Raw genomic sequence first — 104,045 nt, 5'->3', positions numbered from 1 at the left:
TCTGCGCGGTGTGGTGCAGGGGCAGGTTGCGTAGGCCGGTGGACCGGGCGGCCCGGATCCGGTCCTCGGCCCTGGCCCGCAGCCGGTGACGGAGCTCGAGGGTGGCGATCGGCCGGTCAGGAGTGTTGGTCGCGAAGCACGTGATCCGCATGCCGTCCGCGTCTGTGATCCTCAACTGGGCGCCAGGATGGGGCCGTTCCTTGCGGATGATCAGTCGCATGCCCTTGGGCCAGCAGTCCAGGAGCTTGCCGGTGAGCTCGGCGATCCAGGCCCCGTCACGGGTCTCACCGTTGGTCTCGACGGCTGGGGTCCAGGCTGAGGCGGGGATCTTCAGCACGTGTTCGTGGATTGCTTCGGTGATCACCATGCCGACCGAGTAGGACAGCCATCGGCCTCGTTTCGCGAGCCAGGACACGAAGTCATGAGTGCCGCCGACGGAGTCCGTGCGGATCAGCGTCTGGCGCCCTCGCCGGTAGTGCTTCGGTAGCTGGGCGAGGGCCAGTTCGGCGGTGGTGATGTGGTCGGCAGCGGTCTTTGAGCCAGCGTTTCCCCCCTCATTCTTGCTGGTCAGAGGTACTTTCTGCTTTGCTGACCGCCTGCCGGACAGCCCGCTTCATGAAAGCGCGAGGCGAGGTGTGTCGCGAACGCTGAGAGACAACGAGAGAGAGCGGGAGTCAGTGAGACTGACTCCCGCTCTCTTATGTCGGCATTCGCCCTGGTCAGACCCTGGTTCTTGCTGGCTGACTGGCGAGTGCCCCCGGCAGGATTCGAACCTGCGCACACGGCTCCGGAGGCCGTTGCTCTATCCCCTGAGCTACGGGGGCGTGTCGGTGTGGAGCTTGTTGCTCGCGGCGACGGGTAGAACACTACCAGCTCCTCCGGGGTGGTCATGAACGGGTTTCCGGGGGTCGGGTCCCCCGCAGGGGGCGGAAGTGGGGAAAACCCGGACGCGGTGGCCGGTCCGGACCTACTCTCGAGTTGTGCCGGGCGCGTCGGGGCGGGTGCTTGTCGTGGACGACAACAAGGTCATCCGCCAGCTGATCAGGGTCAATCTCGAACTGGAGGGGTTCGAGGTCGTGACCGCGGCTGATGGTGCCGAGTGCCTGGACGTCGTGCATCAGGTGCAGCCCGATGCCGTCACCCTCGATGTGGTCATGCCCCGCATGGACGGGCTGCGGACCGCCGCTCGTCTGCGCGCCGACCCCCGGACCCGTGATCTTCCGCTCGCCATCGTCAGCGCCTGCACCCAGTACGAGGTCGACGCCGGCCTCGAAGTGGGTGTCGACGCGTTCCTCGCCAAGCCGTTCGAGCCGGCGGAACTCGTCGAGGTCGTTCGGCGCCTGATGGAGCGGACGGGCGGTCAGCGAGGTGAGCCGGTGCTGGGGGAGGGGAGCGAGCCCGGGCGGCTCACCGTCGAGGGGTAGGTAAGGACAGGAACGTCGGGTGACTCTCCCTCGCCCGGTGCGCCCGCCGGGCACCCCCTGCCGGCCGGTCTCCCTCCCTACGGCACCCGTGGCGCAGGACACGTCCACATCCCGGGACCCCGGGTAAACCGGCTCGCCTACCCACCCCCCTCCTCCCATACGCTTGTCCCGTGACCCCCGTCGAGCTCTCCCGCACCGTGCTGCACGCCGTCCGGCGTGCCGTCGAGGCCGGTGAGCTGTGTGTGGAGGTGCCGGCGCTTCCCGCGCGGGTGTCCGTCACGCCGCCGGGGCCCGGGGGGTGCGGGGACTACGCGACCAATGTCGCCCTGCAGCTCGCCCGGCCCGCCGGGCAGCCCCCGCTTCGGGTCGCCGAGGTGCTGCGGCCGTATCTCGACGGTGCCGCCGGTGTCGCCGGTGTCGAGATCACCGGACCCGGGTTCCTGAACATCCGCCTCGACCGCGCCGCCGACGCCGAGCTGGTGCGGACGGTGCTGCGGGACGGGGCGCGCTACGGCCACAGCGACCGCCTCGCCGGGCAGGTCTTCCCGGTGCGCGTCCCCTATGACGTACGCGCCGAGGTGCTGGCCGACGTACTGGCCCGCCTCATCGGCTCGCAGGGCGGGCGTGTCGAGGTCGATCACCGTGAACCCGTGACTCTGCGGCCCGTGCCCGCGCCCGAGGACCCCGCACCGCTCGGCCCGGACGCCGCCCGCTGGGCGCTGCTGCACCCCGCCCCGCACGACCGGCCCCGGATCACCTCCGAGCACCTGGTGCAGCGCGAGAGCAACCCTCTCTTCCTCGTCCGTTACGCCCACGCCCGCACCCGGGCCGTCAGCCGCAACGCCGCCGACCTGGGCTTCGCAGCAGACCTCGGCTCCGCCGAAGACCTTCCCTTCGGCTCCGCCGAACAAGCCGAGCGCATCGAGCAAGCCCAGCGCATCGAGCAAGCCGCGGGCATCGAGCAGGCCGCGCCCGGCCAGTACGCCGAGCACAGCACCCCCCACTCCCTCCTCCTCCCCCTCCTCGCCGACCACCCCCGCCTCCTCGCCTCCGCCGTCACCCACCCCCGCCCTGCGGGCGGCGCGGACGGCACGGGTGGTGCCCCCGACCCCGCCGCCCCCTCCCGCCTGGCCCGCCACCTGGTGGCGGTCGCCGACGCGACGCTCACCTTCCTGCCCACCGTCCTGCCCCGCGGGGCGGAGAAACCCTCGGCCGCCCACCGTGCCCGGCTCGCCCTCGCCGAAGCCGCCGGGACGGTGCTGGCCGGCGGCCTGTCCCTGCTCGGCATCGACGCACCCGACCACCTCTGAGCACAGCGGGGAAGACGAGAAGACACCGCGTGCCAGAGCCCACAGAGAGCCCCACGAAGTCATGAGCCGTTCCGCACACCCCGCCGGGCCCCGCCACGCCGACGTCCTGCCCGAGGGGCACTACACCGCCCCGCCCGCCGATCTGAACGCCCTCGACCCGAAGGTCTGGGCCGAGACGGTCACCCGGGACGACCAGGGCGTGCTCACCGTCGGCGGGATCGACGTCCGGCGGCTCGCCGAGGAGTTCGGCACGCCGGCCTACGTCCTCGACGAGACCGACTTCCGCTCCCGCGCCCGCGCCTGGCGCACCGCCTTCGGTCAGGACGCCGACGTCTTCTACGCCGGCAAGGCGTTCCTGTCCCGGGCCGTGGTGCGCTGGCTGCACGAGGAGGGGCTGAACCTCGACGTCTGCTCGGGCGGCGAGCTGGCCACCGCGCTGTCGGCCGGCATGCCCGCCGACCGGATCGCCTTCCACGGCAACAACAAGTCCGTCGCGGAGATCCGCCGGGCCGTCGAGGCCGGCGTCGGGCGGATCGTGCTCGACTCCTTCCAGGAGATCGTGCGCGTCGCCCACATCGCGCAGGAACTCGGCAAGCGCCAGCGCGTGCAGATCCGCGTCACCGTCGGGGTCGAGGCGCACACCCACGAGTTCATCGCCACCGCCCACGAGGACCAGAAGTTCGGCATCCCGCTGGCCGGCGGGCAGGCCGCCGAGGCGGTGCGGTGGGCGCTGCGGCTGGACGGGATCGAGCTGATCGGGATCCACTCCCACATCGGCTCGCAGATCTTCGACATGTCCGGCTTCGAGGTCGCCGCCCACCGGGTCGTGGGGCTGCTGAAGGAGATCCGGGACGAGCACGGCGTCGAGCTGCCCGAGATCGACCTCGGCGGCGGCCTCGGCATCGCGTACACCAGCGACGACGACCCGCGTGAGCCGCACGAGATCGCCAAGGCGCTCACCGAGATCGTGACGCGCGAGTGCGAGTCCGCCCGGCTCCGCACGCCCCGGATCTCGGTGGAGCCGGGGCGAGCCGTCGTCGGGCCGACCGCCTTCACGCTGTACGAGGTCGGCACGATCAAGCCCCTCGATCACCTCCGCACCTACGTCTCCGTCGACGGCGGCATGTCGGACAACATCCGGACCGCGCTGTACGACGCCGAGTACAGCGTCGCGCTGGTCTCCCGCAGCTCCGACGCCGAGCCGATGCTGACCCGGGTCGTCGGCAAGCACTGCGAGAGCGGCGACATCGTCGTGCGGGACGCGTTCCTGCCCGCCGACCTGGCGCCGGGCGACCTCGTCGCCGTACCCGCGACGGGCGCGTACTGCCGGTCCATGGCGAGCAACTACAACCACGTCCTGCGCCCGCCGGTCGTCGCCGTGCGCGACGGCGAGGCGCGGGTGATCGTCCGCCGTGAGACGGAGGAGGACCTCCTGCGTCTCGACGTCGGATGACCGGGAGCGACCCCGGGCCCGCCCCGGGAGCGTCCCGGCTGACCGAGGAGCGCCCCCGGAAGGCCTCCGGAGAAGACGCGTGGAAGATCTCCTGCGCACCGCGCCCGCGAAAATGAAATAGACGTCTCACGATCCGGACCGGGGATAGAAACTCCGGTCCGGTGGGTGAGACTGGTTCAACCTAGACGGTATGAGGAAACGAGGTCGGATGATGCGTACGCGTCCGCTGAAGGTGGCGCTGCTGGGCTGTGGAGTGGTCGGCTCAGAGGTGGCGCGCATCATGACGACGCACGCCGACGACCTCGCCGCCCGGATCGGTGCCCCCGTCGAGCTGGCGGGCGTGGCCGTGCGGCGGCCCTCCAAGGTGCGTGAGGGTATCGACCCCGCGCTGGTCACCACCGACGCCACCGCCCTCGTCAAACGCGGCGACATCGACGTGGTGGTCGAGGTCATCGGTGGGATCGAGCCCGCCCGGACCCTCATCACCACCGCCTTCGAGCACGGCGCCTCCGTCGTCTCCGCCAACAAGGCCCTGCTCGCCCAGGACGGGGCCGCCCTGCACGCCGCCGCCGGCGAGCACGGCAGGGACCTCTACTACGAGGCGGCCGTCGCCGGCGCCATCCCGCTGATCCGGCCGCTGCGCGAGTCGCTCGCCGGCGACAAGATCAACCGGGTGATGGGCATCGTCAACGGGACGACCAACTTCATCCTCGACAAGATGGACACCACGGGCGCCGGCTACCAGGAGGCCCTCGACGAGGCGACCGCCCTGGGGTACGCCGAGGCCGACCCGACCGCCGACGTCGAGGGGTTCGACGCGGCCGCCAAGGCGGCCATCCTCGCCGGGATCGCCTTCCACACGCGCGTGCGCCTCGACGACGTCTACCGCGAGGGCATGACCGAGGTGACGGCGGCCGACTTCGCCTCCGCCAAGGAGATGGGCTGCACCATCAAGCTGCTCGCCATCTGCGAGCGGGCGAAGGACGGCGGCTCGGTCACCGCCCGCGTGCACCCGGCCATGATTCCGCTCACTCACCCGCTCGCCTCCGTGCGAGGGGCGTACAACGCGGTGTTCGTCGAGTCGGACGCGGCGGGCCAGCTGATGTTCTACGGGCCCGGCGCCGGCGGCGCGCCCACGGCCTCCGCCGTCCTCGGCGACCTCGTCGCCGTCTGCCGCAACCGGCTCAGCGGGGCGACGGGGCCCGGCGAGTCGGCGTACGCCGCGCTGACCGTCTCGCCCATGGGCGAGGTCGTCACGCGGTACCACATCAGTCTGGACGTGGCGGACAAACCGGGTGTTCTCGCCCAGGTCGCCACCGTGTTCTCGGAGCACGGGGTGTCCATCGATACGGTTCGGCAGCAGGGACGGCAGGACGGGGTCGGCGACGCGTCCCTCGTGGTCGTCACCCACCGGGCCTCCGACGCCGCCCTGAACGGGACCGTCGAGGCGCTGCGCAAGCTCGACACCGTGCGGGGTGTCGCCAGCATCATGCGGGTTGAAGGAGAGTAACCAGCAATGACCCACCAATGGCGCGGAATCATCGAGGAGTACCGGGACCGGCTCCCGGTGTCCGACGGCACGCCGGTCGTGACGCTCCGCGAGGGCGGTACGCCGCTCGTGCCCGCGCAGGTGCTCTCCGAGCGCACGGGCTGCGACGTCCACCTCAAGGTGGAGGGCGCGAACCCCACCGGGTCCTTCAAGGACCGGGGCATGACCATGGCCATCAGCAAGGCCAAGGAGGAGGGGGCCAAGGCGGTCATCTGCGCCTCCACCGGCAACACCTCCGCCTCGGCCGCCGCGTACGCGGTGCGCGCGGGCATGGTGTCCGCCGTGCTCGTCCCGCAGGGCAAGATCGCGCTCGGCAAGATGGGCCAGGCGCTCGTCCACGGTGCCAAGATCCTCCAGGTCGACGGCAACTTCGACGACTGCCTCACGCTGGCCCGCGCGCTGAGCGACAACTATCCCGTGGCGCTGGTCAATTCGGTCAATCCGGTGCGTATCGAGGGTCAGAAGACCGCCGCGTTCGAGATCGTGGACATGCTCGGCGACGCGCCCCACATCCACGTCCTGCCGGTCGGCAACGCGGGCAACATCACCGCGTACTGGAAGGGGTACCGGGAGTACGCCGCCGACGGCGTGTCCACCAGGACGCCCCGGATGTGGGGTTTCCAGGCCTCCGGCAGCGCCCCGATCGTGCGCGGCGAGGTCGTCAAGGACCCGTCGACCATCGCCACCGCCATCCGCATCGGCAACCCCGCCTCCTGGCAGTACGCGCTGGCGGCGCGGGACGAGTCCGGCGGCCTCATCGACGAGGTGACGGACCGTGAGATCCTGCGCGCCTACCGGCTGTTGGCCGCACAGGAGGGCGTCTTCGTGGAGCCCGCGTCCGCCGCGTCGGTGGCCGGCCTGCTCAAGGCGGCCGAGCAGGGCAAGGTCGACCCGGGCCAGCGCATCGTCTGCACGGTCACCGGCAACGGTCTGAAGGACCCCGACTGGGCGGTCGCCGGCGCCCCGCAGCCGGTCACCGTACCGGTCGACGCGGCGACGGCGGCCGAGCGCCTGGGGCTCGCCTGACGGGGTAATCCCCACAAGGGGGGCACAGGGGGCTTACGACACGCATCGTGCGCCTCCTGTGCGCCCTATGTCGCCACAGAACCTTCCTTCGATAGGCTGGGAGGAACCCGCCCGCCGCATGTGCCTCGCTCGCACATGCCGCCGTGCCTCGCGCTGTGCCGCAGTACGGCGCCGTCCCGGGGCGTTCCGGGTGTCTCCCGTACGTATCGAATGTCATTCGACAGTTCCGCAGCTCAAGGAGAGTCAACGAGCGATGGCCGGTCCAGCGTTCCGCGCCGCCGCCGTCCGGGTGCGCGTCCCCGCCACCAGCGCCAACCTCGGCCCGGGCTTCGACGCCCTCGGCCTCGCGCTGGGGCTCTACGACGACGTCGTCGTCCGGGTGGCCGACTCCGGGCTGCACATCGACATCGCGGGCGAGGGCAGCGAGACGCTGCCGCGCGACGAGAAGCACCTCCTCGTCCGCTCCCTGCGAGCCGCCTTCGACGCCCTGGGCGGCCAGCCGCGCGGCCTGGAGATCGTCTGCGCCAACCGCATCCCGCACGGCCGCGGCCTCGGCTCCTCCTCGGCCGCCATCTGCGCCGGCATCGTCGCCGCGCGCGCCGTGACCATAGGCGGCGAGTCCCGGCTCGACGACGCGGCGCTGCTGGAGCTCGCCACCGAGATCGAGGGTCACCCCGACAACGTCGCGGCCTGTCTGCTCGGCGGCTTCACCCTCTCCTGGATGGAGGCGGGCGCCGCGCGGGCGATCAGGATGGACCCCTCGGATTCCATCGTTCCGGTGGTTTTCGTGCCCGGGAAGCCGGTACTCACCGAAACGGCGCGCGGCCTGCTCCCGCGCACCGTGCCGCATGTGGACGCCGCCGCCAACGCCGGCCGCGCCGCACTGCTCGTCGAGGCCCTGACCAGGCGTCCCGAGCTGCTGCTGCCCGCCACCGAGGACCGCCTGCACCAGGAGTACCGCGCCCCCGCCATGCCGGAGAGCGCGGCGCTGGTGGAGCGGCTGCGCGCCGACGGGGTCCCCGCGGTGATCTCCGGTGCCGGACCGACCGTGATGGCGCTGGCCGACGCGGATTCCGCGGCCAAGGTCGAGGCGCTGGCCGGCACCGACTGGGCCGCCAACCGGCTGAGCCTGGACCTGCGCGGCGCGAGCGTCCTGCCGCTGGCCCCGCCCGGCGACAGGACCACCGGTGAGCAGGGCGCCGGCGGCGCGGTCGCCGGCGGACGAACGACGGGGGAAAGGTCCGGTGAGGGCGGTTCCGGCGACACGGTCTCCGGCGGCACGGCTTCCGGTGACAGCTGAAAGGCCGCGGTTGCCGGATTTGGAGAGGGGGAATGTTTGTTGGATCCGGTAGTGTTAACCTCAAGTCTGCACCCGACCCCACCATGGCGAGGTGCCTCGTGTCCCCGTCCGGGACAGACATTCTTCCGGGAGCTCCCCGAGTCGCACTGCGTTCCGTACGACGTACCTGGGCAGTACGCCGTACAGCGACGCTGAGCGGTCCCCAGGGCACGCTCCGGAATCGGTGCGACCGCGCCACGTGACACTGACACCGGGTGCCACGGCTCGTCGGGGAAGCGCCGTCACCAGAAATTCTCTTCCGCCGCTTTGGCGGACCACCGCCCCGGCTCCGTCCGCACAGCAAGGACCGGATCCGGACAGCACAACCGGTCGCCGAGCCAGACAGGCCGACGTCCGCTCCAGGGAAGGACCCTTCGTGAGCGACACCACCGATCTGATGGGCGCACGTGTCGAGGAGACCGCTGCCGCGCCCGCCACGGACGCCTCCGCGCCTGCCACCGGTGCCGGCTCCCGGCGGCGCCGCGGTACCGGCCTCGAGGGCATGGTGCTGGCCGAGCTGCAGCAGGTCGCATCCGGCCTCGGAATCAGGGGCACCGCGCGGATGCGCAAGAGCCAGCTGATCGAGGTCATCAAGGAGGCGCAGGCCGCGGGCGGCGCCGCCGCCCCGCAGGCCGACGCCGCCGCCGAGACCAAGCCGAAGCGCCGCGCCACCTCGCGCACCCGTACGGGTGAGGAGAGCGCCGACAAGGCCGACAAGAAGGCCGCGGCGAAGGCCGCCGAGGCGCCGGCCGAGAAGGCCGCGGCCCAGCAGCAGATCGAGATCCCCGGCCAGCCCCAGCCGACGAACACCGAGGCACCCGCCGAGCGTCGGGGCCGGCGCCGGGCCACCGCCGAGGCGGGTGCCCCGGGCGGCACCGCCACCGAGACGGTCACCGCCGAGGCCAGGACCGAGACGAAGGCCGAGACGCCCGCCCAGCAGCCGCAGGGCGAGGCCAAGGCCGACGGCAAGAGCGACGCCGGCGAGGCCGAGGGCCGCCGCCGCGACCGCCGCGAGCGCGGCCGGGACCGTGACCGCCGCGGCAAGGGCGACGACCAGCAGGGCCAGCAGCGCGGTCAGCAGCAGGGCCAGCAGCAGGGCGGCGGCCGCCAGGACCGCCAGCAGGACGACGGCTACGACGACGAGGCGGGCGGCCGCCGGGGCCGTCGCGGCCGCTACCGCGACCGCCGTGGCCGCCGTGGCCGCGACGAGGTCAACGAGCCGCAGATCGCCGAGGACGACGTCCTGATCCCCGTCGCGGGCATCCTGGACATCCTCGACAACTACGCCTTCATCCGGACCTCCGGCTACCTGCCCGGCCCGAACGACGTGTACGTCTCCCTCGCCCAGGTCCGCAAGAACGGCCTGCGCAAGGGCGACCACATCACCGGCGCGGTCCGCCAGCCCAAGGAGGGCGAGCGCCGCGAGAAGTTCAACGCGCTGGTGCGCCTGGACTCCGTCAACGGCATGGCGCCCGAACACGGCCGCGGCCGACCGGAGTTCAACAAGCTGACCCCGCTCTACCCGCAGGACCGCCTGCGGCTGGAGACGGACCCCGGCGTCCTGACCACCCGCATCATCGACCTCGTCTCGCCCATCGGCAAGGGCCAGCGCGGTCTGATCGTGGCCCCGCCGAAGACCGGCAAGACCATGATCATGCAGGCGATCGCCAACGCGATCACCCACAACAACCCCGAGTGCCACCTGATGGTCGTCCTCGTCGACGAGCGTCCGGAAGAGGTCACCGACATGCAGCGGTCGGTCAAGGGCGAGGTCATCTCCTCGACCTTCGACCGCCCGGCCGAGGACCACACCACGGTCGCCGAACTCGCCATCGAGCGCGCCAAGCGACTGGTGGAGCTGGGTCACGACGTGGTCGTCCTGCTCGACTCGATCACGCGTCTGGGCCGTGCCTACAACCTGGCCGCCCCGGCCTCCGGCCGCATCCTGTCCGGTGGTGTCGACTCGACCGCCCTGTACCCGCCGAAGCGCTTCTTCGGTGCGGCCCGCAACATCGAGGACGGCGGCTCGCTGACCATCCTCGCCACCGCCCTGGTGGACACCGGGTCCCGCATGGACGAGGTGATCTTCGAGGAGTTCAAGGGCACCGGCAACATGGAGCTCAAGCTCGACCGGAAGCTCGCCGACAAGCGCATCTTCCCCGCGGTGGACGTCGACGCGTCCGGCACCCGCAAGGAGGAGATCCTGCTCGGCGCCGAGGAGCTCGGCATCGTCTGGAAGCTGCGCCGGGTGCTGCACGCGCTCGACCAGCAGCAGGCGATCGAGCTGCTCCTCGACAAGATGAAGCAGACCAAGTCGAACGTCGAGTTCCTGATGCAGATCCAGAAGACGACGCCGACCCCGGGCAACGGCGACTGAGCCACAGCCCAACGGCCCGGCCGTTACAGGGAGTCCCGCTCCTCACTTCAGGTGAGGGGCGGGACTTCCGTCGTACGGGGGCCTTGTAGGATCGGCGGCCTGTAGTGGGGGGGAACGTATTTTCTGATACGCCCACGGAGTTCGGTCATGCCCGCCCGTGGGTCCTTCTCTCTCCTGCAAGCATCCTTACTGCGACAGGAGATCCTGAGTGACATCTACCTCTCGAAGAGCCCGCAGAGCTCTTCCGGCGGCCGCCGCCGCACTCGCGCTGGGAAGTGCGGTGCTCACGGCGGCTCCGGCCGAGGCGACCGACCCGGCTCCGCTTCCGGCCCCCCGGGCCGCGCAGAAGCCGGCCGGCGCCTCCCAGGCCGAACTCCTCCGGCGGATCGAGGGCGCCCAGGCCGCGCTGAAGGAGGACAGCACCACCCCGGCGGCCGAGCCCGAGGCCGACGCAAGCCCCTCTGCGTCCACCTCGACCACCGTCGATCCGAAGATCATCGGTGGTACGCAGGCCAGCATCTCCGAGGCGCCGTGGATGGTGCAGCTGCACTACTACGACGACAAGGGCACCGCGGACACCTCCGACGACGAGGGCTACTTCTGCGGTGGCACGCTGGTGGCCCCTGCCAAGGTCCTCACCGCCGCGCACTGCGTGTACGGGCTGGACTGGAGGAACAAGGGCGCCATCCTGGCCGGCACCAGCCAGCTGCCGGACGGCAGTGATCTGCACGGCGGCCAGGTCGCCAACGTGGCACGCCAGTGGGTCAGCCCGACGTTCGACCTCGCCACCGTCACCGGCGGCGACCTCGCGGTGCTGACGCTGGACAGGCCGCTGCCGTACAAGACGCTCCAGGTGACGTCCAGCTCCGACACCGTCTCGTACAAGTCCGGCACCCCGGCGACCGTCTACGGCTGGGGGCGCACCAGCTCCACCAGCGACGACATCTCGCTGACGCTGAAGAAGGCGTCCGTGCCGATGCAGGCGGACTCCGCCTGCACGTCGTACTACGGCGCCGACTTCGTGCCCGGCCAGATGGCCTGCGCCGGCGACCCGGCCACCGGCCAGGACGCCGGTACGGTCTCGCCGTGCAACGGTGACTCCGGTGGCCCGCTGGTGGTCAACGGCCGCATCGCGGGCGTGGTGTCGTGGGGCGTCGAGGACTGTGTGGAGTCGGGCGCGTACAGCGTCTACGCCAAGACCCGTTCCTACGTGGGCGCGATCAACGAGCGCGTCGACGACACGGACCTCAACTTCGACGGACTGGCGGACCTGTTCGCCCGTACGTCCGGCGGCGAGGCGTTCGAGTACTACGCGCGTCCCGGCGCCACGCTGGGCAACCGCTACTCGCTCGGCGACTGGAGCGGCGTCAACCTGGTCCGTCAGGCCGACCTCAACCGGGACACGTATCAGGACTACCTGATCCGCACCCCGGACGGCTCGCTGTACTTCTTCGGTTTCAACGGCGTCGACAGCTACGAGACGCTCCGCATCGGCGGCGGCTGGAACGTCATGAAGAACATCGTCGTTCCCGGCGACCTGTCCGGCGACGGTCTGCCCGACCTGCTCGCCCAGGACAACAACGGCGACCTGTGGATGTACCCGGGCAAGGGCAACGGGTTCTTCGGCACCCGCATCAAGGCCGGCTGGGGGTGGGGCGCCCTGACCATCTTCGGCAAGGGCGACTACACCAACGACGGCAAGCCCGACCTGCTGGCCCGCGACAGCTCCGGCACCCTGTGGCTCTACCCGGGCCGCGGTGTGGGCAGCTGGCCGCTGGGCAGCCGGGTCAAGGCCGGCTGGGGCTGGAACTTCAACGCCTACGTCACCACCGGTGACGTCAACGGCGACGGCAAGGCCGACCTGGTGACCCGGGACGGCTCGGGCAACCTGTGGCTGTACCCCGGCCGCGGTGTCGCCTCCATGCCGTTCACGGGCAGCACCCGCGTCAAGGTCGGCTGGGGCTGGCAGGGCTTCAACCTGTTCGGCTGACCCCGCCACCACGCCCGTCCAGGGCACCGAGGGCCGCTCCGGGATCTCCCGGGGCGGCCCTTCCTGTGGGTCCGCTGTGCGTTTCCCGTGCGTTCCCGTCGTTTCCTGTGCCAATCGCTACAGGGGAGACATGTGGGGATGTGCAACCCCCTGCCCGCCGCGCCCGTCTCAGTGGACGGAGTGAAGATGGAGCCGTAGGGAACCCGAGGTGTACATGTCCGCCAAGAGCACGCCGGAGCCCGGCATACGTCGTCACCGCTCCCGTGGCCGCCGCAAGGCCCGGGGCAGGCGGGGGAGCCTGGCGGTGGCGGCTTGGGTGGCCGCGGGCGTCGTCGTGCTCGGCGGGGCCGGCGCCGGCTTCCTGTACCTCAAGCTCAACGGCAACATCACCAGCGTCGACATCAACCAGGTGCTGGGCACCGACCGCCCCGCCAAGCCCGGCAACGGCTCCGAGAACATCCTGGTCCTCGGCTCGGACACCCGCTCCGGCGCCAACAAGGAGCTCGGCGGCGGCCCCGACGACGGCAGCGCCCGGTCCGACACCGCGATGGTCGTCCACGTGTACGAGGGCCGTGAGAAGGCCACCGTGGTCTCCATCCCCCGCGACACGCTCATCGACCGCCCCGAGTGCACGGACGTCCGCGGTGTCACCCACGACGCGGCCCGCAGGGTGATGTTCAACTCGGCGTACTCCACCGGCGGCGCGCCCTGCGCGGTCAAGACGGTCGAGTCGCTCACCGGGATCCGCATGGACCACTACCTGGAGGTCGACTTCTCCGGCTTCCGGAAGCTGATCGACGAACTGGGCGGCGTGGAGATCACCACCACCAAGGACATCGACGACCCCGACAGCCACCTGAGGCTGAAGGCCGGAACCCACACCCTCGACGGCGAGCAGGCCCTCGGCCTGGTCCGTACCCGGCACGGTGTGGGCGACGGCTCCGACCTCGGCCGCATCCAGCTGCAGCAGGCCTTCGTCAAGGCGCTCATCGAGCGGGTCGACCACATCGGCGTGCTCACCAGCCCCAAGAAGCTGTACGACCTCGCCGACGCGGCCACCAAGGCCGTCACCACCGACTCCGACCTCGGCTCGGTCACCTCCCTGATGTCCTTCGCGGACGGCCTGAAAGGCATCGGCGCCGACAACATGACCATGATCACCCTGCCGGTCCGCTACGACGCCGACGACCCCAACCGCGTCGTCGTCGTCCCGGCCAAGGCCCGGCAGGTCTGGACGGCCCTGAAGCACGACCGGCCGGTCCCCGGGACGGCGACCGAGGGCACGGCCACCGGCGACGCCCGGGGCGTGGCCACCCCCTGAGGGGGAGGGGCCGTACCTGCACGGGCACCCCAGTGCGGGCACGGCCGGCTGCCCGGGCTCCCCGGGCCGGCGCCGGGAATACTTCCGCCCACCCCCCGGTTTGGGCTGATGGCGCCAGTCCTGGCAGACTGGTACGTCGGCTCCGGTTCACGCTCTCGCAGCCCGCGACGGCGACCCGGCGCCCTCCCGAAACCTAGGAGACACCTTGAAGCGCGACATCCACCCCGAGTACGTCGAGACGCAGGTCAGCTGCACCTGCGGCGCGTCGTTCACCACCCGGAGCACCATCGAGTCCGGCACCATCCGTGCCGAGGTCTGCTCCGAGTGCCACCCGTTCTACACGGGCAAGCAGAAGATCCTCGACACCGGTGGCCGTGTGGCCCGCTTCGAGGCCCGCTTCGGCAAGGCTGCCGCCGGCTCCAAGAAGTAGCGAGCCCCTTTTCGCCGGTCCACGGCCGCGCCCCCGCCCGGGGTGCGTCCGGGACCGGCGTTTTTGGTCGCCCGCCACTTCACCCCCCGTACGCACACAGGAGCCCCAAGATGTTCGAGGCCGTCGAGGAACTGGTCACCGAGCACGCTGACCTGGAGAAGAAGCTCGCGGACCCCTCGGTCCACGCCGACCAGGCCAACGCGCGCAAGCTCAACAAGCGCTACGCCGAGCTCACCCCGATCGTCGCCGCCTACCGCTCCTGGAAGCAGACCGGCGACGACATCGAGACCGCCCGCGAACTCGCCGCCGACGACCCGGACTTCGCGGCCGAGGTCAAGGACCTCACCGAACAGCGCGAGGAGCTGACGGAGAAGCTCCGCCTGCTGCTCGTCCCGCGCGACCCGAGCGACGACAAGGACGTCATCCTGGAGATCAAGGCGGGCGCCGGCGGCGACGAGTCCGCCCTGTTCGCCGGGGACCTGCTGCGCATGTACCTGCGGTACGCCGAGCGCGTCGGGTGGAAGACCGAGATCATCGATGCCACCGAGTCCGAGCTGGGCGGCTACAAGGACGTCCAGGTCGCCGTGAAGGCCCGCGGCCAGCTGGAGCCCGGGCAGGGCGTCTGGGCCCGGCTGAAGTACGAGGGCGGCGTGCACCGCGTGCAGCGCGTCCCCGCCACCGAGTCCCAGGGCCGCATCCACACCTCCGCCGCCGGCGTCCTCGTCACCCCCGAGGCCGAGGAGGTGGACGTCGAGATCAACCCGAACGACCTGCGCGTCGACGTCTACCGCTCCTCCGGGCCCGGCGGGCAGTCCGTCAACACCACCGACTCCGCCGTGCGCATCACGCACATCCCCACCGGGGTCGTCGCCTCCTGCCAGAACGAGAAGAGCCAGCTGCAGAACAAGGAGCAGGCGATGCGTATCCTGCGCTCCAGGCTGCTCGCCATGGCGCAGGAGGAGGCGGAGAGGGAGGCCGCCGACGCCCGCCGAAGCCAGGTCCGCACCGTCGACCGCTCCGAGAAGATCCGCACCTACAACTTCCCGGAGAACCGCATCTCGGACCACCGCGTCGGCTTCAAGGCGTACAACCTGGACCAGGTCCTGGACGGCGAACTCGACGCGGTGATCCAGGCGTGCATCGACGCGGACTCGGCGGCGAAGCTCGCGGCCGCGTAAGGACCCTGAGGACCCCCCTACGCACGAACCAGTACGACACGGAGGACTCGCGTGAACCTGCTGCTCGCGGAGGTGGCCCAGGCCACCCAGCGGCTGGCCGACGCCGGCGTGCCCTCGCCGCGCACCGACGCGGAGGAGCTCGCCGCGTTCGTGCACGGCGTCAAGCGCGGCGAACTCCACAGCGTGAAGGACTCCGACTTCGACGCCCGGTACTGGGAGGTCATCGCCCGGCGCGAGCAGCGCGAGCCGCTGCAGCACATCACCGGGCGGGCCTACTTCCGCTATCTGGAGCTCCAGGTCGGGCCGGGCGTCTTCGTGCCCCGGCCCGAGACCGAGTCCGTGGTCGGCTGGGCCATAGACGCGGTGCGCGCCATGGACGTGGTCGAGCCCTGCATCGTCGACCTGTGCACCGGCTCCGGCGCCATCGCCCTCGCGCTCGCCCAGGAGGTCCCGCGCTCGCGGGTGCACGCCGTGGAGCTCTCCGAGGACGCCCTGGTGTGGACCCGCAAGAACATGGCCGGCTCCCGGGTCGACCTGCGCCAGGGCAACGCCCTGGACGCCTTCCGCGACCTCGACGGCCAGGTCGACCTGGTCGTCTCCAACCCGCCGTACATCCCGCTCACCGAGTGGGAGTACGTCGCCCCGGAGGCCCGCGACTACGACCCCGAGCTGGCGCTGTTCTCGGGCGAGGACGGCCTCGACCTGATCCGGGGCATCGAACGCACCGCGCACCGCCTGCTGCGGCCCGGCGGCGTCGTCGTCATCGAGCACGCCGACACCCAGGGCGGCCAGGTGCCGTGGATCTTCACCGAGGAGCGGGGCTGGGCCGACGCGGCCGACCACCCCGATCTCAACAACCGGCCGCGCTTCGCGACCGCGCGCAAGGCGCTGCCGTGACCACCCCCACTTCGATCCCGCAGTACGTGTACGAGGAGGCCCGCTAGTTATGGCTCGGCGATACGACACCAACGACGCGACCGACCGTGTGACCGGTCTGCGCGAGGCCGCGTCCGCCGTCCGCCGGGGCGAGCTCGTGGTGCTGCCCACGGACACGGTCTACGGCATCGGCGCCGACGCCTTCGCCAAGGACGCCGTCGGCGACCTGCTGCAGGCCAAGGGCCGGGGCCGCAACATGCCCACCCCCGTGCTGATCGGCTCGCCCAACACCCTGCACGGCCTGGTCACCGACTTCTCCGAGCTGGCCTGGGAGCTGGTCGACGCGTTCTGGCCGGGCGCTCTCACGCTCGTCGCCAAGCACCAGCCGTCCCTGCAGTGGGACCTGGGCGACACCCGGGGCACCGTCGCCGTGCGCATGCCGCTGCACCCCGTCGCCATCGAGCTGCTCACCGAGGTCGGCCCGATGGCCGTGTCCTCTGCCAACCTCACCGGCCACCCCGCGCCGGAGAACTGCGACGAGGCGCAGGGCATGCTCGGCGACTCCGTCTCCGTCTACCTCGACGGCGGCCCCACCCCCGGCAACGTCCCCTCGTCGATCGTGGACGTCAGCCGCGAGGTGCCGCTGCTGCTGCGCGAGGGGGCCATCTCCGCCGACGATCTGCGCAAGGTGGTACCCGACCTCGAGGTGGCCAATTGACAGCCCCTGACGCGGGGCGTGGCATAGGCGGCGGGGAACGGGCCGCGGAGATCACGACGACCTTCGTCGGGCTGCCGCGCGACTGCTTCCGCATCCTGCACGTCAGCACCGGCAACGTGTGCCGCTCGCCCATCACCGAGCGGCTGACCCGCCATTTCGTGGCGGAGCGGCTCGGCATGCTCGGCGGCGCGGTGATCGTGGAGAGCGCCGGCACCTGGGGGCACGAGGGCGCGCCCATGGAGTCGCACGCGGAGACCGTGCTCGCCGACTTCGGCGCGGACGCCTCCGGGTTCGTGGGGCGCGAACTGCTCGACGAGCACGTCATCATGGCGGACCTGGTGCTGACGGCCACCCGCGACCACCGGGCGCAGGTGATCTCCATGGGGCACTCGGCGGGGCTGCGGACCTTCACCCTGAAGGAGTTCACCCGGCTGGTGAGGGCCATAGACCCGACCACGCTGCCGCCGCTGGAGGACGGGGTGGTCGTCCGCGCGCGAGCCCTGGTGCGGGCCGCCGCTGCGCTGCGGGGCTGGCTGCTGGCGCCCACCGCCGAGGCGGACGAGGTGTACGACCCCTACGGGGCGCCGCTGACGTTCTTCCGGTCGATCGGGGACGAGATACACCAGGCACTGGATCCGGTGGTGACCGCACTGACCGGGGTGCCGGCCCGGACCGGGTGAAGAACACGGGCGACACGTGACGTACCGGCCTACATTGGACGTACGTCAGCGTCGACGCGTCCGGAGTGCACCATGACGGTCAGTCACACCCTCGAAACCGACGTCCTGCGCCGGCAGGACCCCGAACTGGCCGAGATCCTGTACGCGGAGCGGACGCGGCAGGCGCGCACGCTGCAGCTGATCGCCGCCGAGAACTTCACCTCGCCGGCCGTGCTGTCCGCGCTCGGCTCGCCCCTGGCGAACAAGTACGCGGAGGGCTATCCGGGTGCCCGGCACCACTCCGGCTGCGAGATCGTCGACGTGGCCGAGCGGATCGCCGTGGACCGGGCGAGGGAGCTGTTCGGCGCTGAGCACGCCAACGTCCAGCCGCACTCCGGCTCGTCGGCCGTGCTGGCCGCCTACGCGGCGCTGCTGCGTCCCGGCGACACCGTGCTGGCCCTCGGTCTGCCGCACGGCGGCCACCTCACCCACGGCTCGCCCGCGAACTTCTCCGGCCGCTGGTTCGACTTCGTCCCCTACGGGGTGGACGCCGAGACCGGCCTCATCGACTACGACCAGATGCGCACCCTCGCCCACACCCACCGGCCGAAGGCGATCGTGTGCGGCTCGATCGCCTATCCGCGCCACATCGACCACGCGTACTTCCGGGCCGTGGCCGACGAGGTGGGCGCCTGTCTGATCGCCGACGCCGCGCACCCCATCGGGCTGGTCGCGGGTGGCGCGGCGCCCAGCCCGGTGCCGTACGCCGACATCGTGTGCGCCACGACGCACAAGGTGCTGCGCGGCCCGCGCGGCGGCATGCTGCTGTGCGGCGCGGACCTGGCCGAGCGCGTCGACCGGGCCGTCTTCCCGTTCACCCAGGGCGGGGCGCAGATGCACACCATCGCCGCGAAGGCGGTCGCGTTCGGCGAGGCGGCGACACCGGCGTTCGCCGCGTACGCCCATCAGGTGGTCGCCAACGCGCGAGCGCTCGCCGCCGGTCTGGCGGCCGAGGGGATGGCGGTCACCACCGGGGGTACCGACACCCATCTGATCACCGCGGACCCGTCCCCGCTGGGCGTCGACGGCCGCACCGCGCGGGGCCGGCTGGTGGCCGCCGGGATCGTCCTGGACTGCTGCGCCCTGCCCCACGCGGACGCCCGCGGCCTGCGCCTGGGCACCGCGGCGGTGACCACGCAGGGCATGGGGGAGGCCGAGATGGCGCGGATCGCGGCCCTGATGGCGGGCGTACTGCGGGAGGAGGCCGACGCCAAGCGGGTCCGGGAGGACGTGCGGGACCTGACGGCGGCGTTCCCGCCGTACCCTGACTGAACGGGTCCGAGCCGGTGTCCGTACCCCTTGGGAGCCGGTTACCCGGGGTACTCACAGCCTTGCGTGCAACCATCCTGGCTACCCGGAAGTCCCCAACCGTATGCGGCCGTCGCTAGGGTGTGAGGCTGAGATGGCCAGCGAGACCTGTGGGGAAGCCCGTGCGTGAATACCTGCTGACGCTGTGCGTCACGGCCGCGGTGACGTATCTGCTGACGGGGCCGGTACGCAAGTTCGCGATCGTGGCCGGGGCGATGCCGGAGATCCGGGCGCGTGACGTGCACCGGGAGCCCACTCCACGGCTCGGTGGGATCGCGATGTTCTTCGGTCTGTGCGCGGGTCTGCTGGTCGCCGACCACCTGACCAACCTCAACGAGGTCTTCGAGCGGTCGAACGAGCCGCGCGCGCTGCTGTCCGGGGCCGCGCTGATCTGGCTGATCGGCGTCCTCGACGACAAGTTCGAGATCGACGCCCTGATCAAGCTGGGCGCGCAGATGATCGCCGCGGGCGTGATGGTCGTGCAGGGTCTGACGATCCTGTGGCTGCCCATCCCGGGTGTCGGCACCGTCGCGCTGACCCAGTGGCAGGGCACGCTGCTGACGGTGGCGCTGGTCGTGATCACGATCAACGCGGTGAACTTCGTGGACGGGCTGGACGGGCTCGCGGCCGGCATGGTGTGCATCGCGTCGGCGGCGTTCTTCATGTACGCCTACCGCATCTGGTACGGCTACAACATCGAGGCCGCGGCGCCCGCGACGCTGTTCTCCGCGATCCTGATGGGCATGTGCCTGGGCTTCCTGCCGCACAACATGCACCCGGCGCGGATCTTCATGGGCGACTCGGGGTCGATGCTGATCGGGCTGGTGCTGGCGGCGGGCGCGATCTCGGTCACCGGTCAGGTGGACCCCGATGTGATGAAGCTGTTCTCCGGGTCCGAGCGCAACTCCGTGCACCAGATGGTGCCGGTGTACATCCCGCTGCTGATGCCGCTGACCATCATCGCGATCCCGGCGGCCGACCTGATCCTGGCGATCGTACGGCGCACCTGGCGCGGCCAGTCGCCGTTCGCGGCGGACCGGGGCCATCTCCACCACCGCCTCCTGGAGATCGGCCACTCCCACAGCCGCGCCGTGCTGATCATGTACTTCTGGTCGGCGCTGATCGCGTTCGGCGCGCTGGCCTACTCCGTCAACTCGGCGTCCATGTGGATCGTCCTCGGCATCGTGTTCCTCAGCGCCATCGGCCTGGTGCTGCTTCTGCTGCCCCGGTTCACGCCGCGCGCCCCGATGTGGGCGCAGTCCTTCGTACCGCCGCGGTACCGGCGGCGCCGGCCGGTCGCCGGGGTGGTGGAGACGGTCCCGGCGGACGAGGAGGAGGCGCGTACGCCGGTGGCCGCCGGGGTGTCCGGTGTCAATGGGGCGTCGGCCGTGGGTCCTCGGTCAAGGTAAGAATCTGACTAGAGCATTGCCCATTCATGGGGGAGCGAATCGGGCCAATACCAGACAAGAGGTCTCGGTTCTCGCTCAGACGCGCACTGTCACTCTCACGTGTGACAGCCAGCACACCAACCAGGTAAAGACCTCATCAAATAGTTTGTGATACGGTTCACGAGAACCCCGGACAGAGCCGAAGGACCCCAGTGCGATGGGCCCTTCGCCGAGGTCTGACCGCCTCGCGCCGGGACTACGCTCGTCCATGACGACACCCCTGCCCCCCGTTGAAAGCGGAGTTGCCGCCATGCCGTCCAACGACGTCCGGATCCTTGCCCAGGCCGCTGTGCCCACAGCCGCCGTCGGCGCGATCGCCGCCGTCGTCAGCGGTGTGGTCGCGGGTGGAAAAGGAGCGATCGGCGCCGTCGTGGCGACGGTCATCGTGATCCTTTTCATGGGGCTCGGTCTCTACGTCCTGCAGCGCACCGCCAAATCGCTTCCGCATCTGTTCCAGGCGATGGGACTGATGCTCTACGCGGCCCAGATTCTTCTGCTGTTCATCTTCATGGCCGCGTTCAAGAACACCACGCTGTTCCACCCGAAGGCGTTCGCGTTCACCCTGCTCGCCGGCACTCTTGCCTGGATCGCGGCACAGACGCGGGCGCATATGAAGGCCAAGATCCTCTACGTCGAACCCGAAAAATCGGGGCACTCGTCGTGAGGGGTAGGGCCGGGATAAAGACGCCTGAGAGATCCTGCTATCGTCCGGTGCCAACTGCGGCATCGCGGGCGCGGGCATCCGAGCTGACGCCTGTTCCATCGCGAGGCGAGATGCCCCCCAGCCGCCCCCACATCCGTAACACCAGTCCCGTGCCGAACCGCGGCCGTACGCCGCGCCGACACAACGAGGTTGCCGTACCTATGCGCCACGCTGAAGGAGCCCGCGGTGAGTGCTGACCCGACGCAGGTGCTCGCCTTCGAGACCGACTGCCACATCTTCGACGGCTGTGGCTTTCCCTCTCCCGGCCTGCACTCGTTCCTGTTCGAGCCCCTGTGGGGAGACGGGGACAGCAACCTGTACTTCAACAAGACGATGCTGCTGGCGCTGCTGGGTTCCGTCGTCATCGTCGGGTTCTTCTGGGCCGCCTTCCGCAAGCCGAAGGTCGTCCCGGGCAAGCTCCAGATGGTCGCCGAGGCCGGCTACGACTTCATCCGGCGCGGTGTCGTCTACGAGACGATCGGCAAGAAGGAAGGCGAGAAGTACGTCCCGCTCGTCGTCTCGCTGTTCTTCTTCGTCTGGATGATGAACCTCTGGGCGATCATCCCGGTGGCCGCCTTCCCGGTCACCGCGATCATCTCCTACCCGGCGGCCCTCGCGGGGATCGTCTACGTCACCTGGGTGTCGCTGACCTTCAAGAGGCACGGTTTCGTCGGCTTCTTCAAGAACGTCACCGGTTACGACAAGTCGCTCGGCGCGGTGCTCCCGCTGGCCATGCTGATCGAGCTCTTCTCGAACCTGCTGATCCGCCCGTTCACCCACGCCGTGCGACTGTTCGCCAACATGTTCGCCGGGCACACCCTGCTGCTGCTCTTCACGATCGCCAGCTGGTACCTGCTGAACGGCATCGGGATCGCCTACGCGGGTGTCTCGTTCGTCATGACTGTAGTGATGACCGCCTTCGAGCTGTTCATCCAGGCGCTGCAGGCCTACGTGTTCGTCCTGCTGACCTGCACCTACATCCAGGGCGCCATGGCCGAGCACCACTGAGCCACTGCCCTCCCACCTCCACAGATCGTCCGGTGGCCAACCCCCACCGGTCCGTAAAGAAAAGGAAGAACTGGCATGCAGACCCTTGCTGCTGTTGAAGGCTCCCTCGGCTCCATCGGTTACGGCCTCGCCGCGATCGGCCCGGGCGTCGGCGTCGGCATCATCTTCGGTAACGGCACCCAGGCCCTGGCCCGCCAGCCCGAGGCCGCCGGCCTGATCCGTGCCAACCAGATCCTCGGCTTCGCCTTCTGTGAGGCGCTCGCCCTGATCGGTCTGGTCATGCCGTTCGTCTACGGCTACTGATCTCCGAAGCCAGACCAGCCGACTAGACGAAAGGCACACACATGAGCCCGTTGCTCACGGTTGCGGCCGAGGATATGGAGAACCCCCTCGTCCCGCCGATCCCCGAGCTTGTCATCGGCCTTATCGCCTTCGTCATCGTCTTCGGCTTCCTTGCCTGGAAGCTCCTCCCGAACATCAACAAGGTTCTGGAGGAGCGCCGCGAGGCCATCGAGGGCGGTATCGAGAAGGCCGAGGCCGCGCAGACCGAGGCCCAGAGCGTCCTCGAGCAGTACAAGGCCCAGCTCGCCGAGGCCCGGCACGAGGCCGCGCGCCTGCGCCAGGAGGCGCAGGAGCAGGGTGCCGCGCTGATCGCCGAGATGCGGGCCGAGGGCCAGCGCCAGCGCGAGGAGATCGTCGCGGCCGGCCACGCCCAGATCGAGGCCGACCGCAAGGCCGCCGCGCAGGCGCTCCGCCAGGACGTCGGCACGCTCGCCACCGAGCTGGCCGGCAAGCTCGTCGGCGAGTCCCTCGAGGACCACGCCCGGCAGAGCCGCGTGATCGACCGCTTCCTCGGCGAGCTCGAGGAGAAGGCCGAGGCCGCGCGATGAACGGAGCGAGCCGCGAGGCACTGGCAGCCGCACGCGAGCGTCTCGACGCGCTGACCGACGCCACGTCCGTGGACGCGGCGCAGCTCGCCGACGAGCTGGCGGCCGTCACCGCGCTGCTCGACCGCGAGGTGTCGCTGCGTCGGGTCCTCACCGACCCGGCGCAGGCCGGCGAGGCCAAGGCCGAACTGGTCCAGCGTCTGCTCGGCGCCCAGGTCAGCGGCACGGCCGCCGACCTGGTGGCCGGCATGGTGCGCTCGCGCTGGTCGCAGTCGCGCGACCTGGTGGACGCGCTGGAGGAGCTGGCGAACACCGCCGACCTCACCGCCGCACAGCGCGCCGGCACGCTCGACAACGTCGAGGACGAGCTGTTCCGCTTCGGGCGGATCGTCTCCGGCAACACCGAGCTGCGCGCCGCGCTGACGGACCGGAAGGCCACCGTCTCGGCCAAGGGCGAGCTGCTGCGCAGCCTGCTCGGCGGCCGGGCCGACGCGGCCACCGTCCGTCTGGTCACGCGTCTGGTGACCGCGCCGCGGGGACGTAGCCTGGAAGCGGGCCTGGACTCCCTGTCCAAGCTCGCCGCCGAGCGCCGCGACCGCATCGTGGCCGTCGTCACCTCGGCGGTGCCGCTGAGCGACGTGCAGAAGCAGCGCCTGGGCGCCGCCCTGGCGAAGCTGTACGGCCGCACGATGCACCTCAACCTCGACGTCGACCCCGAGGTCGTCGGCGGGATCCGGGTGCAGGTCGGTGACGAGGTCATCAACGGCTCCATCGCGGACCGCATCGAGGACGCCGCCCGCCGCATGGCGAGCTAGCAGCACTCAGCAACTTCATAGCCAGAACGTACTTAACGGCCCTGGTTGGGCCGTGCAGAGGATTCACCTCTTATTGGGGGGAGTCCCGAACTCGTGGAATACCCCCAAGTGAAACTTCGGGCCCAACAAGGAGAGCAGGGAACCCAGATGGCGGAGCTCACGATCCGGCCGGAGGAGATCCGGGACGCACTGGAGACCTTCGTCCAGTCGTACAAGCCGGACGCGGCCTCGCGCGAGGAGGTCGGTACGGTCACCGTCGCCGGCGACGGTATCGCCAAGATCGAGGGTCTGCCCTCGGCCATGGCGAACGAGCTGCTGAAGTTCGAGGACGGCTCCCTCGGTCTCGCGCTGAACCTGGAAGAGCGCGAGATCGGTGCGGTCGTCCTGGGCGAGTTCAGCGGCATCGAGGAGGGTCAGCCGGTCACGCGCACCGGTGAGGTCCTCTCCGTCGCGGTCGGCGAGGGCTACCTCGGCCGCGTCGTCGACCCGCTCGGCAACCCGATCGACGGCCTCGGCGAGATCGAGACGTCCGGTCGCCGCGCCCTCGAACTGCAGGCCCCCACGGTCATGCAGCGCAAGTCGGTGCACGAGCCGATGGAGACCGGCTACAAGGCCGTCGACGCGATGACCCCGATCGGCCGTGGTCAGCGTCAGCTGATCATCGGCGACCGCCAGACCGGCAAGACCGCCCTGGCCGTCGACACGATCATCAACCAGCGTGACAACTGGCGCTCCGGCGACCCGAAGAAGCAGGTCCGCTGCATCTACGTCGCCATCGGCCAGAAGGGCTCGACCATCGCGTCGGTCCGCCGCGCGCTGGAGGAGAACGGCGCGCTGGAGTACACGACCATCGTCGCCGCCCCGGCGTCCGACCCGGCCGGCTTCAAGTACCTCGCCCCGTACACCGGCTCGGCCATCGGCCAGCAGTGGATGTACGAGGGCAAGCACGTCCTGATCATCTTCGACGACCTGTCGAAGCAGGCCGACGCCTACCGCGCCGTCTCCCTGCTGCTGCGCCGCCCGCCGGGCCGCGAGGCCTACCCGGGTGACGTCTTCTACCTGCACTCCCGGCTGCTGGAGCGCTGCGCCAAGCTCTCCGACGACATGGGCGCCGGTTCGATGACCGGTCTGCCGATCGTCGAGACCAAGGCCAACGACGTCTCGGCGTTCATCCCGACCAACGTCATCTCCATCACCGACGGCCAGTGCTTCCTGGAGTCGGACCTGTTCAACGCCGGTCAGCGCCCCGCGCTGAACGTCGGTATCTCCGTCTCCCGAGTCGGTGGTTCCGCGCAGCACAAGGCGATGCGCCAGGTCTCCGGCCGCCTCCGCGTGGACCTCGCCCAGTTCCGCGAGCTGGAGGCGTTCGCCGCCTTCGGTTCCGACCTGGACTCCGCGTCCAAGGCCCAGCTGGAGCGCGGCCAGCGCATGGTCGAGCTGCTGAAGCAGGCCCAGTACGCGCCGATGGCCACCGAGGACCAGGTCGTGTCGATCTGGGCCGGCACCAACGGCCGTATGGACGACGTCCCGGTCAACGACATCCGCCGCTTCGAGAAGGAGCTGCTGGAGTACCTGCACCGCAAGGAGCAGGGCCTGATGACCTCCATCAAGGAGGGCGCCAAGATGTCGGACGACACCATCCAGGCGATCGACGACGCCGTCGCGGAGTTCAAGAAGCAGTTCGAGACCTCGGACGGCAAGCTGCTCGGCGAGGACACGGCCGTCAGCGTCTCCAAGTGACGTAAGGAAGGGACCTGACTCATGGGAGCCCAGCTCCGGGTCTACAAGCGTCGCATCCGATCCGTCACCGCGACCAAGAAGATCACGAAGGCGATGGAGATGATCGCCGCCTCGCGCGTCGTCAAGGCGCAGCGCAAGGTGGCGGCCTCCACGCCGTACGCGACCGAGCTCACCCGCGCGGTCACGGCGGTCGGTACCGGTTCGAACACCAGGCACCCGCTGACCACGCAGGCCGAGACGGTCGTGCGGTCCGCGGTGCTGCTCCTGACGAGTGACCGCGGCCTCGCCGGCGCGTTCAACTCCAACGCCATCAAGGCGGCGGAGCAGCTCACCGCGCGCCTCGAGCGCGAGGGCAAGCAGGTCGACACGTACATCGTCGGCCGGCGCGGTGTCGCCCACTACAACTTCCGCGAGCGCAAGATCGCGGAGCAGTGGACGGGCTTCACCGACGAGCCGACGTACGCGGACGCCAAGAAGGTCGCGGCCCCCCTGATCGAGGCCATCGAGAAGGACACGGCGGACGGCGGCGTGGACGAGCTCCACATCGTCTACACCGAGTTCGTGTCGATGATGACGCAGACGGCGGTCGACTCCCGCCTGCTGCCGCTCAGCCTCGACGAGGTGGCGGCGGAGAAGCCTCAGAACGAGATTCTCCCGCTGTACGACTTCGAGCCCTCCGCGGAGGACGTCCTCGACGCCCTGCTGCCGCGCTACGTGGAGAGCCGGATCTACAACGCGCTGCTCCAGTCGGCCGCCTCCAAGCACGCCGCCACGCGGCGCGCGATGAAGTCGGCCACCGACAACGCCGGAGAGCTCATCGAGACGCTCTCGCGGCTTGCCAACGCGGCCCGCCAGGCCGAAATCACCCAGGAAATCAGCGAGATCGTCGGTGGCGCGAGTGCCCTGGCCGACGCGACCGCGGGGAGTGACAACTAATGACCACCACTGCTCAGACGGCCACGGCGACGGGCCGCGTCGCGCGGGTCATCGGCCCGGTCGTCGACGTGGAGTTCCCCGTCGACGCGATGCCGGACATCTACAACGCCCTTCACGTCGAGGTGGCCGACCCGGCCAACGCCGGCGAGAAGAAGACGCTGACCCTGGAGGTCGCCCAGCACCTGGGTGACGGCCTGGTCCGCACCATCTCCATGCAGCCCACCGACGGTCTGGTCCGCCAGGCCCCGGTCACCGACACGGGCACGGGCATCACCGTCCCGGTCGGCGACTTCACCAAGGGCAAGGTGTTCAACACCCTCGGTGAGGTGCTGAACGTCGACGAGTCCTACGACGGCGAGCGCTGGTCCATCCACCGCAAGGCGCCGAACTTCGACGAGCTCGAGTCGAAGACCGAGATGTTCGAGACCGGCGTCAAGGTCATCGACCTGCTGACCCCGTACGTCAAGGGCGGCAAGATCGGTCTGTTCGGCGGCGCCGGCGTCGGCAAGACGGTGCTCATCCAGGAGATGATCTACCGCGTCGCCAACAACCACGACGGTGTCTCCGTGTTCGCCGGTGTCGGCGAGCGCACCCGTGAGGGCAACGACCTCATCGAGGAGATGTCGGACTCCGGCGTCATCGACAAGACCGCGCTGGTCTTCGGTCAGATGGACGAGCCGCCGGGCACCCGTCTGCGCGTCGCGCTGGCCGGCCTGACCATGGCCGAGTACTTCCGTGACGTCCAGAAGCAGGACGTGCTGTTCTTCATCGACAACATCTTCCGCTTCACGCAGGCCGGTTCCGAGGTGTCGACCCTGCTCGGCCGCATGCCCTCCGCGGTGGGCTACCAGCCGAACCTGGCCGACGAGATGGGTCTCCTCCAGGAGCGCATCACCTCGACCCGCGGTCACTCGATCACCTCGATGCAGGCGATCTACGTCCCCGCGGACGACCTGACCGACCCGGCCCCGGCCACCACCTTCGCCCACCTCGACGCGACGACGGTTCTGTCCCGTCCGATCTCCGAGAAGGGCATCTACCCGGCCGTGGACCCGCTGGACTCCACGTCCCGCATCCTGGACCCGCGCTACATCGCGCAGGACCACTACGACGCCGCCATGCGCGTCAAGACGATCCTGCAGAAGTACAAGGACCTCCAGGACATCATCGCGATCCTCGGTATCGACGAGCTCGGCGAGGAGGACAAGCTCGTCGTCCACCGTGCCCGTCGCGTGGAGCGCTTCCTGTCCCAGAACACCCACGTCGCCAAGCAGTTCACCGGCGTGGACGGTTCGGACGTGCCGCTGGACGAGTCGATCGCCGCGTTCAACGCGATCTGCGACGGCGAGTACGACCACTTCCCGGAGCAGGCGTTCTTCATGTGCGGTGGTCTCGAGGACCTCAAGAAGAACGCGAAGGAACTGGGCGTCTCCTGACCCCGGTACCTGTGTGACGTAAGAGGGGGCGGGTTCGTCCCGCCCCCTCAGTCACGCCCATTAGACTTGTAACTGACACCCGGCGAGAGCGCCGGGTGGTGACCCGAGGAGCCACCCTTGGCTGCTGAGCTGCACGTCGAGCTGGTCGCCGCGGACCGCCAGGTCTGGTCCGGCGAGGCCACCCTGGTCGTCGCGCGCACCACGTCCGGCGACATCGGCGTCATGCCCGGTCACCAGCCGCTGCTCGGTGTGCTGGAGTCGGGCCCGGTGACCATCCGTACGAGTGAAGGTGGGACGGTCGTCGCCGCGGTGCACGGCGGTTTCGTCTCGTTCGCGGACAACAAGCTGTCGCTGCTGGCCGAGATCGCCGAGCTGTCGGACGAGATCGACGTCCAGCGTGCCGAGCGGGCCCTGGAGCGCGCCAAGACGAAGGCCGACGCCTTCGCCGAGCGCCGCGCGGAGGTCCGCCTGCGGGCGGTGGCGGCGCGCTGACACAGCCTGCCACGCGTGACGTATCTCAGCCGCGGCTGGAACCGGAGCGATCCGGTCCCAGCCGCGGCTGAGGTGAATCCGGGTGTTTTTTATATTCCGTTACCTGTTCCGCGATCTAGGAGACGAGGAGGTCGGTGTCGATGGTCCTCGCTCTGACTGTGTGCGGAATCGTCGTCGCCCTGGTGGTGCTGGGGTTGTTCGTCTTCGGCCTGCGCCGCAGACTCATCCAGCGCTCCGGCGGCACCTTCGACTGCTCCCTGCGCTGGGACGTGGCGGAGAACCCCGACACCAGTGGCAAGGGCTGGGGCTACGGTGTGGCCCGCTACAGCGGTGACCGCGTCGCGTGGTTCCGCGTCTTCTCCTACGCCTACCGGCCGCGCCGTGTGCTGGAGCGGGCCTCCGTCGAGGTGGCCGGCCGTCGGCTGCCCGAGGGCGAGGAGGAGCTGGCGCTGCTCTCCGACGCGGTGATCCTCACCTGTCTGCACCAGGGCGTCCGGCTGGAGCTGGCGATGAGCGAGGACGCCCTGACCGGTTTCCTGGCCTGGCTGGAGGCGGCGCCCCCCGGGCAGCGGGTGAACGTGGCCTGATCACCCGCCCGAGCGGTCTCGCAACGACGAAGCCGCGGCCGGACTCGTGGTCCGGCCGCGGCGTCCTGGGGCCGCGGTGGGTCTACCGCAGGCCGCTGTCGATGGCGCTCACCAGCTCACCGTTGCCGGTGTCGCCACTGAACTCCCAGAAGAAGGCGCCGCCCAGGCCCTGGTTCTTGGCCCAGGTCATCTTGGCGCCGATGGTGGCGGGGGTGTCGTACGACCACCAGTTGGTGCCGCAGTGCGCGTACGCGGTGCCGGCGACGGTGCCGGTGGCCGGGCAGGAGTTCTTGAGGACCTTGTAGTCCTCGATGCCCTGCTCGTAGGTGCCGGCCGCCGGGCCGGTCGCGGTGCCGCCGGGGGCGTCCTGGGTGACGCCGGTCCAGCCGCGGCCGTAGAAGCCGATGCCGACGAGCAGCTTGCTCGCGGGCACGCCCTTGGCCTTGTACTTGGCGATGGCGTCGGCGGTGGTGAAGCCCTGCTGCGGGATGCCCGCGTACGAGGTGAGCGGGGAGTGCGGGGCGGTCGGGCCCTTGGCCTCCCAGGCGCCGAAGAAGTCGTACGTCATCACGTTGTACCAGTTGACGTACTGTGCGGCGCCCGCGTAGTCGGCGGCGTCGATCTTGCCGCCGGAGGAGCCGTCGGCGGTGGTGGCCGCGGTGATCAGGTAGTTCTGGCCGAACTTGGCGCGCAGCGCCGACATCAGGTTCTTGAAGGCAGCCGCCCCGCTGGTGTCACAGCTCAGACCGCAGGCGTTCGGGTACTCCCAGTCGATGTCGATGCCGTCGAAGACGTCGGCCCAGCGCGGGTCCTCGACCAGGTCGTAGCAGGACTGGGCGAACGCGGCCGGGTTGGCCGCCGCCTGGCCGAAGCCGCCGGACCAGGTCCAGCCGCCGAACGACCACAGCACCTTGATGTGCGGGTACTTGGCCTTCAGCTTGCGCAGCTGGTTGAAGTTGCCGCGCAGCGGCTGGTCCCAGGTGTCGGCGACGCCGTCGACGGAGAGGTCGGCGGTGAACGCCTTGTCGTAGTCGGCGTAGGAGTCGCCGATCGCGCACTTGCCGCCGGTGACGTTGCCGAAGGCGTAGTTGATGTGCGTGATCTTGGACGCGGAGCCGGAGGTCACCAGGTTCTTGACGTTGTAGTTCCGGCCGTAGATGCCCCACTCGGTGAAGTAGCCGAGCTTGACCTTGTCGCCGGTGGGCGGGGGCTCGGTGGAGCCGCCGGTGGTGCGCACGGCGACCGAGCCGCTGACCGGTCCGGTCTGGTCGGCGGTGTCGCGGGCCTGGACGGAGTAGGAGTAGTCGGTGCCGGCGGTCAGGCCGCTGTCGGTGTACGACGTGGTGGTCACGGTGGCGACCTTGCTGCCGCCGCGCAGCACGTCGTAGTTCTTGACGCCGTTGTCGTCGGTGGCCGCCGACCAGGTCAGCTTGACCGAGGTGTCGGTGACGTTCGAGGCGGTCGGGGTGCCCGGGGCGGACGGGGCGGAGTCGCCGGGGAGCGAACCGCCGTCACAGCTGCCGCCGTTGAGCTTGCAGTCGGCCGGGGAGCCGGAGCCGGCGCCGTTGAAGCCGAAGGAGACCGAGGCCCCCGGGGCGAGCGTGCCGTTCCAGGACTTGTTCTTGGCGGTCCAGTGGTTGCCGGCGGAGGTGACGTCGGCGTCCCAGGCGGAGGTGACGGACGTGCCGGTGGGGAAGTCCCACTCGACGGTCCAGGAACTGAGCGAGGTGGTCCCGGTGTTCTTGACGGTCCACTTGCCTTCGAAGCCGGTGCCCCAGTCCTGGGTCTTGGCGTAGGTCGCGGTGGCGGACGTGGCGGCCTCGGCGGGCGCCGCGAGCCCGACCAGTCCGGCGAGTGGGAGCAGCAGGGTGGCGAAGCCGGCCGCCGCTTTGTGTCTGAAGCGCATCCTGCGCCTCCTCTTGTCGTCCTCGTACGAGGTGTGGGGTGCCGTGGGCATGACTGAGCCTTCAGCCCACAGTGCGGCGAGAATAGAAAGGTCTGGACCATAGGTCAATAGGTCTGGACCACTGGACCGGCGGCGGTCACCGGGTCCCGGTCACAGACCCAACTCCCTGGCGAGCACCGCCGCTTGCACCCGGCTGCGCAGCTCCAGCTTCGCCAGCAACCGGCTGACGTGCGTCTTCACCGTCGCCTCCGCCATCCGCAGCCGCTCCGCGATCGCCGCATTGGACAGCCCCTCGCCGAGGCACGACAGCACCTCGCGCTCCCGCCGCGTCAGCCCCTCCAGAACCGCCCCGTCCGTATCCGGCCGCCGCGCGGAACCGGCCGCGAACTCCGCGATGAGCCGGCGCGTCACGGCCGGCGCGACGATCCCCTCACCGGCCGCCACCGTCCGCACCGCCGCGATCAGATCGCGTGCCTCGGTGTTCTTCAGCAGGAAGCCGGCGGCCCCCGCCCGCAGCGCGCCGAACACGTACTCGTCGAGGTCGAACGTGGTCAGCACCAGCACGTCGGCCAGCCCCTCCCCGACCACCTGCCGGGTCGCCGACACCCCGTCCAGACGCGGCATCTGAACGTCCATCAGCACCAGGTCCGGACGCAGCCGCCGGGCCAGCGCCACCGCCTCCTCGCCGTCCGCCGCCTCGCCGACCACCTCGACGCCGGGCGCGCTGCGCAGGATGAGCACCAGTCCGGCGCGCACGGCGGACTGGTCCTCGGCGACGAGGACACGGATGGCGGGACTCATACGGCATCTCCTTGTCGGCTCATTCCGGCGGGGTGTCCGCGAGCGGCAGCGTCGCGTGGACCGTCCACTGCGCACCCCTGGCCCCGGCGGCGAACGTACCGCCGAGCAGCGTGGCCCGCTCCCGCATCCCGACCAGCCCGGCGCCGGAACCGGGCGCCCGGGGGCCACCGTCCCCGTCCCCGTGCTCGCCGCCCGCCGCGCCGTACGGGCTGCTCACCGCGACCTCCAGGGCGCCGTCCCTGCGGGCCAGCGACACCCGCACCGGGCCGGGGGCGGCGTGCTTGAGGGCGTTGGTGAGGGACTCCTGCACGATGCGGTAGGCGGCCAGCTCGACGGGGGCGGGCAGGGGGCCGCCTCCGAGGCCGGCCAGAGTCACGTCGAGGCCGTTGGTGCGGGCCCCCTCGACCAGCGCGGTCAGACCGTCGAGGGTCGGCGCCACCGCCGGCTCCGTCCCGGCGCCGCTGTCGCGCAGGATCCCGATCAGCCGGCGCATCTCGGCCAGCCCCGCGACGCTGTTCTCCCGGATGACGGCGAGCGCGTCCTTCGAGGTCGCCGGGTCGTCCAGGGAGAGCGCGGCCGTGGAGTGGATGGCGATGGCGGACAGGTGGTTGGCGACCATGTCGTGCAACTCCCGTGCCACCCGCGCCCGTTCCGCGGTCACCGCCTGGGAGCGGTCCATCTCGGCGAGCAGCGCGGTCTGTTCGGCGCGCAGCCGGGCCGCCTCCGCGGCGTCGCGGTGGTCGCGCACCAGTGCCCCGGTGGCCGCCGGCCCGAACGAGACGATGGCCGCGCCCAGTCCGACGAACAGCGCCTGCGGATCACGCCACCAGACGAGGAAGCCGAGCGTGATCGCGACCGTGGCCAGACCGGTGGTCACCGGGATCCGGCGGGCGGCGGCCGGGGTGCCGTACAGCACGGCCGCGTAGGCGAGATCCGTGTACATGATGATCGTCGCGGCGTTGCCCGGGGTGAGCATGTCGAAGGTCAGCGCCAGGGTGCCCACGACGAGCGCGAAGCTCGGCCGGGACCGGCGCAGCAGCTCCAGGGCCGCCATCACCACCAGCGGGACGAGCCCCCAGTCGGCCGGGAGGAGGCCGCTGCCCGAGGTGTACAGGCCGAGCGCCCACATCGTGACCCCGCCGAGCAGCCCGCCGACGGCGATCGACACGTCGAAGCGGTTCGGGCGGGGGATCGGCGGGGCGGTGGCCATGATCCCCATCCAACACCGCGCGCGGGGTGCTCGCCTGATGCCCGGGGAGGGTCGCGCACTGCATCTTTCGACGGACCCGAGGGGCCCCGACATCGTCGCCGGAGACGACGTGTCCGGCGGAATCCGCAGCGAGCCTGGAGGGGTGAGCGAGAGGAGCGGACCGTGATCGTCGGGTTGATCGTCGCCTGCGAGGTGGCCTTCTGGGTGCTGCTGGCCGCCGGGCTGGTCTTCCGGTACGCGCTGCGGATGCCCCGGACCGGCCTCGCCCTGCTGCTGTGCGAGCCGCTGCTGGAGGTGGTGCTGTTCGCCGTGACCGCGGTCGACCTCCGAGGCGGCGCCGAACCGGACTGGCGGCACGGCCTCGCCGCCGTCTACATCGGCTTCACCGTGGGGCTCGGGCACGCGACGGTCAAGTGGGCCGACGCCCGCATCGCCCACCGCTTCGCCGACGGCCCGCCGCCCGCGCGCCCCCCGAAGTACGGCACCGCCCGCGCCGTCCACGAGTGGAAGGTGGCCGGCCGCTGGAGCCTGGCCGCGGCCGTCGCCATCGCGCTGCTGCAGGCCGCGGTCTGGTACGTCGGCGACGACGGCGACACCGGGTCCCTGGTGGCCTGGCAGCAGCGGATGCTGTGGGTGATCGGCATCAACCTGCTCATCGCGGCGAGCTACACGCTGTTCCCGAAACGGGAGCCCGCGTCGAAACGGAGCTAGCCGCCGGCTACCGCTCCCCGCCCGGCACCCACAGCACGTCCCCCGTCGCCTTGTTCGCCGTCCGGGCCAGGATGAACAGCAGGTCGGAGAGGCGGTTGAGGTAGGTGGCGGTGAGGGGGTTCATCGCCTCGCCGTGGGCCTCCAGGGCGGCCCAGGTGGACCGCTCGGCCCGGCGTACGACCGTGCACGCCTGGTGCAGCAGGGCCGCGCCCGGGGTGCCGCCGGGCAGGATGAAGGACCGCAGCTTCTCCAGTTCGGCGTTGAAGCGGTCGCAGTCGGCCTCCAGCCGGTCCACGTAGAACTGCTCGACCCTGAGCGGCGGGAACTCCGGGTTCTCCACCACCGGGGTCGACAGGTCCGCGCCCACGTCGAACAGGTCGTTCTGCACGCGGGTGAGGACCTTGACGACCTCCTCGTCCAGCCCGCCCAGCGCGATCGCCGTGCCGATCACCGCGTTGGCCTCGTTGGCGTCGGCGTACGCGGAGATCCGCAGGTCCGTCTTCTTGACCCGGCTCATGTCACCGAGGGCCGTCGTGCCCTGGTCGCCGGTACGGGTGTAGATGCGTGTCAGGTTGACCATGGGGCCAGCGTAGGTGAGGTCAGCGGCCGTTCGGTCACCCGATGGCGATGCGGGGGTGGGCGCCCGGCCGGATCCAGCGCATGATCCGGTCCATCGTGGCGCGCGGCACGGACACACAGCCGGCGGTCGCGCCCGACCCGTTGACGTGCAGGAAGATCCCGGCGCCCCGGCCGGGCACGGCGGGCCACCGGTTGAAGTCGATGACCAGCGCCTTCGCGTACTGGACGGGGTAGTCGATCAGATGCTCGCTGCCCCGGTCACCCGCCTCGGTGAGCGGGAAGTCGGCACCGGCCTCCCCGTGCATCGAGTTGTAGAACCGTGACTCCGGGTCCTGCACCCACCAGTCGCCCGCGTCCACCACGTGGTACGGCATCCTCGTACGGCTCGGCTGCACGCCGAACCCCTCGGTGATCGTGTACGTGCCGGAGGGCGTCGTCCGGGTCCCCTGCCGCCGGGTCGTCCCGTCGGTCACACCGTTCTGCCCGACGCGCCCGGCACCCGTGCCGAACCGCGCCCTCCAGCGCAGCGGCCCCTTGGTCCAGGCGGTGACCGTGGCGTGCGAGCCGTCGGCCTCGACGGTGATGACCTGGGCGGCGTCGCCGACGTCGACCGGAACGGGGAACACCGGGCGAGGGGCTTCGGCACCGGCGGCCGGGTAGCCGTGGGCGAGGAGCAGCGCGCCGACGGCCGCCGCGGCGACGCACAGCCCGCGGGTACGGGGGGACGGGGCGGGGGAGCGGTGGATTCCTGGGATCACCCGGCCCATGAAACCGGCGTCGTCGTGCGGCGGCCGGAAGGCGGTCCGGGAACGCCCGGAGAATTACGTCGAACCGGCGACGCCGGCTCCCGTGATACCCGGCCCGCCATCCCGGAGGGAACCGACGAAGGCGGTGAAGGCCGGAGCGGGGAACGTGAGGGTGGCGTGGGCGGGGGCCTTGGAGTCGCGTATCGCCATCTGGCCGCGACGCACGGCTATTTCGACGCAGGCGTTGCCGTCGCCGCCGCCTGAGTACGACGACTTGCGCCAGGTGTCGGAGGTCGTCATGGCCTCACAGCTCCTTTGCCACCCTGTGGATGAAGTCCCGTGACCGCTCGGGGTCCAGTGATGCGGCTTCCACTCTACGGAGGAGTGTTCGAAAGACGCCGAGCTGGGCTTCGGCGTCGATGAACACCGTGCCGTGTGGAGCGTCCTGCACCACGGTGTCCAGCTTCGGGATGTCTCCGCCCGCGTACACGATGGTGCTTCCGAGCGGCGTGAAGCTGTCCGTCTCGAACGGGATGGCCCTCACCGTCACGTGGTCGGCCTCGGACGCTTCCAGGAGGTGTGCGAGCTGGGCCCGCAAGGTACTCCGGCCGCCCACCCGCATACGCAGCGCCGACTCGTGGACCACCGCTGTGTACGGGACCGGTTTCGGCCCTTGCAGGATGCCGCGCCGCCGTGTGCGGTGTTGGACGCGCAGCTCGATCTCGGTACGCGGAAGTTCGGGTACGCGGGAGGAGAACAGCATCCGCGCGTAGTCCTCGGTCTGGAGCAGGCCGGGAACGTACAGGAGCTCCACGTCCCAGCGGTGGGTGGCGTGGTGCTCCAGCTCGGACAGGTCGAGAAACGACGTGGGCAGGCGTTCTCGGTACTCCTCCCACCAGCCGCGCGTCCGGTCGGTCGCCATGGCCGCCAGCGCCTCGATCAACTCCGCGTCGGTGCAGGAGTAATGGGCGGCCAGACGTCGCACCCGTTCCTCGCTCACCCCCGCGATACCGGACTCGATCTGGCTTATCTGCACGGAGTCGGCCCCCAGCAGCGCTGCCGCCTCCAGTCCCTTGAGCCCCGCCGCTTCGCGTAGCTTCCGCAACTCAAGGCCAAGGCGCAGCTGGCGCGCGGTGGGTTGCTTGCGCCGCCCCATGCGGTTCCTCCTCGCCGTTCGACCGTCCGGATGGTCACGACCCGTTCGGAGTGAGATTACGACAGTGGGTTGCAGGGGCCTAAATTTAGGTCCTACTGTCGGTGACGCGACGCACACGCTGTGGAATTGCTCGCACATCCCTCCGAAACCCCACCACCTCAACGGAGTTGACGCATGTCAGAAACCCGTGCCGCCGAGGCCGGCGACTCCTGGGAGTACTCCCTGTACATCCCGAACGACCTCCGCGCCGTCACCGTCTGCCGCCGCACCCTCCGCCTGATCCTCACCCTGCACGGCCTCATCCACCTCGTCGACGACGCCGAACTGCTCGCCGCCGAGCTGGTCTCCAACGCCGTACGGCACACCGACGGGCCCGCCGCCCTGCGCGTGCGGTGGGCGGACGGGGTGCTACGGATCGGGGCGTGGGACGCCGATCCCGAACCTCCCCTGTTTCCGGGGGAGTGCGCCGACCTGACGCGGGACGAGGGCGGGCGGGGGCTGGGGATCGTGCGGGCCTGCTCCGCCGTGTGGGGGTGGCAGCCGCTGTCCCGGTTCGGGGACCGAGGGAAGTACGTCTGGTGCGAGCTTCCGGCCGTCGTGGGGCTGTGACGGGCGGCACGGTCGTCGCCGGGTGGGGGCGGCGGAGACGGGGTGGCGTCAGGGCGTCAGGAGCCGCCCGTCACCCCCGCCGGCAGCGTCACCGTCCCCGAGAAGACGCCCTTCGTGTGCTCCGTCACCTCCTGGTGGTATCGCATGGCCCCGCCCTGATAGGGGATCAGGAACACGCAGGTGAAGCGGTGGGCGGTGAGACGGTACGTCGTGGGGTCGAGCGTCAGGGTCTCCTCGACGCTCTCGACGGTGATCCGGTCGTCCGACGGTGCGATCCCGGCGCCCCGCAACTGCTCCCGGGTCGGGGCGAACTCGCGTATCGCCTTCTCGGTGACCGCCCGGCCGCGGACGGCCGACAGAGGTGCCGCCGAGCCGAGGGCCGCGCGCAGTTCGACGGCCCCGGCGGACTTCCGCACGGTCACGGCGTCCCCGTGCTCGGCGAACGCGTCCAGCGCGGCGATCGGGTCCTCGACCACGGCCGCGATCCCCGGGTCGGAGACCGGGCCGCTCGTCCACACGCCGTGGGCGCCCTTCCTGATGTGGCCGGTGCCGTCGACGACGTAGACCTCCTCCGGCTTGTCGGCGCCCTTGACGTGGGTGGTGCCGGTGGAGTGCAGCGTCATCGGCTCACCGGTCGTCCGGTCGACGGTGGCGGTGTACGAGGCGGCGCTGTCGCCGCCGGGTGAGGTGAGGCCCTCGTCGCCCCGCACCGTGAACGTCCAGCCGGGCCGCGCGGCCATCGCCTCCCGCGCGCGGGCGAGGAACTCCGCGGCGTTCCGCGGCTCCGCGGCGGGGGACGGCGTCGGCGTCTGAGTGGCCGTGGGCGGTGCCGCGTCGGCGCCGCCGTCCCCGCCGCCGCATCCGGTCAGCGGCAGGCAGAGGAGGGCGGCCAGGGCGGTGGCGGCCACTGCGGAACGGGTTCTCATCCGGGGGGCTCCTGCGGGCTCCTGAGGGCTCCCGAGGGCGCGGTCCGGGCGACCTCGGGGTCGGTGGGTGCCCGGTTGTACCGGAGGCTCCGCCCGCGATTCCAGCGCACGGACAGGTGGGACAAAGAAGGTGACTCGGGGCGAAACGGTGAACTTCCCGCCCGCCGCCGGGACTTCTCACCGGACACGTGACGGGCGTCTCACCCCGTGAGACGTGAAACGCGTTACTAAGCCCGCCGCGCCGCCCCGCGCGAGCGCTAATGTCCGGCGAAGGGAACCGCGCACGGTGGTCGGGCGGCGGGCCGCCGTCGATGCGCCGGACGGTGGACGCCGGTGACGTCCGCCACCGGAGCGGGCAGGGCTTTACGGATACTGAGATCTTGCACACGCACCGCACACACCTCGGGCGCATCACACCTAGGGGTGAATTCGGTATCGGTTCGCTCACAGACGGCAACCTCCGGCCGCTTCCCGCAGTCAGAGGTTGCAACGCCGGACAGCCACACGCGGAGCACAGGACGCACACGCTTAGGGGAGCGCATATGCACATCAGGGGCGACCATGCCGAGCTGGTCGTCGGGGGCCGCCTCGACGTCCGCAGCGCGGCGGACGCCCGTACGGCCCTGCACACGGCCGTCGACCGCGGCGTCGGCGACCTCGTGCTCGACCTGTCCGAACTGGACTCCTGGGACGCCACCGGGCTCGGTGTGATCATGGGTGCCCACCGGCGGGCGGGCCGCTGCGGCCGCCGCCTGGTGCTGCGCGGCGTACCGCCGCAGCTGCAGCGCCTGCTGGTGGCCACCCGGCTGCACCGCATCCTGGCCATCGAGGGCGGCCTGGCGGCGGAGTCGCTGCCCCGGGTCTGACCGGCCGCCGGTCGGCCCGGCCGCCGCGCACCGCGCGTCGCGCCCAATCCTCACCGGACCGTGACGTCTCGGACGGCATGCCCCCCCTGTCGGTCGGACATTCGGACTGCATGGCACCCCGGCCTGTCGGAGATACTGTGCGAAGGTTTACCGTTCGTCTGCCCGCCGCCCGCATCCCTCGCGCGGGCACCGGACCAGAAGCGACAGCGCAGTGTGCAGCAAGGCCGGGAGGGGCTACCGCCACACGACGCTTTTGGGGGGCTTGAACCCATGGACCCGACCAACCGGGGACCCGAGGAGTACGGCCATGAGGGCGACCGCCGCGCGCCACGCCCACGTCCGTCCAGGGAGCCCCTGACACCCGAGCTCGGCCAGCACGCCCCGGCCGTCGCCCGCACCGCGCAGGTCTTCGCCGGCGAGTACCTGGTCACCGTCAACCCGGTCGACGGCAGCGAGATCGAGCTGTGCCCGCCCGGCGGAGCCGGTCTGCCGAGCGGACCGGACGCCGGAAAGGCACGCCCCGACCGCCCCGGCCGGCGGACGGCCACCGCCCGCGCCGAGGCCGAACGCGCCGCCCGCCCGCCCGCCCCCGCCGGGCCCGCCCAGCCCGCGCTGCCGCTGCTGGGCCGCCAGGACGAACGCGAACAGCTCGTCCGGCTCCTCGCGCGCGGCCGCTCCGTCCGCCTCGTCGGCCCGGCCGGCTCCGGCCGCACCCGGCTGCTCGACCTCGTCGCCGAGGACTGCGCCGACCTCGCCCCCGACGGCGTGGTCCGCCTCTGCGGCCTGCACCGCACCACCGACGACCTGCTGCACGACCTCTTCCACGCCGTCCACGACGCCCCCGACCGCCGGCCCGACCCCGCCGAACTGCGTTCCCTCGTCGGCGAGATCGGCGCGGTCGTCGTCATCGACGACCTCGACCTCGGCGGCACGGCCCTCGACGGCCTGCTCGACGCCACCCCCGAGTGCGCCTACCTGTTCGGCACCGCCCCCGGCGCCCCGGCCCCCTCCGCCGAGTCCGGCGTCGAGGAGGTCACCCTGTCCGGCCTGGACCGCCCCGGCGGCATCGACATCATCGAACGCGTCGTCGGCCGGGCCCTCACCGAGGAGGAGACCAACTGGGCCGGCGACCTCTGGTTCGAGTCCGAGGGCCTGCCGCTGCGTTTCGTCCAGGCCGGGGCCCTGCTGCGGCAGCGCGACCGGCTGCGGGCCGGCGCCGACGCCGTCGACGAACTCGGGGTCTTCGAGGACGCCCGCGCCCTGTCCGAGCCCGCCGACGCCGTCCCGGCCGACACGGCGTCCGGGGACGGCGAGCCGATACCCCTGCCCTCCCTCGGCGAGGCCGCCGCCCCCGCCCCGCTGCTCGCCTCCCGGCTCTCCGCCTCCGCCCGGGCCACCCTGCGCTTCGCCGTGGCCCTCGACGGCGAGGTGCCGCACCAGGCCCACCTGCCCGCCCTCGTGGGCGACACCCACGCCGACGCCGCCCTCGGCGAACTCGCCGCCTGCGGACTGGTCTCCCCGGTCGGCTCCCGCTACCGGCTCGCCGCCGGCGTCCAGACCCAGCTGGAGGCCGCCGGATACGCCGACGACGCCGACGACCTGCTGCACACCGCCGCCCAGCACTACGCCTGGTGGGCCGGGCACCCCTCGGTCGCCCCCGAGCGGGTCTGCGCGGAGGCCGACGCCGTCCTCGCCGCCCTCGGCACCCTCGCCCCGGCCGCCGCACCGCCCGCCGAGGGCGAGGAGAGCGTTCCCGTACGGCTGGCCCGGGCGGCGGCGCCCGCCTTCGCCGCCGGACTGCGCTGGGACGCCTGGGAGAACACACTGCGGGCCGGCGCCGAGGCCGCGCGACTCGCCGGGGAAGTCGCCGAGCAGGCCTACTTCCACCATGAACTCGGCGTGCTCGCCCTGTGCGAGGGAGACCTCGACCGCGCCCGCGCCGAACTGGAGTCCTCCATCGGGCTGCGCGGCGCGCTCGCCGACAAGCGCGGCACCGTCGCCGGCCGCCGGGCGCTCGCCCTGGTCGCCGACCGCTCCGGGGACGTGCCCGGGATCGCCGCGATCACGGCGGCGGCCGGGACCGGCGAGGCCGGGACACCCGACGCCCGGCCCGCGGAACCGGCGCAGCGCGCGCCCCGCGCGCTGCCCCCCGGGCCGTCCACCGCGCCGACCCTGGTCACCCCGCCCGTCGAGGCGACCGGACCCATGGCCCACCGGCGGGACCGGCTGCGCGGGTTCGCCCGGCGCAACCTGGTCGCGGCCGGCGCCGGGGCGCTGCTCGTCGCCGTGCTCGGTACCGTCGTCACCCTCGGCGCCACCTCCGACAAGACCGCGGACGACCCTGCCGACCGGGGCGGCGTCAGCCCCTCCGTCGGCATCGGCACCGACGACGGGCTCGCCGGCGACGGCCCGGACACCGAGGAGGCGGGCGCGGACGGCGACGCCGGCGAGGCCACCACCCGCCCCGCCGACACCGGCCCCACCACGTCCGCCACGCCCTCGCCCACCACCGGCACGGGTGGTGCCACCCCCGGGGACGGCAGCACCCAGGGCGGCACGGAGACCGGCGCGAGTTCCCCGGCCGGGCCGTCGGAGCCGGCGACGACCTCGCCGCCCCCGTCGGCGTCGACGGGAAGCGAGTCCCCGAGCGCGTCCCCGTCGAAGTCCCCGACCGGGCCCCCGTCGACGGCGACCACCCCGCCCGCCTCCGAGTCACCGACGGGGGACACCACGACGTCCGCCAGCGGTTCGGTGTCCTCCAGCCCGACCCAGAGCGAATCCATGAGCCAGTCCGCGGGCACACCCGGGACGAGCACGCCTGGAACGAGCACGCCCGAGAGCAGCGGGCCCGCCTCACCCGACACCGTGATGTGACCGGCCCCGAACGTGCCACGGCGCCCGGCCGGGACACGGCCGGGCGCCGTCGCACGCCCCGGGGAAGGCGCGGAGCGGCCGGGGACAGGGATCAGAACAGGCGGAGTTTGTCGTCCTCGATGCCGCGCAGGGCGTCGTAGTCGAGGACGTGGCAGTCGATGCCCCGGTCGGTGGCGAGGACCCGCGCCTGGGGCTTGATCTCCTGGGCCGCGAAGACCCCGCGCACCGGCGCGAGGTGGGGGTCGCGGTTGAGGAGGTCGAGGTAGCGGGTGAGCTGCTCGACACCGTCGATCTCGCCGCGCCGCTTGATCTCCACGGCCACCGTCGCCCCGTTCGCGTCCCGGCACAGGATGTCCACCGGCCCGATGGCGGTCATGTACTCACGGCGGATCAGCGTGTAGCCCTCGCCGAGGGTGTCGATGCGGTCGGCGAGCAGTTCCTGGAGGTGCGCTTCCACGCCGTCCTTGATCAGGCCGGGGTCCACCCCGAGTTCGTGCGAGGAGTCGTGCAGGACCTCCTCCATCGTGATGATGAGCTTCTCGCCCGCCTTGTTGACGACGGTCCAGACGCCGTCCTCCTCGCCGCTGCCCTCCTTCAGCGTGCAGGGCGGAGACATCCAGTTGAGGGGCTTGTAGGCCCGGTCGTCCGCGTGGATCGACACGCTGCCGTCCGCCTTCACCAGGATCAGACGGGGAGCGGAGGGCAGATGTGCGGTGAGCCGGCCCGCGTAGTCCACGGAGCACCTGGCGATGACGAGACGCATGGTCGGCAACGCTACTCGACGCGCCGCCCGGCACGCGATTCGCCCACCTGTCGCCCCCTCATCCCGTGGGCCCCCCGCCCCACCCATTTCTCCTGGAAACCAGGGGTTTCCTCCCTGGCCGATTGTGATCCCAACGGGGATTCCCTTTGTGCCCATTCTCCTGGTGCCGCTTCCGGCGGTTGCCTACCGTAGTGAACGGGAGGTCGCGATGCGTGTACTGAGCGTGCGCGGGAATCCGGCATGGCGATCTCCCCCTTCCCTGTCCGGCAACCCCTGTTCTTCCGGGGTGCGAGAGGAGAACCCATGTCGCTCGACGTCTCACCGGCCCTACTCGAACAGGCCGAGCGAGGCGAGGTCGACGAAGCAGAATTCGTCGACTGCGTCCGGACGTCCCTGCCGTTCGCGTGGCAGATGATCAGCTCCCTGGTGGCCCAGTTGAAGGTGGACGGCGGAGCCTTCGCCGACAACCAGACGCCGCCGCCGGACGAGCAGGCGCGCGGCCAGCTGCTGCGCGCGCTGGCGAGTGACGCCATACGCGGTGCCCTGCAGCGGCACTTCGGTGTCCGGCTCGCCTTCCAGAACTGCCACCGGGTGGCCGTGTTCCCCCTGGACCCCGCGGTCGACGAGACCCTCGTCCGCTTCACCTCGGTGCGCGCCCAACTGCTGAACCAGTCCCCGGAGCTGCGGGACTGCTGACGCCATGAGCCTGCGGCTTGCCGCTCCTCACGCGGGAGGTGCCTGGGGTACGGGAGCGGCAAGCATCGGCACGGATGGGCGGTTCGGCATGTCATCGCAGGTGCGGAAGGACCTCCGCGCCGAGCCGCCGTACGTTCTCCTCGGTCGCCGCCAGATCGCCGGAGCCCTCGACGAGCAGCGCGAAACGGGAGATGCCGGTCCGCTCGCTGGTCGCCGCGAGCCGGTCCGCGCACAGCCGCGGGGTGCCCACCGGGTGCAGCCCGCAGAGCAGTTCGGTGTACGCCACCGGGTCCCGCATCTGCCGCAGCCGGCCGTCCACCGTGACATGCGCGTCCAGCCCCTGCCGCAGCCAGCCCGGCATCGCCTTCACCAGGGTCTCCACCGCGTCGGTCCGCCGGTCCGCGATCTGGCAGACCCCCGCCGAGACGTGCGCCGCCCTGCGGATCTCGTCCGGCGACCGCCCGGCCGCGCGCGCGTGCCGCCGCCACAGGGCGATCATCTCGGCCTTCTCCTCGTCGCCCACGTGCATCCCGACGAGCATCGCCAGCCCGCGCTCGGCGGCCAGCCGCACCGACTGCGGGGAGGTGCAGGCGACGACGACCTCGGGGCCCTCGGTCTCCGTCAGCGCCTCCGACGGCCGTGGGACGACGGGCACTTCACGGAAGCGGTACCGCTCGCCGTCGGCGCCCACGGCCGGCTCGCGCAGCCACCGCACCAGCAGATCGAGTGATTCCGGGAACCCCTCCTCGTACGCCGCGAGTCCGGACCCGAAGACCTCCAGATCGACCCACGGCCCGCCGCGCCCCACGCCGAGCGAGAAACGGCCGCCGCTCGTCAGGTGCAGCAGGGCCGCCTGTTCGCCGAGGGCGACGGGGTGGGCGGTGGGCAGCACGCTGACCGCCGTACCGACCCGAATCCGGCGGGTGCGGCCCAGGATCAAGGCGGCGAGGGTGATGGCGGACGGACAGGTGCCGTACGGCACGAAATGGTGCTCGGCCAGCCAGACCGACTCCAGCCCGGCCTCCTCGGCGACCTCGGCCGAGCGGACCGCGCGGTGCAGCGCCTCCCCCTGGCCCTGACCCGGGAACTGGGCCGCCAACACGAAACTTCCTACACGCATGGGACTTTCCTGCTTCCTTGGCTCCGACGCGGAGCTCCCCCACCGGGCATAACCGTCTGACACGTGCCGAGGACACGGCCTGGCGGGGAGATTTGCGGATTGTCTGCAGAATCAGGTGCCCGGAGAGGGACTTGGAGGGCACGCCGCCTTCCGCGTACCCCGTGCGCCGCCGCGTAGGCTGGAGGCGATCCCCGCATCCTGTATAGCCCCGTGAGGTGTCCTGTGTCCCCGCGTCGTAACCGACCCAAGGCCGCCGGCGCGTCCGGCCGGAGCGCCGAGGACGACCGCGCGAGCCGCTACGGCGGCTGGCAGTCCACGGTGAGCTGGCAGGGCGACGAGTGGAGCGTGCGCCATGTGGCCGGGGCCAGCGCGCAGGGCAAGAGCTACCGGTGCCCCGGCTGCGACCAGCTGATCCCCGACGGGGTGCCGCACGTGGTGGCCTGGCCGGAGCACGCGGGCGTCGACGACCGCCGGCACTGGCACAAGGCGTGCTGGAACGCACGGGACCGCCGCGACCCGGGGGTGCGGCGGTCCCGTAACGCGCCGAGGTTCTGAGCCTCGGCCGGCCCTGGCGGCCGGCTGCTAGACGTCCCGCTTCTCCAGCAGGGCGGCGGCCAGCGCGAAGACGGCCGCGGTGACGCCGATCGCGATCCACAGCGGGTCCCAGCCCGACGGGCCGCTCTCGGAGAGGGACGACTGGTAGAACACGCTCAGCTGGTTCGGGATCGAGTACTCCAGCAGGAAGTCGCGCAGGTCCTGAAGCGAGGACGCGAACATGAACAGCGCGATGACCAGCGGCGCCAGCAGCAGGCCGATCATGATGGTGATGGCGCCCGCCGAGTGCCGGATGACCGAGCCGATCGCCAGCGAGATCATGCCGAGCAGCGCGATGTACAGGGACACGCCGACGGTGCCCTTGAGCCACTCCCCGCCCGTCGGGCTGTCCGCGTCGGTCACCAGCGCCACGTCGATCATCGCGACCAGCAGGCTGGACACCAGCGTGACGGTGAACGCGACGAGGAAGAACACCAGCGCCTTGGCGGCGAGGACCCGGCCGCGCGAGGGGCAGGCCGTCATCGTCGTACGGATCATGCCGGTGCCGTACTCGGAGGCCGTCGTCAGCACGCCCAGCGTGATGATGCAGATGCTGCCGAGCAGCAGTCCGAAGAAGCCCAGGCCGAGCGCGTTCTCGCCCGCCATGTCGTCCTCGGACGCGTTGGCGGCGACCAGCGCGGCGGTCGCGAAGCCGATGCCGACCACCAGCAGGACGAACACGCCGAGCGTCCACATCGTGGAGCGCACCGAACGGATCTTGGTCCACTCGGAGCCGATGGCGTGCCCGAGGTGCGTGCGCACCACCGGGATCGGCGAGGTGTAGCCGGAGTACGCGGCTCCCGGCGCGGTCGGCGGCAGCGGCGACTGGGGGGTGCTCATCGTGCGTCCTCGGACTGGGTCGGGGCGGGGGCGGGGGTCTGCGGCGCCGGGGCGGGCGCCTGCGGGGGCGCGTCCGCCGGAACGGGGGCGGCCGGGGCAGGCGCCTGCTGGGCGTACGGGTTGGCCGTGCCCGGCGCGGGAGGCGCGCCGGGGGCGCCCGGAGCGCCGTACCCGCCTCCTGGGCCGCCGTACGGCCCCGCGGGCGGCTGGGCTCCCGGCTGGGGCGGCGGCGGGGCGTACCAGCCGGGCTGGCCCTGGCCCGGCACCGGCATCGGCGGCTGGGCGCCGGGCGGCAGCGGCTGCTGCAGGCCGGCCTTCTGGTCGATCGTGGAGCGGTAGTCGACGGCGCCCTGCGTCATCCGCATGTACGCCTCCTCCAGCGACGCCTGGTGCGGCGACAGCTCCCACAGCCGTACGTCGCCGTCGTGCGCGATGTCGCTGATGTGTGGCAGCGCCAGCCCGGTCACCCGCAGCGCGCCGTCCTGCTCGGGCAGCACGTGGCCGCCCGCCTCGGTCAGCGCCGTCGTGAGCTTCTCGCGCAGCTGCGGCTCGGTGTCGGGCGTGCGCACCCGCGCGAAGCCCGCGGAGTTCGCCTGGATGAAGTCCTGCACGCTCATGTCGGCGAGCAGCTGCCCGCGCCCGATGACGATCAGATGGTCGGCGGTCAGCGCCATCTCGCTCATCAGGTGGGAGGAGACGAAGACGGTCCGCCCCTCGGCGGCGAGCGCCTTCATCAGGTTGCGCACCCAGAGGATGCCCTCGGGGTCGAGCCCGTTGACCGGCTCGTCGAACAGCAGCACCTGCGGGTCGCCGAGCAGCGCGGCCGCGATGCCGAGCCGCTGGCCCATGCCGAGGGAGAAGCCCTTGGAGCGCTTCCTCGCCACCTCCTGCAGGCCCACCACGCCCAGCACCTCGTCGACCCGGCGCGCCGGGATGCCGGACAACTGCGCCAGGGACAGCAGGTGGTTGCGGGCCGAGCGCCCGCCGTGCACCGCCTTGGCGTCCAGCAGGGCGCCGACCTGGCGGGGCGCGTTCGGCAGCTTGCGGTACGGGTAGCCGCCGATCGTCACCGCCCCCGAGGTCGGGTTGTCCAGGCCGAGGATCATCCTCATGGTCGTCGACTTGCCCGAGCCGTTCGGCCCGAGGAAGCCGGTGACGGCCCCCGGCCGCACCTGGAAGGAAAGGTTGTACACAGCGGTCTTGTCGCCGTAACGCTTGGTCAGGCCGACTGCCTCGATCATGCTCCGCACCCATCGAAAGGTTCAGGACAGCGGGGAGCCCGTGCCCCCGTAAGGGTTAGGAGGATATCGGGGAGCTGACGGTTCCGCCCAAGGGCAGGTAAAAACGAGATTGCCTCCCCGGACAGAACAGCTAGGCGTCCCGCCGCTTCAGCACCACGTATCCGCCGGCGACCGCCGCGGCCACCCACACCGCCATGATCGCGAGCCCGCCCCACGGCCCGTACGGCGTGTCGTCGTCGACCGGCGTCACCACCTGCATGATCCTGCTGCCGGCCTGGTCGGGCAGGTAGCGGCCGACCTTCTCCGTCGCCGAGACGTTGCCCAGGATGTTGGAGATCAGGAAGAAGAACGGCATCAGGATGCCCAGCGACAGCATCGGCGAGCGCAGCATCGCGGCCACGCCCATGGAGAACACCGCGATCAGCGTCATGTAGACGCCGCCGCCGATCACCGCGCGCAGCACCCCCGGGTCACCGATCGACGCCTTGTGCTCGCCCAACATCGCCTGCCCCAGGAAGAACGTGACGAAGCTGGTGGCCAGCCCGACGGCGAGGGCCAGCCCGGTGGCCACCCCGATCTTGCCGAACAGGAAGGCGCCGCGCTGCGGGACCGCGGCGAGCGAGGTGCGGATCATGCCGGTGCTGTACTCGTTCGCCACCACGAGCACCCCGAACACGATCATCGCCAGCTGGCCGAGCCCCATCCCCGCGAAACTGATGTACGTCGGGTCGAAGGAGAGCCGGTCGCGCTCGCTCATGGTGTCGAACTCGTTCTTCGACAGCGCCGCGATGAGCATGCCGAGCGCGACGGTGACCACCACGGCGAGCGAGAGCGTCCACACCGTGGACGCCACCGAGCGGATCTTCGTCCACTCGGACCTGATGACCTGGGTGGTCGCCATGTCAGTCCTTCCTCCAGCCGTCGCCCCACTGACCCGCGGGAGCCGCCGGCCCGGTGTGCGCGTGGTACTCGACCGACTCCGCGGTCAACTGCATGAACGCCTCCTCCAGGGAGGCCTGCTGCGGACTGAGCTCGTGCAGCACGATGCCGTGCTGCGCCGCCAGCTCCCCGATCTGCTCCGCCTTGCCCCCGTCCACCTCCAGCGCCTGGCCGCCGGCCCCCACCACGGTGACCCCCGCCTCGTGCAGCACATCGAGCAGCCGCTCGCGCTGCGGGGTGCGGATCCGCACGTACGACCGGGAGTTGCGGGCGATGAAGTCCGCCATGGAGGTGTCCGCCAGCAGCCGCCCCTGGCCGATGACCACCAGATGGTCGGCGGTCAGCGCCATCTCGCTCATCAGGTGGGAGGAGACGAACACCGTGCGGCCCTCCGCCGCGAGCGCCTTCATCAGCGTGCGGATCCAGTGGATGCCCTCCGGGTCGAGCCCGTTGACCGGCTCGTCGAACATCAGGATCCGCGGATCGCCCAGCAGCGCGGCGGCGATGCCGAGCCGCTGGCCCATGCCGAGCGAGAACCCCTTGGTCTTCTTCTTCGCCACCGCGGTCAGGCCGACCGTGTCCAGCACCTCGTGCACCCGGCTCCGCGGGATGCCGTTGCTCTGGGCCAGACACAGCAGATGGTTGAAGGCGCTGCGCCCGCCGTGCACCGCCTTGGCGTCCAGCAGGGCCCCGATGTACTTCAGCGGGTCCCTGAGGCCGTCGTACCGTCTGCCGTCGATCCGGACGTCCCCGGCGGTGGGACGGTCGAGGCCGAGCATCATCCGCATGGTGGTGGACTTGCCCGCGCCGTTCGGGCCGAGGAAACCGGTCACCACACCCGGCCGGACGGAGAAGGTGAGATCGTCGACCGCCACCTTCTCGCCGTACCTCTTGGTCAGGCCTTCGAGCTCGATCATGCGGCCACGCTAGAACGGCACGGAGCCCTCTGCCACCTCGGTGGCGGAGGGCTCCGCATGTTTTCAGCCGCAGCGGAAAACGCCGTGTGTCACCGGGTCTGCTGCGCCGGAACGCCGCGGGAGATCGGCTCGTCGTCCGTCGCGGGCGCGCCGGCCGCGGCCACCGCGGCGCCGGTGAGCGTCGCGAGCATCTCGCGGACGTTCGTCAGCTGCGCGTTGATGGAGTCGCGGCGGTTGGTGAGGGCGGCCAGCTCGCGCTCGGATTCCGAGCGGATGCGGTCGGCCTTGGCGTTGGCGTCGGCCACGATGTCCTCGGCCTGGCGCTGGGCCGTCTCCACCGTCTGACGGGCGCGGCGCTCGGCGTCGGTGCGCAGCTTCTCCGCCTCCAGACGCAGCTGCTCCGCGCGGTGCTCGATCTCCGCGAGGCGCTTCTCCGCCTTGGCCTGACGGGAGGCCAGGTCGCGCTCCGACTGCTCGCGGCGCTTGGCGAGGTTCGTCTCGAAGTCGGCGGCGGCCTGGGCGGCCTTGGCGCGCGTCTCCTCGAAGAGGGCGTCCGCCTCCTCACGCTTGGACTGCGCGTCCTTCTGCGCCTCGGCGCGCAGCTGGGAGGCGTCGCTCTTGGCCTTCTCGACGATCCGGACGCCCTCGTCCTCGGCCTTGGCCTTGCGCTCCGCAGCGAACGATTCTGCGTCGTTGCGCACCTGCTGGGCCGCCGACTCGGCGAGCTCGCGGTGCTGCTCGGCCGCGCGGCGGGCCTCCTCGCGCAGATCCTTGGCCTCTTCCTCGGCCAGCCGAAGGATCTTCTCGACGCGGGCGCCGAGACCGGCGTACGACGGCTCGGCGTCCGTCACCGCCGCCTGCGCGTTCTGCGTCTCGAGGTGGAGCTCCTCGATGCGCTTTTCCAGAGCGGTGATGCGGGCGAGAGCGCTGTCACGGTCGGAGACGAGCTTGGAGATCCGTTCGTCCACCTGAGCGCGGTCGTACCCACGCCGCACAAGCTCGAAGCCGTAGGGGGAAGTGTCGCTCATGGGGTTCCTGTCGAAAGAGACCGGTGAGGTGATAGGTGGAATCCTAGGGGCCGAAGCGGTGTGTCATCGAGCGGATGCGTGTTTGATCTGGAGAATGACACCCCTTTTGAGTGGCTGAAGACCGGACGGCTTGCCAAAGGCCCGGGCAAAGCCCCCATACTTCACCGGAATGCCCCCGCTCCGCTAGCCGTCCGAGGACTTGCCACCCGATCGAGGGGCTCCCACCGTCGCGCCCGCTTTGACCCCGCCGTCCTTGCCCGACGCCGGCGCCTCGAAAGACTCCAACGCCTCCAGCACGTCCTGGACACGGGAGATCTCCGCGTTGATGTCCTCCCGGCGGCGCACCAGGAGCTCCAGCTCGCGCTTGCCCTCCTCGACGGTGCGCCGGGCCTCCCGGATCGCCTCGGCCTTGAGCTCCTCGGCCTCCTTGGTGAGCGAAGCCTTCTTCTGCTCGGCCTCCTTGAGCAGCCCCTCCGCCTTCTTCACCGCCGCGATACGGACCTTGCCCGCCTCCGAGTTGGCTTCCGACACCAGCTCCTTGGCCTTCGCCTGCGCCTTGGCCAGCTGCTCCTCGGCCGCCGTGATCAGCGCGTCGCAGCGGTCGCCGGCCGACTTCATCGTCTCCGCGGCCTCGCGGCGGGCCCGCTCGTGCAGCTCCTCGATCTCGCCGGTGATGCGGTCGCGCAGCTCCTCCGCGCGCTCCCTTATGGCGGTGGCGTCCCGGCGGGCGCCGACCAGCAGCTCGTCCGCGTCCGTGCGGGCCTTCTCCACCCGGGTGTTGCCCTCGACCGTCGCCTCGGAGACGATCCGCTCGGCCTCCTTGCGGGCCGCGCCGACCATGGTGTCCGCCTGCGACTCGGCGTCCGCGGTCGTCTGCAGCGCCTGCTCCTGCGCCTCCGTGAGCAGCTTGTCGACCTCGGCGGTGGTCTCCGTGATGAGCTTGTCGACCTGCTCGGCGGCCTCCGAACGCCGCTTGTTGGCCTCCTTGCGGACGTCGTCCAGCGTCCGGTCGGCCTCCTCCCGCGCGGAGTTCACCAGCCGCTCCGCCTCCGCGGCGGCCTCGGCCCGGACCCGCTCCGCCTCGGTGCGCAGCCGCTCGGCGTGCTGCCGCGCGGAGCCCACCGTCTCGGCGGCCTCGGCGCGCAACCGCTCCGCCTCGTCGGCGGCGTCCCCGATCAGCTTCTCCGCCTTGGCGACCGACTCGGCGCGCAGCCGCTCGGCCTCGGCGGCCGTCTCGGTCTGCAGGCGTTCGGCCTCGGCGCGGGCCTCGGTGATGAGGGTGTCGGCCTGGCCGGCCGCGTCGGAGCGGATGCGGTTGGCGTCCTCGCGGGCGTCGGCCCGGGTGCGGGACGCGGCCTGCTCGGCCTCCGCCAGCGTCTGTGACGCCTTGGAGCGCAGCCGCTCGGACTCCGCCTGCGCCTCGCCGCGGACCCGCTCCGCCTCCGCCGTCGACTCCGTCTGCAGCCGCTCGGCCTCGGCGATCGTCTCGGTCTGCAGGCGTTCGGCCTCGGCGCGGGCCTCGGTGATGAGGGTGTCGGCCTGGGTGGCCGCGTCGGAGCGGATGCGGTTGGCGTCCTCGCGGGCGTCGGCCCGGGTGCGGGAGGCGGTCTGGTCCGCTTCCGCCAGCGCGTCCGACGCCTCGGTGCGCACCCGCTGGGCGTGCGCCGACGCGTCCGCGCGCAGCCGCTCGGCCTCCGCGACCGCCTCGCCGACGGTGCGCTCGGCGAGCGCCTGAGCGGCCTCCGACTCCTCCTGCGTCTCCCGGCGCAGCCGCGCCGCGTCCTCGCCGGCCCGCTCCCGCTCCGCGTAGGCGTCGGCGCGGACCCGGTCCGCCTCCTCCTCGGCCTCCCGTCGGGTGCGGTCCGCGGCCACCTCGGCGGCGCTGCGCAGGCCGGCGATCTCCTCCTGGGCCTGCTCGTGCAGCCCGGCCACCGATTCCCGCACCTGCTGGGCGTGCTGCTCGGCCGCGGCGACCATCTCGCCGGCCCGCCGCTCGGCCTCCTCGACCAGCCGCGTCGCCTCGGTCTCCGCCTCCTCGACCCGCTTGCGCGCGCTGGCCAGCAGCTCCTCGCTCTGCTCCCGGGCCCGCTCCCGCTCCTGGTCGGCCTCCTGCCGGGCCGCGCCGAGCGTCTCCTCGGCCTCACGGCGACGCCGTACCGCCTCCTCCTGCGCGGCGGCCAGCGTCTCGGACGCCTCCGCGGCCAGCCGCTCCGCCGCGGCCTGCGCCTCGGCCCGCACCCGGTCGGCGGTGTCCTGCGCCTCCGTCCGCAGCCGCTCCGCCTCGGCCGCGGCCTCCGACCGCAGCCGTACGGCGACCGACTCGCCCTCGGCACGGGCGGCCGACGCGTCGGCGGCGGCCTCGCCGCGCAGCCGCTCCGCCTCCTCCTCGGCCTGCTGCTGCAGCGTACGGATCCGCTCCGCGGCCTCCGAGCGCAGCCGGTCGGCCTCCTCGCCGGCCTCGCGGCGGATCCGCGCGGCCTCCTCGCGGGCCTCGGTCAGCGCCTGCTCGGCGGAGGCCAGCCGGGACTCGGCCTCCGAGTGCAGCCGGGTCAGCTCGGCGGCGGCCTCGCCCTGCCGGGCCTCGACGGCCCGCTCGGTCTCCTCGCGCAGCTCCCGCGCGGCCCGCTCGGCGTCCTCCCGGACCGCCTCGGCCTGCTCGGTCGCCTCCGCCCGGTACTTCTCCGCCTCCTGGCGGGTGCGCTCCAGGGCCTCCTCGGCCTGCCGGCGCAGCGCGGTGGCGCGCTCGATGGCCTCGGTGCGCACCTTCTCGCTGTCCGCGGTGGCGCCCTGGCGCAGCTCGTCCGCGTCCGCCTTGGCCTTCGCCAGCAGCTCCTCGGCCGACCTGGCGGCCTCCTCGATCTTCTGGACGGCCTCCTTGCGCGCCTCCGCCCGGATCTGCTCGCCCTCGGCGACGGCCTCCGAGCGCAGCTGCTCGGCCTCGCCGCGCAGCCGGCGGGCCTCCTCCTGCAGCTCGACCGTCTTGGCGCGGTACTCCTCGGTGTCGTCCTTCGCCGCGCCCTTGAGCTGCTCGGCGATGTCGTGCGCCTCGGCGCGCAGCCGGTCCGCCTCGGCCTCGGCCTCCCCGCGGATCCGCTCGGCCTCCTCGGCCGCCGCCCTGGTGGTGGAGCGGGCGTCCTCGGCCGCCTTGTTGAGGACCTCCTCGGCGGTCCTGGCCGCCTTCGACAGCTGGGTGGCGCTCTCCTCGGCGGTGAGCGTGCGGGCCTTCTCGGCGGCCTCCGCGACCAGCTTCTCCGCCTCAGCGCGGGCGTCGGCGAGCGCCTGCTCGGCCTCCGCGCGGGTCGCCTCCGCCTCCTTGGTGGCCTCCCCGACCAGGCGGGCGACCTGCTCCTTCGCCGTGCGGGTACGGGTCTCGTTGGCGGCCTCGGCGCTCGACAGCGCCTTGCCGGCGGCCTCCTTGGCCTCGTTGAGCACCTTCTCGGCCTCGGCCTGCGCCTTGCGCAGCGCCTCCTCGGCGTCCGCCATCCGCTGCTCGGCGGCGCGGGTCAGCTCCTGCGCCTGCCGGCGTGCGGTGTCCGACTCGGACGCGGTGGACGTGCGCAGCGCCTCCGCGTGGTCGGTGGCCTCCTGGGCCTGGGTGGAGGCGGCGTTCAGCAGCCGCTCGGCGTCCGCCCGCGCCCGGCGCAGCAGCTGCTCCGCCTCCGCCCGGGCCGTCTCCGCCTCGCTCTGCAGGCGCTGCCGGGCCTCCCCGGTCAGCCGCTCGGCCTCCGCGCGGGCCGCGGCCATCGCCTGCTCGGCCTCGGCGCGGGACTCCTCCAGCAGCCGACGGGCCTGTGCCTCGGTCCGGGCGCGCAGCTGCTCGGCCCAGGCCACGTTCTCGTTGACGTGCGACTCGACGGTCTGGCGGCGCTCGGCCAGCTCCTGGTCGAGCTGCTGGCGGCGGGTCACCGCCTCCTGGTGCAGCTCCGCCTGCAGCCGGGCGGCCTGCTCGGCGTGCTCCTGCAGGATGCGCTGGGTCTGTGCCCGCGCCTGGCTGAGCTCCCGCTCGGCGTCGGCGCGGAGCTGGTCGGCCTGCACCTGCGCGTTGCGCAGCAACTGCTCGGCCTGGTAGCCGATGTCACCGCCGTCGAAGGCGGGCCGGGACATGATGGTGCGCCGCGCCTCGTGCAGCTTGGCGCGCAGCACCTCGACCTGGTAGCCGAGGTCCTCGGCGTGCTGGATCGCCTTGTCCCGCTCGGTCTTCAGCCGCTTCATCTCGGCTTCGAACCGAGTGAGGTGGTCGACGTCAGCCGCCGGCTCCCGCTCCTGGCTCTCGTAGCCCCGCACTGCGCGGTCCCATCCGTCCCCTGGTCAGCTTCTCCAACGAGCACCGTCCATCCGCCGGACGGGGCCCCCGGGGAATGGTGTCAGATCAACGGCGCGGCAAGGGCTACCGCCCGCCGCTCGCACCCCCGAAACCCGGACCCCGGCGGTCCTGACGTCGGGGCCGACGGCCGCTCGCGGGCAGACGCCGACCTTGATGTCAGGACCGGGCCGCCCATGGGAAGCGGCGACCGCCCCCAACCCTACCGGCCCTTATGTACGTGGGTCAGTGCTCAGCCGGTTCAACCGGTGCCGAAGTGACCAGTTCGGTCAGGACACCGTGGCAGTCCTTGGGGTGCAGGAAGGTGATCCGTGACCCCATGGAGCCGCGCCGGGGCTCCTCGTAGAGGACCCGGACACCCTTGTCCTTGATCGCGGCGGCGTCGCCGTCGACGTCGGCGGTGCCGAAGGCGATGTGGTGGACACCCTCGCCGTTCTTCGCCAGCCACTTCGCCACCGTGGAGTCCTCGCGGGTGGGCTCCAGCAGCTGCAGGTAGGAGGCGCCGCCGTCGGACGTCTCGTTGATCTTGAGCATGGCCTCCCGCACGCCCTGCTCCTCGTTGACCTCGGTGTGGAACACCTCGAAGCCGTAGGTGGCCCGGTAGAACTCGACGGTGGCGTCGAGGTCGTGGCAGGCGATCCCGATGTGGTCGATTCGCGTCAGCATGGTTTCAGTGCAGCGCTCGGGAGGTGGTTACGCAACGTGCGCGCGATCACACCGACGGGCCGGTGACGGCACGGAGTGCCGCTCAGTACATTCGAAGTAAACCCTCGTTCACTCCTCGGCTGTGCAGGCCGGTAAGGGGATCGCAGCTCATGTCATCTACCAACAGCTCGGTGATTGTCGCGGGCGCGCGCACGCCCATGGGACGACTGCTGGGCTCCCTCAAGTCCTTCTCCGGAGCCGACCTCGGCGGCTTCGCGATCAAGGCCGCCCTCGACCGTGCGGGGATCGGCGGCGACCAGGTGCAGTACGTCATCATGGGCCAGGTGCTGCAGGCCGGGGCGGGACAGATCCCGGCCCGCCAGGCCGCGGTCAAGGCGGGCATCCCGATGAGCGTCCCGGCGCTCACCGTCAACAAGGTGTGCCTGTCCGGCCTGGACGCCATCGCGCTGGCCGACCAGCTGATCCGCGCCGGCGAGTTCGACATCGTCGTCGCCGGCGGCCAGGAGTCCATGACCAACGCCCCCCACCTGCTGCCGAAGTCCCGCGACGGCTTCAAGTACGGCGCGGTGCAGATGCTCGACGCGATGGCGTACGACGGTCTGACCGACCCGTGGGAGACCATCCCGATGGGTGAGTCCACCGAGAAGCACAACACCCGCCTCGGCATCGGCCGGGCCGAGCAGGACGAGATCGCCGCGCTGAGCCACCAGCGCGCGGCCGCGGCCCAGAAGAACGGCGTCTTCGAGGCCGAGATCACCCCGGTCGAGATCCCGCAGCGCAAGGGCGAGCCCGTCGTCTTCAGCAAGGACGAGGGTATCCGCGCCGAGACCACCGCCGAGTCGCTCGGCAGGCTGCGCCCGGCCTTCACCAAGGACGGCACCATCACCGCGGGCACGTCCTCGCAGATCTCCGACGGCGCTGCGGCCGTCGTCGTGATGAGCAAGGCCAAGGCGCAGGAGCTGGGTCTGGAGTGGATCGCCGAGATCGGCGCCCACGGCAATGTGGCCGGCCCCGACAACTCGCTGCAGTCCCAGCCGTCCAACGCCATACTGCATGCCCTGAAGAAGGAGGGCCTGGAGGTCGCGGACCTGGACCTCATCGAGATCAACGAGGCGTTCGCCGCCGTGGCCGTCCAGTCAATGAAGGACCTGGGCGTGTCCACGGAAAAGGTGAACGTCAACGGCGGTGCCATCGCCCTCGGCCACCCGATCGGCATGTCCGGCGCCCGTCTCGTGCTGCACCTGGCGCTGGAGCTGAAGCGGCGCGGCGGCGGGGTCGGCGCGGCCGCGCTGTGCGGCGGCGGCGGCCAGGGCGACGCACTGATCGTCCGGGTCCCCAAGGCCTGAGTTCCTCCCGTACGAACCTGAACCGAACGGAGCTGTGATGCAGGACGTCTCCTCGCTGGTCGCCCAGGCCAGGGAAGGCCGGCCCCGGGCCGTGGCCCGGCTGATCTCCCTGGTGGAGGGGGCGTCCCCGCAGCTCAGGGAGGTCATGGCGGCGCTGGCCCCGCTGACGGGCAACGCGTACGTGGTCGGGCTCACCGGTTCGCCCGGTGTCGGCAAGTCGACCTCCACGTCGGCGCTGGTCACGGCGTACCGCAAGCAGGGCAGGCGGGTCGGCGTGCTCGCCGTGGACCCGTCGTCGCCGTTCTCGGGCGGCGCGCTGCTCGGCGACCGCGTCCGGATGTCGGAGCACGCCTCCGACCCCGGCGTCTACATCCGCTCCATGGCCACCCGGGGCCACCTGGGCGGCCTCGCCTGGGCCGCGCCGCAGGCGATCCGCGTCCTGGACGCGGCCGGCTGCGACGTGATCCTCGTGGAGACGGTCGGCGTCGGCCAGTCGGAGGTGGAGATCGCCTCCCAGGCCGACACCTCCGTGGTGCTCCTGGCCCCCGGCATGGGCGACGGCATCCAGGCCGCCAAGGCGGGCATCCTGGAGATCGGCGACGTGTACGTGGTGAACAAGGCGGACCGCGACGGCGCCGACGCCACGGCCCGCGAACTCAACCACATGCTGGGCCTCGGCGAGGCCCGCGGCCCCGGCGACTGGCGGCCGCCCATCGTCAAGACGGTCGCCGCGCGCGGCGAGGGCGTCGACGAGGTCGTCGAGGCCCTGGAGAAGCACCGCGCGTGGATGGAGGAGCACGGCGTCCTCACCGAACGCCGGCTCGCCCGCGCGGCCCACGAGGTCGAGACCATCGCCGTCACCGCCCTGCGGGAACGCATCGGCGACCTGCGCGGCGACCGTCACCTCACCACCCTCGCCGAGCGCGTCGTGTCCGGGGAACTGGACCCGTACCGCGCCGCGGACGACCTGGTGGCGGCCGTCACCGAGTCCTGACACCGCCTTCGCCCGCGACCGGGGGGCCTGGCACCCGTCATCCCCCGGCGCCCGGGGCCCCGCCTCGGCCCGACCGGTCCGACGGTCCCTGCCCAGGGGCTCGCGGGGCGGGGCGTGCAGGACCGGTGGCCGGGGGGAGGGGCTGGGAGCAGCGGGCCGTGCGGGCCGTGCCGTCCCGCCGTGCGGGCCGTGCCGTCCTCGGACTCACTCATGCCCTGCGCGCCTTCGGCAGCGCACCCGGCCGGGGCGCCTCGCCGACGGGCTGATCTCGCTGTCCGCGCGGCCCGGCGGCCGTCCGCATGACCGTGTCCCGCGCCGTGGCAGGCGCGGTGGCGGACATGGCCGCCTCCGTGGTCCTCACGGTCGCCCTGATGCGCCTGTGGGCGCTGGTCGACCGGTACGGCGCGCGCCGCGCCCGGCCCCCGGTAACGCTGCCGTACGCCGGCCCGCTGGCTCCCTCGCGGTGTCCCGCGGCCCGGCACTGCGGTGGCCGCGCTCGCCGCCGTCACCGGCGCCCGCGCACTCCTGCTCGGCCCGAGGACGCGCGCGCTGCGGGAGGAACGGCGCTCACCACGGCCTGTCGCGGCATCGACGGGAGGGCGACGCCGGACACCCGGACCCGCACCCGCCCCGGCGCCTGGGTCACCGCGGCGGTCGACGCGGGCGGCGACGTCTGCTGCCCGGTCGACGCGGGCCCCGTGGCGGGCAGGCCGCCCCTCGCCGTGTGCTTCGCGGCGGCGGGCGCGACGGTCCTGCGCACGGCCGCTGTCGCCGCCCGGGGTGGGGGACGGACGAGCGCCTCACGGGCCGCCCCGTGGGGGCGCGGTGCCGCTGGGCGGGCGGGCCGGCCGCCGGCTCGTGGCGCGGCTCCCGTCAGGGGCGGCCGCGCTGCCCGCGCAGGTGTTCCGCGATGGGCTTGAGGGCGCGGTCCAGTTCCGACAGGGCCTCGGGGTCGAGGAGGTCGATGAAGTGGCGCCGTACGGACGCCACGTGGTGGGGCGCGACCTTTCTCATGGTCTCCATGCCGTGCTCGGTGAGCACGGCGTACAGCCCCCGGCGGTCCGACTCGCAGTTCTCCCGCCGGACCAGGTTGGCGTTCTCCATGCGGGTGATCTGGTGCGAGAGGCGGCTCTTCGACTGGAGGGTCGCGGACGCGAGGTCGCTCATCCGCATCCGGACGTCCTCCGACTCGGAGAGGTTCACCAGGATCTCGTAGTCGTTCATTGTCAGGCCGAACGGCTGCAGATCCTTTTCGAGCTGGTACGTCAACAGCCTGTTGACCTCCAGGTGGGTGCGCCAGGCGCACTGCTCCGCATCGGTGAGCCAGGGGGTGGCCGTCTCGGTCTCCATGAATGAAGTCTACCTAAAATGTTGAAAGGCGAACTACTGAGGGTGGTGTGACTGGGTGCACGCGTTCGAACTCGTCACACTCCGCAGACTACCGCTCACAGCCCGAAGCGACGCTGGAGGTCTCCCAGCTGTCCGGGAAGACGCGGTCCCCCCGCCTGGGGCCCCTGGGGGCCGTGACCCCCGCCACCGGGTACCCCCGCCTGGTGTGGAACCGCCCCCGTCGCCTGCTCCGCCATCAGCGTCTCGGTCGACTGGAGCAGCACCGTGCCGGCCCCCACGAACTCGAACTGGTGCTCCTCGCCGGAGGCCCCGCCCAGGCCCGTCAGTGCACGTAGACCGCCCAATACGCCTGCCATGTACCCGTGGTCGTAGTGGTGGCACGGGGACGGGCAGTCGGCCCAGCCGACGAGTGCCTGCGGATCCACCCGGATGGGAGGTTCCATGAACACCACCGGCCCGTTAGATGCCGCGACGAACTTCCCGGTTCCGATCAGCGTCAGAAAACCCGGCACGATCGATTGCTTCAGCGACAGACTTGGCTGAAAAGCGAGCAGGTTGCCGGAGCGAATGGTCAGGTTGCCGTCGTCCAGGTCGTACGAATTGACGTCGAAGGCCCGGTCGGCGAGCAGCATCTTGCCCGAGCCCTCGGCCACCACCCAGTCGCTCGCGTGCAACGGCGAATGAAACGCCGTTCGGACAAGTCGGTCCAATCGCCCGTGCCCGATGCCGTTGAAGTCGATCGATCCGTAGTAGGCGATCATCTTCCCCTTCTGCAGGAACCACTGGGAGCCCTTGAGCTCCACGCAGAAGGTGTAGTTGTTCACGTTGTCGTCGGCGGGCAGCGTCATGGGGTCGTGGACCGTGGGGCCCGTGCCGTGGTGGGTGCTCACAGTTTCTCCTCCGACGCCTGGACGTAGACCGCACCGCTGCCGCTCAGCTCCAGCTGGAACGCCTCGCCGGAGCCCCGGCCCACCATGTCGCGCCAGCCGAGCGCGGCGGACAGCTTGTTGCGGACGTCGCCGTGGTGGGCGACGTAGGCCTGCGGGTCGACATGGACGGGCCGCTGGGGGGTGATGGGAACCTCGATCACCCCGCCGTGCGCCATGACGGCGACGGCGCCGTGCCCCTTCAGGGTCGTGGTGAACAGCCCCTGGCCGCTGACCTGTCCCCGGACCATGCCCATCACCCCGCCCTGGGAGCCCAGGAACATGGTCCCCTGCTCCAGGGTGCCCTCGAAGGCGAGAAGGCGGTCCGCCTCCACGTACAGGGTGTCGCCGGAGAGGCCGATCACCTGGACGTGGTGGCCGCCGTGCCCGAACAGGACCGTGCCGTTGCCCTCCACCGTCATCAGCGGGGTGTCCTCGTTGGCGAGACGCCGGCCGATCATGGACATCACCCCGCCCTGGCCGCCCCGGACGTTGGGCGTGAAGGACACCTCGCCCTTGTAGGCGAGCATCGCGCCGCGCTGACTGAACAGACGCTGCCCCGGCACGACGGTCGCCTCGATCATCTTCGAGTTGATCTCGCGGAAACCCATGTCACACATCCCCCGCGATCGTGGTGCGCTCGCTGGGCTGGACGTACACCAGTCCGTCGCCCTCGAAGCGGATCTGGAACGCCTCGCCGCCGCCCTCCCCGAGGAACGTGCGGAACGTCACACCGGACTGGAAGGACTGCCGCAGGTTCCCCTGGTGCGCGACGTACGCGCCGGGGTCGACGCAGAGCGGGTACTGCGCGCTCACCCGCAGCACCACCGCCGGCCCGTCCGACATGATCGCCGCCTGCCCGTGGCCCTCCACGGTGGTGGTGAACAGCCCGTTGCCCTGCGAGGCCCCGCGCAGCCCGGTGAAGGTCGTCCCGGTCCTCAGCCCCGCGTCGGTGGCGAGCAGGCTGCTCGACTCGACGTAGAGCTTGTCCCCCTGGAGGCCGATGAGGTTGATGTCGGAGGCGCGGTCCGCGAACCAGCACGTCCCGTGCCCCTTCACCTCCATCATGGTCATCTGCTCGCCGGTGAGCCGCCGGGTCACCATCCCCCGGAGCCCCTCGCCGCCGCCCGTCAGCTTCTTGAAGGCCATCTGTCCGTCGTACGCGACCATCGCGCCGTTCTTCGCCCGAACGGTGTCCCCGGTCATGTCGACGGCCAGCACCTTGCCGCCCTGCAGTCGAAACATCGCCACGCAAGGGAAGGTAGCCGCCGGGTGGGCGGAGCGGCCAGCGCCCAGGGGAGGAGACGGACCCTGAGCGAACCCTCAGTGTGGCGGTTTGCCACAATGGACGGACGCTTGTGCGCGTGTTCACAAAGCCGCAGACCGGCGACGCGCACTCCTGCCGACCCCCCGAAGGTGACCCGTGGACCTCAAGACCGCCTCCGCCCTCCGCCGCCTCCGCCTGGTCTCGGCCCCCGAGGCCGTGTCCTTCCTGATCCTGCTCGTCTGCTCGGTGCTGAAGCGGACCACGGACTTCAACGCGGTGCCCGTGATGGGCGCGATCCACGGCATCCTGTTCGTCCTCTACGTCGTCTTCTGGGCGGACGCCTGGAACCGGGCCAAGTGGTCGCTGCGCACCGCCGCCCTCTACTTCGTCCTCTCCGTCCTGCCCACCGGCGGCTTCTTCGCCGAGCGACGGCTCCGGCGGGAGGCCGAGGACGCGGTGATCGCCGCCCGCGTCCGCAAGGAAGGGGTCGTCAACGCATGATCGTCGCCTTCTCCGTGACGCCGCTGGGCGTCGGCGAGGACGTGGGGGAGTACGTCGCCGACGCCGTCCGGGTGGTCCGCGAGTCGGGCCTGCCCCACCGCACCGACGCGATGTTCACCTCGATCGAGGGTGAGTGGGACGAGGTCATGGCCGTCGTCGGACGCGCTGTCGCCGCCGTCGAGGCCCGCGCCCCCCGCGTCTCCCTGGTCCTCAAGGCGGACATCCGCCCCGGGGTGACGGACGGCCTCACCTCCAAGGTGGAGACGGTCGAGCGGCACCTGTCCGGGCAGGGGCCGAGGCAGGAGTAGGAGTAGGGGGCGAGGAGCGGACAGGCGCGAGCGCCGGGGCAGGGGCGGGGCCGACCGGGTGAGCGGCTCGGTGGCAAGGTCACCGGCCCCCGACGGCGTGGCCCCCGCCGTCACCGTCGCCCGGCCGCCCGGCGCAGGTGCTGGCGGACCGCCCGCTGGGCCACCGGTCCCAGGGTCTCCAACGCTCCCACCAGTACGCCCAGTTGCTCCAGCGCGTCCAGGGCGGAGGTGGCGCCGGCCGGGTCCGCGCCCTCGTAGAGTTCGAGGCCGACGAACGACGCGGCGATGGCACGGGCCAGGCCCGCCGGGTCGGTGAGCTCGGCGAACGGGGTGTCGGACAGGACCCGTTCCAGGACCCGCTCGATCTCCGTGATCCACAGGTCGAGGCCCGCCGCCGTGGCCGGGCCCAGCGCCGGGTGGGTCTGGGCGCCCGCCAGCAGCTGGCCGAGCAGGGTGACATGGCCGCCGGCGCGCTCCTCCTCGTGGATCCGGCGGCCCAGGGCGAGGAGTTCGGAGAGCGACCGCACCGCCGCCAGGCGGCCGCGGTGCCGGGCCACCGAGCGCTCCGCGCCGTAGCGGCAGGCCGCCGCGAGGAGTTCGTCCACCGAGCCGAAGTGGTAGAAGACCAGTGCCTGATTGACTCCCGCGGCCGCGGCCACCGTACGGGCCGACGTCCTGGCGATGCCCTGCTCGGTGAGGGTGCGCAGGGCGCCGTCGAGGAGCCTGGTCCTCGTCTCCAGGGCCTTGCCTCCGGTGTCCGGGGCCTTGGCCCCAGCCTCCCGGGTTCTGCTCACGGCCTCCGGGGCCCCGGCCCCAGCCTCCGGGGTCTTGCCGCCTGTCTCCGAGGCCTTCCCTGAGGCCTTCCTTGAGGCCTCCCGGGTCTTCACCCCGGCCTCCGGGGTCTTCCCTCCGGTGGTCAGGGGCTCCCCTCGGGTCTCCAGGGGCTTCCCTCCTGTTCCCGGGGTGCTGCCGCCCGTCTCCCGGGCCTTGCTGGTCTCCGGGCTCACGCCGGCTCCTCCGTACCGCCGCCGTGCGCCGGGCGTCGCGCCGAGATCATCAGGGGTTCTCCAGTGCTCGCATCAGCCGGGGCGGTCGTACGGGGTCCGGCGGCCGGCGCAGGCAGCGGCGGGCGGCCGGGGTGCCGGGCAGCGGCGGGGCGAACAGCGCCAGGCACAGGGCCACGCTCAGCAGCAGCGGGCACAGGAACGCCAGGGAGGCCGCGAACGTCCCGAGGACCCGCTGCGCCGGGTCCAGACCGGCGGCCAGCGCCCCCGCGGCGCCGACCGCCACCGCCGCACGGACGGCCAGTTCCGCCACCCAGTTGCGCAGGGCCCGCTCGGGCGTGACTCCCCGCTCCAGCCACAGCCGCAGCCGGTCGAAGGACCAGGCCGTCGCCCAGCGGGTCAGCGGACGGACCGCCCAGCGGTCGGCAAGCGCGCCGAAGCGGCCCCAGCGCGGCCGGTAGTCGCAGCCCGCCGCGAACCGCACGCCGTCGCCGTCGGGCAGGTAGCGCCAGTACCCGCTGCCCTCGACGAGCGGCGACAGCGGGTGCGCGCAGGCGAAGCGCAGGACCGAGGTGCGGCTGCCGTCCGGACGCTCGCGTTCCCTCGCGCCCACGGCGGTGGCGGTGACCGTCAGGAACGGCAGCGGGCGGGCTGCGTACCGGTAGCGCAGTGGTCCGCCCTCCGCGCGCGGGAGCTGGTCGATCCGGGTGAGGCGCAGGTCCCAGCGTCGGCGCAGGGCCGGGTCCTGGGTGTGGGTCCACAGCTCGTCGAGGTCGGCGAGGATCCGCGCCTCCACGTAGAGCCCCGGCTCCCACATGCGAATCCCCCTGGTCCGTACGGCGTTTGAGCGACCGCTCAAACTCCCTCGGCGGACGGTACACCTGTTTGAGCGGTCGCTCAAACGCCCCCCGGCCGACCGTACTTGCCGGACCGTCCGTCCAAGTCCCCGCTCACCGGCCGCCCGACACCAGCGCCATTCCCAGCGGCGTCCGCTCGTACAGCACCTGATGGCCGTAGCGCCGCGACAGCAACAGGCCGGCCGCGCGCAGCACGGTCAGGTGCGCGGAGACCGACGACGGGGCGAGGCCGAGGCGGTGGGCGAGGGCGGAGGTGGCGGCCGGCTCGTCCAGGGCGGCGAGGACGGCGGCCCGGTTGGGGCCCAGCAGCCGGGCCAGCGCGTCGTCGTCCGCCGGTCCGTCCTTCCACAGGCCGCCGATGCCCCGCGCCGGGTACACCAGGGTCGGCTGCCACGGCGGGTCGAAGCCGCTGACCACGTCCGGCCACACGAACACGCTCGGCATCAGCACCAGCCCCTGCCCGCCCAGATGCCGCTCGTGCCGGCCCTGGGACTCCACGGTCAGCGTCCCGGCCCGCCAGCCGCACCGGCGGTTGATCTCCGGCAGCAGCCCGCCGAGACCCACCTCGGCCAGCCGCCGCGAGTGGAAGGCGACGTCGGCCTCCAGCAGGGCCCGCAGCCGGGGCCACTCCGGCTCGACGAGGGTGTGCCAGACCCGCTCCAGGGTGTCCGCCAACTCGGCCACCATCCGCTCCGGGTCCCGCATCCAGGCCCGCCCGTACGGGGAGTCCGCCGCCCCCGGGGTGTCCGCGAGCGAACGCGCGGTGTCCTCCCGCGCGGCCTCCGGGTCCGCCGCCCGCACCGCGGCGATCTCCTCCTCGAACCCGGCCGCCGGCCCGACCGGTGGCGGGCACAGCCAGTCCGGGGAGTGCCCCCGGCGCGGCATCAGCAGCCACACGCCCGACAGGTCCAGCGCGTCGGCCGCCGCCCGGAACCTTCGCAGCCACGGCGCGTGGTATCCGTGCCGGTCCGGCCGCTTCAGCGTCCGCACCGCCTCCTGCGTCTCCCACAGCGGCGACACGGCGAACCGGCAGCGCAGGAAGTCGTCCTCACCGAAGTGCAGATACGAGGGCATGGGGGCTCCGGAGTCACAAGGAGGGAAAGATTCGGCAGTCAAGAGGAGGGAAAGATTCGGCTGGAGGCGAAAGACTAGGGTGGTGGGACGGATCGCCGCAGGCTGCTGCCCATGCCAGAAGAGACCCAGGTGCGGGAAGTACCCCCACCCGAGCCGGCACGCGATCCCGGGCGCGAGCCCACAGCCGAGCCGCGGTCCGCGCCCGCGGCCAAGGTGCAGCCCGCGTCCGGCCCCGAGCGGCCCGCCGGGTACCGCCGCGTCTTCGCCGTCCGCGAGTTCCGCGCCGTCTTCGCCGCGCACCTGATGTCCATGCTCGGCGTGATCGTCGCCGAGATCTCCCTCTCCGTCCTCGTCTACGACGTCACGGGCTCCCCGCTGCTGAGCGCGCTGGCCTGGGCGCTCGGCTTCCTGCCGTACGTCGTCGGCGGCACCCTGCTGGCCGGGGCCGCCGACCGCTTCCCGGCCCGGCGGGTACTGGTCGTGTGCGACCTGGTGTGCGCGGCCTGCGTGGTGCCGATGACGGCGCCCGGCGTCCCCATCGCCGTCCTGCTCGCCCTGCGCTGCTGCCTCGCGGTCGTCTCCCCGGTGTTCGCCGGCACCCGGATGGCCACCCTCGCGGACATCCTCGGCGACGGCGACCTCTTCGTCCTCGGCCGCTCCCTGCTGCGCATCACCGCGCAGAGCGCGCTGCTCGTCGGCTTCGGCCTGGGCGGTCTGCTGCTGACGGTGGCCTCACCGCGGCAGGCCCTGCTGATCACCGTGGGCACCTTCCTGGCCTCGGCCGTGCTGCTGCGCCTGGGCACCCGCCGCCGCCCGGCCCGCGCCCACGACGGCGGAGCGCTGGTGCGGGACTCCCTGCGGGGCGCGCGGCGGGTCCTCGCCGACCGCCGGATCCGCGTGCTGTTCCTGCTGTTCTGGATCCCGCCGGCCTTCGCCGTCGCCCCCGAGGCCCTCGCGGCCCCCTACGCCGACACGCTCGGCGCCGGCCCGGCCGCCCTCGGCCTGCTGATGTGCGCGATGCCCGTCGGCACCATCGCGGGCGAGCTGTACGCGGGCGCCCGGCTGCGCCCCGCGACCCGGGAGCGGATCGCGCTGCCGTTGGTCTGTCTGACCCTGCTGCCCTACCTGGCCTTCGCGCTGCGCCCCGGACTCGCCGTCTCCCTGCTCCTGCTGGCTCTCTCCGGGGCGGGCTCCGCGTACACCCTGGGCGTCGACCAGCGGCTGGTCCGGGTGGTGCCGGACGCGGTGCGCGGCCGTGCGATGACCCTGCTCACCGCCGGGCTGATGACCTCCCAGGGGGTGGGGATGGCCCTGGCGGGGGTCGCGGCGGAGGCCGCGGGGGTGCGCACGACCGTGGTGGGGGCGGGTGCGCTGGGCGCGGTGTGCTGCGTCCTGCTGGCGGTCGCGGCCCGACGGGCGGCCGACGAGGACAGCCCGGTGGCGGAGCCGGGTCCGGCAGCCGCGCCGGACGGCCGGTGACCGAAGGTGACCGAAGGCCGGTGACCGAAGGCAGGCGACCGAAGGCCGGTGACCGAAGGCCGAGACGGTGCTGACCACGATATGACCGACCGGTAGGGTCTGATGACGTGGCAAAGCCCCTCAGTCTCCCCTTCGACCCCATCGCCCGCGCCGACGAGCTCTGGAAGCAGCGCTGGGGAAACGTGCCGTCCATGGCCGCGATCACGTCGATCATGCGTGCGCACCAGATCCTGCTCGCCGAGGTCGACGCGGTGGTCAAGCCGTACGGGCTGACCTTCGCGCGGTACGAGGCACTGGTACTGCTCACCTTCTCCAAGGCGGGCGAGCTGCCGATGTCGAAGATCGGCGAGCGGTTGATGGTGCACCCGACCTCGGTGACCAACACGGTCGACCGCCTGGTGAAGTCCGGCCTGGTGGCCAAGCGCCCCAACCCCAACGACGGCCGCGGCACCCTCGCCACCATCACCGACAAGGGCCGCGAGGTCGTCGACGCAGCCACCCGCGACCTGATGGCCATGGACTTCGGCCTCGGTGCGTACGACGCGGAGGAGTGCGCCGAGATCTTCGCCCTGCTGCGCCCGCTGCGGGTCGCTGCGCGGGACTTCGACGAGGGCTGAACGCCGTCCGCCGACCAGCACGCGCCGCCCGGGCCTCCGCGAGGCGTCAGGCCGCGGCGGGCTTGGGTTCGGCGTCCTGCGCGATGAGCGGCTCCACCTCGCGGGTCACGCGGCGCTCCACGAAGAAGGCGGCGGTGGGGACGGTGCCCGCCAGCAGCACCCAGAGAAGGCGGCCGACCGGCATCTTCGCCTTGTTGCCGATGTCGAAGGCGAAGATCAGGTACAGCACGTACAGCCAGCCGTGGGCGATGCCGACCATCGTGGTGAAGCTGCCGAACCCGTCCAGGTGCAGCAGCCGCTTCCCGATGACGCCGACCGTCAGCAGGACCAGCAGTACGGCGGTGACATAGGCCATCACCCGGTAACGCGTCAGGACGCTCCTCTTCATGGTGTCGAGCGTAACGGGTGCGCCGAGGTGTCCCGCACGCGTGTCCTGACCTGCACCACTATCATTTACTAGGACGTCCTAGTAAATTCGAGGGTATGGACGCTGACGCCATCGAGGAGGGCCGCCGACGCTGGCAGGCCCGGTACGACGCCGCACGCAAGCGCGACGCAGACTTCACCACGCTCTCCGGCGACCCCGTGGAGCCGGTGTACGGGCCCCGACCGGGGGACACCTACGACGGCTTCGAGCGGATCGGCTGGCCGGGGGAGTATCCCTTCACGCGCGGCCTGTATCCGACCGGCTACCGAGGGCGTACGTGGACCATCCGGCAGTTCGCCGGGTTCGGCAACGCCGAGCAGACCAACGAGCGCTACAAGATGATCCTCCGCAACGGCGGCGGCGGCCTCTCCGTCGCCTTCGACATGCCGACGCTCATGGGCCGCGACTCCGACGACCCGCGCTCGCTGGGCGAGGTCGGCCACTGCGGGGTCGCCATCGACTCCGCTGCCGACATGGAGGTCCTGTTCAAGGACATCCCGCTCGGCGACGTGACGACCTCCATGACCATCAGCGGGCCGGCCGTGCCCGTCTTCTGCATGTACCTGGTCGCCGCCGAACGGCAGGGCGTCGACCCGTCCGTCCTCAACGGCACGCTCCAGACGGACATCTTCAAGGAGTACATCGCCCAGAAGGAGTGGCTCTTCCAGCCCGAGCCCCACCTGCGCCTCATCGGCGACCTGATGGAGTACACCAGCGCCGGCATCCCCGCCTACAAGCCGCTGTCCGTCTCCGGCTACCACATCCGCGAGGCCGGTGCGACGGCCGCGCAGGAGCTGGCGTACACCCTCGCGGACGGCTTCGGGTACGTGGAGCTGGGCCTGAGCCGCGGCCTGGACGTCGACGTCTTCGCGCCCGGCCTGTCCTTCTTCTTCGACGCGCACGTCGACTTCTTCGAGGAGATCGCCAAGTTCCGCGCGGCGCGCCGCATCTGGGCCCGCTGGATGCGGGACGTGTACGGCGCGAAGAGCGACAAGGCGCAGTGGCTCCGGTTCCATACCCAGACCGCGGGCGTCTCGCTCACCGCACAGCAGCCGTACAACAACGTGGTGCGTACGGCGGTGGAGGCGCTCGCCGCGGTGCTCGGCGGCACCAACTCCCTGCACACCAACGCCCTCGACGAGACCCTGGCCCTGCCCAGCGAGCAGGCCGCCGAGATCGCCCTGCGCACCCAGCAGGTGCTGATGGAGGAGACCGGCGTCGGCAACGTGGCCGACCCGCTGGGCGGTTCGTGGTACGTGGAGCAGCTCACCGACCGCATCGAGGCGGACGCCGAGAAGATCTTCGACCAGATCAAGGAGCGCGGACTGCGGGCCCACCCGGACGGGCGGCACCCCATCGGTCCCATCACCTCCGGCATCCTGCGCGGCATCGAGGACGGCTGGTTCACCGGCGAGATCGCCGAGTCCGCCTTCCGCTACCAGCAGTCCCTGGAGAAGGGCGACAAGCGCGTCGTGGGCGTCAACGTCCACACCGGATCGGTCACCGGCGACCTGGAGATCCTCCGGGTCAGCCACGAGGTGGAACGCGAGCAGGTTCGGCTCCTGGGGGACCGGAAGACCGCTCGGGACGACGCCCGCGTCCGCGCTGCCCTCGACGCGATGCTCGCCGCCGCCCGCGACGGCTCCAACATGATCGAGCCGATGCTGGACGCCGTACGCGCCGAGGCCACCCTGGGCGAGATCTGCGGGGTGCTGCGCGACGAGTGGGGGGTGTACACGGAGCCCGCCGGGTTCTAGTGCCTGGCGTTCTCAGCGTCTAGGCGTCCGGCGCCGCCCCCTGCAACCCCAGGAGTAGCACCCTGGTGAAGCTGCGTACCCACTCCTCGTCGGCCGGTTCCGCGCTCACCAGGGTGCGGTGGACCACCGCGCCGGCGACCACGTCGAAGATCAGGTCGGCCGTGCGGGCTGCCTCCGCGGGATCCGTCTCGGGAGGCAGCTCGCCGCGTCGCTGGGCCCGGGCGCGGCCCTCCGCCACCAGCCGTTTCTGCCGTTCGACGATCGACTCGCGGATGCGCTCGCGCAGGGCCGCGTCCCGGGTGGACTCCGCCACCACGGCCATCAGTCCGCTCTTCGCCTCCGGCCGGGCCAGGATCGCCGCGAACTGCAGCACCACGCCCTCGATGTCCTCGGCCAGGCTGCCCCGGTCGGGCAGGCACAGTTCGTCGAAGAGTTCGGCGACGGCGTCGACGACGAGTTCGTTCTTGCCCGCCCAGCGGCGGTACAGCGTCGTCTTCGCGACCCCGGCGCGCGTCGCCACGTCGCCCAGGGTGAGCTTGGACCAGCCCAGCTCGACCAGTGCCTGACGGGTGGCGGCGAGGATGGCCGCGTCCGCGGCGGCGTTGCGCGGGCGGCCGGGGCGCCCGGCGGGGCTGCGGCTCTGCATGCCCTGACGATAACCGGCCGTTTTCGGCCGGTCGTGAGGGAGATCACCGGTTCGGGGGTTCGGGAGGGCTACCCTTGGTATTACGCTACGACTCGTAGCGAAAGCTCGTGCTGGACGTGCACGGGCTTGTGGCCGTACGGCTGTTCGACGCGGGGTGGGGACCCGGCGCCCGCCGTACCGCTCGCTTTTCATTCACACGCGCGGACGGGGGAGGATAGACGCATGCAGCCACGGAACATGTCCATGAGCGGAGTCGTCGACCTCGCCGCGGTGAAGGCGGCCCAGGAGGCCAAGGCGAAGGCGGAGCAGGCGCGCGCCGAAGCGGCCCGGAAGGGCGGGGGAGGGGGCGTCTCGCCCGCCGACCTCGTCATCGACGTCGACGAGGCCGGCTTCGAGCGCGATGTACTGCAGCGCTCCGCCGAGGTGCCCGTCGTCATCGACTTCTGGGCCGAGTGGTGCCAGCCCTGCAAGCAGCTGAGCCCGGTGCTGGAGCGGCTGGCCGTCGAGTACAACGGGCGCTTCCTGCTCGCCAAGATCGATGTCGACGCCAACCAGATGCTGATGCAGCAGTTCGGGATCCAGGGGATCCCGGCGGTGTTCGCCGTCGTCGCCGGGCAGGCGCTGCCGCTCTTCCAGGGGGCCGCCGGCGAGGCGGAGATCCGGCAGACCCTCGACCAGTTGGTGCAGGTCGCCGAGCAGCGCTTCGGGCTGACCGGTCTGACCGTCGATCCCGAGGCGGAGCCGGGCGGTGCGCCCGCTGCCGCCGCCGAGCCGGAGGGCCCGTACGACGCGCTCCTGGAGGCGGCCGTACGGGCGCTGGACGCCGGTGATCTGGGCGGCGCGGTCCAGGCCTACAAGAACGTCCTCGCCGACGACCCGGGCAACACCGAGGCCAAGCTGGGCCTCGCGCAGGCGGAGTTGCTCCAGCGGGTGCAGGGCGCGGACCCGCAGCAGGTGCGCAAGGACGCCGCGGACCGGCCGGCCGACCCCGCCGCGCAGATCGCCGCCGCCGACCTGGACCTGGTGGGCGGCCACGTCGAGGACGCCTTCGGGCGGCTGACCGACACGGTCGCGCGGACCGCGGGCAGCGACCGGGACGCCGTACGGCTGCGCCTGCTGGAGCTGTTCGAGGTCGTGGGCGCGGACGATCCGCGGGTGGCCGCGGCCCGCCGGGCCCTGGCGCGCGCGCTGTTCTGACCGCCGGCGCGGGGGCCTCGTCACCACCGGCCGTCGGGCGGCCGGTGCGTGGTGCCTGGGTGAAGGTTCTGTCGACGGGGCCCCGGCGCGACCGCGCTTTACCAAATCTTGGTAATCGCGCAGGCTGTTACTAGCAGTAAGTCAGGCCTCTTGTTCTGTCTGGTTCTGTCCAACGATCAATAGTTTTGTCCGGCCACTTGGCGCCACCGAGCGTCGCCGGAGGAGGCCTGCGGGTCGTGATCCGGTTATCCGGCCGTTACTAGCGAGTAACGAACCCCCTTGTGCCCGGGCCGAGAATGCACCACGATCGGCCACGCTCGGTCCCTTCCCGTACCCCGACAGCCAATCGGGTCACGGGACTTCCTGGGTCCCCACCGAGCAGGGTCGGCGGCAGTGACGCCGGCCCTTGGACAGGGGGGTCTTCGCAACGGGTGTCCCACCCACCGTGAAGCCTGTCCGGCAAGGTTGTGCGTGATGCGTGTCAGGCGCGACCAGTGGTTGTCGCTCGGGGGTGATCGCCGGTGATTCGGGCACGGTATCCGTGCCGCCGAGCGCGGGCGCTCCCCTTCCCGAGGACGTAGCACTTCTCCCATCTCTGCCCGGCCGAACCGCCGTTCACGGCGGCGACCCGGAGCAGGAGATGTACGTCCGAGAAGGAGGAAATATGGAGTCCCAGGTGCGTGGCGGGACCAGATGGAAGCGGTTCGCTGTGGTCATGGTGCCCAGCGTCGCCGCGACGGCCGCGATAGGTGTCGCCCTCGCGCAGGGCGCTCTTGCCGCGTCGTTCAGTGTGTCGGGGCAGGAGTTCAAGGTGTCGGCGGGCGAGCTCGTCGGCCACGGCTTCACCCAGTACGGCTCCCTCGACACCGGCAAGAGCCTCGACGGCAGTGAGAACCAGGCCCACCCGGTGGCGGTCTCGGCGTTCAACGACGCCAGCATCACCAACATGTGCCAGTCCGTCGTCACGCCGATCCCGTTCCTGAACAAGTCGGTCACGCTGAAGCTGACCGCGGGTGACAAGGGCACGCCCGTCGCCGCGGAGCAGCTCTACATCGACGTCGCCAACCTCGACGCCGAGAACGCCGTGTTCAAGCAGATCGACATCGGCGTCGCGGCCGGCAGTGCCACCAAGGGCCCGAAGCCGAAGGCCGGTGAGTACGAGAAGCACACGTCGAGCCCGTACGGGTTCGCTCAGCAGGCCGACGAGGTGACGCTGACCGGCGTGAAGCAGACGGCGTGGGCCACCACGGCCGGCACCTTCAAGCTCGCCAACCTCCACATGGGTCTGAGCTGGGGCAGCGGCAAGGGTGTCGAGTGCTACTAGGCGCTCACTGACGGGCCGGGGTGCGGCCGGGGCTCCCGGCCGCACCCCGCCCGTCACCGCACCACCCGCGGCTCAGCATCCCCCTGTATCTCCATCGCAGTACCACCCTCACCACAGCCGTACCAGGGAGCTGTTTTCCATGAGCGCCGAGACTCCTGCCGTGCCTGGCCGCGATGAGCACTACCTCCGGGTCCTTCGGCGGAACTTCCGCGCCTGGCGGGGTGGCCGTCCGTTCTGGGCGGGTCTGTACGTCATGATCGGCGGCGTACCGATCATGTACTTCCCGTACGCGAAACTCCACTTCGGCCAGTTGACGGTCGCGATGTCCACCACGGCCGGAGCCGGATCGCTGATCATCGGCGTACTGCTGGTGGTGCTGGGCTTCAGTCTCTGGTTCCAGCAGCACGTGCGGACCTTCGCGGGTGTCGCGGCGATTCTGCTGGCGCTGGTGTCGATCCCCGTCTCCAACTTCGGCGGCTTCCTCGTCGGCTTCCTGTTCGCGATGTTCGGCGGCGCCATGGCGGTCGCCTGGGCGCCGGCCAAGGGGGGCGGGGCCGTGGCGAAGGGCGGCGCGGTGGACGACGGAGACGCCCCCGTCGACGGGGGCGCCCCGGCTGACGCGGGGCCCGACGCGGGCATCCCGCTGCCCGAGGCCGGAACCCCGCTGCCCGCCGACGAGCCGGACGAGACCAAGGATCTGTCAGGAACGACCCCGGCCAACGGGGCGAACGGGAGGCACAGTGCCGACTGACGAGGTCACCCACGGGACTGACGCGGAATCATCCCGTGAGAGATCCGGACCGCGCCACGCGGCACCCCGGAAGCCGCTGTTCACCAGGTTCCACATGCCCGGCGGCCGGGCGATAGCCATGGCGGCGATGCCCACCGCCGTCCTCATGGGCATGGGCTTCACCGGCTCCTTCGCGGTCGCCGACAACAACCCGGCGGCCAGCTCCGCGGACCACATGACGGCCCAGGAGTACGAGGCCTGCATGAAGGCCCTGGAGGCCGGCGAGGTCACGGAGCCGGAGGCTCCCTCGCCGTCCGCGTCGAAGGACGCGAGCGGCGGCGACAAGACGTCCGGGGGTGATTCCGAGGACACGCAGGGCTCCGAGAGTTCGCAGGACTCCTCGTCCTCGGACGGCAAGTCCGGTTCTTCCTCTTCCTCTTCCTCTTCCTCTGGTTCGTCCTCTTCGTCGGATTCAGGTTCCGACGACGGGGACGCCAAGTCCGAGCCGAGCCCCTCGCCGTCCTCGACCGCCTCGGGCACCAAGACGGAGCAGTCGGCGACGTCCGACGCCGCTCCGACCCCGTCGGAGTCACCGACCAGCGAGAACCTGCTGGAGGTCATCGGCGGCGCCATCACCGACATCTTCACCGGCGGCAGCGGGACGGGTGACTCCGGTTCCGAGCCGACGGCGAGCCCGTCGCCTTCCGCTACCCAGACGTCCGGCTCCTCGGACTCGTCCGGCACGTCCGACGACGCGGACAAGGACACCTCCGGCAGCGGGTCCGGCACCGGGAGCGGGACGACCGGCAAGGTCACCGAGACGGTGAAGAAGACCGTCGGGGGCACGGCCGAGAAGGCGACCGGCACCGCCGCCGAGACGGAAAAGAAGGTCACCGAGGCCGCCAAGGACGCGGCCGGGACGGCCGCCGACTCGCCGGCCCCCAGCGCCTCCTCCACCGTGGACCCGGCGAACTGCCCGATCGCCGCGGAGGACGGCGGCGGCGTCGACAACAAGATCGCCGTGGCCGACGAGCCGTGGTACCTCCAGGCCAGTTCGCTGACGCTCAACGGCGCCGACTACCAGGGCATAGTCGAGGTGCAGACCCGCAGCGGCACCAAGAAGAAGGTGCTGAAGTACGTCATCTCCAAGGGCACCGACATCGGTGACCTGCACCAGATCGTCAAGGACAAGACGGTCGGCAAGACCTACCACGTGCAGGCGGGCAAGGGCACCACGTCCACCATCCGCGGCGGTGACACGGTGATGTACACCGAGAGCATCTCCGGCAACCTGCTCGGCCTGATCCCGGTCACCTTCACCCCGGACAACCCGCCCCCGCTGGACCTGCCCTGGATCTACTTCACCAACGTGAAGGTCACCCAGGCCGCCCAGTTCGGCGGCACCCTGACCATCCCCGGAATGCGGCAGTACACCACCGACTGACACCCCCCAGGCCAGTCCGGAAGCCGCACCCGCGCCGAGGGCGCCCCCTGCCAAATGGAGCAGGGGGCGCCCTCGGTGTAGTGGGGGGAGACCGGCGTCAGTCTCGCGCGCCGCCGCCCAGGTGGTGGACGCGGACCATGTTGGTCGTGCCGGGGACGCCGGGGGGTGAGCCGGCGGTGATGATGACCGTGTCGCCGGCGCCGAAGCGTCCCAGCTTGGTGACCTCCTGGTCGACCAGGTCCACCATCTCGTCGGTGCTGCTGATGAACGGCACGACGTGGGACTCCACGCCCCAGCTGAGGGTGAGCTGGTTGCGGGTGGACTCGTCCGTGGTGAAGGCGATGATCGGCTGGACCGCGCGGTAGCGGCACAGACGGCGGGCCGTGTCACCGGACTTGGTGAAGGCGATGAGGCCCTTGCCGCCGAGGAAGTCGGCGATCTCGCAGGCCGCGCGGGCGACCGAACCGCCCTGGGTGCGCGGCTTCTTGCCGGGGACCAGCGGCTGCAGGCCCTTGGAGAGCAGCTCCTGCTCGGCCGCGGTGACGATCTTCGACATGGTCTTCACGGTCTCGATCGGGTAGGCGCCGACCGAGGACTCGGCGGAGAGCATGACCGCGTCGGCACCGTCCAGGATCGCGTTGGCCACGTCGGAGGCCTCGGCGCGGGTCGGGCGCGAGTTGGTGATCATCGACTCCATCATCTGGGTCGCGACGATCACCGGCTTGGCGTTGCGGCGGCACAGCTCGATGAGGCGCTTCTGCACCATGGGGACCTTCTCGAGCGGGTACTCGACGGCGAGGTCGCCGCGCGCGACCATCACACCGTCGAACGCCATCACGACGTCCTCCATGTTCTCCACCGCCTGCGGCTTCTCCACCTTGGCGATGACGGGGACCCGGCGGCCCTCCTCGTCCATGACGCGGTGCACGTCGTCGACGTCCTTGGCGTCCCGGACGAAGGACAGGGCGACCATGTCGCAGCCCATCCGGAGGGCGAACCGCAGGTCCTCGACGTCCTTCTCGGACAGCGCGGGCACGTTGACGGCCGCGCCGGGCAGGTTGATGCCCTTGTGGTCGGAGATGACACCGCCCTCGATGACGATCGTCCGCACCCGGGGGCCCTCGACCTCGGTGACCTTCAGTTCGACGTTGCCGTCGTTGATGAGGACCTGGTCGCCCTTGGTGACGTCACCGGGCAGCCCCTTGTAGGTGGTGCCGCAGATCGTCCTGTCACCCGGCACGTCCTCGGTGGTGATGGTGAACTCGTCACCGCGCACCAGCTCGACCGGGCCCTCGGCGAAGGTCTCCAGTCGGATCTTCGGGCCCTGGAGGTCGGCGAGGACACCGACGGCCCGGCCGGTCTCCTTGGCGGCGGCACGGACCCGGTCGTACCGGCCCTGGTGCTCTGCGTGCGAGCCGTGGCTGAAGTTGAAGCGGGCCACGTTCATGCCCGCCTCGATCAGTGCGACGAGCTGCTCATGGGAGTCGACCGCGGGGCCGAGAGTACAGACGATTTTCGAACGGCGCATGGATCGATCCTATCGGTTTGTTTCGCTACGGAATATTCCGTCTGGCGGAAGGTACAAGTGAGAGGGTTCGCGCTCAGTTGCTTTCCTCTCAGTTGCCTTTCCCGACCAGTGCGTAGGTCTGTGTCGCGATCTCCAGTTCCTCGTCCGTCGGCACCACCGCGACCGCGACCGGCGCGTGCGCCGGTGAGATCAGCCGCGGCTCGTCGCCGAGCACCGCGTTCAGCTCGTCGTCCACCGCGAGGCCCAGGGCCCCCAGGCCCGCGACGGCCGCCGCCCGTACCGGTGCCGCGTTCTCGCCGACGCCGGCGGTGAACGCCACCGCGTCCACGGTGCCGAGCACGGCGTAATAGGCGCCTATGTACTTCTTCAAACGGTGAATGTAGATGTCGAAGGCGAGCTTCGCCTCTTGGTCGCCCTCGTCGATCCGGCGCCGGATCTCGCGCATGTCGTTGTCGCCGCACAGGCCGATCAGCCCGCTCTTCTTGTTGAGAAGAGTGTCGATTTCGTCGATGGACATTCCGCCAACACGTGCCAAATGGAAGATGACCGCGGGATCCACATCACCCGAGCGCGTACCCATCACCAGCCCTTCCAAGGGTGTCAGCCCCATCGAGGTGTCGACGCAGCGGCCTCGCTCGACGGCCGACGCGGACGCCCCGTTGCCCAGGTGCAGCACGATGACGTTCACCTCTTCGGGCGCCTTGCCGAGCAGCTTCGCCGTCGCCCGGGAGACGTACGCGTGTGAGGTGCCGTGGAAGCCGTAGCGGCGCACCCGGTGCTCGTCGGCGGTCCGCACGTCGATCGCGTAGCGCGCCGCCGCCTCCGGCATCGTGGTGTGGAACGCGGTGTCGAACACGGCGACCTGCGGCAGGTCCGGACGCAGGTGCCGGGCGGTGCGGATGCCCGTCAGGTTCGCCGGGTTGTGCAGCGGGGCGACCGGGATCAGCCGCTCGATCTCGGCGAGCACTCTCTCGTCGATGACGGTCGGCGCGGTGAAGTGCTTGCCGCCGTGCACCACCCGGTGCCCGATCGCCACCAGTTCCGGCGAGTCGAGCCCCAGCCCGTCCTTGGCCAGCTCGGTGGCCACGGCCTTCAGCGCGGCGTCATGGTCGGCGATCGGGCCGCTCCACTCCCGGCTCTCGCCGCCGCGGGCGAGCGGGGAGTGCTTCAGCCGGGACGTCTGCTCGCCGATGCGTTCGACGAGTCCGGCCGCCAGCCGGGCCTCGTCGCGCATGTCGAGCAGCTGGTACTTCACCGACGAGGAGCCGGAGTTCAGGACGAGGACTCGGGTGGCGCTGCTCACTGGGCGGTTGCCTTCTCGCTCGGGGTGGTCAGGGCGGGGGACGGCTCCGCGGAATCGACAGAGCCGGCGGAGTCCGAGGACTGCGCCTGGATCGCCGTGATGGCGACGGTGTTGACGATGTCCTGGACGAGGGCGCCCCGGGACAGGTCGTTGACCGGCTTGCGCAGACCCTGCAGTACCGGCCCGACCGCGATGGCGCCGGCCGAGCGCTGCACGGCCTTGTAGGTGTTGTTGCCGGTGTTGAGGTCCGGGAAGATCAGCACGGTCGCCTGCCCGGCGACCTCCGACCCCGGCAGCTTGGTAGCGGCGACCGTCGGCTCCACGGCCGCGTCGTACTGGATCGGCCCCTCGATCCTCAGGTCGGGCCGGCGCTCCCGCACCAGCTCGGTCGCCTGGCGCACCTTGTCCACGTCGGCGCCGGTCCCGGAAGTACCCGTCGAGTACGACAGCATCGCGATCCTCGGCTCCACACCGAACCGCGCGGCGGTCGCCGCCGACTGGATGGCGATGTCGGCGAGCTGCTCGGCGTTCGGGTCGGGGTTCACCGCGCAGTCGCCGTAGACCAGGACCTTGTCGGCCAGGCACATGAAGAACACCGAGGACACGATCGAGGCGTCCCCGGGGCCGCCGCCGCCCGGCCGGGTCTTGATGATCTCGAACGCCGGGCGGATCGTCGCGGCGGTGGAGTGCACCGAGCCGGAGACCATGCCGTCGGCGAGGCCCTCCTGGACCATCAAGGTGCCGAAGTAGTTGACGTCGGAGACCACGTCGTAGGCCAGCTCCACGGTGACGCCCTTGTGGGCGCGCAGCTTGGCGTACTTCTCCGCGAAGGCGTCGCGCAGCTCGCTGGTCGCCGGGTCGATCAGGTGCGAGTCGCCGAGGTCGATGCCGAGGTCGGCGGCCTTCTTGCGGATCTGGTCGACGGGGCCCAGCAGGGTCAGCTCGCACACCCCGCGCCGCAGCAGCACCTCCGCCGCGTGCAGCACCCGCTCCTCGGTGCCCTCCGGCAGCACCACCCTCCGCAGGTCGGAGCGGGCCTGCTCCAGCAGCTTGTGCTCGAACATCATCGGCGTGACCCGGTCGCTGCTCGGCGCGGACACCCGTCCCAGCAGGTCGGCGGTGTCGACGTGCCGCTCGAACAGGCCGAGCGCCGTCTCCGCCTTGCGCGGCGTGGCCGCGTTCAGCTTGCCCTCCATCGCGAAGAGCTGTTCGGCGGTCGGGAAGCTGTAGCCGGGCACCGAGATCACCGGGGTCCCGGGGGCGAGGCGGGCGGCGAGGGTGAGGATCTCGTCGCCGGGCCGCTCGTCCAGGGTGAGCAGCACACCGGCGATCGGCGGGGTCCCCGCGCTGTGCGCGGCCAGCGCGCCCACCAGCAGATCCGCGCGGTCGCCGGGGGTGACGACCATGCAGCCGGGGGTCAGGGCCTTGATGAAGGTCGGCAGCATGGCACCGCCGAAGACGAAGTCCAGCGCGTCCCGGGCGAGCCCCGAGTCGTCGCCGAGCAGCACCTTCGCCCCGAGGGAGTGGCTGATCTGGGCGACCGTCGGAGCGGACAGCGCGGGCTCGTCGGGCAGCACGTAGCAGGGCACGGGGAGGCGGTCGGCGAGCCGCTCGGCTATCACCTCGCGGTCGGCGCGGGCCACCCGGTTGACGACCATCGCCAGCACGTCGCAGCCCAGTCCGTCGTACGCCCGGAAGGCGTTGCGGGTCTCGGCGCGCACCGCCTCGGCGGTCTGCTTGCGCCCGCCGACCACCGGGATCACCGACGCGCCGAACTCGTTGGCGAGGCGCGCATTCATCGCCAGCTCGTCCGGGAGCTGGGTGTCGGCGAAGTCGGTGCCGAGGACGAGGACGACGTCGTAGTCCCGCGCGACCAGGTGGAAGCGGTCCACCAGGGTGGCCACCAGCTCGTCGGTGCCCTGTTCGGCCTGGAGCGCGGACGCCTCTTGGTAGTCCATGCCGTAGACCGTCGCCGGGTCCTGGGTCAGCCGGTAGCGGGCCCGCAGCAGGTCGAACAGACGGTCGGGGCCGTCGTGGACCAGGGGGCGGAAGACGCCCACCCGGTCGACCTGCCGGGTCAGCAGCTCCATGACCCCCAGCTCGACGACCTGCCGGCCGTCGCCGCGGTCGATGCCGGTCACGTACACGCTGCGCGTCACGCGTGATCTCCGTTCTCGCTCGTGAGGGGCGTTCTGTGGGAGGGCGTTCTTCGAGGGGCGTTCTCTGTACAAAAATCGCCCACCGGAGTGAGCGGAACCCTCTTGACAATACCCTTCGGGGTGGACTAGGTGCCCGTCAGATCAGGCCCGTCCGGCCGGGACCAAGGTCCCGTGGAAAGGGGCCGGGAGACCGGCTCCGGGGGTTCGGCGGCCGCCGGGGGAGCATGAAACAATCGGCACTGGCTCACCGGATCAGAAGCGAGCAGGAGACACAGCACGATGCGTATCGGAGTTCTCACCGCAGGCGGCGACTGCCCCGGCCTGAACGCAGTGATCCGGTCGGTCGTGCACCGAGCGGTCACCCACTACGGCGACGAGGTGATCGGCTTCGTCGACGGCTACGCCGGGCTGCTGGACAGCCGCTACCGCAGCCTCGACCTGGAGTCCGTCAGCGGCATCCTGGCCCGCGGCGGCACCATCCTCGGCTCCTCCCGCCTGGAGCGCGACCGGCTGCGCGAGGCCTGCGAGAACGCCCCCGACATCGCCCGCGACTTCGGCATCGACGCGCTGATCCCGATCGGCGGCGAGGGCACGCTGACGGCGGCGCGGATGCTCAGCGACGCGGGCCTGCCCGTGGTCGGCGTCCCGAAGACCATCGACAACGACATCTCCTCCACCGACCGCACATTCGGCTTCGACACGGCCGTCGGCGTCGCCACCGAGGCGATGGACCGCCTGAAGACGACGGCCGAGTCCCACCAGCGCGTGATGGTCGTCGAGGTCATGGGCCGGCACGCCGGCTGGATCGCCCTGGAGTCCGGCATGGCCGCCGGTGCCCACGGCATCTGCCTTCCCGAGCGCGCCTTCGACCCGGCCGACCTGGTGAAGATGGTCGAGGAGCGCTTCTCGCGCGGCAAGAAGTTCGCCGTCATCTGCGTCGCCGAGGGCGCCCACCCCGCCGACGGCACCATGGACTACGGCAAGGGCGAGATCGACCAGTACGGCCACGAGCGCTTCCGCGGCATCGGCACCGCGCTCGCGTACGAACTGGAGAAGCGGCTCGGCAAGGAGGCCCGCCCGGTCATCCTCGGCCACGTCCAGCGCGGCGGCGTACCCACCGCGTACGACCGCGTCCTGGCCACCCGCTTCGGCTGGCACGCGGTGGAGGCCGCCCACCGGGGCGACTTCGGCCGGATGACCGCGCTGCGCGGCACCGACATCGTGATGGTGCCGCTGGCCGAGGCCGTCACCGAGCTGAAGACGGTCCCGAAGGACCGGATGGACGAGACGGAGTCGGTCTTCTAACCGCGCTGGTCCTCCACCGCGGCCCAGAAGGTGTCGACGATCCCGGCGAGGTACTCACGCCCCGCCTCGCCGGACTCGCCGCCCCCGCCGCCCCAGCTCAGCGTGGCCGCCATACGGCCCTGGTAGTCCTCGTGCAGCCGCCGCAGCGTGCCCTCCAGGACCCGCCGGTCCAGCGACACGACCTTCCCCACCGGCCGCACGTAGGCCTGCCAGCGCGTGCTCACCGCGCTGTGCAGCAACTCCACCAGCCGGGCCTCGCGCCCGGTGACCGTGACCAGCTCCGCCGGCGACAGCCGCAGCGCCTCGGCGAGCCCGGCGCCCTGCCGGTCGTTGCCGCGCCACTTGCCCGTCTCCTCCATCCGCAGGTAGCCGGGCAGGTCCATGCCCACCGCCCGGGCCACGTCCTCCGGGGCCAGGCCGCGGGCGATGCGGTGCTCGCGCAGGGTGCGGGGCCGCCCGATCAGCTCCCCCGGGGAACACCACAGCACGCCCGCGAGCGCGGTCAGCTCCGGGCTGCTCGGCGTGAGCGTCCCGCGCTCCCAGGCGATCACGTGGTCCGGCGTGACGTACGGCAGCCCGTACGAGACGCACAGCGCGTGGGCGACGTGCTCGGGCCCCATGCCGAGTGCCGCCCTCAGCCGGCGGGCGGCGGGGGCGTTGAACGGGGGGCCGGGCTGCTGGGCATGAGGTGAGGGTCGGCGCACGGGGCACCAAGCTAGGCCCGGGCCGCCGGTGTGAACACGGTCGGTTCGGACACAATCACGCATTGTAGGAACGTACGGGGGCGGGTGGCCGATCGTCCCTTTCCCGGCGCCCGGAGGTGCGCTCGGCCGCACACGGGTCCCGGTGCAGGTGCACGGTGGGCGGAAAACCGGTGCCCGCGCCCGGTGCGCCGCCTCCACCGCGAGTGCCGTCTTGCCGATGCCGCCCATGCCGGTGACGGCGGAGATGGGCAGCGGGGTGCTCTCGTCCGACGTGGGCGCGAGGCGGGGGAGCAGGCGATCCAGTTCTGCCGAGCGGCCGGTGAAGCCGGGAGGGCGGGGCGGGAGTGTGGCGGTCGCGACCGGGACCGGGCCGTGGATCGGCTCCTTACGGCCACTGACCGGACGGCTGTCGATCGGCGATCTTTCCGATGACCGGTCCGTGGAAGGTGCCGCCCTCGAAGTGGATGTGGTCGCCGCCGTATACAGGGGGTTGGGGGCCCTCCTCGGTGCCGGTGCCACTGCTGGAGGCTGAGGCTCGGTCGCGCGGCCGGTGCTTGCGCAGCACCGCCATCGCCACCTCCGCCGCCTGTTCGGCCGCCCGTTCCTGGTGGCCGGCCGCGTCGCCCCTGCTCTTGCGTGCGTCGGCGCGGTCGCTGATGCCCCGGACCACCAGCGCGTCCAACTGCCCGTTCACATGCGCCGCGTGGGCCGCGCCCGAGCCTTCCATCTCGATCGCGGCGGCGTCGTTGTAGTGCTCGCGGAGGTGGGCGGCGATCTCGGCCCGTGCATCTGCCAGGACCACGTCCCCGGCGGCGATCGGCTTGAAGTGCGGGCGTACGTCCTCCATGTCCCGTACCGCCGAACGGGCCGCCTGGACGAGAGGGAGCGACGCGTGCCAGGCCTCCGGCCGGGAGAGGAAGCGGCCGTTCGCCCACTTGCCGCCGTGTATGCCGTAGACCTTGGTTCCCAGGACGACGTCCCCGATGCCGATGTCCTTCTTCAGGCTGCCCGCGATGCCGACGAACAGCACCGCCTCCGCGTCCAGGCCGGTGAGGATCTGCGTCGTCAACGACGCCGCGTTCAGGGCGCCTTCGCCCAGCTCGGCGAGGGCCACCCGCCAGGGGCTGTCGGCCAGGCGGCCCATCTCGACCGGGATGCGGCCGGGGAGGATTCTCTCCTCGCGGTCGGTGATGTGCGCGCGTACGGCCGCGTATTCGAGTGCGAGTGCGGTGAGGACCACGACGGTGGGCTTTGTCTCTGGCACGCATCTAAGGTACTGCCATGGGTTCGGGGGAAGGGGCGGGTCCGAGTGGCTGAACAGGACGTCACGGCGGGGCAGTTGCTGCTCGCCGAGTACCAGAGCGTCAAGGACGAGCAGAAGGCGCGGATCGGCTTCCGGGACAACCTGCTGTACGTGACGCTGGCCGTCGTGGCCGCCGTCATCGCGGCGGCGGTGCAGGCCAAGCGCACGGAGATGCTGCTGGCGCTGCCGCCGGTGTGCGTGGTGCTGGGCTGGACCTACTTGGTCAACGACGAGAAGATCTCTGCGATCGGGCGGTACGTACGGGGGGAGCTGGGGCCGCGGCTGGCGCAACTCGCCGGTGCGACGGACGTCTTCGGCTGGGAGACGTTTCATCGCAACGACGCGCGGCGGGCGGCGCGCAAGATCGTGCAGTGCGTGGTGGATGTGCTGGCGTTCTGCGTCGTGCCGATGAGCGGTCTGTGTGTCTACTGGGGCGGCGGGCAGGTGTCGGGCGGACTGCTGGCCGTGTCGGTTGTTGAGGCTGGGGCCGTGGTGGGGGTCGGGGTGTTCGTGGTGCGTTATGCGCTGGGAGAGCGGGGACGGGGCGGTGACGCTGCGTGAGGAGCGCGTACGAGGATCACGTCCACTTCGAGGGGGGTGACTTCGCCGGCCCCGTCATCGGGAAGGTCGAGTACGGCGGGCGGGCCCCGGCACCCACGGCGTTGGACTCGTTACCAGCCCCGGCGGCCGGCTTCACGGGGCGGGATGACGAACTGGGGCGGTTGCTGGCCGCCCTGGACGGGGCGGCGGAGGAGGCCGTTCTCGTGACCGCCGTGTCCGGGCTCGGCGGCATCGGCAAGACCGCGCTGGCGGTGACGGCCGCGCACCAAGCCCGGGAGCGGGGGTGGTTCCCGGGCGGGGTGCTCTTCGTCGACCTGCACGGCTACGACGAGGCGCCGGTCACCGCCGAACAGGCGCTGCAGTCGCTGCTGCGGGCGCTGGGGGTCGAGCCCGAGCACGTCCCGGCCACGGCGGACGAACGGGCCGTGCTGTACCGGTCGGTGCTGGCCGAGAGGGCCGGGGACCGGGGCCCCATGCTGATCCTGGCTGACAACGCGTCGTCCCCGGAGCAGGTGAGGCCGTTACTCCCGGGGGACGCGCGGCATCGGGTTCTGGTGACGTCCAGGAACCGGCTGCCTCAACTCCCGGCTCGTCTGCTGCCGTTGAACCAGCTCACAGCCACGGGATCGAAGGAACTCCTCGACCGCGCCCTGCGGATCGCCGATCTCGACGACCGCAGGATCACTGACGAATCCGAGGCGGCCCGGCGACTCGCGGCGCTCTGCGGGCACTTGCCCCTCGCGCTCAGGATCTCGGCGGCGTTGCTGGCCGCGGAACGGGACAAGCCGGTCATGGAACTCGTCGGCGAACTGGAGGCGTCACGTGATCTCCTTGCCGACCTGGAAGACGGTGAACGCAGCGTGCGCGCCGCCTTCGCGCTCTCCTACCGCCGGTTGCCGGCCGGACAGGCCCGGCTGCTGAGGTTGCTCGCCCTTGCCCCCGGCCCGGAGGTGAGCGAGGAGGCCGCCGCGGCGCTGGTCGGCACGGAGACCGCTCCGCTGCGCGATCTCAGAGGGCTGGTCCAGGCCCACCTTGTGGAGCGGGGAAGCACGCGCGGGAGGTGGCGGCTGCACGACTTGGTGCGGATGTTCGGGGCGGGTGTGGCCGCTGAGGATGAAGGGCTGCGGGAGGAGGCGGTGGCGGCGCGGGAGCGGGTGCTGGAGTTCTACGCCCTGTGGGCCGGGGCGGCTGACGACCGCCTGCGGTGGCTGCCGGGAATGCCGGAGCCGGAGCTGTTCGCGGACCGGGGTCAGGCACTGGCTTGGCTGGACGGGGAGCGGGCGGGGCTGGTGGCCGCGGTGTCGTGGGCGGAGCAGGACATGTTCGCGGAGACGGCGGTGCGTCTGGCTCTGTCTCTGACGGAGTATCTCGACTGGCGGCGGTACTTCGACGACAAGATCGCCGTCTGCCGAGCCGCGCAAGGGGCCGCCTACCGTGGGAGGGACCGCTACGGCGAGGCCGCCGCGTGGACCAGTCTAGGGATCGCCCTGAAGGAGACCGGCCGGGCGGCGGAGGCGATCGAGGCCCACACACGCGCCCGGGACCTGTTCCGGACCGCCGGGGACCACCACCGCGAGGCCGCCTCGTGGAACAACCTCGGCATCGCCCTGCGGGAAGCGGGCCGGAAGGAGGAGGGGATCGACGCCCACACCCGTGCCCGGGACCTGTCTCATGTCGCCGGGGACCGCCACCGCGAGGCCATGGCGTGGAACAACCTCGGCATCGCCCTGCAGGAGGCGGGCCGGGTGGCGGAGGCGATCGAGGCCCACACGGGTGCCCGGGACCTGTTCCAGACATCCGGGGACCACCACGGCGAGGCCACGGTGTGGAACAATCTCGGGCTCGCGCTGCGGGAGGCGGGTCGGGTGGCGGAGGCGATCGAGGCGTTCGACAGGAGCCTGGCGGTCTGCCGGGAGTTCGAGGACTGGTACGGGACAGGCCGCGTCCTGTACAACCTCGCCATCACCCACCTGACCGCCCACCGCCTCGCCGAAGCCCGTGCCCACTGGCTCCAGGCCGCCGACGCCTACACCCGGGCCAACGCCCCCACCGAAGCAGCCATGTCTCGAGACATGGCCGAAGCCCTCACCGCTGCCCCAGAACCCCCCGAACCCACCGATAAACCAACTCCGGCCTCCCCACCTGCCCGTAAACCGGCCTCCGCTCGGCCCTCCCCGCCTCCACCAGGTGCTCCAGATACCGCCGAGCCGTGATCCGCGATATCCCCACCGCCTCGGCCACCCCCGCCGCAGTCAGTCCTTCCTCCGCCTTGCGCACAACTCCCGTCACCCGCTCCAGCGTCGGCGCGCTCAGCCCCTTCGGGAGCGCCGCGGGCCCCGGCGCGCGCAGGGCGGCGAGTGCCCGGTCGACCTCGTCCTGGCCGCCGGCCTCGCCGACCGCCCGGCGGAACTCGGCGTAGCGGACCAGGCGGTCCCGCAGTGTCGCGAAGGTGAATGGTTTCAGCACGTACTGGACGACGCCCAGCGACACCCCTTCCCGGACCACGGCGAGGTCCCGTGCCGAGGTCACGGCTATGACGTCCGCGTGGTAGCCGGCCGCCCGCAGCGACCGCGCCAGCTGCAACCCGTGCCCGTCCGGCAGGTGCAGGTCCAGCAGGAGGAGATCGACCGGCGCCCGGTCGAGCATCCGCCGCGCCTCCGCCCCGGTGTGCGCCTTGCCGACCACGACGAACCCCGGCACCCGCCCGACGTACATCACATGCGCGTCCGCGGCCACCGGGTCGTCCTCGACGACCAGCACCCGGATCGGCTGATCACTCGTCACGCGCTGCCTCCACTCACCGGCGACGGCGCGGTCGCCGTGACGCCCCCGCGCAACGGCAGCCGCACCGTGAACTCCGCCCCGCCGCCCTCGGCCCGCGCGACCGACAGCGCCCCCTCATGTCGCTGCACAGCCTGCCGTACCAGCGCCAGGCCGAGCCCGCGGCCCCCGGGACCGGCCGGTTTCGTGGAGAAGCCGCGCTGGAAGACCAGGTCGGCGTGGTCCGGGTGGACGCCCTCGCCGGTGTCGGCGACCCGCAGGACCAGTTCCTCCTCGCCCGCGTACGCCGTCACCGTCACCCGCGCGCCCACGCTGCCCTGCGCCGCGTCCACGGCGTTGTCGATCAGGTTGCCGAGGATGGTCACCAGGTCCCGCGCCGACAGGGAGGCCGGCAGCACCCCGTCGTCCAGCCGGCTGTCCCGCGAGACCACCAGCTCCACGCCCCGCTCGTTGGCCTGGGCCGTCTTGCCCAGCAGCAGCGCGGCCAGCACCGGCTCGCCCACCGCCGCCACCACCTGGTCGGTGAGCGCCTGCGCCAGCTCCAGCTCGGCGGTCGCGAAGTCCACCGCCTCCTCGGCCCGGCCCAGCTCGATCAGCGAGACCACCGTGTGCAGCCGGTTCGCCGCCTCGTGGGCCTGCGAGCGCAGCGCCTGGGTGAAGCCCCGCTCGGAGTCCAGCTCGCCCATCAGGGACTGGAGTTCGGTCACGTCGCGGAGCGTCACCACGGTGCCCCGGCGCTCCCCGCCGGACACCGGGGAGGTGTTCACCACCAGCACCCGGTCCGCCGTCAGATGCACCTCGTCGACCCTCGGCTCCGACGCCAGGAGCGCCCCCGTCAGCGGGGCCGGCAGTCCCAGCTCGGCCACCGACGTGCCCACCGCGTCCGCGCCCAGCCCCAGCAGCTCCCGCCCGCCGTCGTTGATCAGCGCCACCCGGTACTGCCCGTCCAGCATCAGCAGCCCCTCGCGCACCGCGTGCAGCGCCGCCTGGTGGTAGTCGTGCATCCGGCTGAGCTCCGCCGCGTTCATGCCGTGGGTGTGCCGCCGCAGGCGTGCGTTGATCACGTACGTCCCCACGGCGCCCAGCACCAGCGCGCCGCCCGCCACCCCCAGCAGCGCCGTCACCTGGTCCTGCACCCGCTCGCTGATCGCCTCGACCCGGATGCCCGCGCTGACCAGGCCGACGATGCGCCCGCCGGAGTCCTCGACCGGGGTGACCGCGCGCACCGACGGGCCGAGGGTGCCGGTGTAGGTCTCGGTGAAGGTCACGCCCTTCAGCGCGCGCCCTGTGTTGCCGAGGAAGTGCCGGCCGATCTGGGCCGGGTCGGGGTGGGTCCAGCGGATGCCCGCCGGGTTCATGATCGTCACGAAGTCGACGTCGGTGTCCCGCATGACGCGCAGCGCGTACGGCTGGAGTTCCTCCGACGGGTCGGCGGTGCCGATCGCCGCCCGCACCGACGGGGAGTCCGCGACCGTGCGGGCCACCGACGTGGCGTGCCGGCCCGCCGCCTCCTCGGCCTGCTGCCGGTCGCTGACGTACGAGAAGAGCGCGTACCCGGCGACCAGGACCGCGATCAGCACGGCCTGCATCGCGAACAGCTGACCGGCCAGGCTGCGGGGCCGGGGGAACGGGAGGCGCATGCCGTCAGTGTGCCCCTGGTGTCCGGCGCGAACTAAATGAACGCAAGGGTGACCGCCCTCACAGCCCGGGAGATAGTCCCTGCATTCCCCCTCCCCGGACCGGCCCGCAGCGCCCCCGGCGGAGAGACACCCCGGACGTGAGCCGCACGCCGGTGATGCCGACGAAGACGTCAAGGAGGGCAGCCGTGGCCACCAGCAGCACCCCCGATACGGCACCTGCCGCACCCGCCGCCCGGCGGGACCGCACCCACTACCTCTACATAGCGGTGATCATCGCGGTCGCCGCCGGTATCGCGGTCGGCCTGGCCGCCCCCGATTTCGCGGTCGAGCTGAAGCCGCTGGGCAAGGGCTTCGTGAACCTGATCAAGATGATGATCTCGCCGATCATCTTCTGCACGATCGTGCTGGGCATCGGTTCGGTGCGCAAGGCGGCCAAGGTAGGTGCCGTCGGCGGCATCGCCCTCGGCTACTTCCTCGCCATGTCGTTCGTCGCCCTCGGTATCGGCCTGGTCGTCGGCAACATCCTGGAGCCGGGCTCCAGCCTGGCGGTCACCGACGCGGTCAAGGACGTCGGCCACGCGCAGGTCGACGCGGAGGCCAAGGACACCACCGAGTTCCTGCTCGGCATCATCCCCAAGACGATCGTCTCCGCCTTCACCGAGGGCGAGGTGCTGCAGACCCTGCTCGTCGCGCTGCTCGCCGGGTTCGCGCTGCAGGCCATGGGCAGCGCCGGGCAGCCGGTCCTGCGCGGGGTGGAGCACATCCAGCGGCTGGTCTTCCGGATCCTCGCCATGGTGATGTGGGCGGCGCCGATCGGTGCCTTCGGCGCCATCGCGGCCGTCACCGGCTCTGCCGGCGTGGACGCCCTGAAGAGCCTCGCCGTGCTGATGCTCGGCTTCTACGTCACCTGCTTCCTGTTCGTCTTCGTCGTCCTCGGCACGCTGCTGCGGATCGTCGCCGGGGTGAACGTCCTCACGCTGTTCAGGTACCTCGGCCGGGAGTTCCTGCTGATCCTGTCCACCTCCTCCTCGGAGTCGGCGCTGCCGCGCCTCATCGCGAAGATGGAGCACCTGGGTGTCAGCAAGCCCGTCGTGGGCATCACCGTCCCGACCGGCTACTCCTTCAACCTCGACGGCACCATGATCTACATGACCATGGCGTCGCTGTTCATCGCGGACGCCATGGGCGCGCCGATGTCGGTGGGCGAGCAGATCCCGCTGCTGCTGTTCCTGCTGGTCGCCTCGAAGGGGGCCGCCGGTGTCACCGGCGCGGGCCTGGCCACCCTGGCCGGCGGTCTGCAGTCGCACAAGCCCGCGCTGGTGGACGGCGTCGGCCTGATCGTCGGCATCGACCGCTTCATGAGCGAGGCGCGGGCGCTGACCAACTTCGCGGGCAACGCGGTGGCGACCGTCCTCATCGGCACCTGGACCAAGGAGATCGACAGGGAGCGGGTGGGGCTGGTGCTCGCCGGTGAACTGCCGTTCGACGAGACCACGCTGCTGGACGACGGGGCGGCGGAGGTCCCCGCCGAGGTGGCCGGGCCGGCGGAGAAGGAGCTGGCCAGGGCCTGACCCACACGCCGGACGTCCGGCCCCGCCTGAACCGGGGCCGGACGTCCGGTTCATGCCGTCCGGGCGTCGGTGCGCCGTCCGGGCGTCCGGCGGACACGGCGTCCGGGTGTCCGGCGGACGCGGAGTCCGGCGGATACGGCCTCCGGGTGTCAGGCGCTCACCCTCGCCACCAGGTCGGTGGCCTTCGAGGCGGGTACGCCCGCCGCGGTCAGTACGGTGACCGCGGCGGAGCGGCCCGCCTCGCGTGTGTCCAGCAGGCCGTCGTTCACGGCCTCCATCAGCGCGAACATGATCTGCTCGTGGACGTACGCCAGCGCCGGCGCGGGCAGCGGTGAGGCGAAGGCGCCCTCGTCGAGGCCGCGCTGCAGCAGCCGGACGCTGTTCGCCCGTACCGGTGTGAGCCGCTCGCGGATGCCCTGCACGGTGACGGTCCGCTGCGCGAGGGCCACCAGCAGCCGGTAGCGGTCGGCGATCTCCCAGACCGACAGCACCGAGCGGGCCACCGCCTCCGCCGGGTCCGCCACGCCCTCCCGCCCGGCGGCGTGCGCCCTCGCCAGCACCGCCACCGCCTCGTCGACCAGCGTGCCGATCAGCGCCTCGCGGCTCGGGAAGTGCCCGTACACCGTGCGCCGGACGACGCCCGCGGCCCGGGCGATCTGGTCCACGGACGCGTCGGGGTCGCGCAGCAGCTCGGCGAGGGCGACGTCGAGGATGCGGCGCCGGTTCACGTCGGCGCGGCTGGTGGGGCCGGTGGTCATGGCAGCCATTCTGCACGTCCTTCGTCATTCACCATTTGCACAGCGTTGTGCAACGGGCGTACATTGCACACTGTTGTGCATTTGCACGTCCGTGTGCAAGTCATGCGCGTCGTGCATCTCCCGTACGTCGAATCGCGCACGTCTGAGGAAGGCGATCCCTGCCATGCGACTCGTCATGAACCAACCGGTCGACAGGATGGAGCGGCCCTACCCCCGCCGCTGGTGGGCGCTGCTCGTCCTCTGCCTGAGCCTGCTGATCATCGTCATGGCCAACACGGCCCTGACCGTGGCCGCGCCCGACATGACCCAGGACCTCGGCCTGTCCAGCGCCGACCTGCAGTGGGTCATAGACGGCTACACCGTCCCGTACGCGGCACTGATGCTGCTGCTGGGCGCGATCGGCGACAAGTACAGCCGGCGCGGCGCGTTGGTGCTCGGCCTCGTGGTCTTCGCCGGCGGCGCCGTCTTCGGCTACCTCGCCGGCAGCGCGGGCCAGGTCATCGCGGCCCGCGCGGTGATGGGCGTCGGCGCGGCGCTGATCATGCCCGCCACCCTCTCCCTGCTCGCCGCGACCTTCCCGCGCGCCGAGCGCGCCAAGGCCATCGTGCTGTGGACCGCGACCGCCGGCCTCGCCATCGCCGCCGGTCCCCTGGTCGCCGGCGCGCTGCTGGAGAACCACGGCTGGTCCGCCACCTTCCTGATCAACGTGCCGGTCGCCGCGGTGGCCCTCGTCGGCGCCTTCGTCCTCGTCCCGCCGTCCAAGGCCGGGCACCACGACCGCGTGGACCTCGTCGGCGGCCTGCTGTCCGTGGTGTGGATCGGCGCGCTCGTCTACATGATCATCGAGGGGCCGCACTTCGGCTGGGGCCCCAAGGCGGTCACCGCGGCCGTCGTGGCGGGCGTCGGCCTGCTGGCCTTCGTCGGCTGGGAGCTGCGCCACCCGAACGCCGTCCTGGACGTGCGCCGCTTCGCCCACCGCGGCTTCGCCGGCGCCAACCTCGCCGTCGCCCTGTTCTTCCTCGCCGTGTTCGGCGCCTTCTACTACCTCACCCAGCACCTGCAGTTCGTCCTCGGCTACGACGCCCTGGACACCGGGCTGCGCATGCTGCCGCTGGCCGGCGCGGTCTTCGTCGGCTCCGCCCTCACCGGCTACCTCACCCCGAGGACCGGCATGAAGTGGACGGTCGGCGCGGGCATGGCCCTCGGTACGCTCGCGCTCGCCCTGCTCACCCGGGTCGACGCGGGGTCCGCGTACGGCGACTTCGTCGCTCCCCTGGTCATCCTCGGCGTGGCCATCGGCCTCGCGCTGTCCCCCTGCACCGACGCGATCATGGGCGCCTTCCCCGAGTCCGACCTGGGGGTCGGCGGCGCGGTGAACGACACCTCGCTGGAGCTGGGCGGCTCGCTCGGCATCGCGATCCTCGGCTCGCTGCTCGGCACGTCCTACTCCGACCACCTCGCGGACGCGGCCGACGGCGCCGGTCTGCCCGCCGCAACCCTGGCCACCGCCCAGGACTCGGTGGGCGCCGGCTACGAGGTCGCGCGGGGCGTGGGGGAGAAGGCGCAAGCGCTCGCGGCGCAGGCCGCGCAGGCCACCGACCCGCAGCAGGCGGCCGGGCTGAAGGCGCAGGCCGAGCAGCTGGCCCAGGGGGCGCGGCAGATGGCCGACGCGGTCGGCTCCTCCTTCGCGGACGCGGTCGCCCACACCAGCCTGGTGGGCGCGGTGATCCTCGGCGTCGGCACGGTGCTCGTGACGCTGCTGCTGCCGCGCAAGGGGGCGGGCGCCGTCGAGATCGGCGTCACCCGGTCCGAGTCCACCGAGGAGGGGGACGGCGGGACGGAGGGCGAGCAGTCCGAAGACCGGAAGTCCGAGGGCGGGAAGCCCGCGGACGAGCAGGCGCGGAGCGAGCACGCCCGGGGCGACGGCTCCGGGGGCGACGACTCCGGGGGCGAGGGGTCCCGGTCCCGGAAGGGCGGGCGCGGCAGGGCCGACAAGGAGTCGGCGCGCCGATGAGACCCGCGCGGGAGGCCGCCTGCACCGTTGGACGACCTCCCGCCGCAGCCTGGCCCGCCCGTTGGTGAGGCCGGGTCCGGTTCGCCCCGACGCGCGGCAGCGGCCTGTCAGGCCCGCCCGCCTGAGGGGCTCGGCCCCGCCGAGCGAGGAACCGGCCCGGCGCGGCGACCGCGGGGACGGGACGCGGCGGTCACAGCGGGTGCGCCCCCACCGCGGTGCGGACGCTCGCCCCGAGACGGGTCAGTTCCTCCCCGGTCAGTTCCAGGTCCGCCGCCCCTGCCGAATCCCTGATCGTCTGCGGGCGGCTTGCGCCCGGGATGGGGAGCACGGCCGGGGACCGCGCCAGCAGCCAGGCCAGGCACACCTGTTGCGGACTCACCCCGCGTTCCCGCGCCACCTCGTGGAACGCGGCGAACCGGGTCGCGCCCTCCGTCCGGGGCGGGCCGTCCAGGGAACTGCGGGAGATGCCGCCGAGGGGGCTCCAGGGCAGGAACGCCAGACCCAGGTCGGCGCACAGGCGCAGCTCGGGGTCGCTGTCCCGGACCGCCGGTGAGTACCGGTTCTGCACGGAGACCAGGCGGTCGCCGAGGATCGCGTGGGCCCGGCGGAGCTGGTCGGCGTTCACGTTGGACAGGCCCGCCGAGCGGATGGTGCCCGCGTCGAGGAGGTCGCGCAGTGCGCCCACGGACTCCTCGAAGGGGACGTCCGGGTCCGGCTTGTGGAGCTGGTAGAGGCCGATGGCCTCCACCCCCAGCCGCCTTCGGGACGCCTCGGCGGCCGCCTTCAGCCGGCGCGGGTCGCCGTTCACCGTCCAGCCGCCGTCGGGCGTGCGGCCGCGGCCGCCCTTGGTCGCCACCAGCACGCCGGACGTGTCCCCGCCGTAGGCGGCGAGCGCCCGAGCCACGAGCCGCTCGTTGTGGCCGGGCTCGCCGTCCGGGAGCGTGTAGGAGTCGGCCGTGTCCAGCAGGGTCACGCCCGCGTCGAGCGCCGCGTGCACGGTGGCGACCGCGCGGGCCTCGTCGGGGCGGCCCTCGATCGACAGTGGCATGGCGCCGAGTCCGACGGCACTCACGCGCAGCTCTCCCAGGGGGCGGTACCGCATGGTCAGACGTCCTTCCCGAGGGTTTCGGCCACGGCGTCCGGGAGCCAGCGCCGTACGTCGCCGAAGGTGAAGCCCAGCGCTGTCGCGCGGGAGTTGTCCATGCCGTAGGAGCGGTGGAAGGAGAACGGGGAGGTCTCTCCGGCACCGGCCTGACGGAACGTGGGCCGGCCGGTGCCGAGACGGGCGGCCACCGCCGCGCACAGGCCGGCCGTGTCCAGCAGCCCGTGCGAGGCCGCGTTGACGGGGCCGGTGAACCCCGCGCCGGCCGCCCAGAAGAGGAAGTCGGCGATCTCCTCCACATGGATGTAGGTGGCCGGGCGGTTGCCGGCCGGGACCGCGATCGGGTCGCCCGCGCGCAGTCGGTCCGCGTAGTGCCGCAGCCGACCGGTGAAGTCGTCGTGACCGCCCAGCACGTGGGCGACGCGGACGGCGACGTACGGCAGCCCGGTGCCGCCGGCCGCGAACACCGCCTCCGCCTGGCGCTTGCCCTCGCCGTAGTGGGCGGCGGCGAAGTCCGCGTCGTGCCAAGGAAGTGCCAGGTCGACGGCCACGGTCGAGGGGTCGACCGCGGACTCCGGGACCAGGGACGCCGAGTCCTGATGTTCGTACACCTCCACCGTCGAGGTCATCACGTAGCGGCGGGTGCGGCCGGTGAACAGACGGCGGGCGATGTCCGCCTGGCGGGGGGTGTAGCAGACCTGGTCGACGACGACGTCGAAGTCGCGGCCGGCCAGGGCGGCGGCCAGGGACGGCTCGTCGTCGCGGTCGGCGATCAGATGGCGGGCGGCGGCCGGGGGCGGCGACGAGCCGCGGTTGAGGACGGTGACCCGGTCCCCGGCGGGCCACCAGCCGGGTCCCGAAGTAGCGGCTGCCGCCGATGACCAGTACGTCTCGTGCCTCTCGCGCCGTATGCATGATCATAATTCTCCCGGCCCGCCACCACGTCCTGAAAGGGAAGACATGGGAGATCCGGCGTCCGCACCGAAAGAACCACGGCATTCGCGCGCCGGCGCCGACGGAACCTCGGTCGCCCTCGACGAGCTGGACCGGCAGATCCTGCGGCTGCTCCAGACCGACGGGCGGATCAAGTTCAGCGAGCTGGGGCGCCGGGTGCGGCTCAGCCCGGCCGCGGTCACCGAGCGGGTGCGCCGACTGGAGGCGGCCGGGGTGATCAGCGGGTACGGCGCCCATGTCGTGCCGGCCCGGCTGGGGTACGGGATCCAGGCGTTCATCCGGGTCGATCCGCACGGCGGCTACAACCTCAGGCACCCGCGGACGCTGGAGCTCATCCGGCGGCCGGAGATCGTCGAGGTGCACCATGTGGTCGGCGAGGACTGCTGGATCCTGAAGACCGCGGTCAAGGACACCGTCCACCTGGAGGAGGTCCTGGAGGAGGTGTCGGCCCTCGGGCGCACCACGACGTCGATCGTGCTGACCTCTCCGGTGCCCCGCAAACCGCTGTTGCCTTGACGTCGGCGTCAGGGCTTACGTTCGGACGCATGCGAATCGGCGAACTGGCCGCACGGGCCGGGACCACGACACGAGCGCTGCGGTACTACGAGTCGCGGGGACTGCTGCCCGCGCGCCGCGACGAGCTGGGGCACCGCTGCTACGACGAGACGGACCTGCGCCTGCTGGAGCAGATCCGGACGCTGCGGGACTTCGGGTTCGAGCTGGAGGAGACCCGCCCGTTCGTGGAGTGCCTGCGGGCCGGACACCCCGAGGGCGACACCTGTCCGGCCTCGCTCGCGGTGTACCGCAGGAAGCTGGCCGAGCTGGACGCGCTCGTCGCGGAGCTCGCAGCGGTGCGGGCGAAGGTCGCGGACCAGCTGGCCCGTGCCGAGCGGGTAAGGGACGAGCTGGCCGCCGAGGCGCTGGTTCCGGGGGGTCCGGAACCCGGGTGCGAGATGGGAGGGCCGCCATGGCGACGGAGCTGACCGAGGTGACGGACACGGATTTCGAGGCCGAGGTGATCGGCTCGGAGCTGCCGGTGCTGGTGGAGTTCACCGCCGACTGGTGCCCGCCGTGCCGGCAGATGGCGCCGGTACTCAAGGCCGTCGCCGCCGAGGAGGGGGAGCGGCTGAAGGTGGTGCAGCTGAACGTGGACCGCAATCCGGCGACCACCAACGCCTACAAGGTGCTCTCGATGCCGACCTTCATCGTCTTCCGCTCCGGTGAACCGGTGCGGTCGATGGTCGGGTCCAGGCCCAGGCGACGGCTGCTGGAGGAACTCGCCGACGTGCTGTGACATGGCGTCCGAGACAAAGAAAACCCCCGGGCAATTGCGCCCGGGGGTTTTCCTCGCGTATATTCGCTGATTCGTGACTTCATGGAATTCGAGTCACGGAGAAGCTTACTGAGCACAGTATATCGGCCCGGGAGTGGAATTGTCAAACGGCGATTTTCAAGACGGTGAAATGCGCGCCGAGCAGGAATTCATCGACGGCATCTACGCGCGCGTCGACGCCCTGCGCGGCGAGACCGAGAACTCCGTCTCCGACGCCCTCGCCCAGGGCGACAAGCCGATGCAGGCCCGACTGGAGCGCGACATCCTGGTCGCCGAGCGGTCCGGACTGCTCGCCGCGCTGAACGCGGTCGACGGCTCGCTGTGCTTCGGCCGGATCGACCTCGCCTCCGGCGCCGCGCACCACATCGGCCGTATCGGACTGCGCCGGGACGACCCCGAGCGCACCCCGGTCCTCATCGACTGGCGGGCCGACGTCGCCCGCCCCTTCTACCTGGCCACCGGCCACACCCCGATGGGGCTGCGCCGCCGTCGGCACATCACCACCGAGGGCCGCACCGTCACCGCCCTGCACGACGAGATCCTCGACCTGGGCGACCGGGAGCGCACCGGCCACGAGGACCCCACCGGAGACGCCGTGCTGCTCGCCGCGCTCAACTCCGCCCGCACCGGCCGCATGAGCGACATCGTGCAGACCATCCAGGCCGAGCAGGACCGCATCATCCGGGCGCCCCACCGCGGTGTGCTGGTCGTCGAGGGCGGCCCCGGCACCGGAAAGACGGCGGTCGCGCTGCACCGCGCCGCCTACCTCCTCTACGAGCACCGCGAACTGCTCGCCCGGCGCGCCGTCCTCATCGTCGGCCCCAACCCCGCCTTCCTCGGCTACATCGGCGAGGTGCTGCCCTCCCTCGGCGAGACCGGTGTGCTGCTGTCCACGGTCGGCGAGCTCTACCCGGGCGTGAAGGCGACGGCGACGGACTCGCCCGCGGCGGCCGCGGTCAAGGGCCGGGCCGACATGGCCGAGGTGCTGGCCGCCGTCGTACGCGACCGGCAGACGCTGCCCGACCCGGTGATCGCCATCGAGCACGACCGCGAGGTGCTGATGCTCGACGACGATCTGGTGAACGTCGCCCGGGAGCGCACCCGGGCCGCCAAGCTCCCGCACAACGCGGCGCGCGAGTACTTCGAGGGCCACATCCTCAACACCCTCACCGAGCTGTACGCCGAGCGCGTCGGCACCGACCCCTATGACGGCTCCAGCCTGCTCGACGCCGCCGACATCACCCAGATCCGCGACGAGATCGCCGAGAACCCCGAGGTCTGGGCCGCCATCGACCGCCTGTGGCCGGTGCTCACCCCGCAACGCCTGGTCGCCGACTTCCTCGCCGCGCCCGAGGACCACCTCGACGCGGCCGACGCGGACGCCGTGCGCCGCCCGGTGACCCGCGCCTGGACGGTGGCCGACGTCCCGCTCCTCGACGAGGCCGCCGAACTCCTCGGCGAGGACGAACGGGCGGCCCGCGCCCGCGCCGACCGCGAGCGGGAGACCCAGGTCGCGTACGCGCAGGGGGTGCTCGACGTGTCGTACGCCTCCAGGACCTACGAGTTCGAGGACAAGGACGACGAGGACTCGGAGGTGCTGTCCGCGCACGACATCATCGACGCCGAGCGGTTCGCCGAACGGCAGGTGGAGGCCGACCACCGCAGCGCCGCCGAGCGGGCCGCCGCCGACCGCACCTGGGCGTTCGGGCACATCATCGTCGACGAGGCGCAGGAGCTGTCCCCGATGGCCTGGCGGCTGCTGATGCGGCGCTGCCCGACCCGTTCCATGACCCTGGTCGGCGACCCCGCGCAGACCGCGGAGGAGGCCGGCGTCGGCTCCTGGCGGGACATCCTGGAGCCCTACGTCGAGGACCGCTGGGAACACACCCGCCTCGGCGTCAACTACCGCACCCCCGCCGAGATCATGGACGTCGCGGCGGCGGTCGTACGGGCCGAGCACCCCGGCTTCCAACCGCCCGGCTCGGTCCGCTCCACCGGCGTACGGCCCTGGGCCCGCGCCACCGACGACCTGCCCGGCGCGGTCGCCGAGGCCGTCGCCGAGCTGACCCCCGCCGAGGGCCGGCTCGCGGTGATCGCGCCGCGCCCGCTGCACCGCGCCCTCGCCGCCCGGCTGGACGGGGTCACGGCGGGCGGCGAGCCGGACCTCACCCGCTCGGTGGTGCTGCTGGACCCCCGCCAGTCCAAGGGGCTGGAGTTCGACTCGGTGCTCGTGGTGGAGCCCGCCGCCTACGGGACCAGCGACCTGTACGTGGCCCTGACCCGCGCCACCCAAAGGCTCGGCGTCGTCCACTGTGAGGGACTGCCGGCGGCACTGGCCGGGCGGCTCGGATGAGAAAGGGGCCGCTGCCCGTCCGGTCGACGGGCAGCGGCCCCGCGGTGGCGGCCGTGCCGCTCAGTCGCCGCCCGCGGACGTCGACGTCATGTACACGGTCTGCCGGTCGGTGCCCGAGGGCACCAGGAGGACGCTGAACTCGGCCCCGGCCGGCGTGCCGAAGTCCGGGTAGCGGTCTTACGTCCTCCTCGGGTCGAGCTTCAGGCCGAACTTCTCCACGGCCTCGTCGGGGAACGGCGGCGCGGTCGGCGACAGCACCTGCTCGCCGTCGACGGTGAAGCCGGGTTCGTCCGGCCAGTGGCGCGGATGCGCGAGATCCACACCGTGGGCGGTGAGATAGCTCTCGACGCACGCCGTGGGCGCCTCGAAGCGCAGGTACAGATGCCTGCCCCACTCCTTGGACCGCCCGGTGTACCGCAGGTCCGCCACCTCGCACGAGGGCAGAGTGAGCCGGAAGCTGTCGAGCACCGGGTCGAGGTCCTCGTACGTGCCCGGGTAGGCACGCGGGTCCGAGACCTCGAACGCGCACCCGGTCAGGGTGAGCGCCAGCGCCGCTCCCACGGCGGCGGCGGTGAGCCGTGTCCGCATGTGTCCTCCTGCGGGACCTCCCGCGTGTTGCGTCGCCTACGGGACGTCGACGTCGATGGTCTGGCTGCCCTGGATCACGAAGTTCCGCGCCAGACCGTACGACGGTGCCACGGACAGCGGTGCCAGCGGGATGTCGATGCCCTTGAACTCGGCGGTCTCGAACAGGTCGAAGTTGTAGTCCTTGAAGACGTCGACCCGGGCCGTGCCCGACAGATGGACCCCGTTCTCCGTGATCGTGCCCAGCAACTGCCCGGTCACGCGGTAGTTCAGACCCCGGTACGCGTAGTACAGGTCACCGGACGTGAACTGGTGGGTGATCCACTTCGAGTCCAGCCGGATCACGCACTGCGCGCCCACCGGGCCCTGGCACTGCTCGGCCGCGGCCGTCGCGTAGCTCTTGAGGCTGTCGTCCAGGTCGGTGTTCCAGCCGGCGTCACCGAAGATCATCCCCATCTGCTTCTGGTTCAGCTCGTAGGTGCCGCCCTCCTTGCCGAGCCAGTACTTGTACAGCTCGCAGGAGAGCGGACCGGCCTTCAGGCAGGCGATCCCCATCGCCCCGGCCTGGGCGGCCCGTACGGCGTCGTCGTCGATGGCGAGCAGCTTGTAGATGTCCGTGGCGAGGCCGTCCATGTACGGCGGCTGCTTGTCCGCGTCGATGGGCGGGCTGTCCTTGCCGTCTGGATCGTTGATGTCGTAGCCCGCCGAGTTCTTCGCCTCCTGTTCGCGCAGCTCCAGGTAGGTGATGATCGCCTGGAGCGCGGACTCGGCGGAGGCACCGCTCGCGTACGAGGCGGCCTTGGTCGCCGAAGCGCGGGCGTAGGCGGCGGACCGGGTGGCCTGCCGGGCCGCGGTCGCCGCGGTGTCGGCGGCGCTGCGGGCCTGCGCGGCGGAGGCCGCGGCCTGCTGGCGTAGCCCTCGGCCTCCTGGGCGGACGCGTCCGCCTGGGCGGCGTAGTCCAGGGCGTCCTGCGCCGCGTCGCGGGCCTTGGCGGCCTCCTCGGCGGCCCGGGCGGCGTCCTCCATGGCCCGCGCGGCCACCTGGGCGGCGTCGGCGATGACCCGGCGGACCCCGGCGACGTGCGTCGCCGTGTCGTGGTCCCGCTTGGCCGCCCGGTACCGGCCCTCGGCCACGAAGTCGCGCAGCAGCGCGTCCGGGCCGGCCAGGGCGACCTCGGCGGCCGCCTTGACCTCGGCCCCGCCGTCGTTCAGCAGGGTGAGCGCGGTCTCCCGGTCGTCCTCGGCGCGGGCGGTGTGCTGGCCCGTCTCGATGAACTCGTTCAGCACGACGGCGGAGCCGTCCGCGAGGGCCGCGTCGGCGTCCCGCTTCACGGCGGTGCCGCCCGCGTCGGAGATCTTCAGCCACTCCGGCCGCAGGCCGAGCCGCCGCATCAGGGGCTCGACCGACCGGCGCAGCGCCCGACCGGGCGTCGGCGCCGGAGCGCACGGCAGCACCACGAGCAGCTCGCCGAGGAAACCCCGGCGCAGTCCGGCCGGGTCCGCTGCCTCGAACCACACGGCCCTCGGCGCCAGCTCGCCCACGAGCGGCCTGCAGGCGGCCATGGCGGCGTCGGCGGTCCCGGCGTCCCGGAGGTTCAGCGCGACGCGGACGACGACGTCGGTCGGGGCGAACAGCATCGGTAAGTCACATGGCCTTCCTTCGAGATGCTGTCGTGAGACCAGCCGGGCGGGCCGCGCCTCAGGCCGGCCGCAGCCACACCGTGGCCAGCGGTGGCAGGGTCAGCCGGACGGAGCCCGGGCGGCCGTGCCAGGGGTGCGCCTCGGCCTTGACCGGGTGGGGGTTGCGGACGTCGCCGCCGCCGTAGCGGGCCGCGTCGGTGTTCAGCACCTCGTGCCAGGCGGCGGCGTCGTCGGGCACGCCGAGCCGGTAGTCCTGCCGGACGACCGGGGAGAGGTTGCTCACCGCCAGCAGCGGGGCGCCTTCCCGGTCGCGGCGCAGGAACGCGAACACGTTGTCCTCGGCCGCGTCGCCCACGATCCACTCGAAGCCGGCCGGATCGGTGTCCAGCTGCCACAGCGCCGGAGTGGCGACGTAGACGTGGTTGAGGTCGCGGACCAGGTCCCGCACCCCGCGGTGGTCGTCCGCCGCGCCGTACGCCGGGTCCAGCAGCCACCAGTCCGGGCCGTGTGCCTCGGACCACTCGGCACCCTGCGCGAACTCCTGCCCCATGAACAGCAGTTGCTTGCCCGGGTGGGACCACATGAAGCCGAGGTAGGCGCGGTGGTTGGCGCGCTGCTGCCACCAGTCGCCGGGCATCTTCGACACCAGCGAGCCCTTGCCGTGCACCACCTCGTCGTGGGAGATCGGCAGCACGTAGTTCTCGCTGTAGGCGTACACCATCGAGAAGGTCATCTCGTGGTGGTGGTACTTGCGGTGGACCGGCTCGTGGCTCATGTACTGCAGCGAGTCGTGCATCCAGCCCATGTTCCACTTCAGGCCGAAGCCCAGCCCCCCGAAGCCGCTCGGGCCCCGGTGGTGCGTGGCCCGGGTGACCCCGTCCCACGCCGTGGACTCCTCGGCGACGGTCACCACGCCCGGGTTGCGGCGGTACACCGTCGCGTTCATCTCCTGCAGGAACGCCACCGCGTCCAGGTTCTCCCGCCCGCCGTGCTCGTTGGGGACCCACTGGCCCGGCTCGCGCGAGTAGTCGAGGTAGAGCATGGAGGCGACCGCGTCGACCCGCAGCCCGTCGATGTGGAACTCCTCGCACCAGTACACCGCGTTGGCGACCAGGAAGTTGCGCACCTCGCGCCGCCCGAAGTCGAACTCCAGGGTGCCCCAGTCCGGGTGGGCGGCCCGCAGCGGATCGGTGTGCTCGTACAGCGGGCGCCCGTCGAACTCCGCCAGCGCCCAGTCGTCGCGCGGGAAGTGCGCCGGCACCCAGTCCATCAGCACGCCGATGCCCGCCTGGTGCAGGCGGTCCACCAGGTACCGGAAGTCGTCCGGGCCGCCCAGCCGGGCCGTCGGCGCGTAGAAGCCGGTGACCTGGTAGCCCCACGACCCGCCGAAGGGATGCTCGGCCACCGGCATCAGCTCGACGTGGGTGAAACCCAGGTCCTTGACGTAGGCGGGCAACTGCTCGGCGAGCTGGCGGTACGTCAGCCCGGGCCGCCACGACGCCAGATGCACCTCGTACACGGAGAACGGTGCCTGGTGGGCCGGGGCGTCGGCGCGCCGGGCCAGCCACTCCTCGTCGCCCCACTCGTAGTCCGAGGCGGTCACCACCGACGACGTGGCCGGCGGCACCTCGGTGCGGCGGGCCAGCGGGTCGGCGCGCAGGGTGTGCGAGCCGTCGGGCCGGGTGATGTCGAACTTGTACAGCTCGCCCTCGCCGATGCCCGGCACGAACAGCTCCCAGACCCCGGAGGAGCCCAGCGAGCGCATCGGGTAGGCGGTGCCGTCCCAGAGGTTGAAGGTGCCGGCCAGCCGCACACCGAGCGCGTTCGGCGCCCACACCGAGAAGCGGGTGCCGGTGACGCCCTGGTGGGTGGTGACATGGGCGCCGAGCACGGTCCACAGCTGTTCGTGCCGGCCCTCGCCGATCAGGTGCAGGTCGAACTCGCCGAGGGTGGGCAGGAAGCGGTAGGCGTCCTCGATCTCCAGGACCGCGTCCTCGTAGGCGACCAGGAGGCGGTAGGAGGGGACCTCGCGCAGGGGGAGCAGGCCGGAGAAGAAGCCGTCCCCGTCGTCGTGCAGCTCGGCGCGCAGCTCGCCGCAGAGCAGGGTGACGGAGTGGGCGTACGGACGCAGCACGCGGAAGACGATCCCGCCGGACACCGGGTGGGCGCCGAGCACGGAGTGCGGCTCGTGGTGCGTGCCGGAGAGCAGCCGCTCGCGGTCGGCGGCGGACAGCGCGGGGGAGACGGTGATGGTCAGGGGGGTGGCGGGGGTGGGCTCCATGGGTTCCACCGGGGGCTTCTCGACGGGCGGTTCGTTCCGGGCGGGCGCCGCCTGGTCGGCCGGCGCCGTTCCGGCGGGCACCTGGTGAACCGGTGCCGTCCGGGCGGGCGCCTTCTGGGCCGGTGTCCTCCGGGCCGGTGTCCTGCCGGCGGGCGGCGCCCCGGCGGGGGCGGCCTTCTGGGCGGGCACGGTCCGGGCGGCGGGGGCCTTGGCCGGGGTGGCCTCGGCCGCGGGGGAGGACGCTGCGGCCTTCTTCGTGGCCGCCTTCTTCACCGCGGTCTTCGCGGCGGTCTTCGTCGCGGACTTCACGACGGTTTTCGCGGCGGTGGTCTTCTTCGCGGCCGGCTTCTTGGCCGGCGCCTTGGTGGCGGCGGCTTTCTTGGCCGTGGTCCTGCCGGCGGTCGTCTTCTTCGCGGCGGCCTTCTTCGCCGCCGTCGTCTTCTGGGCACCCGCCGTCTTCTCGGCAGCCGCGGTCTTCTTGGCAGCCGCGGTCGTCTTCTTCGCAGCCGCCGCCTTCTCGGCAGTCGTCGTCTTCTTCGCCGCGGCTTTCTTCGCCACCGACTTCTTCTTCGGGTTCGGGTCGCTGGACGACGGGCTGGCAGTCACGGACGGGGCCTCCTGGGCGGCGATGAGGGGGACGTCAGGACGGGTCGGGTGAGGCGAGCCGCCGTATCGCCGACAGCGGTACGGGCAGCCAGTCGGGACGGTGCCGGGCCTCGTAGACGACCTCATAGACCGCTTTGTCCGTCTCGTAGGCCCGCAACAGCACCGGATCGGTGCGCGGGTCGGTGCCGGAGACCTCCGCGTAGCCGGAGCAGTACGCGGCCCGGCAGGCGGACGCCCAGTCCGGCACCGGGGGGTCGGCCGAGTACGCAGCGTAGTCGAAGGAACGCAGCATGCCCGCCACATCCCGCTCGATCGGCTGAGGCATCCGCCGCTCGGCCAGCGGCCGGGCCGGCTCCCCCTCGAAGTCGATCAGCGTCCACTCCCCGGAGGGCGACCGCAGGCACTGCCCCAGGTGCAGATCGCCGTGGGCCCGCTGGGCGGTCCAGGTCCGGCCCTCGCCGGCGAGGTCGGCCAGCGCCGTGTACGCGGTGCGCAGGGCGGGCGCGTAGGGGCGCAGCGCGGGCACCGCCTGGGCGGCGGCTTCCAGCCGCTCGGTCATGCCGTCGACCAGCGGCCCCAGCTGCGCGTGCCCGAGCGTGACCGTGGGCAGCGCGCGGGCCAGCGCGGTGTGCACCTCGGCGGTGGCCCGGCCGAGCGAGCGAGCCTCCTCGGCGAAGTCCTCGCCCTTGGCCAGCTCCCGCAGCGCCAGCTCCCAGCCGTCCACCGCGCCGCGCATATATGGCTGCAGCACGCCGAGGACGTACGCCTCCCCGCCCAGCTCGGCCCGCAGCCAGGCCGTCGGCGGCGGCACCCGGGTGCAGCCCTCCCGGGCCAGCGCCAGCGGAAGCTCCAGATCCGGATTGATCCCGGGCACCACTCGGCGGAACAGCTTCAGAATGAACGTATCTCCATAGACGACCGACGAGTTCGACTGCTCGGCGGTCCCCAGGCGCGGCACCAGCCCCGGCCGGATCTCCTGCGCCGGATCCCGCTCGCAGCGCAGCGCCCCGATCCGGGCTCCGGTGCGCAGCGCCTCCAGCAGCAGACCGGCCGGGCGGGCGTCGTACAGGGCGTCGTACAGGGTGCGCCCGGCGAGCGGGCCGGTCGTCGCGTGGCCGATCAGGGCGGGGGCCAGCCGGGGCGGCAGCGCCTCGCGGGCGCCCACGAACAACTGGTAGCAGTCGCCCGGGGCGGCTCCCTCGTGGGTGCGCACCAGCACGTGGTGCAGGCCCAGCTCGCCTCCGGCGGGCAGCAGGTCGGTGGCCGCGACCGGCGAGAACCCGGTGACCGGCCGTCCCTTGCCGGCGAACCACCGCTGCCGGGGCAGCCAGTCCCGCAGCAGGGGTTCCAGCGACGTGAGGAGGCCGGGGCTCGTGGTGGTCGTGCCGGCGCGGGTGGTGACCGTTTCCGCCATGGCGTCACGTCCTTTCCCCGAAGGGTCGGGGGTGCTACTGATGCGTGCCCCGGGTGGGCCGACGGAAACCGGCCCGCCCGGGGTTGGGCCGGGCTACGCCACGTCGTCGCGCAGCCGGAACCAGTAGAAGCCGTGACCCGCGAGGGTGAGCAGGTACGGCAGTTCGCCCACGGCCGGGAACCGCACCCCGCCGAACAGCTCCACCGGGTGGCGGCCGGCGAAGCGGCGCAGGTCCAGCTCGGTGGGCTGCGCGAAGCGGGAGAAGTTGTGCACGCACAGCACCAGGTCGTCCTCGAACTCGCGCAGGAAGGCGAGGACGGCCC

At 71.8% G+C, this 104,045-nt stretch carries 92 protein-coding genes, 1 tRNA gene and 3 pseudogenes; 52 read left to right on the top strand and 44 right to left on the bottom strand.

Annotated elements, in window-relative coordinates; all coding sequences use genetic code 11:
* Positions 1-553: pseudogene (locus tag AC3ET3_RS24720) on the bottom strand (transposase); the annotation flags it as partial.
* 199 nt (positions 554-752) lie between these two features.
* Positions 753-824, bottom strand: a tRNA-Arg gene (locus tag AC3ET3_RS24715).
* Between the two features lie 108 nt (positions 825-932).
* Here AC3ET3_RS24715 and AC3ET3_RS24710 point away from each other — a divergent pair.
* The 26 genes from AC3ET3_RS24710 (at position 933) to AC3ET3_RS24585 (ending at position 29,070) form a co-directional block, all read left to right on the top strand.
* Entirely contained in the window at positions 933-1,424 is a 492-nt protein-coding gene (locus tag AC3ET3_RS24710) for a response regulator (protein WP_435612904.1), read from the top strand.
* A 170-nt stretch (positions 1,425-1,594) separates the two neighbouring features.
* Positions 1,595-2,734: an ArgS-related anticodon-binding protein NrtL gene (gene nrtL, locus AC3ET3_RS24705; protein ID WP_435612903.1), complete on the top strand. Its 1,140-nt coding sequence runs from the start codon at positions 1,595-1,597 to the stop codon at positions 2,732-2,734.
* A 61-nt stretch (positions 2,735-2,795) separates the two neighbouring features.
* Positions 2,796-4,187, top strand: a complete 1,392-nt coding sequence (lysA, locus tag AC3ET3_RS24700) for a diaminopimelate decarboxylase (protein WP_435612902.1) — start codon at positions 2,796-2,798, stop codon at positions 4,185-4,187.
* Positions 4,188-4,398: 211 nt separating this feature from the next.
* The gene (locus AC3ET3_RS24695) at positions 4,399-5,697 is read left to right on the top strand and encodes a homoserine dehydrogenase (RefSeq protein WP_432134187.1); all 1,299 of its coding nucleotides are present in this window, start codon (positions 4,399-4,401) and stop codon (positions 5,695-5,697) included.
* 6 nt (positions 5,698-5,703) lie between these two features.
* Positions 5,704-6,762: a threonine synthase gene (gene thrC / locus AC3ET3_RS24690; RefSeq protein WP_432134104.1), complete on the top strand. Its 1,059-nt coding sequence runs from the start codon at positions 5,704-5,706 to the stop codon at positions 6,760-6,762.
* A 253-nt stretch (positions 6,763-7,015) separates the two neighbouring features.
* A complete protein-coding gene (thrB, locus tag AC3ET3_RS24685; protein ID WP_435612901.1) occupies positions 7,016-8,062 on the top strand; it encodes a homoserine kinase in 1,047 nt (348 codons plus the stop codon).
* Positions 8,063-8,477: 415 nt separating this feature from the next.
* Positions 8,478-10,478 (top strand): transcription termination factor Rho, encoded by a 2,001-nt coding sequence (gene rho / locus AC3ET3_RS24680; protein ID WP_432134106.1) that lies wholly within the window; start codon positions 8,478-8,480, stop codon positions 10,476-10,478.
* Positions 10,479-10,686: 208 nt separating this feature from the next.
* Entirely contained in the window at positions 10,687-12,468 is a 1,782-nt protein-coding gene (locus AC3ET3_RS24675; RefSeq protein WP_432155834.1) for a trypsin-like serine protease, read from the top strand.
* 214 nt (positions 12,469-12,682) lie between these two features.
* Positions 12,683-13,789 carry an LCP family protein gene (locus AC3ET3_RS24670; RefSeq protein ID WP_435612900.1) on the top strand — a complete coding sequence of 369 codons (1,107 nt, stop codon included), beginning with the start codon at positions 12,683-12,685 and terminating at the stop codon, positions 13,787-13,789.
* Positions 13,790-13,994: 205 nt separating this feature from the next.
* A complete protein-coding gene (rpmE, locus tag AC3ET3_RS24665; protein ID WP_019326867.1) occupies positions 13,995-14,219 on the top strand; it encodes a 50S ribosomal protein L31 in 225 nt (74 codons plus the stop codon).
* Positions 14,220-14,329: 110 nt separating this feature from the next.
* Positions 14,330-15,397: a peptide chain release factor 1 gene (gene prfA, locus AC3ET3_RS24660; RefSeq protein WP_432134109.1), complete on the top strand. Its 1,068-nt coding sequence runs from the start codon at positions 14,330-14,332 to the stop codon at positions 15,395-15,397.
* A 51-nt stretch (positions 15,398-15,448) separates the two neighbouring features.
* On the top strand, positions 15,449-16,294 hold the full coding sequence (gene prmC / locus AC3ET3_RS24655; protein ID WP_432134110.1) for a peptide chain release factor N(5)-glutamine methyltransferase: 846 nt from the start codon (positions 15,449-15,451) through the stop codon (positions 16,292-16,294).
* Positions 16,295-16,343: 49 nt separating this feature from the next.
* Positions 16,344-16,991, top strand: a complete 648-nt coding sequence (locus tag AC3ET3_RS24650; RefSeq protein WP_435612899.1) for an L-threonylcarbamoyladenylate synthase — start codon at positions 16,344-16,346, stop codon at positions 16,989-16,991.
* Positions 16,988-17,671, top strand: coding sequence for an arsenate reductase/protein-tyrosine-phosphatase family protein (locus tag AC3ET3_RS24645; RefSeq protein WP_432134112.1), 684 nt, complete (start codon positions 16,988-16,990; stop codon positions 17,669-17,671). The genes AC3ET3_RS24650 and AC3ET3_RS24645 overlap by 4 nt, the downstream gene beginning before the upstream one ends.
* Before the next feature lie 72 nt (positions 17,672-17,743).
* Complete coding sequence (locus tag AC3ET3_RS24640; RefSeq protein WP_432155832.1) at positions 17,744-18,982, top strand: serine hydroxymethyltransferase; 1,239 nt, start codon at positions 17,744-17,746, stop codon at positions 18,980-18,982.
* A 158-nt stretch (positions 18,983-19,140) separates the two neighbouring features.
* On the top strand, positions 19,141-20,427 hold the full coding sequence (locus AC3ET3_RS24635; protein WP_432134114.1) for an MraY family glycosyltransferase: 1,287 nt from the start codon (positions 19,141-19,143) through the stop codon (positions 20,425-20,427).
* 289 nt (positions 20,428-20,716) lie between these two features.
* A complete protein-coding gene (locus AC3ET3_RS24630; protein ID WP_432155911.1) occupies positions 20,717-21,130 on the top strand; it encodes a Cg1360 family ATP-synthase-associated protein in 414 nt (137 codons plus the stop codon).
* 225 nt (positions 21,131-21,355) lie between these two features.
* Complete coding sequence (gene atpB / locus AC3ET3_RS24625; protein ID WP_432134115.1) at positions 21,356-22,177, top strand: F0F1 ATP synthase subunit A; 822 nt, start codon at positions 21,356-21,358, stop codon at positions 22,175-22,177.
* A 75-nt stretch (positions 22,178-22,252) separates the two neighbouring features.
* On the top strand, positions 22,253-22,480 hold the full coding sequence (gene atpE, locus AC3ET3_RS24620) for an ATP synthase F0 subunit C (protein ID WP_398859966.1): 228 nt from the start codon (positions 22,253-22,255) through the stop codon (positions 22,478-22,480).
* A gap of 41 nt (positions 22,481-22,521) precedes the next feature.
* The gene (locus AC3ET3_RS24615; protein WP_432134116.1) at positions 22,522-23,067 is read left to right on the top strand and encodes a F0F1 ATP synthase subunit B; all 546 of its coding nucleotides are present in this window, start codon (positions 22,522-22,524) and stop codon (positions 23,065-23,067) included.
* Complete coding sequence (locus tag AC3ET3_RS24610) at positions 23,064-23,879, top strand: F0F1 ATP synthase subunit delta (RefSeq protein ID WP_432134117.1); 816 nt, start codon at positions 23,064-23,066, stop codon at positions 23,877-23,879. The genes AC3ET3_RS24615 and AC3ET3_RS24610 overlap by 4 nt, the downstream gene beginning before the upstream one ends.
* 147 nt (positions 23,880-24,026) lie before the next feature.
* Positions 24,027-25,619 carry a F0F1 ATP synthase subunit alpha gene (gene atpA / locus AC3ET3_RS24605; protein ID WP_435612898.1) on the top strand — a complete coding sequence of 531 codons (1,593 nt, stop codon included), beginning with the start codon at positions 24,027-24,029 and terminating at the stop codon, positions 25,617-25,619.
* A 21-nt stretch (positions 25,620-25,640) separates the two neighbouring features.
* Positions 25,641-26,555, top strand: a complete 915-nt coding sequence (locus AC3ET3_RS24600) for a F0F1 ATP synthase subunit gamma (RefSeq protein WP_432134119.1) — start codon at positions 25,641-25,643, stop codon at positions 26,553-26,555.
* Positions 26,555-27,991, top strand: a complete 1,437-nt coding sequence (gene atpD / locus AC3ET3_RS24595) for a F0F1 ATP synthase subunit beta (protein ID WP_432134120.1) — start codon at positions 26,555-26,557, stop codon at positions 27,989-27,991. Before AC3ET3_RS24600 ends, atpD begins: the two co-directional genes overlap by 1 nt.
* A gap of 117 nt (positions 27,992-28,108) precedes the next feature.
* A complete protein-coding gene (locus AC3ET3_RS24590) occupies positions 28,109-28,483 on the top strand; it encodes a F0F1 ATP synthase subunit epsilon (protein ID WP_432134121.1) in 375 nt (124 codons plus the stop codon).
* A gap of 140 nt (positions 28,484-28,623) precedes the next feature.
* Positions 28,624-29,070 (top strand): DUF2550 domain-containing protein, encoded by a 447-nt coding sequence (locus AC3ET3_RS24585; RefSeq protein ID WP_432134122.1) that lies wholly within the window; start codon positions 28,624-28,626, stop codon positions 29,068-29,070.
* Between the two features lie 82 nt (positions 29,071-29,152).
* On the opposite strand, the gene AC3ET3_RS24580 is transcribed toward AC3ET3_RS24585, so the two are convergent.
* The 3 genes from AC3ET3_RS24580 to AC3ET3_RS24570 form a co-directional block, all read right to left on the bottom strand.
* Positions 29,153-30,976 (bottom strand): glycosyl hydrolase family 18 protein, encoded by a 1,824-nt coding sequence (locus tag AC3ET3_RS24580; protein ID WP_432155830.1) that lies wholly within the window; start codon positions 30,974-30,976, stop codon positions 29,153-29,155.
* Positions 30,977-31,126: 150 nt separating this feature from the next.
* Entirely contained in the window at positions 31,127-31,777 is a 651-nt protein-coding gene (locus tag AC3ET3_RS24575; RefSeq protein ID WP_432134124.1) for a response regulator, read from the bottom strand.
* A gap of 19 nt (positions 31,778-31,796) precedes the next feature.
* A complete protein-coding gene (locus tag AC3ET3_RS24570; RefSeq protein ID WP_435612897.1) occupies positions 31,797-32,987 on the bottom strand; it encodes a sensor histidine kinase in 1,191 nt (396 codons plus the stop codon).
* Positions 32,988-33,149: 162 nt separating this feature from the next.
* Between AC3ET3_RS24570 and AC3ET3_RS24565 the strand changes: the two genes are divergently transcribed.
* Positions 33,150-33,698 (top strand): hypothetical protein, encoded by a 549-nt coding sequence (locus tag AC3ET3_RS24565; protein WP_435612896.1) that lies wholly within the window; start codon positions 33,150-33,152, stop codon positions 33,696-33,698.
* Positions 33,699-33,705: 7 nt separating this feature from the next.
* Here the strand turns inward: AC3ET3_RS24565 and AC3ET3_RS24560 are convergent, their stop codons facing one another.
* The 4 genes from AC3ET3_RS24560 to AC3ET3_RS24545 form a co-directional block, all read right to left on the bottom strand.
* Complete coding sequence (locus AC3ET3_RS24560; protein WP_432134127.1) at positions 33,706-34,278, bottom strand: cob(I)yrinic acid a,c-diamide adenosyltransferase; 573 nt, start codon at positions 34,276-34,278, stop codon at positions 33,706-33,708.
* A gap of 34 nt (positions 34,279-34,312) precedes the next feature.
* Entirely contained in the window at positions 34,313-35,035 is a 723-nt protein-coding gene (locus AC3ET3_RS24555) for a L,D-transpeptidase family protein (protein WP_435612895.1), read from the bottom strand.
* A 63-nt stretch (positions 35,036-35,098) separates the two neighbouring features.
* Complete coding sequence (locus AC3ET3_RS24550) at positions 35,099-35,323, bottom strand: DUF397 domain-containing protein (protein WP_432134129.1); 225 nt, start codon at positions 35,321-35,323, stop codon at positions 35,099-35,101.
* A gap of 4 nt (positions 35,324-35,327) precedes the next feature.
* Positions 35,328-36,179 (bottom strand): helix-turn-helix domain-containing protein, encoded by an 852-nt coding sequence (locus AC3ET3_RS24545; protein ID WP_435612894.1) that lies wholly within the window; start codon positions 36,177-36,179, stop codon positions 35,328-35,330.
* A gap of 174 nt (positions 36,180-36,353) precedes the next feature.
* Between AC3ET3_RS24545 and AC3ET3_RS24540 the strand changes: the two genes are divergently transcribed.
* Positions 36,354-36,788, top strand: coding sequence for an ATP-binding protein (locus tag AC3ET3_RS24540; protein WP_432155824.1), 435 nt, complete (start codon positions 36,354-36,356; stop codon positions 36,786-36,788).
* A gap of 56 nt (positions 36,789-36,844) precedes the next feature.
* Here AC3ET3_RS24540 and AC3ET3_RS24535 read toward each other — a convergent pair whose 3' ends face one another.
* Positions 36,845-37,714: a hypothetical protein gene (locus tag AC3ET3_RS24535; protein ID WP_435612893.1), complete on the bottom strand. Its 870-nt coding sequence runs from the start codon at positions 37,712-37,714 to the stop codon at positions 36,845-36,847.
* Between the two features lie 542 nt (positions 37,715-38,256).
* Here AC3ET3_RS24535 and AC3ET3_RS24530 point away from each other — a divergent pair.
* Positions 38,257-38,580 carry an STAS domain-containing protein gene (locus AC3ET3_RS24530; RefSeq protein ID WP_432134133.1) on the top strand — a complete coding sequence of 108 codons (324 nt, stop codon included), beginning with the start codon at positions 38,257-38,259 and terminating at the stop codon, positions 38,578-38,580.
* A 270-nt stretch (positions 38,581-38,850) separates the two neighbouring features.
* Positions 38,851-41,454: an ATP-binding protein gene (locus tag AC3ET3_RS24525; protein ID WP_435612892.1), complete on the top strand. Its 2,604-nt coding sequence runs from the start codon at positions 38,851-38,853 to the stop codon at positions 41,452-41,454.
* 91 nt (positions 41,455-41,545) lie between these two features.
* On the opposite strand, the gene nucS is transcribed toward AC3ET3_RS24525, so the two are convergent.
* A complete protein-coding gene (gene nucS, locus AC3ET3_RS24520) occupies positions 41,546-42,217 on the bottom strand; it encodes an endonuclease NucS (protein WP_432134135.1) in 672 nt (223 codons plus the stop codon).
* A gap of 303 nt (positions 42,218-42,520) precedes the next feature.
* On the opposite strand from nucS, the gene AC3ET3_RS24515 reads away from it, so the two are divergent.
* The gene (locus AC3ET3_RS24515; RefSeq protein WP_432134136.1) at positions 42,521-42,913 is read left to right on the top strand and encodes an SCO5389 family protein; all 393 of its coding nucleotides are present in this window, start codon (positions 42,521-42,523) and stop codon (positions 42,911-42,913) included.
* A gap of 91 nt (positions 42,914-43,004) precedes the next feature.
* Here AC3ET3_RS24515 and AC3ET3_RS24510 read toward each other — a convergent pair whose 3' ends face one another.
* On the bottom strand, positions 43,005-44,033 hold the full coding sequence (locus tag AC3ET3_RS24510; RefSeq protein WP_432134137.1) for an LLM class flavin-dependent oxidoreductase: 1,029 nt from the start codon (positions 44,031-44,033) through the stop codon (positions 43,005-43,007).
* Between the two features lie 222 nt (positions 44,034-44,255).
* Here AC3ET3_RS24510 and AC3ET3_RS24505 point away from each other — a divergent pair, with 222 nt between their 5' ends.
* Positions 44,256-44,588 carry an ATP/GTP-binding protein gene (locus tag AC3ET3_RS24505; RefSeq protein ID WP_432134138.1) on the top strand — a complete coding sequence of 111 codons (333 nt, stop codon included), beginning with the start codon at positions 44,256-44,258 and terminating at the stop codon, positions 44,586-44,588.
* Between the two features lie 27 nt (positions 44,589-44,615).
* Here AC3ET3_RS24505 and AC3ET3_RS24500 read toward each other — a convergent pair whose 3' ends face one another.
* From AC3ET3_RS24500 to mce, 7 genes are all read right to left on the bottom strand, one after another.
* On the bottom strand, positions 44,616-45,467 hold the full coding sequence (locus AC3ET3_RS24500; protein WP_432134139.1) for an ABC transporter permease subunit: 852 nt from the start codon (positions 45,465-45,467) through the stop codon (positions 44,616-44,618).
* Positions 45,464-46,708: an ABC transporter ATP-binding protein gene (locus AC3ET3_RS24495; protein ID WP_435612891.1), complete on the bottom strand. Its 1,245-nt coding sequence runs from the start codon at positions 46,706-46,708 to the stop codon at positions 45,464-45,466. Before AC3ET3_RS24495 ends, AC3ET3_RS24500 begins: the two co-directional genes overlap by 4 nt.
* A gap of 130 nt (positions 46,709-46,838) precedes the next feature.
* A complete protein-coding gene (locus AC3ET3_RS24490) occupies positions 46,839-47,609 on the bottom strand; it encodes an ABC transporter permease (protein ID WP_432134141.1) in 771 nt (256 codons plus the stop codon).
* A gap of 1 nt (position 47,610) precedes the next feature.
* Positions 47,611-48,564, bottom strand: coding sequence for an ABC transporter ATP-binding protein (locus tag AC3ET3_RS24485; RefSeq protein ID WP_435612890.1), 954 nt, complete (start codon positions 48,562-48,564; stop codon positions 47,611-47,613).
* Positions 48,565-48,653: 89 nt separating this feature from the next.
* The gene (locus tag AC3ET3_RS24480; protein WP_432134143.1) at positions 48,654-49,592 is read right to left on the bottom strand and encodes a coiled-coil domain-containing protein; all 939 of its coding nucleotides are present in this window, start codon (positions 49,590-49,592) and stop codon (positions 48,654-48,656) included.
* Positions 49,593-49,775: 183 nt separating this feature from the next.
* Positions 49,776-53,876 carry a polarized growth protein Scy gene (gene scy, locus AC3ET3_RS24475; protein ID WP_435612889.1) on the bottom strand — a complete coding sequence of 1,367 codons (4,101 nt, stop codon included), beginning with the start codon at positions 53,874-53,876 and terminating at the stop codon, positions 49,776-49,778.
* 262 nt (positions 53,877-54,138) lie between these two features.
* A complete protein-coding gene (gene mce, locus AC3ET3_RS24470; protein ID WP_432134145.1) occupies positions 54,139-54,579 on the bottom strand; it encodes a methylmalonyl-CoA epimerase in 441 nt (146 codons plus the stop codon).
* A gap of 149 nt (positions 54,580-54,728) precedes the next feature.
* On the opposite strand from mce, the gene AC3ET3_RS24465 reads away from it, so the two are divergent.
* Complete coding sequence (locus tag AC3ET3_RS24465; RefSeq protein ID WP_432134146.1) at positions 54,729-55,925, top strand: acetyl-CoA C-acetyltransferase; 1,197 nt, start codon at positions 54,729-54,731, stop codon at positions 55,923-55,925.
* 37 nt (positions 55,926-55,962) lie between these two features.
* Positions 55,963-56,919 carry a methylmalonyl Co-A mutase-associated GTPase MeaB gene (gene meaB, locus AC3ET3_RS24460; RefSeq protein ID WP_432134147.1) on the top strand — a complete coding sequence of 319 codons (957 nt, stop codon included), beginning with the start codon at positions 55,963-55,965 and terminating at the stop codon, positions 56,917-56,919.
* A gap of 873 nt (positions 56,920-57,792) precedes the next feature.
* On the opposite strand, the gene AC3ET3_RS24455 is transcribed toward meaB, so the two are convergent.
* The 4 genes from AC3ET3_RS24455 to AC3ET3_RS24440 form a co-directional block, all read right to left on the bottom strand.
* Entirely contained in the window at positions 57,793-58,269 is a 477-nt protein-coding gene (locus tag AC3ET3_RS24455; protein WP_432134148.1) for a MarR family winged helix-turn-helix transcriptional regulator, read from the bottom strand.
* A gap of 95 nt (positions 58,270-58,364) precedes the next feature.
* A complete protein-coding gene (locus tag AC3ET3_RS24450) occupies positions 58,365-59,117 on the bottom strand; it encodes an AIM24 family protein (RefSeq protein ID WP_435612905.1) in 753 nt (250 codons plus the stop codon).
* Between the two features lie 38 nt (positions 59,118-59,155).
* Complete coding sequence (locus AC3ET3_RS24445; protein ID WP_432134149.1) at positions 59,156-59,806, bottom strand: AIM24 family protein; 651 nt, start codon at positions 59,804-59,806, stop codon at positions 59,156-59,158.
* A 1-nt stretch (position 59,807) separates the two neighbouring features.
* Positions 59,808-60,440 (bottom strand): AIM24 family protein, encoded by a 633-nt coding sequence (locus AC3ET3_RS24440; protein WP_432134190.1) that lies wholly within the window; start codon positions 60,438-60,440, stop codon positions 59,808-59,810.
* A 178-nt stretch (positions 60,441-60,618) separates the two neighbouring features.
* Here AC3ET3_RS24440 and AC3ET3_RS24435 point away from each other — a divergent pair, with 178 nt between their 5' ends.
* On the top strand, positions 60,619-60,963 hold the full coding sequence (locus tag AC3ET3_RS24435; RefSeq protein WP_432134150.1) for a DUF3817 domain-containing protein: 345 nt from the start codon (positions 60,619-60,621) through the stop codon (positions 60,961-60,963).
* A complete protein-coding gene (locus tag AC3ET3_RS24430) occupies positions 60,960-61,271 on the top strand; it encodes an MTH1187 family thiamine-binding protein (protein WP_432134151.1) in 312 nt (103 codons plus the stop codon). The genes AC3ET3_RS24435 and AC3ET3_RS24430 overlap by 4 nt, the downstream gene beginning before the upstream one ends.
* A 110-nt stretch (positions 61,272-61,381) precedes the next feature.
* Here AC3ET3_RS24430 and AC3ET3_RS24425 read toward each other — a convergent pair whose 3' ends face one another.
* The 3 genes from AC3ET3_RS24425 to AC3ET3_RS24415 form a co-directional block, all read right to left on the bottom strand.
* The gene (locus AC3ET3_RS24425; RefSeq protein WP_435612888.1) at positions 61,382-62,065 is read right to left on the bottom strand and encodes a TetR/AcrR family transcriptional regulator; all 684 of its coding nucleotides are present in this window, start codon (positions 62,063-62,065) and stop codon (positions 61,382-61,384) included.
* A 262-nt stretch (positions 62,066-62,327) separates the two neighbouring features.
* Positions 62,328-63,092 carry a hypothetical protein gene (locus AC3ET3_RS24420; protein ID WP_432134152.1) on the bottom strand — a complete coding sequence of 255 codons (765 nt, stop codon included), beginning with the start codon at positions 63,090-63,092 and terminating at the stop codon, positions 62,328-62,330.
* 133 nt (positions 63,093-63,225) lie between these two features.
* Positions 63,226-64,206: an ArsR/SmtB family transcription factor gene (locus AC3ET3_RS24415; protein WP_435612887.1), complete on the bottom strand. Its 981-nt coding sequence runs from the start codon at positions 64,204-64,206 to the stop codon at positions 63,226-63,228.
* Between the two features lie 111 nt (positions 64,207-64,317).
* On the opposite strand from AC3ET3_RS24415, the gene AC3ET3_RS24410 reads away from it, so the two are divergent.
* Positions 64,318-65,685, top strand: coding sequence for an MFS transporter (locus AC3ET3_RS24410; protein WP_435612886.1), 1,368 nt, complete (start codon positions 64,318-64,320; stop codon positions 65,683-65,685).
* Between the two features lie 107 nt (positions 65,686-65,792).
* Positions 65,793-66,302, top strand: coding sequence for a MarR family winged helix-turn-helix transcriptional regulator (locus AC3ET3_RS24405; RefSeq protein WP_432134155.1), 510 nt, complete (start codon positions 65,793-65,795; stop codon positions 66,300-66,302).
* Positions 66,303-66,348: 46 nt separating this feature from the next.
* On the opposite strand, the gene AC3ET3_RS24400 is transcribed toward AC3ET3_RS24405, so the two are convergent.
* Positions 66,349-66,690 (bottom strand): DUF3817 domain-containing protein, encoded by a 342-nt coding sequence (locus AC3ET3_RS24400; protein WP_432134156.1) that lies wholly within the window; start codon positions 66,688-66,690, stop codon positions 66,349-66,351.
* 95 nt (positions 66,691-66,785) lie between these two features.
* Here AC3ET3_RS24400 and icmA point away from each other — a divergent pair, with 95 nt between their 5' ends.
* On the top strand, positions 66,786-68,486 hold the full coding sequence (gene icmA / locus AC3ET3_RS24395) for a coenzyme B12-dependent isobutyryl-CoA mutase large subunit (protein WP_432134157.1): 1,701 nt from the start codon (positions 66,786-66,788) through the stop codon (positions 68,484-68,486).
* 19 nt (positions 68,487-68,505) lie between these two features.
* On the opposite strand, the gene AC3ET3_RS24390 is transcribed toward icmA, so the two are convergent.
* On the bottom strand, positions 68,506-69,132 hold the full coding sequence (locus AC3ET3_RS24390) for a TetR/AcrR family transcriptional regulator (protein ID WP_432134158.1): 627 nt from the start codon (positions 69,130-69,132) through the stop codon (positions 68,506-68,508).
* Between the two features lie 222 nt (positions 69,133-69,354).
* Here AC3ET3_RS24390 and AC3ET3_RS24385 point away from each other — a divergent pair, with 222 nt between their 5' ends.
* The 4 genes from AC3ET3_RS24385 (at position 69,355) to AC3ET3_RS24370 (ending at position 73,827) form a co-directional block, all read left to right on the top strand.
* A complete protein-coding gene (locus tag AC3ET3_RS24385) occupies positions 69,355-70,329 on the top strand; it encodes a tetratricopeptide repeat protein (protein WP_432155814.1) in 975 nt (324 codons plus the stop codon).
* Positions 70,330-70,993: 664 nt separating this feature from the next.
* Positions 70,994-71,653 (top strand): DUF6230 family protein, encoded by a 660-nt coding sequence (locus AC3ET3_RS24380; RefSeq protein ID WP_432134160.1) that lies wholly within the window; start codon positions 70,994-70,996, stop codon positions 71,651-71,653.
* 139 nt (positions 71,654-71,792) lie between these two features.
* On the top strand, positions 71,793-72,404 hold the full coding sequence (locus tag AC3ET3_RS24375; RefSeq protein ID WP_432134161.1) for a DUF6114 domain-containing protein: 612 nt from the start codon (positions 71,793-71,795) through the stop codon (positions 72,402-72,404).
* A gap of 94 nt (positions 72,405-72,498) precedes the next feature.
* On the top strand, positions 72,499-73,827 hold the full coding sequence (locus AC3ET3_RS24370) for a hypothetical protein (protein WP_435612885.1): 1,329 nt from the start codon (positions 72,499-72,501) through the stop codon (positions 73,825-73,827).
* A 97-nt stretch (positions 73,828-73,924) separates the two neighbouring features.
* Here the strand turns inward: AC3ET3_RS24370 and pyk are convergent, their stop codons facing one another.
* The 3 genes from pyk to pta form a co-directional block, all read right to left on the bottom strand.
* The gene (gene pyk / locus AC3ET3_RS24365) at positions 73,925-75,355 is read right to left on the bottom strand and encodes a pyruvate kinase (RefSeq protein WP_432134163.1); all 1,431 of its coding nucleotides are present in this window, start codon (positions 75,353-75,355) and stop codon (positions 73,925-73,927) included.
* A gap of 88 nt (positions 75,356-75,443) precedes the next feature.
* On the bottom strand, positions 75,444-76,658 hold the full coding sequence (locus tag AC3ET3_RS24360; RefSeq protein ID WP_435612884.1) for an acetate kinase: 1,215 nt from the start codon (positions 76,656-76,658) through the stop codon (positions 75,444-75,446).
* A complete protein-coding gene (gene pta / locus AC3ET3_RS24355; protein WP_432158714.1) occupies positions 76,655-78,817 on the bottom strand; it encodes a phosphate acetyltransferase in 2,163 nt (720 codons plus the stop codon). Before pta ends, AC3ET3_RS24360 begins: the two co-directional genes overlap by 4 nt.
* 279 nt (positions 78,818-79,096) lie before the next feature.
* Here pta and AC3ET3_RS24350 point away from each other — a divergent pair, with 279 nt between their 5' ends.
* The gene (locus tag AC3ET3_RS24350) at positions 79,097-80,122 is read left to right on the top strand and encodes an ATP-dependent 6-phosphofructokinase (RefSeq protein ID WP_432134166.1); all 1,026 of its coding nucleotides are present in this window, start codon (positions 79,097-79,099) and stop codon (positions 80,120-80,122) included.
* Here the strand turns inward: AC3ET3_RS24350 and AC3ET3_RS24345 are convergent.
* The gene (locus tag AC3ET3_RS24345; RefSeq protein WP_435612883.1) at positions 80,119-80,826 is read right to left on the bottom strand and encodes a helix-turn-helix domain-containing protein; all 708 of its coding nucleotides are present in this window, start codon (positions 80,824-80,826) and stop codon (positions 80,119-80,121) included. The two genes, AC3ET3_RS24350 and AC3ET3_RS24345, sit on opposite strands and share 4 nt — an antisense overlap.
* 385 nt (positions 80,827-81,211) lie before the next feature.
* Entirely contained in the window at positions 81,212-82,090 is an 879-nt protein-coding gene (locus AC3ET3_RS24340) for a 5'-methylthioadenosine/S-adenosylhomocysteine nucleosidase family protein (protein ID WP_435612882.1), read from the bottom strand.
* 45 nt (positions 82,091-82,135) lie between these two features.
* On the opposite strand from AC3ET3_RS24340, the gene AC3ET3_RS24335 reads away from it, so the two are divergent.
* Together AC3ET3_RS24335 and AC3ET3_RS24330 are read left to right on the top strand one after the other, a co-directional pair.
* Positions 82,136-82,690, top strand: a complete 555-nt coding sequence (locus AC3ET3_RS24335) for a hypothetical protein (RefSeq protein WP_432134169.1) — start codon at positions 82,136-82,138, stop codon at positions 82,688-82,690.
* Positions 82,687-84,780 (top strand): annotated as a pseudogene (locus AC3ET3_RS24330) (ATP-binding protein); the annotation flags it as partial. The gene AC3ET3_RS24335 and the pseudogene AC3ET3_RS24330, both read left to right, overlap by 4 nt.
* Here the strand turns inward: AC3ET3_RS24330 and AC3ET3_RS24325 are convergent.
* Together AC3ET3_RS24325 and AC3ET3_RS24320 are read right to left on the bottom strand one after the other, a co-directional pair.
* On the bottom strand, positions 84,776-85,474 hold the full coding sequence (locus AC3ET3_RS24325) for a response regulator (protein ID WP_435612881.1): 699 nt from the start codon (positions 85,472-85,474) through the stop codon (positions 84,776-84,778). The pseudogene AC3ET3_RS24330 and the gene AC3ET3_RS24325 sit on opposite strands and share 5 nt — an antisense overlap.
* Positions 85,471-87,111, bottom strand: a complete 1,641-nt coding sequence (locus AC3ET3_RS24320; RefSeq protein WP_435612880.1) for an ATP-binding protein — start codon at positions 87,109-87,111, stop codon at positions 85,471-85,473. The genes AC3ET3_RS24325 and AC3ET3_RS24320 overlap by 4 nt, the downstream gene beginning before the upstream one ends.
* 155 nt (positions 87,112-87,266) lie before the next feature.
* Between AC3ET3_RS24320 and AC3ET3_RS24315 the strand changes: the two genes are divergently transcribed.
* The gene (locus AC3ET3_RS24315) at positions 87,267-88,682 is read left to right on the top strand and encodes a cation:dicarboxylate symporter family transporter (RefSeq protein ID WP_432134192.1); all 1,416 of its coding nucleotides are present in this window, start codon (positions 87,267-87,269) and stop codon (positions 88,680-88,682) included.
* A 149-nt stretch (positions 88,683-88,831) separates the two neighbouring features.
* Here AC3ET3_RS24315 and AC3ET3_RS24310 read toward each other — a convergent pair whose 3' ends face one another.
* Positions 88,832-89,449 carry a TetR/AcrR family transcriptional regulator gene (locus AC3ET3_RS24310; RefSeq protein ID WP_432158722.1) on the bottom strand — a complete coding sequence of 206 codons (618 nt, stop codon included), beginning with the start codon at positions 89,447-89,449 and terminating at the stop codon, positions 88,832-88,834.
* A 154-nt stretch (positions 89,450-89,603) separates the two neighbouring features.
* Between AC3ET3_RS24310 and AC3ET3_RS24305 the strand changes: the two genes are divergently transcribed.
* On the top strand, positions 89,604-91,454 hold the full coding sequence (locus AC3ET3_RS24305; protein ID WP_435612879.1) for an MFS transporter: 1,851 nt from the start codon (positions 89,604-89,606) through the stop codon (positions 91,452-91,454).
* A gap of 190 nt (positions 91,455-91,644) precedes the next feature.
* On the opposite strand, the gene AC3ET3_RS24300 is transcribed toward AC3ET3_RS24305, so the two are convergent.
* Together AC3ET3_RS24300 and AC3ET3_RS24295 are read right to left on the bottom strand one after the other, a co-directional pair.
* On the bottom strand, positions 91,645-92,556 hold the full coding sequence (locus tag AC3ET3_RS24300) for an aldo/keto reductase (RefSeq protein ID WP_432134174.1): 912 nt from the start codon (positions 92,554-92,556) through the stop codon (positions 91,645-91,647).
* Positions 92,557-92,558: 2 nt separating this feature from the next.
* A pseudogene (locus AC3ET3_RS24295) lies at positions 92,559-93,471 on the bottom strand (NAD-dependent epimerase/dehydratase family protein).
* A gap of 45 nt (positions 93,472-93,516) precedes the next feature.
* Here AC3ET3_RS24295 and AC3ET3_RS24290 point away from each other — a divergent pair.
* The 4 genes from AC3ET3_RS24290 to AC3ET3_RS24275 all read left to right on the top strand — a co-directional run bounded on the left by AC3ET3_RS24290 (position 93,517) and on the right by AC3ET3_RS24275 (position 97,196).
* Entirely contained in the window at positions 93,517-94,026 is a 510-nt protein-coding gene (locus AC3ET3_RS24290) for an Lrp/AsnC family transcriptional regulator (RefSeq protein WP_432134176.1), read from the top strand.
* A gap of 29 nt (positions 94,027-94,055) precedes the next feature.
* Positions 94,056-94,493 carry a MerR family transcriptional regulator gene (locus AC3ET3_RS24285; RefSeq protein WP_432134177.1) on the top strand — a complete coding sequence of 146 codons (438 nt, stop codon included), beginning with the start codon at positions 94,056-94,058 and terminating at the stop codon, positions 94,491-94,493.
* On the top strand, positions 94,490-94,804 hold the full coding sequence (locus AC3ET3_RS24280; RefSeq protein ID WP_432158731.1) for a thioredoxin family protein: 315 nt from the start codon (positions 94,490-94,492) through the stop codon (positions 94,802-94,804). The genes AC3ET3_RS24285 and AC3ET3_RS24280 overlap by 4 nt, the downstream gene beginning before the upstream one ends.
* Before the next feature lie 169 nt (positions 94,805-94,973).
* Positions 94,974-97,196, top strand: coding sequence for a HelD family protein (locus AC3ET3_RS24275; protein WP_435612878.1), 2,223 nt, complete (start codon positions 94,974-94,976; stop codon positions 97,194-97,196).
* Between the two features lie 177 nt (positions 97,197-97,373).
* Here the strand turns inward: AC3ET3_RS24275 and AC3ET3_RS24270 are convergent, their stop codons facing one another.
* The 6 genes from AC3ET3_RS24270 to AC3ET3_RS24245 form a co-directional block, all read right to left on the bottom strand.
* Positions 97,374-97,784 (bottom strand): hypothetical protein, encoded by a 411-nt coding sequence (locus tag AC3ET3_RS24270; protein WP_435612877.1) that lies wholly within the window; start codon positions 97,782-97,784, stop codon positions 97,374-97,376.
* A 36-nt stretch (positions 97,785-97,820) separates the two neighbouring features.
* Positions 97,821-98,414 (bottom strand): hypothetical protein, encoded by a 594-nt coding sequence (locus AC3ET3_RS24265; RefSeq protein WP_435612876.1) that lies wholly within the window; start codon positions 98,412-98,414, stop codon positions 97,821-97,823.
* Positions 98,318-99,418: a hypothetical protein gene (locus AC3ET3_RS24260; protein ID WP_435612875.1), complete on the bottom strand. Its 1,101-nt coding sequence runs from the start codon at positions 99,416-99,418 to the stop codon at positions 98,318-98,320. Before AC3ET3_RS24260 ends, AC3ET3_RS24265 begins: the two co-directional genes overlap by 97 nt.
* Before the next feature lie 61 nt (positions 99,419-99,479).
* Positions 99,480-102,308 carry a 1,4-alpha-glucan branching enzyme gene (gene glgB / locus AC3ET3_RS24255; RefSeq protein WP_435612874.1) on the bottom strand — a complete coding sequence of 943 codons (2,829 nt, stop codon included), beginning with the start codon at positions 102,306-102,308 and terminating at the stop codon, positions 99,480-99,482.
* A 34-nt stretch (positions 102,309-102,342) separates the two neighbouring features.
* A complete protein-coding gene (locus AC3ET3_RS24250; protein ID WP_432158729.1) occupies positions 102,343-103,722 on the bottom strand; it encodes a maltokinase N-terminal cap-like domain-containing protein in 1,380 nt (459 codons plus the stop codon).
* A 93-nt stretch (positions 103,723-103,815) separates the two neighbouring features.
* Positions 103,816-104,045 (bottom strand): alpha-glucosidase C-terminal domain-containing protein (locus tag AC3ET3_RS24245; RefSeq protein WP_435612873.1); only part of this gene is annotated, 230 nt, incomplete at its 5' end.

It is taken from the genome of Streptomyces sp. bgisy159 (genome assembly GCF_057707805.1).
The sequence above is the reverse complement of the archived record's forward strand: the minus strand, read 5'-3'. Positions and strand labels throughout refer to the sequence as shown.

What these genes read in the sequence shown, in the direction of transcription:
- AC3ET3_RS24545 (WP_435612894.1), bottom strand. Translation starts at nt 36,179, where the DNA reads ATGGGGCGGCGCAAGCAACCCACCGCGCGCCAGCTGCGCCTTGGCCTT.
- AC3ET3_RS24385 (WP_432155814.1), top strand. Translation starts at nt 69,355, where the DNA reads ATGCAGCCACGGAACATGTCCATGAGCGGAGTCGTCGACCTCGCCGCG.
- meaB (WP_432134147.1), top strand. Translation starts at nt 55,963, where the DNA reads ATGCAGGACGTCTCCTCGCTGGTCGCCCAGGCCAGGGAAGGCCGGCCC.
- AC3ET3_RS24570 (WP_435612897.1), bottom strand. Translation starts at nt 32,987, where the DNA reads ATGGCCACCGCCCCGCCGATCCCCCGCCCGAACCGCTTCGACGTGTCG.
- AC3ET3_RS24510 (WP_432134137.1), bottom strand. Translation starts at nt 44,033, where the DNA reads ATGCGTGTAGGAAGTTTCGTGTTGGCGGCCCAGTTCCCGGGTCAGGGC.
- AC3ET3_RS24530 (WP_432134133.1), top strand. Translation starts at nt 38,257, where the DNA reads ATGCACATCAGGGGCGACCATGCCGAGCTGGTCGTCGGGGGCCGCCTC.
- AC3ET3_RS24430 (WP_432134151.1), top strand. Translation starts at nt 60,960, where the DNA reads ATGATCGTCGCCTTCTCCGTGACGCCGCTGGGCGTCGGCGAGGACGTG.
- AC3ET3_RS24465 (WP_432134146.1), top strand. Translation starts at nt 54,729, where the DNA reads ATGTCATCTACCAACAGCTCGGTGATTGTCGCGGGCGCGCGCACGCCC.
- AC3ET3_RS24350 (WP_432134166.1), top strand. Translation starts at nt 79,097, where the DNA reads ATGCGTATCGGAGTTCTCACCGCAGGCGGCGACTGCCCCGGCCTGAAC.
- AC3ET3_RS24615 (WP_432134116.1), top strand. Translation starts at nt 22,522, where the DNA reads ATGAGCCCGTTGCTCACGGTTGCGGCCGAGGATATGGAGAACCCCCTC.
- AC3ET3_RS24580 (WP_432155830.1), bottom strand. Translation starts at nt 30,976, where the DNA reads ATGCGCTTCAGACACAAAGCGGCGGCCGGCTTCGCCACCCTGCTGCTC.
- thrC (WP_432134104.1), top strand. Translation starts at nt 5,704, where the DNA reads ATGACCCACCAATGGCGCGGAATCATCGAGGAGTACCGGGACCGGCTC.
- AC3ET3_RS24250 (WP_432158729.1), bottom strand. Translation starts at nt 103,722, where the DNA reads ATGGCGGAAACGGTCACCACCCGCGCCGGCACGACCACCACGAGCCCC.
- prfA (WP_432134109.1), top strand. Translation starts at nt 14,330, where the DNA reads ATGTTCGAGGCCGTCGAGGAACTGGTCACCGAGCACGCTGACCTGGAG.
- AC3ET3_RS24305 (WP_435612879.1), top strand. Translation starts at nt 89,604, where the DNA reads ATGCGACTCGTCATGAACCAACCGGTCGACAGGATGGAGCGGCCCTAC.
- AC3ET3_RS24455 (WP_432134148.1), bottom strand. Translation starts at nt 58,269, where the DNA reads ATGGAGACCGAGACGGCCACCCCCTGGCTCACCGATGCGGAGCAGTGC.
- AC3ET3_RS24445 (WP_432134149.1), bottom strand. Translation starts at nt 59,806, where the DNA reads ATGGGTTTCCGCGAGATCAACTCGAAGATGATCGAGGCGACCGTCGTG.
- AC3ET3_RS24550 (WP_432134129.1), bottom strand. Translation starts at nt 35,323, where the DNA reads ATGACGACCTCCGACACCTGGCGCAAGTCGTCGTACTCAGGCGGCGGC.
- AC3ET3_RS24390 (WP_432134158.1), bottom strand. Translation starts at nt 69,132, where the DNA reads ATGCAGAGCCGCAGCCCCGCCGGGCGCCCCGGCCGCCCGCGCAACGCC.
- AC3ET3_RS24610 (WP_432134117.1), top strand. Translation starts at nt 23,064, where the DNA reads ATGAACGGAGCGAGCCGCGAGGCACTGGCAGCCGCACGCGAGCGTCTC.
- AC3ET3_RS24490 (WP_432134141.1), bottom strand. Translation starts at nt 47,609, where the DNA reads ATGGCGACCACCCAGGTCATCAGGTCCGAGTGGACGAAGATCCGCTCG.
- AC3ET3_RS24320 (WP_435612880.1), bottom strand. Translation starts at nt 87,111, where the DNA reads ATGCGCCTCCCGTTCCCCCGGCCCCGCAGCCTGGCCGGTCAGCTGTTC.
- AC3ET3_RS24370 (WP_435612885.1), top strand. Translation starts at nt 72,499, where the DNA reads ATGCCCGGCGGCCGGGCGATAGCCATGGCGGCGATGCCCACCGCCGTC.
- AC3ET3_RS24450 (WP_435612905.1), bottom strand. Translation starts at nt 59,117, where the DNA reads ATGACGCTGCCCGCCGACGACAACGTGAACAACTACACCTTCTGCGTG.
- AC3ET3_RS24640 (WP_432155832.1), top strand. Translation starts at nt 17,744, where the DNA reads ATGACGGTCAGTCACACCCTCGAAACCGACGTCCTGCGCCGGCAGGAC.
- AC3ET3_RS24440 (WP_432134190.1), bottom strand. Translation starts at nt 60,440, where the DNA reads ATGTTTCGACTGCAGGGCGGCAAGGTGCTGGCCGTCGACATGACCGGG.
- AC3ET3_RS24410 (WP_435612886.1), top strand. Translation starts at nt 64,318, where the DNA reads ATGCCAGAAGAGACCCAGGTGCGGGAAGTACCCCCACCCGAGCCGGCA.
- AC3ET3_RS24270 (WP_435612877.1), bottom strand. Translation starts at nt 97,784, where the DNA reads ATGCGGACACGGCTCACCGCCGCCGCCGTGGGAGCGGCGCTGGCGCTC.
- nucS (WP_432134135.1), bottom strand. Translation starts at nt 42,217, where the DNA reads ATGCGTCTCGTCATCGCCAGGTGCTCCGTGGACTACGCGGGCCGGCTC.
- pyk (WP_432134163.1), bottom strand. Translation starts at nt 75,355, where the DNA reads ATGCGCCGTTCGAAAATCGTCTGTACTCTCGGCCCCGCGGTCGACTCC.
- atpD (WP_432134120.1), top strand. Translation starts at nt 26,555, where the DNA reads ATGACCACCACTGCTCAGACGGCCACGGCGACGGGCCGCGTCGCGCGG.
- AC3ET3_RS24310 (WP_432158722.1), bottom strand. Translation starts at nt 89,449, where the DNA reads ATGGCTGCCATGACCACCGGCCCCACCAGCCGCGCCGACGTGAACCGG.
- AC3ET3_RS24315 (WP_432134192.1), top strand. Translation starts at nt 87,267, where the DNA reads ATGCCGACGAAGACGTCAAGGAGGGCAGCCGTGGCCACCAGCAGCACC.
- AC3ET3_RS24540 (WP_432155824.1), top strand. Translation starts at nt 36,354, where the DNA reads ATGTCAGAAACCCGTGCCGCCGAGGCCGGCGACTCCTGGGAGTACTCC.
- AC3ET3_RS24525 (WP_435612892.1), top strand. Translation starts at nt 38,851, where the DNA reads ATGGACCCGACCAACCGGGGACCCGAGGAGTACGGCCATGAGGGCGAC.
- mce (WP_432134145.1), bottom strand. Translation starts at nt 54,579, where the DNA reads ATGCTGACGCGAATCGACCACATCGGGATCGCCTGCCACGACCTCGAC.
- atpE (WP_398859966.1), top strand. Translation starts at nt 22,253, where the DNA reads ATGCAGACCCTTGCTGCTGTTGAAGGCTCCCTCGGCTCCATCGGTTAC.
- AC3ET3_RS24265 (WP_435612876.1), bottom strand. Translation starts at nt 98,414, where the DNA reads ATGGACGGCCTCGCCACGGACATCTACAAGCTGCTCGCCATCGACGAC.
- AC3ET3_RS24375 (WP_432134161.1), top strand. Translation starts at nt 71,793, where the DNA reads ATGAGCGCCGAGACTCCTGCCGTGCCTGGCCGCGATGAGCACTACCTC.
- thrB (WP_435612901.1), top strand. Translation starts at nt 7,016, where the DNA reads ATGGCCGGTCCAGCGTTCCGCGCCGCCGCCGTCCGGGTGCGCGTCCCC.
- AC3ET3_RS24500 (WP_432134139.1), bottom strand. Translation starts at nt 45,467, where the DNA reads ATGAGCACCCCCCAGTCGCCGCTGCCGCCGACCGCGCCGGGAGCCGCG.
- AC3ET3_RS24485 (WP_435612890.1), bottom strand. Translation starts at nt 48,564, where the DNA reads ATGATCGAGCTCGAAGGCCTGACCAAGAGGTACGGCGAGAAGGTGGCG.
- lysA (WP_435612902.1), top strand. Translation starts at nt 2,796, where the DNA reads ATGAGCCGTTCCGCACACCCCGCCGGGCCCCGCCACGCCGACGTCCTG.
- AC3ET3_RS24380 (WP_432134160.1), top strand. Translation starts at nt 70,994, where the DNA reads ATGGAGTCCCAGGTGCGTGGCGGGACCAGATGGAAGCGGTTCGCTGTG.
- AC3ET3_RS24495 (WP_435612891.1), bottom strand. Translation starts at nt 46,708, where the DNA reads ATGATCGAGGCAGTCGGCCTGACCAAGCGTTACGGCGACAAGACCGCT.
- AC3ET3_RS24560 (WP_432134127.1), bottom strand. Translation starts at nt 34,278, where the DNA reads ATGGTCAACCTGACACGCATCTACACCCGTACCGGCGACCAGGGCACG.
- AC3ET3_RS24575 (WP_432134124.1), bottom strand. Translation starts at nt 31,777, where the DNA reads ATGAGTCCCGCCATCCGTGTCCTCGTCGCCGAGGACCAGTCCGCCGTG.
- AC3ET3_RS24290 (WP_432134176.1), top strand. Translation starts at nt 93,517, where the DNA reads ATGGGAGATCCGGCGTCCGCACCGAAAGAACCACGGCATTCGCGCGCC.
- AC3ET3_RS24650 (WP_435612899.1), top strand. Translation starts at nt 16,344, where the DNA reads ATGGCTCGGCGATACGACACCAACGACGCGACCGACCGTGTGACCGGT.
- AC3ET3_RS24695 (WP_432134187.1), top strand. Translation starts at nt 4,399, where the DNA reads ATGCGTACGCGTCCGCTGAAGGTGGCGCTGCTGGGCTGTGGAGTGGTC.
- AC3ET3_RS24515 (WP_432134136.1), top strand. Translation starts at nt 42,521, where the DNA reads ATGTCGCTCGACGTCTCACCGGCCCTACTCGAACAGGCCGAGCGAGGC.
- AC3ET3_RS24670 (WP_435612900.1), top strand. Translation starts at nt 12,683, where the DNA reads ATGTCCGCCAAGAGCACGCCGGAGCCCGGCATACGTCGTCACCGCTCC.
- atpA (WP_435612898.1), top strand. Translation starts at nt 24,027, where the DNA reads ATGGCGGAGCTCACGATCCGGCCGGAGGAGATCCGGGACGCACTGGAG.
- AC3ET3_RS24420 (WP_432134152.1), bottom strand. Translation starts at nt 63,092, where the DNA reads ATGTGGGAGCCGGGGCTCTACGTGGAGGCGCGGATCCTCGCCGACCTC.
- AC3ET3_RS24285 (WP_432134177.1), top strand. Translation starts at nt 94,056, where the DNA reads ATGCGAATCGGCGAACTGGCCGCACGGGCCGGGACCACGACACGAGCG.
- icmA (WP_432134157.1), top strand. Translation starts at nt 66,786, where the DNA reads ATGGACGCTGACGCCATCGAGGAGGGCCGCCGACGCTGGCAGGCCCGG.
- AC3ET3_RS24275 (WP_435612878.1), top strand. Translation starts at nt 94,974, where the DNA reads ATGCGCGCCGAGCAGGAATTCATCGACGGCATCTACGCGCGCGTCGAC.
- AC3ET3_RS24415 (WP_435612887.1), bottom strand. Translation starts at nt 64,206, where the DNA reads ATGCCCTCGTATCTGCACTTCGGTGAGGACGACTTCCTGCGCTGCCGG.
- AC3ET3_RS24600 (WP_432134119.1), top strand. Translation starts at nt 25,641, where the DNA reads ATGGGAGCCCAGCTCCGGGTCTACAAGCGTCGCATCCGATCCGTCACC.
- AC3ET3_RS24480 (WP_432134143.1), bottom strand. Translation starts at nt 49,592, where the DNA reads ATGAGCGACACTTCCCCCTACGGCTTCGAGCTTGTGCGGCGTGGGTAC.
- AC3ET3_RS24630 (WP_432155911.1), top strand. Translation starts at nt 20,717, where the DNA reads ATGCCGTCCAACGACGTCCGGATCCTTGCCCAGGCCGCTGTGCCCACA.
- AC3ET3_RS24300 (WP_432134174.1), bottom strand. Translation starts at nt 92,556, where the DNA reads ATGCGGTACCGCCCCCTGGGAGAGCTGCGCGTGAGTGCCGTCGGACTC.
- AC3ET3_RS24535 (WP_435612893.1), bottom strand. Translation starts at nt 37,714, where the DNA reads ATGAGAACCCGTTCCGCAGTGGCCGCCACCGCCCTGGCCGCCCTCCTC.
- AC3ET3_RS24260 (WP_435612875.1), bottom strand. Translation starts at nt 99,418, where the DNA reads ATGCTGTTCGCCCCGACCGACGTCGTCGTCCGCGTCGCGCTGAACCTC.
- AC3ET3_RS24585 (WP_432134122.1), top strand. Translation starts at nt 28,624, where the DNA reads ATGGTCCTCGCTCTGACTGTGTGCGGAATCGTCGTCGCCCTGGTGGTG.
- AC3ET3_RS24400 (WP_432134156.1), bottom strand. Translation starts at nt 66,690, where the DNA reads ATGAAGAGGAGCGTCCTGACGCGTTACCGGGTGATGGCCTATGTCACC.